This window comes from Pontibacter pamirensis (genome assembly GCF_010015475.1).
In the GTDB taxonomy this organism is placed as follows: Bacteria; Bacteroidota; Bacteroidia; order Cytophagales; family Hymenobacteraceae; genus Pontibacter; species Pontibacter pamirensis.
Window position 1 is genome coordinate 1 of the sequence record NZ_SSNI01000026.1, and the last position, 88,860, is coordinate 88,860.

Genomic DNA, 88,860 nt, shown 5'->3' on the forward strand with positions numbered 1-88,860 from the left:
TCTACATTGAGCGGCTTTGGCGGACGCTGAAGCGGGACTATGTTTACCTGAACCCGGCAAAGGATGGATGGGAGCTGTATCAGGGGGTGAAGAGCTTCTTCAGTTTCTACAACCATGAGAAGCACCACCAGGGAATCTGCAGGTGTATTCCAGTTGAGGTTTATGAGCAAGAAGCTGCCTGAATGGGACAGTGTACAAGTAAAGAATCAACTTAGAAACAGCACAGTGTGGTCCTGCAAAGAGTGAGTACTATAGGCCTCCTATATGAAAGAACACCTAAGCCCTGAAGACTATCATCTGTGGCTAAATATGGGGGATTACAGTTATTACCGTTAGAGCCTCTAACAGTAAGAAGTTTTGTAAATATATTTTTATCTATACAGCCCCTATCACACAAATCATGAGAAAGCTACTCTTATTGCCGGTCCTGTTCTTCTTGATACTCACCTCCTGTAAAGAAGATGATGGGGATCCGGCACCGAGTAACACCGTAAACGACCAGATAAAGGGTACATGGGTTACCACTAACCAAAGCTATAAGTACTATGATGCATCCGGCCAGGAGGTGTATGAGGAACGAGACGACACTAATACGGTCTTCAGCTTTGACGGATCAAAGGTAACCTCAACCTATGATACTGGAGGCGGTATGTCCGGCACCTACACTATTACTCAAAATGATGGCAAGAGCTTCATCAATTTGACAGAGGACAGCCAAACCAAGCAAATGGAGATACTATCCATTGGTAGCTCAGCGATGATATGGACTAGTGAGGAAGACAATGCACAGTACTTTGATAACGGGCTGAAGACTGCAGACCATGCCGTGATTACCATTGACTTCAAGAAATAGTAAGAAATCATCTTACTATTTTAACCAATATCCTGTGATTGCGCCAATAATCACTTGGGGGGAATATAGTTTAAACTGTGTCATCTTTCCCCCTTTTGTAAAGTTTCGCTTCAAGTCCAGTTGCATTCTTTCCCCGAACCAGATGGCGAGCTGCTGGGCTGTCTGGCTCCAGTTCCTCAGCGGCATGACCCACTTCTCGCTGATGTTCTGTTGGGCCAGATAAATCAGTTTCAGCAGGGCCATATCCGAGGGGAAAGCCCCCATAGCCGTTAGGCTAAGGGGGCCTATGTGAAGTTCTCAAGCTGTTGGTTTCCTTTTTAAGAGTTTTGCAGTAGAAACTACTTTACCTGTTATTTTCTACTATGGTACCATTCCCCCTTAGCCGCGTAAAAACCAGTCATGCCTAAGACAGCTTGAGCCACTTCTTTGATGCCAATACCCTGGAGAAAAGAGCCAGAGATACGGGCTTTATCAAGCGCACCAGCAAACTGGGCGCTTTAGACTTCCTGCGGCTCTGCCTTTTGGGCACCTACAAGGCCTGCTCTAAAAGCCTCACTCAGCTTTGCACGCTGCTGCAGGAAAAAGCAGGGTGTGTTTAAGCAAGTAGTCGCTGGATGCACGCTTCTGCCCCGGTGCAGCGGCTTTCCTGAAAGCGTGCATCGCCCAGCTGCTTGATTTGCAACTGGGCTGGAACAGGAGCTCCCTTACTAGAATGGCCGCTAAGTTCAGCCGGGTGCGCCTGGCCGACAGCACCACCATCACACTGCCCGAGCAGCTTGCCGCTCATTACAGAGGTTCAGGAGGCTCGGCCTCCGGCGCTGCCATCAAGCTCTTTTATGAGTACGACTGCCAGTGCGGCGCGCTGCTCTCCCTGCAGGTAGCGCAGGGTGTAAAGGCATACCAGCGTTTTAACAGTGCCTTGGGCATAGGAGCAAGTGAGTTAAGTATAATAGATAATATTACGATAAATCTTATATGAGACATTGAAAGAACAAAAGCGGCGTCAGAAAGGCTTATAGAGTATGCAAAGTCTCTATAGTAACCGATCTAACCACCGCTTCATGCTCAGCTTAACGTCTTTGACAGAGGCGGAGTTTTCTTTGTTGTTGCTTCACTTTGATGCGCTCTGGCAGGAGTATCATCGGTGCTTCGACTTGGTTGGCAAAAGCCGCCGCATTGAGAAGTTCTCCGAGCACAGTTCCATGAGCCTGAAGGGGAGCCCAGATAAGCTTTTCTTCCTTTTGATGTACCTGAAGCAAAATCCCACCCAGGAGTATCAGGCATTCGCCTTCTCGATGAGCCAGGGCAAAGTGAGCCAGTGGCTAAAGGTGCTTCTGCCGCTTGTGGAGCGGGCCTTGGAGCGGATAAAGCTCCTGCCGGCCCGTACGGCAGAGCGGCTCTGCCTGCGCCTGCTGGCAGGGCAGGTGCTGTACATGGATGCCACCGAACGCGCTATACCGCGTTCAGCGGACTATGAGCGGCAAAGGCACGAGTACAGCGGCAAGAAATGCGCCCACACGGTCAAGAACCTGCTCCTCAGCGATGAAGGCGGCAGGGTGCTCTACCTGAGCGCCACAGTGGAGGGGAGCCTGCGCGACAAAGCGCTGGCCGATGAGGCCGGGTTGGTCTTCCGCCCCGGGCAAGGCCTGCTGCTGGACCTGGGCTTTATGGGCTACCAGCCGGAGGGGGCACAGGTTTGCCTGCCCGTCAAGAAGGCACGCAACAGGGAACTCACCGACTACGACAAACTCTACAACCGCTTGCTGGCAAGCCTGCGAGTAAAGGTCGAGCACGTGGTGGCGGGCGTGAAAAGGGTGAGAATTGCCAAAGAAAAGGTAAGGCTCCACGGTGAGCAAGTGAGAGACAAGGTAATCTCTATTGCCTGTGGACTCCATAACCTGAGAAATGACTATAGAAATTTATCATAATAAGCTTTAATGGTTCTGGACTTTTACCAGATGGACTTCCTCTGCAAGGTGCATCAGGCAAAAGCTTTCTTTATCTCCCGCCTGCGTAGCGGGATCTGTCTTTTCAACAGGGTTAGCAGCTTTGCTTCCATAAGCTAGTCAAGCGTTTTCCGCCGCACTTCCAGTTCATTAGGTGACAGAACACCGGAGGAGTGGATGCAAAACAATATAGCAGAACCTGAATTCTATACTTTTCACATGTTCTAAAAATGGGAGGAGCTCAAGACTCAAGCTTTATAAAAGGAAAGGCTGCCCAATAAAAGGGAAGTCTTTCTATATTGTCAATAATTGCACTTTACATATAAATTATATAGTGCAACAACCTCTGATAACATTAGCAGGAGTGTCGGTTCTGTGCTTCTGGCTACGCCTACCCTCTTTCTTGATGGCTTCCACAGGGTAGAATAATAATTAATAAAATAATATATATTGAATATCTGGTTCTTCATCCTATCTTCATGTTCCTGTCAGATATTTGGAAGGTAAATATAAACAAACACTTAAATATCTCTCCTATGAAAACTTCATCCTTATTACTAATTGCTTCCCTGTCACTTGGCATGCTTGCCTGCGGGGAGGAAGAGACCGCAGCGCCGCAGCCGCAGGTTGGCCTCAGCTTTAGCACCGTTACAGCAGCAGCCCCCGTGAACGGAAGGATAGCATCCACCAATAGCCTGTCCTTCAGCTCCGGCACCATCACTCTGAGTGAGATTCAGTTCGAGGCAGAGGGCGACGCTGACTCCCTGGAGGTGGAATTTGAGCTGGAGCAGGACGTGCAGATAGATTTTGCCACCGGCGCCACCACTCCTGACATCAGTGCCGTTGCTTTCCGCCCGGGAACCTATGAGGAGATAGAGGTGGAGATGGAGCTTCAGGATAAAGGCAGCCAGCCCGCCATTGTGCTAAACGGAACATTCACTGACGCGCTGGGGCAGGCCCACCCGGTTCGCTTCGAGTTCAATTCATCTGAGAGCTTTGAGGTGGAGAGAGAGGGCACTGTCACCTTTGAAGAGGGGCAGAGCGTGGTGGCCCAGGTGACATTTAACCCCGTTGCCTGGTTTGCCGGTGTCTCCTCAGAAGAGCTCTTAACGGCAACAAAGAACGAGCAGGGTGTTATTGTCATCAGCTCGACCCACAACACCGATATCTTTGAGGAGGTGGCCGATGGCCTAGACCTGGCAACGGAGGTGGAAATAGAGGATTAATCCAGCAGTCATATTCTTAACCTACATTTGTAAATTTCATGAAATTAAATTCTCCCGTTAAGCATTCCGCCATTTTAGTGGCAGGTTTACTTCTTCTCTCTTCCTGTGAGACAGAAGAGGTAGAGCGCACCAGCGCAAACGTCGCTGTTGAGGCAACTGCCTCCCCTCTTACTGCCGCTGAAAGCCAGCAGGGTCGGATTGTACTGACAGACTTTCGGATAAATATAAAGGAGGTGGAGTTTGAGTTTGACAAAGCCGACGCCAGGTCTGCCACAGACGTTGCCGTCAAAGACGTCAAACTTAAAGGCCCCTTTGAGCTTGACCTGCTTAGCCCAAACGGCTCGCTGAGTGCGATAGCCGCGACTGTGGTGTTGCCCAATGCCGTTTATGAGCAGGTGGGATTCAAGACCCACAAGGGCACCAGCGGCGTCATGCTCGACAAAGCCGTGCTGATGGCCGGCACGCTAGACGGTGTACCATTTGAGTTCTGGCATGACATGGACGAGGAGTTTGACGTGGATTTCGAAGATGCCAACCAGGACCTGGTTGTGGACGGCCATGACCAGGCGCTGACCATAGACTACAAGATAAGCACCCTCCTGAGTGCCGCATCAGGAGTTGACCTGACTGCGGCCAGGGACGGCAACGGTGACGGCAAGATAGAGATCAGCCCGAAGGATGCGGACGGTAACCAGGAACTGGCAAAGGACCTGAGGGACAGCCTACGCAGCGCCATCAAGCTGATGGATGATAAATAGATAAAACAGAGCTATGAGTAAGGAAGGCTCCTCGGGATGAGGAGCCTTCCTTACTTTATAATACTCAGAAGCTGCGCCGCTAACGGCTATGGTATGCAGTAAAAAGAAAAGGGTAGCCACCGACTACCCTATCATCCTGATAAAAACCAAACGTGAACTAGTGACTTTGATTCAAAGCCATTAGCCATGCACAAAGGTGCTAGCCCTGCTTTGTATTTAGCAAAATAATTCAACTATATTTTAACTATGCTACAAATTACCCAATATAATTCAATTTAATGCATTAAAAACAAAGTATTGGCATCAGTCATTTGTAGAAGGAGCATGTTATACGCAACAGGCAGGAAAATGAGCTCAATGCACCTAGGGAGGCGCAAGGTGTATGAAGTGTGCAACCTGAAGAAAAGTGTACTGAAATGATGCGTTTGCGGCATGCTATATACGGGCCGCATAAGGCTTCTTGTGCGTGAACTAATAACTGAAATCACGTTGGGTTTATCTGAATATTTATATTATTGCATGCGCTTTATGTACAAAATACCAGTTATGGAAATGATTTGTTATAACTTGTTTCAATTTGAAGAAGTAGGGAGGGCCGCCCTTATATTCTTAAGACTTGGATTTATCTGATATGAGCGAACTAACCACAGTAGTTCAGTAGCATGCTGTTTCAAGGATTAAGGTAAAAAAGTATCAACTTTTTTCAGGAAGAGGCAAATACACCTAAGGCTTCTACAACCGAAAAAGGAGGCATTCAGCACCTGGCTATTTAACTCCATGCCAGTATGATTTGGCCACCAACTAATATGCTGTAAAGGAATGACACACAATTAAAAATACTTTTTTACTAAGGATACATAATCCATGGTTGTAAAGGGTTTATATATGTGGTCGGTAATATCAACGTAAGTCTTTATTTTTACCAAATCGTAGAAGCTGGCTGAGGAAGTCAACCCAAATATATGCTTTGCTTTGTATTTTGGTTCTAGGTTTTTATAGATTTCTAAAAACTCAAACCCATTCATTTCCGGCATTTGAATATCCAGTAAAATAAGGTCTAGCGGTAAAGTGATATTTTCAATCTGATGGAAATAATCCAAGGCATCCTGGCCACTGGTAACCGCATCAACGTGCGTACTTACATTGGCATTCAGGATGTTGCGCTTATTTACAAGATTAGTAGTCTCGTCATCATCTATTAATAATACGCGGTGCAATAATTCCATTTGGTCAACTTTATATGTTTAGAAAAAAAGACTATTGATAGAGGAGTACCCAAGATAGGCTTTTTAACCCGGGATATAACTAAACAGATTTTTGAGAAGCGAATAAAACCTCTTTCATTTTATCTACGTGACCCTGAATGGCTTCCGCTTTTTCATGGTAACCTTTAGCCATTGTAGAAAGTCCTTTACGGGCGTGGTCGTTTTCCATCTTCATAAACAGGTTGCGCCGTTCTTCCATAATGCGCAAAGCTATCCAGAGTGTCGCCTCAAATACTTCATATTGTTTAATAACCAAATCTTTTTCGGAGTAGGAATGGCCGATATGGCAGCGGTAGCGGTCCATTTTGGCCTGGCCTTCGCCACTGGCATCTATACCCCAAAGCCCGCCGCCGCAATCGGGGCAGGCATAAATACTTTTCTCCCCCAATTGTTTCACGTTGTCATAATCCACCACTACCCGTTCCGCAATTTCCGATTCTATTATAACATCCGGGGGCGCTGGAATTTCTTCGGGGCTGGTTTGGGTAATGCCTAAAATTACCTCTCCCATACTGGCCAGGGAAATGCAGTAATTCACTTCCATATTATTCAGTACCGACAAGGGCATATCCGGGTACTCGGCTTCGTTAGGGTCCTGCACCATACACGTGCCGCCGCTTCTTTTAATAGCCAGCATACCGGTGGTACCGTCATCGAGCAAACCGGTTAAGACTACCCCAATGGCCCGGTTACTGTACGCCGCTGCCGCCGAACGAAACAACACGTCTATGGATGGCCGCCACCGGTTTTCTTCCGGACCATGACCCAGAACGATAGTCTCTTTTTTTACCAGTAAGTGAAGGTTAGGCGATGCGACATAGATATGGCCTTTTTTTATGGGTGCGCCATCAGTAGCTACTTCACAAGGTAAAGTGGTACGCTGTTTTAAATTATGCACTAAAAAATCACCGATACTGGTGTGGGATAAATGCATGACAATAAAAATTGCGGCGTCCAAATCGGGCTGCAATTGTGCGACAAATTCAGATAGTGCATTCAGGCCCCCTGCCGAAGCACCTACCACAATAACAAATTCAGGCTTATCCATGTGAATAGAGTCTATATACTATAAGGGAAACTATATACGCCAATACTTCAGTTCCGGCAAAAATGAACTAAATACTTATTTTACGCTTTTTGTTAACATAAGCAAAAATTACATTCTTTATAAATTTTTGAATATGTGGTTTAAAAGTGTCAGATTTTAAACTTATTACCAGCGGTTACTTTACATGGAGCAAAACAAAATCTGAGTCTAATTATAACTATTATATCCAGTACATTTACGTATAAGTACAGGCGATACAGGAGTATATTTTTACTGCTTTTGAATTAACTGCCAGTTCTTCCCCTTCAAGATACGTTTCTTGAATTTCCGGTTCACTCTTTTCAAAGAAAACAATGGTCACGTCAGATCCCCAATATGTCATTGCAATAGGAGCTTCTGCCGGTGGCGTAGAAGAAATATATTCCTTTTTTGATCATACGCCTTTAGATAGCGCAGCGTACGTGATTATTCAGCACTTTCCCCCGGATTTTAAAAGCCGGATGGTAGAACTGCTGGCGCGACACAGTAAACTGAAGGTGAAAGAGTCAGAAGACGGAATGCCGGTAAAAAGAAATGAAGTTTACCTGGTTCCGAACGATAAGTTTATGACCATCCGGGACAATACCTTGTATTTAACGGATAAAAAAAATGTAGCCGGTCCCCATCATACTGTTAATGCCTTTTTTGATTCGCTGGCGGCTGATTGCGGACGGAAAGCAATTGGGGTAATTCTATCTGGCTTAGGTTCCGATGGCACCACAGGGGTAAAAGCCATAAAAAATGCCGGCGGGCTGGTTATCGTGCGCGACCCGGACACTACCTCTTTTAATAGCATGCCCGTAAATGCGATTGCCACCGGAATAGTAGATTATATATTAGAACCTGCTCAAATTCCGGGTTTTATTTTAGATTATACCCAGCAAGAAGCAGGCTTAACTGCTGATAATACCACTGATTTAAAAAATTTAGATGCTATTGTCACTTTAATTAAAGAAAACTCTCCCCTTGATTTTTCGGACTACAAGCAAACTACTATTTTAAGAAGAACGGAACGCCGGGCAAAGTATAATAATATTAACGACCTGGGCAATTACCTGTATTTTCTGAAAGCAAATCCGTCTGAGATAGAAAGCCTGGCCCAGGAGTTCCTTATAAGCGTTACTGCATTTTTCAGGGATAAAGAGGCTTTTAAAAATATCCAGGAAAATATAATTCCCAATATATTGGCAAGCCTGGCTCCGGGCGAGGAGTTAAGAATGTGGGTGGCCGGTTGCGCCACCGGCGAGGAAGCCTATAGCCTGGCTATTCTTATTTGTGAACAGTTAGCGAAAAAAGACAAGGCCCTGGGGGTAAAAATATTTGCGACCGACATTGATACAATAGCTTTAAAACAAGCCGGTAAAGGAATTTACGCAGCCAATATTGCCAAGGATGTTTCGCCGGAACGCCTGGATAAGTATTTTATAAAAGAGGAGAAACACTACAGGGTCAAACCGGAAATTCGTAAAATGGTCATTTTTGCCCAACACGATTTGGTGAAAAACCCACCGTATTGCAACATGCATTTAATTAGCTGCCGGAACCTGCTGATTTACATGACGCCGGCCCTGCAAAAGAAAATATATGCCGTGTTACTGTTCGGGCTTAAGAAAGAAGGTTACTTATTTTTGGGAACCAGCGAAAACCCACTGCCCATTATTGATGATTTGAAAGTCATTGATAAAAAATTTAAACTGTACCGCAGCCTAAAGAATATCCGGGCATTGCGGTTTGAAGCGTTCTCATTGCCGGAACTGAAACATAAACCCCTTGTTGCCTTACCGGAAGATCCTTCCCAAAATGCATTGCACAGCTTGCCGGAAGCGGTGAATGCGGCGCTGATCAGGGAGCTGGATTACCTGGCAATTTGCATTGATGAAAAATACCAGGTGGTAAAAACCTACGGTGATACCACAAAATTTCTACTGCAGAAAAACTTCAACTCCAATTTAACCGAGCTTTTGCCACCGCCACTGGCCGTAGCCTTTAATACGCTATTTGCGAATGCTGTAACGGCAGATGAAAAATTGTCGGTTACGGGTATAAAGATAAAGCAGCAGGATGCCACTATCAGTATCCGATTATCGATTAGCCGTTTGCCTCTTAAAAAAAGAACGCCAACCCTCTACCTGGTAATGTTCAAAGAAGAAAACGTAGAAGCCCCGGTTGGGCTAAACTCCCTGGTGTTTGATGAAAAATTGTATCACGGTGAATATACCCTGAACCTGGAGAAAGAAGTAAGGGAACTAAAGGACAAGCTACAGGCAACCTATCTGCAACTTGATGCCACCAATGAAAATATGCAGTCTTTTAACGAAGAATTGCTTTCGGCCAATGAAGAGATGCAGAGCACCAACGAGGAAATGCAATCGGTGAACGAGGAACTGCACACCATAAACGCAGATTACCAATTAAAGAACAAAGAACTGCTGGAATTAAACGACGATTTAGACAACTATTTTCGCAGTAATATTAACGGGCAGTTGTTTGTTAACAAAGATTTATTGTTGATGAAATTCTCGCCGGGCACCGTGAAGCACATCAACCTGGTGACAACGGATATTGGCCGGCCTTTAAGCAATATTTCCACTAATATAAAATTTGAGACATTAATAGAAGACATCAAGCAAGTATTGGACAAGGGCAGCATCATCACAAAAGAAATGGAAGCTATTAATGGCCGGTGGTACCAGATTATGACCATGCCTTACCTGCAACAACCCCATGATAAGATTAATGGCGCCATTATAACGTTTAATGATATTACCGAACTAAAAAAAACCCAACTGGAACTAAGCAAAAGAAACCGAATTTTACAACGCATAAACGCTGATCTGGATACTTTTGTGTACACGGCTTCGCACGATTTGTTAGGCCCGCTCAACAACATTGAAGGTAGTATCGGCTTAATGAATTCGCTAGAAGTAGCCGATCCGCAATTGAAACAGTATTTAGAGATAATAAATGCATCCATTCAAAAATTCCGTTCCCTCATAACCGAAATTGCGACCGTGGCAAAAGTGGAAAGCGATATGACCACCCAGGAAAATGTTGATTTATCGGAAGTTATTGATAACATTGAATGGAGTCTGGTGGATAAAATCAAAGCTTCACAAGCAATTATTATCCGGGAATTAAACGTAAAATATATTCTGTTCTCCAAAAAAAACTTACGCAGTATTATTTACAACCTTATTTCTAACGCCATAAAATTTAAAAACAACCACCCACCGGTTATTCATATTCAAACGAAACAGGAAGGCGATTCTGTTATTTTATCGGTGCAGGATAATGGAATGGGGATATCAGAGCATAACCAGGAACAAATCTTTAAGAAATATGAACGAATTAACCACGATGTGGAAGGCCAGGGGATTGGGTTGTTCCTGGCTAAAAAGATAGTAGATGCTACCGGTGGTGATATCAAGGTAGAAAGTGAATTAGGGCAAGGCAGTACGTTTACTATCTACTTTAAGACCGAATCGCCCTCTTTAAGTTAGGCAAACATACAGTCTATCAATTAAGCTGTTTTTCACCATTAAATCAGTAAGACGAATTTATCAAGGGCACGCCCTGGCCGTCTCCCAAGTACTCTAAAAGAGGAAAAGAGTTTGTCCCGCTTACTTGTCTTGTATTTTAAAGTCTATGTTTGATTTGTGAGACGGCAAAATGTGAATGGTTAGTGGATGTAGCGACTGCTGAAGACAAGGCTTTTCTATCTCCTATGATTTCCACGTTTTATAAGAAGAGTTTGTCAACCTATTTCTGTACAATTTCATTTTAAGTGGCTAAAAAATAAGCTCTTGAGAAAAGCTTTTCAAGTTCGCTCTGAATTAGTTTAAGCGCCTGGACGCGTTTTTCAACCTGCTTTAACCCAATCCGTCTGCTTTTTTCATTGCTTTCCTTTATCTCGTTTTTCTTGTACTCTTCTGCTTTAGTTACCATGTTCCAGATAATGACGGCCAGCTTTCTTGCTGTTGCCGTGATGGCGGCTATCCTCCCTTTCTTGAAGGCTATTCTTTTGAAAAACGGGGTGAGTTCATGCTCCTTCTGGTTGCCAATGGAGTTGGCCGCCTGGCCAAGAGCTATCGCCAAGTAAGACTTACCTGACGGTGTGCGGCTGCTGATAATACGCCCGCCGCTTACCTTGTTGTTTGGGACCAGGCGCAGCTAACTGGCGAAGCTCTTGGCGGTTGGGAACCTGTGCAGATCTTTTCCCATCGTCGTCAGCAGGCAAAGGACAGTGCCGTAGCTGATCCCGGAGATAGCGAGAAGGTCAGTCTTGAAGTACTGGTAGGCTATCCTGGGGACATTGAACTCAGGAGCATTTTTACTGCTCTTTTTCTTGCTTTGCCTCATGGACTTCTCTTCAAGTTCAGATATTGAGGTCTGCGGCGCATGCTTCATCAGGGAACGCTCGATCTTCTGGTCACACTCCTTGAAGGCTTCTTCATAGAGCCTGTAGAAGTGCAGGCAAGACTTCAATTCAAACAGCAGCACTTCCCGCCAGGAGCCATGGAGCGCCTCGGCTATCTGCTGTTTGGTCTTTTTCATCCTCACATCCACCAGCGAGGCAAGGTGCTGCGGGACCCCACGTCTATACCGGCGGCGTGTGGGTTGACGATTTGAAGTGGCCGAGAGCTTCTTTAAGAAGATGAAAACAGAAATGGTGTACCACCACAAGTTTGCTACCATAGCAGAGGCAAAGCTGGCCGTCTTCGAGTACATCGAAAGCTTCTATAACAGGAAAAGGAGGCATTCAGCACTGGGTTATCTGACGCCATGCCAGTATGAAGAATCGTTATACCAGCAAAGTGTGGCTGCTTAAGAAAAAGTCTCCAGTAAAATGTAGCAATTCTAGTATGGAGTGAGCCTGTAAGTTAGGTGAAGTAGGAATGTGTTGGCTTCCTGCTTCTCAATAATATTTTTGGTTGTGAGAAGGGCTTTACTACAAATCTGAAAGAATGGCATACCTTATTACCAGTAGATCTGAAGTTGCATGTGCCGCCATTTATTAAGCAGCACTGGTCCTATTACTATTAAATAAACAGGGTCTTTTTCAGGCGTCCTAAAATAATTAACCGCGGACTGTTGCTTTAGTCTGCGTTACCATCTTCCTTTGCTGCATGAAAGCAATGGGTGCATCTTGTTTGAAGAAGCTTTACGTGCTGCTCGCTGTGCTCCTGTGCAGCGTGCTGACCCTAGCTGTGCCTGTTGTTTCCCAGGCAGCATCTCCAGACATCGTGGCGTCTACACTTCAAGTGGATGCGGACAATGAATCGCCTTTCCAGCTGACAGCCGGAGACGTAAGCCCCGGTGACGCTGAGGCTGTCCTGCAGCTGGACAAGTCGCCTTTGAGCCAGGTTTTTCAGAACCTGCTTCAGCAGAAGTACCCGGAACAAGCCGACGCTCCTGCTGTTCCATCCTTTTACTCCTTCTCCAGAAGGGATTGCGGGTTATATACCATCCTCACCAAAGGACCCTAGTCCTAAACCCCTGCTATTTCTTTCCCTTCAGCGGATTCCGCTTCTCAGCCATCTTAAGTAAAAGAACAGGCTGGTCCTCTTTTCTATTGTTTGTATTGCCTTTGGGATTACCTGTATGGAGCTACTCCAGCACCTGGTTGATTTTGTGCTTCATGTTGATGTTCACCTGGTAGACCTGTTGCGGGAGTACCGGAGCTGGATCTACTTTATCCTTTTCCTGATCATCTTCTGTGAGACGGGGCTGGTTGTCACTCCTTTCCTGCCGGGGGATTCCCTGCTCTTTGCGCTAGGCGCACTGGCAGCTATACCGGCTTCAGGGCTGAGTGTGCTGCTGCTCCTGTTTTTGCTTTCCACAGCGGCCGTGCTGGGGGATTCATTTAATTACTACACAGGCAGCAAGCTTGGGGGCAGGCTCTACGACAAGGATTACTGGTTCCTGAGGCAGGCGCACCTGCAGCAGGCGGAAAGGTTCTACGCGCGCTACGGCGGGCGAACCCTTATCTATGCCCGCTTTATACCCATTGTGCGCACGTTCGCTCCCTTTGTAGCAGGCATGGGCAAGATGAACTATACCCGCTTCCTGTATTTCAACGTGGTGGGAGCCCTGCTGTGGGTGGTATTCTTCATCCTGATCGGGTATGTGTTTGGCAACCTGCCGACGGTTAAGCGAAACTTCTCCCTGCTCGTGCTGGGCATCATCGTCGTGTCGCTGCTGCCGCCAGTCGTCACTATCCTGAGGCAGCGCCTCCACCAGGTAAAAAAACCTTAGAATAAAGTCAGTAGAGGAAATCCAGGACTTAGCAACCCATCATCACGTTCTTAAACACCACCGTTGAAAAGCCGCAAAAATAGAACCATTTTAAGTAGCCTGCTGCTGTGGGTTGCCCTGCTGTGTGCCTGCGGCTTTCTCAAGGCGGAACAGCTCCTGACAACCGCTCCCGGCTTTCCTTCCGGTAACTCCATTGAGCAGCTTTCGGGTGAAGTGGCGGGTGATCCGGTAGCTTGGCTGGAGCGGTCGGTGCCGCCGGGTGCCGCCGCTTCGGCGGACCAGGCCCTGCCGCTTCTCCTGCTGGTGTACGGTCTGCTCTATTGTTCCTTCAGGCGCCCAGGCCCGAAGCCCGCGAAGGCCAAACATGGCTTTGCCTCTCTCGCTGCGCAGTTCCGGATACTGCCCAACGCCCCCTAGCCTTTCTTTTGTTTGATGCACCTGCACCTGCTGCGGGTAGTTTCCTTACCCGCGGTTATGCCGCCTGTAAGGCCGTTGTTTTGCCTGCCCCGGGGCAGGTACTACCTCATTGTGTCATTTCTAAAAGAATTAAGAATGTCTAAGAATCTATTTGCGACAAAGTCTGTCGAAAAACTTATCAAAGAATCCGAGAGCGGGGAGCACGGCTTAAAGCGCACCCTCACGGCCTCCAACCTGACCATGCTGGGCGTTGGGGCTATCATAGGCGCAGGCATCTTTGTCTTAACGGGCACGGCTGCCGCCAACGCAGCGGGCCCTGCGATTGTGATATCTTTTCTGATTGCCGGCCTGGGCTGCCTTTTTGCTGGCCTGTGTTATGCGGAGTTTGCCTCCATGATACCGATTGCCGGCAGCGCCTACACCTACGGCTACGCCACACTGGGGGAGTTTATTGCCTGGATTATCGGCTGGGACCTGATTCTGGAGTACCTGTTCGGGGCTGCCACGGTGGCAGTGGGATGGAGCGGTAACTTCGTGAGCCTGCTCAAATCCCTTGGCATCACCATCCCTGCTGCTATCGCCTCCGCCCCGCTCGCTTACAATGGTTCTTCCTTTGAGGCTACCGGTGCCATCATCAACCTGCCCGCCATCGTGCTTATCCTGGTGATGACGGCCCTGCTGGTCGTGGGTATCCAGGAATCTGCTAAGTTCAACAACATCATCGTTATTGTGAAGGTGGCCATTGTCCTGCTGGTCATCGGCTTCGGGTTTCAGTACGTGGACTCTGCTAACTGGGAGCCCTTTATTCCGGCGAAGGAGATACTCTCGGACGGAAGCACCCGCTACGGGTGGCAGGGTGTGGTCGCCGGCGCGGCTATCGTGTTCTTCTCTTACATCGGCTTTGACGCGGTGAGCACGGCTGCCCAGGAAGCAAAGAATCCACAGCGCGACATGCCCATCGGGATGCTGGCATCTTTAGGCGTTTGTACGCTGCTTTATGTGCTGATGTCGCTGGTGCTGACGGGCCTCGTGCCTTTTCAAACACTCAATGTGCCGGACCCGGTGCTGGTTGCCCTGCAGGCAGCCGGACCCGGTCTGAAGTGGCTCTACTTCCTGACAGGGGTGGGCGCCGTGGCTGGCCTAGCCTCCGTGGTGCTGGTGATGCTGATGGGGCAGCCGCGCATCTTCTATGCCATGAGCCGTGACGGCCTTTTGCCGGCCTTTTTCGGAAAGGTGCACCCCAGGTACAACACCCCCTATGTCACGACTATTTTGACAGGAGTGGTCGCCGCCATGGTGGCCGGCATATTCCCGATTGGCCTGCTGGGTGAGCTGGTGAGCATCGGTACGCTGCTGGCGTTTGTGATTGTCTGTGCCGGCATTATCGTGCTGCGCCGCACAAGCCCGGATCTGCAACGCCCCTTCAGAACGCCTTTTGTACCGCTCATCCCCATCCTGGGCATCCTCATCTGTGGGTATATGATGGTGAACCTGGGCGCAGACACCTGGCTGCGCCTGATTATCTGGATGGCGGTTGGTATCGCTATTTACTTCTTATACGGGCGCCGGCACAGTAAGCTTCGGACCACACCTTTAGAGGACAAGCCAAGCGAGAAGGTGGTTGCCTAAATTCCTTTGGCACCTATAGAACATCCCTTTCCCAACTGGCAAAGGGAGAAAGGCTATCGCTATGACCATTTCATACGCTTTCCTTTTCCGGCGGGTGGAAAGAAACTTTTAAATCCATAGAAACAAAATAAGATAATCTGATCATGCAGCTTATAGACTACCTCGTATTCCTGGTCTACTTTATCATCGTGTCCGGGTACGGCATTTACATATACAGAAAGCACAAGACTCAAGAGGCCGACTCAAAGGATTACTTTCTGGCAGAGGGTTCTTTGACCTGGTGGGCGATAGGCGCTTCGCTTATTGCCTCCAACATCTCGGCCGAGCAGTTCATCGGCATGTCCGGCTCGGGCTTTGCCATGGGGCTGGCCGTCTCCGCTTACGAGTGGATGGCGGCCCTCACGCTGGTGCTGGTAGCGGTATTCTTCATACCAATCTACCTGAAGAACAACATTTACACCATGCCCCAGTTCCTCTCGCAGCGCTACAACACCACAGTCAGTACCATCATGGCCGTGTTCTGGCTGCTGGTGTATGTGTTCGTGAACCTGACCTCCATCCTCTACCTTGGGGCGCTGGCAATCGAGACCATCTCCGGCATTGACTTCACCTATTGCGTGTACGGCCTTGCCATCTTCTCCATCATCATCACGCTGGGTGGAATGAAGGTGATTGGCTATACAGACGTTTTCCAGGTGTTCGTGCTCATCTGCGGAGGGCTTGCCACGACGTACCTGGCGCTGGACCTGGTGGCCGAGCAGTACGGAGGTTCAGGCGTTATAGATGGTTTGGTCGTTATGAAGCGGGAAGCCTCTTCGCATTTCCACATGATCCTCAACGAAGGGCAGCTGACAATCCCGGACGGGATGGGCGGCACGCGCGATGCGTATATGGACCTGCCCGGACTCTCTGTGCTGATGGGCGGGCTGTGGATCACGAACCTGAGTTATTGGGGGGCGAACCAGTACATTGTGCAGCGCGCCCTGGGTGCTGACCTGAGGACTGCCCGCAGTGGACTGCTCTTTGCCGCCTTCCTGAAAATGCTGATGCCGATCATCGTGGTGCTGCCGGGCATCGCTGCCTATGTGCTCTACCAGAAGGGTCTTTTCCAGCAGGAGATGGCCAACGGGCTGGGACATGTAAAGCCGGACCACGCGTACCCTGTCCTGCTGAACCTGCTGCCAAACGGCCTGAGGGGGCTGTCTTTCGCGGCACTGACTGCCGCCATCGTCGCTTCGCTGGCAGGCAAGGCCAACAGCATCGCCACCATCTTCACCCTGGATATCTACCAGAAGTTCTTCAGCCCGAAAGCCACAGAGGAAAGGCTGGTTGTTGTCGGTAAGGTTACCGTGGTGGCGGCTTCTTTGATAGGTGTGGTGGTCGCGCCCTCCCTGCGGAACCTGGACCAGGGCTTCCAGTACATACAGGAGTACACCGGTTTTATCTCCCCTGGGGTGCTGGCCATTTTCCTGCTGGGTTTCTTCTGGAAGCCCACCACCGCGCTGGCAGCCACGGTAGCGGCCGTGCTGACCATCCCCCTTTCTACTTTCCTTAAGTTCCAGTTTCCCAGCATCCCGTTCCTGGACAGGATGAGCATTGTCTTCCTGGTGCTGGTGGAGCTGATGGTGCTCCTGACGCTGCTTGACCCGAAGAGCAGGAACAACCCGGATGGACTGGACATCGAGAAGTCCATGTTCAAACCCTCGGCGGGCTTTGTGGCCGGCTCTATCCTCATCTGCGGCATGCTGTCGGCACTCTACATTGTGTTCTGGTAAAGCGTAAGGAAGCAACCGGTAGCTTTCTCAACCCAAACTGTCCATGAAGAGTTGAATCCTTCAGAAATATTTTCAAACATTTATAAAACCAAAATGGATATTACCTCAGTTATCATAGGTCTTATTTCCCTGGCACTATTCGCGGTGCCGGTCATGCTCATTCAAAGAAAGCAAAAACAGCAAAAACAGAAACAGCTGCAGCATTTCTTAGATATAGCGCAACAGCAGCAGCTAACGATAACGCAGCATGACCTGTGGAACCATCACTTCGCCATCGGCATCGACACAGAACAGAGCATCCTGCTTTTCCTAAAGAAGCGGGCCGAAGGGGAAGGCATGCTTCTCCTTCATTTATCAGAAGTGGCAGCGTGCAGGGTCAACAACGTGAACAGGGAAGTGGCAGGGAACAGGGTGATTGACCTCATTGAACTGCGCTTCACGTTCCAGGTGTCAGGGCTGCGGGAGCAAGCGGTGGAATTCTATAACCGGGAGGAGAGCATGTCCCTTAACGAGGAGCTCCTGCTCGCCGAAAAATGGAGGGACATCGTAAGCACCCATCTGCAGAACCCGCAACCACAGCGGAGCAACACGGCTTACAAAGGTGGCTCTGCCGCTTTCGTCTAGCCTTTCGCATGAAACGTATTGCCTGATGAAAATCCGGTCTTTCTACTTTGCTTCAGCACCGGGCTTAATGGTTTGGGTCGATAAGTTCCATACCGTTAAGACCGGTGCTGGCTCAGTCTGTATGCAGGTTCTTATGCGCTTTATAAACTGCCTGCCTCAGGTTAGAGCATTTTATACACTTTAAAACGGCTATAAGGTAACCGTAAAATTACCTTACATCAGTTACACTTTACCTACATTAACCTTGAGTAGCATACCTAGTTCAAAAGCCAGGGCAGTCACATCTGCTGGCTTGCTCATAGCCCTTGGCATCATCTACGGTGACATCGGCACTTCGCCGCTTTATGTGATGAAGGCCATTATCGGGGAGGCTCCTATCAGCAGGATACTTGTGTTCGGGGGCATCTCCTGTGTTTTCTGGACCCTGACCTTGCAGACCACCTTTAAGTATGTGGTGCTTACCCTGCAGGCGGATAACAGGGGGGAAGGGGGCATCTTCTCGCTTTATACCCTCATCCGGCGCAGGGCCACCTGGCTCATCATTCCCGCTATGGCTGGTGGCGCGGCCCTATTGGCTGACGGGATTATCACCCCGCCTATCTCGGTCTCGTCGGCGGTGGAGGGGCTGCGGCTTCTGTATCCCGATTTAGCCACCGTGCCGATTGTGATTGCCATCCTGACCGGGATTTTCCTGCTGCAGAGCGTTGGCACCGAGATAGTAGGCAAGGCCTTCGGCCCCGTCATGTTCCTGTGGTTTGCCATGCTTGGCTCTTTGGGAGCGGCCATGCTGGTACACCACCCGGAGATACTGTACGCGCTGAGCCCCTATTATGCTTATAGCCTCCTGGTGGAGTACCCGGGCGGTTTCTGGCTACTGGGTGCTGTGTTTCTTTGCACCACGGGCGCGGAGGCGCTCTACTCTGACCTGGGCCACTGCGGCAAGTCCAACATCCGCGTAAGCTGGGTCTTTGTGAAAACGGCACTCGTGCTGAACTACCTGGGGCAGGGGGCATGGCTGATGACGCAGGAAGGGAAGTACCTGGAGACGAACCCTTTTTATGGGATTATGCCGAAATCGTTCCTGCTCACCGGCATCGGCCTGGCCACTGTCGCCGCCATTATCGCCAGCCAGGCGCTCATCAGCGGCTCCTTCACGCTCATCAGTGAGGCGACGCGGCTGAACCTGTGGCCGAAGGTGCGCATCAACTACCCCACCCTCCACAAAGGGCAGCTCTATGTGCCCAGCATCAACTGGCTGCTGTGGCTGGGGTGTGTCGGCGTGGTGCTGTATTTCCGGGAGTCAGCCAACATGGAGGCGGCCTATGGGCTGGCCATTACGCTGGCCATGCTTTCCACCACCATCCTGCTGAGTTACTATCTCCTGGTAAAGACGGGGTCCAGGATGGCCTCTTTCTTGTTCCTGGGCCTGTACCTGCTCATCGAGGGGGCGTTCCTGGTGGCCAACCTGATCAAGTTCCCCCATGGCGGCTGGGTGTCGCTGCTCATCGGGGGGGCGCTGCTCATGGTGATGTATATCTGGATCAGGGCCTTTCACATCAAGCGCAGGCTGGCTGATGATGTGCGCCTGAAAGGCTACCTGCCGGCGCTCCGGGAACTCAGCATGGACGAGACAATCCCCAAGTATGCCACGCACCTGGTGTTCATGACAGGGGCGGCCAGTCCCAAGGAGATAGAGTCAAAAGTGATTTACTCCATTTTCCAGAAAAGGCCCAAGCGGGCGGACATCTACTGGTTTGTGCATGTGGACACCACCGATGAGCCCTTCACCATGGAGTACAAGGTGCGCATCATTGCCCCGGATGACGTGATCCGCGTTGACTTCAGGCTTGGGTTCCGGGTGGAGCAGCGCATCAACCTCTTCTTCCGCAAGGTGGTGGAGGAAATGGTCCGGAAGGGAGAGGTGGACATCACCAGCCGCTATGCTTCCCTGAGCAAGTTCAACTTCATCGGAGACTTCCGTTTTGTGGTGCTGGAGAAGTTCCTCTCCTATGAAAACGACCTTCCCTTCGCAGAGGAGCGGATCATGGAGTGGTATTTCTTCATGAAGCAGTTCACCCTGTCGGAGGCCAAGTGGTTCGGGCTTGACACCAGCTCGGTGAAAGTGGAGAAAGTGCCGCTGGTGATAAAGCCTGTGGCGGTTTCAGAGCTAAAGCGCATCTCCTAAGGGTGGCAGCCGCTGGGTCGTAGCCAGGCTGCTCCTGCTGTTTCAGGACCTGCCGCTGCCTTATACCTTCGGAAAGGGGAATTCTGAGAGGAAGTGATGGGGTATACTATATGCAACAGTACTGGCTGACTCTTAAACAGCATACTCCGAAAAACTGATGCAAGCTGTTTAGAATGGGTTAAGAAAGGACCTTTTCATCAGGTGCCGCCTCAGGCTTTTTGTTCTGCTTTCTGATGAACCACCAGTACATCGGGATGCCGGTGAGCATCAGCACCATGCCCATCGCTGCCTCACGCGGACGAACAAGAATGGTGTTAAAGAACAGCGCGGCGCAGAAAAGCACCATGACGGCAGGCACGATGGGATATCCCCATACCTTGTAGGGGCGGTGAGCATCCGGCATCTTCCACCTCAGGATGAAGACACCCAGGGTGGTGGCACCGTAGAAGATGAACACCGCGAAGATAATCATGTCCGTCAGCTGGTCAAACGTGCCGGAGAGCACCAGCAGGCAGGCCCAGACACATTGGTACAGCAGGGAGTTGGCCGGTGCCTGCGCCTGGTTCAGCGCGGCGGCTTTCGGGAAGAACATGCCTTCGCGTGCCATGGCAAAATAGGTGCGGCAACTTGCCAGGATGGTGGCGTTGGTGCAGCCCAGGGTGGTAACCAGGATAAGGGCGGAGATAAACACGGCGCCACCATACCCCCAGAAACTCCTGATGGCCTCCACGGCCGCAATCTGGTTCCCCGCCTGATGGACCTGTTCCAGAACTGCTACAGGAAGGAGGGAAAGATACGTCATGTTGACCAGCAGGTAAACGGCGACAACAGTGAACACGCCGATGGTGATGCCGCGGGGTATGTTACGGTGGGCATCCTTGATCTCCCCTCCAACGTAGCCGATGGCGGCCCAGCCCTGGTAGGCCCAGAACGCCGACAGCATGGCAGCGAAAACAGCGCTGAACGTTATGGGGGCAGCGGAGGTGGTAGCCAGTTCGAAGTTCCTTCCTATCTCTGCCTGCGGGTTGCCGAGTCCGAAGAAAACGATAACGCCAATGCCCGTGAATACCAGTAGCAGGATAGCGGTGCTGAGTCCCGCCCCGGATTTAATACCGCGCATGTTCACCCACGTCAGCACCACAATCAGGAGAATGGCGGTCAGCTTGACGCTGAAGTCAGCGAAGGGGGAGAACACCCCCCCGATGGAGACGTCAGCCAGGGAGCCTAAAAGCTGCGGCAAGGGCAGTATGCTGTGGAGAGACTGCGCAAAAACATAGGCCAGGGAAGATATGGCGGCGGTTTGGATAACGGTGAAAAGGGACCACCCGAAGAAAAAGGCGAAGAAGCGGTTGTATATCTTCTTGTAGTAAGCGTACTCCCCGCCGGTGTCCGCCAAAAGGCCTGCCACCTCTGCATTACTCAGTGCGCCAAAGAGCGTGATGATGCCTCCCAGCGCCCAGCAGATAAGCACCCATCCCGGGGAATGCAGCTCCGCCGCCATAGGCGCCACTTTTTTGTACACACCGGAACCGATGATGTTTCCGATGACAACCACAAGGACCAGGCGCAAGCCAAGGGTGCGGTTGAGTTGGCTGTTATTATCCATACAGGTTTTCTTTTACTGGGTGCTTTGCGGCGAGCGTAAAACAGCATCTAATGTATGCCGGAATCCGGTGATATCATACAACCACGCCAGAAGAAATAAAGCCTGTCACATCTCCTGTATGTTGCTGACATAACTCCCGTTAGGGTAGTGCACATCCGGGAAGGTCCGGAGGTAGGAAACAGGCTGGCGTGGGCCTGTTATTTTATTTTCCGTCTAGCTGTTTCTTTAGGCACAAGCCCCTATATTTACCGGTTATTTATTGCCTCTATTCAAACAATAAGGCCAGTTCGAATGCTGCTGTTGAAAGAACTTTCAATTCGTCGGGCTCCTGGCTGTAGTACGCCTTTATAACATTTGCATGCAAGAAACATCCGTACAGGAACTCCCTCTTATCACCAACGATGCTGTTGTGCTGGGCATACTGGTTCTCATTCTGGCCCTGGTTTTCAGCACCTCGTCCAGCAGCCGTCCCTTCTTCAGGAAATTTTACGCCGTGGTGCCTTCGGTGCTGCTGTGCTACCTGATTCCCAGTTTGCTCAACTCATTCGGCGTCATATCAGGGGAGCAGTCAGGCCTTTACCAGATGGCTTCGCGTTACCTCCTCCCCGCCAGCCTGGTGCTGTTCACCATCAGCTTGGACCTGAAGGAGATATGGAAACTGCGCCAGATGGCGGGCCTCATGTTCATAACAGGCACTGTCGGCATCATGATCGGCGGCCCGCTGGCAGTGCTGCTGGTGTCTTCTTTTGCCCCTGAACTGGTAGGGGGAGAGGGTCCTTATGCCGTGTGGCGCGGGCTATCCACCATAGCCGGGAGCTGGATCGGAGGCGGGGCGAACCAATTGGCTATGTTCGAAGTATTCAAGCCGGCCCCGAACCTGTTTTCCGCTGTGATAGCCGTGGATGTGATTGTGGCAAATATCTGGATGGCGGTGCTGCTGTACGGTGCAGGCAACAGTGAGCGGGTGGACAGGTTCTTCCGGGCTGACAGCACGGCGGTCAATGAGCTGAAGGAACGGATCGAGGAGCACCGGCTCAGTATCATGCGTATTCCCAACATGGCCGACACGATGGCGGTGGTAGGCGTGGGCCTGGGTATAACGGGTGTCTCTCACTTTCTTTCAGACCTGATTGCGCCCTGGGTGGCACTCCACGCCCCTTACCTGGATAAGTTCAGCCTTACCTCCGGCTTTTTCTGGCTGGTCGTGCTGGCCACCACCTTTGGGATGCTGCTCTCTTTTACCAAGGTACGGAATTTAGAGGGAGTGGGCGCTACCCGGATCGGGAGTGTGTTCCTCTACATTCTGGTGGCCACCATTGGCATGCAGATGGACATCACCGCTATCGTCAGCCAGCCCGGGTTGTTCCTGGTTGGCTTTATCTGGATCACGGTTCACATGCTGCTGCTGTTGCTAGTGGGCAAGCTAGTCAAGGCCCCTTTCTTTTTCCTGGCAGTAGGAAGCCAGGCAAATGTGGGAGGGGCGGCATCAGCACCCATCGTGGCCGCGGCTTTCCATCCGGCCCTGGCCCCGGTAGGGGTGCTGCTCGCCATCCTGGGCTATGCGCTCGGCACCTACGGCGGGTACCTGTCGACCCTTATGATGCAGGCGGTAGCTCCATAGACATGCTGCGTGAAGAGGATGCTTGCAATGCGGCTTTGAATTCATTTTGAAGCGTGCCTTCCATTGCTTTAGAAACTGTAGTTAAACACACCATGAGAAGAACACTAGTGCCGCTGGAGGGAAACAACTGGCAATGGATAGACGTGGAAGGCCCCACCAAAGAGGAGCTGCAGGAACTGGCGGAAGCGTACGGCCTGCACCGGACTTCTGTCATAGACTCGCTTCAGCCCGAGCACCTGCCCAAATACGAGGTTATCGGGGACGGTGCCTTCATGATTGCCCGTGTCTATGATGCGGGGGCGCATGGGGAAGCCGACACCATCCAGGAGCTGACAAACAAGATTGCCATCTTCTACTCGGGCAGATACATCATCACCATACACCGGAGCCCCTCCGACCTGATTGAGCAGGTTAAAGCAAGGTACACCGACACAGGAGCAGTGAAGCAACCGCAGGACCTGCTCATCAGGCTCATCAAAGCCGTTTTCAGCACCTATGAAACGCCGGCGCACCGGCTGGCCGAGGAGTTGGATTATTACGAGGAAAAGACATTCCTGAACCAAAAGATGCCGCCCCTCACGAAAGGCCTCTATCACCTGAAGCGGAAAGCCACCGTGTGCCGGCGGGTGCTCCGCCTGTCGGAGGTCATTCTGAGTAACATGCAGCAGATAGGGTTTCAGCCAACGGAAATCCAGGATCTGAAAGATCTGTACGTGCATGTGGAGACGCAGTTTGAGGAGGTGAACGACGGCACCAACAACCTGATAAACACCTATATCTCCCTTTCCTCCCAGAGAACCAACGAGGTGATGCGGGTGCTCACCATCTTCTCCGCCTTTTTCCTGCCCCTCACTTTCATTGCGGGTGTCTACGGGATGAACTTTGCGTTCATGCCCGAGCTGGGGCAAAAGTACGGGTATCCTGCGGTGGTTGCCGTGATGCTGGTGGTGACCCTCTGCATATATAAGTGGTTCCGACGGAAAGGGTGGCTATAGAAAGGCGGGCTCAGGCTATGTTTGGTTTTATAGCCATTGCTGTTCATCAGGATAACAGAACTTTACACTTTTTGCCAAACCGCCTGGAAATACCCCCCGCTCTGAGACATCCTGCGGTGCGCGTCAAAAGCATCGGATTCTTCAATAAGGCTGAAGCTGCTCAGCATCGCCTCGTAATCACTAAACCTGATAGGTGTCACCACCCAGGAGCTTTTGGTGCTTTCCTTCCCATTGCGCGCCTGCAGCAGGTAAATGTATCGGCAGCTGTCCTGAATGTAGCTCAGGTAGTTTTGCACGATGTCGGGTTCCATTTCCCCAAAGCTTGCCGCATTCCAGAACAGGTGAAACGGAAAGGTCTTCAGCAGTGGAAACTGCCAGTTCCCCAGCAGGTGCACCTTCCCCTTCTCCACGACCTCTTCCAGGCTGGTCACACCCAGTGTCCGGCTTGAGGGAACAATGCTGTGGTCTCCCAGCACCTGGGAGAGATAATGTTCACACAGGTAGAGCGGGGCGGGTAAGTCAAAGCAGAGGACGGTGAGGTCGGGGTACATCTTTTTCAGCACCTCTACCTGAAACCCGGAGCCGGAGCCTGTCAGCTCCCCTGAAAACAGAACTGTTTTGAAGTAGAGAAAAAGCTTTAACTTTAAACAGTTATTTATGAAGAGAAAGAAATTTACCCCTCAGCAGATCGCCAGAATCCTGAAGGAGTTCGAGGCAGGCAAGAGCGCGGCAGAAATCAGCCGTGAGTACGGCGTGAGCCAGGCAGCCTTCTACAAGTGGCGCCAGCGCTACAACGGCATGGACGCCACCGAGCTTAAGCGCTTGAAGGAGTTGGAGGAGGAGAACCGCCGCCTCAAGGCCATGTACACCGAACTGGCCCTGGATTTGAAAGTAGCCAAAGAGATTATCGAAAAAAAGGTACTGTCTTAAAAGTCAAGGATCTTTTTTAGATTTTTCTTATCTTTCCCTTACCTGAAAGAGAGCTCCTGGCCGACAGGTGCTGGATGCTCATCTTGTGTAGCCTTGGCAAAAGCCGGGGCTATTTTGTTTTTGTCAGCTGCGCTGACACCTGAAAGAGAGGCTCCGGCCTCTAGGCTTTGGATTATTTCTTGTGCTTGCTGCTGGTATTTGTCCTCTGACCATGCCTCATCTTTCTTCCATAGGGTGTACATCAGGATCAGCAGCTTCTTCTGCACGGCCACGTAGGCAACCATCTTCTTTTTCCCCTTCCCCGTCAGCCTCTCATAAAGCTCCCGGCAGACCGGCACCTTCAGGCTCACCGCGTTCAAGGCCGGCATGTGCAGTGCCCGCCTGATGTGGCTGTTGCCCTGCTTGGAAATCTTCGTCCTGCCATTCCGCTTTCCCGACTGGTTCTCCACCACGTCATATCCGGCGTAGCTAGTGAGCTGCTTCTGATTAGTGATGAGGGCAAAGCCGCTGGTCTCAGCAATGATGGTGACCGCCGTCAACAGGCCCACCCCTTTGATGGTGGTGACTTTCTTTATCTTATCGCTGAGTAAGGGGTCTGCCTGGATAGTTGCTGCTATTTCCTGTTGGATGGCCTGCAACTGTGCCTCATATAGCTGGAGTGTCTTGCGGAGCCTTCTTACCGTGCCCTTGCCCTGCAGCATGGAGTGGGACTCGGCATGGAGGCGGTTGTTAACCTCCGTGCGCATCTGCTGGACCTGCTAATGTTCCCGTGTGAGCTTACGCAGCAGAAAGAGCTGTCGGCTCATCGGCTGCCAGGGCGCCAGGTGAACTTGCTACCTTTTACTGGAGGCTTTTTCTTAGGCAGATTTAAATAAAGGTTTAAATTTGACTACTATGAACAGACGTGAATTTGATGCCTCCTTCAAGCGGATGGCCATTGACCTCTCCTACGCCAGAGGTTCGGTAAAAGAGGTAGCTGAGGAACTGGGAATAGATCCCGGCCGGTTGAGCAAGTGGCGACAAAAGGACAGCCCACTAGCCCGGCCCACCGAAGGGCTTACGGACGAGCATAGGGAGATAAAGCGGCTGCAAAAGGAGCTGAAGGAGGCGCAGTTGGAGCGTGACATCTTAAAAAAACGTGAACTCGGGAATTAAGCCAACGTGAACTCGAGAATTAATCTTTGAAATTTACGCTTGCAGAGCTCTTAATATGAATATTGGTTGATGTATTCTTCTATTTTGGGAAATACAGTCTACAAATGCCATGACACTCACGATTACTTAGTGATCAAATAACTGTACAAATGATTGTAAATCAATTATTTATATATGGTTTAATTCCCGAGTTCACGTTAAAAAAGGCCATCAGCATCTTCTCCAGGGGAGACGGGCGGTATTCGGATTCGTAAAAGAGCACCGAAACCAGTTTCCCGTTGAGAGGATGTGTAAGGTGCTCCAGGTAAGTACCAGTGGCTACTATTACTGGCTCAAGCATCCGGTGGGGGTGAGAGCAGGCAAAGAACAGGAACTAGTCGAGCAGATTAAACAGGTTTATGAGCAGAGCAAACGCCGCTATGGCTCCCCCAGGATTGCTGTTGAGCTCAAAGAGCAGGGAGTTCACGTGTCGCGTCCACGCGTGGCCCGCCTGATGCAGAAGCATCAGGTCAAGAGCATTATACGCAAGAAATACCGGATGCAGACCACCGACTCCAGCCATGCATACACAGTGGCGGAGAACCACCTCTCCAGGGATTTTCAAGCGGCAGGACCGGCGGAGAAATGGGTATACGACTTAACCTATATCAGAACCGGGGAAGGCTGGCTGTACCTGACGGTGGTACTGGATTTGGCCGATAGAAAAGTGGTGGGTTGGGCGCTGAGCGAGACAATGGAGGCGGAAGCAACCACCGTGGCGGCCTGGCAGATGGCCATCAGGAACAGGCCCCTGTCCCACTCCCTTTTGTTCCACCTTAACCTTTCCTGCTTCCACGGACCATCTTGTAGGGGATACATATCGGTGGGTACTTATTTCAAGCCTTTCCCCACCAATTGTTACGCGCAGGTATATTGGCAGTAGATTATCTCTAGTAGTCTTTGATTTCCTGCCATAAAAAAGAATACTGATTTTAGTGTCCATACAACTCCTCCTTTTATGAATAAATTTAATATTCTAATCAAGGCTTTACAAGATGTACAAAACCTGTACATCTAACTGAAAGTCTTATAGTTACAACAAATTCGGGTACCCAAAAATATAGGCGTTCGGGTACCCGAATTTGCTCCCTTACGATAGAGAATAATTGAACATTTAAGGAGGGGTGTAAAAGCAAAAAAGCCCGTAAATCAATGATTTACGGGCTTTTAGCTCTATTTGATAAAGTTATTAGTGGAGATGCAGGGATTAACCATTTTCTTCCAAAAACGGCTTATATACTACACATAGGCATCTTTTAAGAAATGGTGTAACGTATGGTGTAACGCAGCTTACACAACTCATGCACTTTAGTACAGGTTTTGCCTTTATCTTTGCACCATGCTGATAGACCTGATCATGCGCAACCAGAAGTAGTGCAGCTTCCAGCGCAATGGAGAAGATATAGAGCTTAAAAAGGAAGAGTTTCAGGAGTTGGCTTATAGTCTATGGAGTATGTTGATTTGAATACCGGCTTCGCACTGATGGGATTCCCAGACTACCGGGAGTTCAAAAGAGCAAAGCAGCTGTGCATTGATAAATTTAAGTTTATAGCCTATGCCGGTGAGTTCAGCCACTTGCGAGAAATCCAGGCGAAGCATTGGGTTAGGACCGTTCACAACGGTTACCAAAACTATACCATCCCCCTGCAGAAGTATGATAACCACACGCCAGGTGTAGTAACTCCGGATGGTGTAGGCTCAGGGCTTCGCAGCATGGCCACGGCCGTACAGGAGCTGGAGCGTAAGACGCATTATGAGGTTAAGTTTGTGATAGTTGTTAGAAAGTAAAAAGCCTACTTTTCGAAGTAGGCTTTTTGTTGTTTGAAACCCTCTTATTTGTATTAGACTGCCCCCGGTAAGCAGGGATTGCCTGTAGAGGAAGCTGGTTTTAGCCCCAGCAGTACTTTGACTCTTTCTGCACATTCGGTAGGTGCACAATCAACCGCAGCTTGATTGCACCACATATCAGCTTCGAACTCATTACGGATTACGGTTGGGTCAAGCGCAACGTCATCGCCACGAAAACACTTACCTTCAAGAGCTTTTCTACAAGGGAGACTCATCACAGCGTCTAAAGCCTCCCCAGTAAGTGCAGTAGCTTCTGTTTCAGCTTTTAGCACCACCTGCCCAACAGAGCTGCTCATTGGGGTTACCTCCTCTTGCTCAGTGCAAGAATAAAGAAGACAGCCTATCATAAACACAAAGAGTACTACATTTTCTTTCATAACTAAAATTGTCCAAATTGATACAGTTGATATAAGAGCATGGCAGGGGCTGAGCACAGCAGAAAGCGCAGAATCAAGGTTTGCGCTTTACCTATAGAGTTTCTTTACTTACGACTTTATTTATATTTAATATAACTTTATTAGTATAAAAGGGTAGAGCAGGGCAAAGTAAGGGTAAGTGTATAGAGTATTAAGACAAACGATTGAACATGAAACCATTTGATGAACTCACTCCCCGTCAGCAGTTCTACAGGAAGAACATCCCCCGGCTAATCATCTATGGAAGCTTTATGGTTGTCCTGGTGTGGAGTATGTCCCAGATGGTAGAGCAGCAGGAGCAGGCAAACGCTTCACTGCAACACATTGAAGATACTATGATGGATTTTTACTTGGAGACGAGGGAACAAACAGATACTGTAGGTATGGCTGCTTACATGAGAGAGCACCTCTCACCGGAAGAATATGAGTTGTGGCTGAATGAGACAGAAAGAGAAGGATTCTATAAATAAAAAATTATATCTTATCTTTCTATTATTCAGTATAAGGCGTTATGCATAAACGTTCACACATGAAAAAGCTCTACCTTATTCCTTTTCTGTTTTTGTCTTTACTTATTGGATGTGGTGAAACATCTGAAGACCCAGCGCCAACAACAGACCCAGATACTTACCTGCAAAGCGTCAATACTTATCTGGCAGTATACGAGTACGGTAAGCCAAGCTCATATAAAAGAAATTGGGAATCTACTGTTTTCAATCAGGAGGGTGATACCATTGAGACAGTGTTAAGAGGGGAACATACAGTAGATCCTTCCAGAAGCTTTGAAAGGACTGTGAGTTATACCTATAACAACGGGAAGATATCAGAGAAGACAATCAGTTCTTTACTTGGCGGAACGAGAAGGCTTGTCTACTCCTACACCGGTGAACGGCTTTCAACCATCACGATATATGGGCAAAATGGAATAACAGACATTCAGGAGTATGAGTATTCAGGAGGGGGCAAACCAAGTAAAATGGTTTCTAAATCTTCCGCTGCTGATAAATACCCCACCATCCATGAGTATACCTATGACGGTAGAGGCAATATGATTGGTGAGGAGACTACCTATACTCGCGATAATGCCGGAGGTAAAAAGATGTGGGAATACGATTCTAAAAACAATGTGACCAAAGTGGCATATCTTTCAAAAGGTGATACAGAAGCTGTGATCTACAAGCTTTCTGAATACAAGTACGATGGGGACAGGATAGCAGAGAATGAGTTCTCTACGTTGGGTACACTGAACTTTCAGAAGCGTGTATATCACTATGATGACAAAGGCCAGATTACCACTGTAGATGTTTACGAAGAGACAGACCATCACTCCCGAAACTATGAGCAGAAAGCTGTTATCTCTTATGAATACAATTATGAGGACAAACAATAATTCCGGCAAGGTAGGATATAAAAGCAAAACCACCCCAAAGGAGTGGCTCTGTACAGGGAGTCAGAAAGAGAATCTATTTTGATAGTATGTCATCAGGTGTCAGCGGCCCATGCTTGAGAATATACCGCTCGATTATTTGCCTGTGAATATTAGCAGCACTTTGAAGCCTCATGATATCTGCCTTTAGCTGTATGTTCTCTACATTGAGTTTGTGACATTGTTGGTAAGCAAGAGCATGAAGCCTGGATTGACGGGGAATTATGTCTGCTATGTTTATCAGTGTAGGCTCTATTCCCTTGGGCAAATCAGGGTGTCCCATCGCATCCAACAAATCCGTCTGCAGTTTATCGGTTGATGACTTTAATGCTGCCAGGTATTGAGCTGTTACCATCTCGTATTCCTGCATGCTCTGTCGTAGAGCTTCTTTTGCTTGACTCTTTTCTTCTTCTGGTGTCATATCTAATATTTTATATATTGTAATTTACTAATTCCCTGTGAGTTATCAGCCTCCGTTTGCTCTCAGTATTTCGTTTGTTGAGCCTATTTTACTGTCAATCGACTTAAGGGAGCTGGTGTGTTTTATCTGCTCTGACAGCTGCTTGTCCTGCCGGGAAACGACTTCCACAAGCCTTGCCACTGTCTGCCGGGTGTTGACCTCAATCTGTTGGCTCACCTGGAAGTTCATGATGGTGTAGCGGTGCATGTCCCGGATGTCCGTGGCCTGTTGCTGATAGATGGCCGTTTGTGGGTCTGTGCCGGTTTGTACACGCATCATCTGCTCAATTCCTGCCACATGCAAGCGTATCCCGTTAATGGCACCTGCCAGGACCGTACCTGTCTGCTCTGTTAGAGAGGCCCGAATCGCGCCTTCAAGGGAGTTCTGACTGCCGCCGCCTCCGGTCGCTGAACCGAAACCCTGTCCGGTGATTTTCTTAAGGCCTTCAAACTGCTCCTCTGCGTTATCCAGGATACTTTTGAAAACCTCCCTGAGCTTCTCAATCTCTCCATCGTCGAGCGTTCCCCCGCTTTCGGTGTACTCGGCCAGCTGGTCGTAAAACTCTTTCAAAGGACCTTCAAGAGCAGACATCCTGAGACTTTGGATAATGGCATTTCGCATCAGGTCCTCAAAATTGTTGGCAAATATCTCGGCACTGCTTAACCCCTCCCGGAATCCGTCTGCAATGGAGTCAACTATGCCGCTATAGGTGGAGCCTGTCACGACCTCCTGAATCTTTGCCCTGTAATCTTCCAGTTGATCCTCTAACTGCTCATAGGCTGCAAGCAACTCTTTAAGCTGCTCCACATCCCCCTGAACAGCACCTTTTGCCAGGGCCTCATAGATACCGTCAATCTCTTTCTGGTTAGCCTCAAGGACCTCTTTCAGCGATTTAAGTACCTGGTCCGGTTCACCTGGTGTGGTGTTGCCGCCTCTGTCCGGTCTGCCGCCCGTTTGCCCTTGGATAGTTTCCATCAGCTTTTTAAGCTCAATGGTATACTCTGTTATCCTGGTGCGTCCGGTGCGCGGGTCTGTGAACATGGTTTCCAGGCTCAGGTCATTAAGCTTGTCGACGATTTCCATCAGGTCCTGAGTCAGCATCCCTATTTGCCTGCGGTAAGCTATAATTTTGTCAAAGCCCAGTGCCTTGTCTATGATTTCAGCCTGCCGCTCTAGCTGCCGGTTCATCTCCGCAATAGCGCGGGTGGTGGCATCTAGCGCCCGTTTTCTTGCCTCCTCTGCCATGCGCTGCTTTTCGGCTGAAGAATCGAACATCTTTATCAAACCGGAGACAGCAGACACAGCTCCGGATATACCCTGCACGATGTTACCGCTTGCGAATCCTGCGAATGCACTCGCAGCGTTACCGGCCACCCCTGCGATATCAGAGACAGACTGCAACATTGCAGATAATTGCGGGTTAGAAGTCTTCAGGGAGGCCGCTAGTTCACCAAAAGAAGAGGCTGCTAACTGTGAGTACTCTGCTATTTCTTCAGCATCCTGAGCCGCTTTATTGGTCTCATTCAGGTAGCCTTGCGCTTGCCCCGCTGCATCCTGAGCCGCCTTTCTTTCTACAGGTGTAAGGTTCGGGTCATCAAGCATCTGCTTCAGCTCTTTTACCCTCGCTTTCAGTTCCTCACGAGTCAGGAAGGTAATATCCTTCATCGTCTTTTTATAGAACTCTGTCTCCTGAAATGCCATGTGCTTAAGGGCCTCCATCTGCAGGTCTTTGCGCTCATCAAGCATCTTCTTCTGTGCCTCCAGCTTCTCAGCATTCTCCTCTCCCGGGAGGTTCTTTTCTAGCGTGGCGACATCTTCCTGATACTGCTTCTCAATTCTCAGGCGCTCATCTGCAGAGGTCTGGTGAGCATCAAGAATCCGCTTGTAGTTCTTTATATTCTCATCAAAGGCCGCATTGCGGATCCGCTTTTCCTCTTCTGCCTCTCGCTTCAGCAGGTCTTTGTAACGCTCCGTCTGTTTTGGTGTCAGCTGGTCAGCTGGGATGGCACGAACAGAAGAAAGAGCATCCTGTATCTGCTGCAGGTAGGTTTTGGCGATATCCAATTGCCCCTCAAATTTCGCTTTAGCTGCCTCTTCGCCAAATGCCCTATTCTTCTCCCCGAAAACTTGAATATACTCCTCATACTCAGCATACAGCTGCTTTTGCTCATCTAAGAATTTCTTAAGTGCTTCCGTTTCCTGGTCATAGCGTAGGTCAGCAATAGCCCTGTCCCTGATTGGGTCCAGTACCTCCACATTGATTTTAAGAGTGTTTTTAGGGTCCTTGTTATACTTCTCTATGTCGAAAGCAATCTTTTTAAACTTGTCCCTTACGGCCTGTAGTTCGGCATCATCCTTAGAGAGTGATTTGCGGCCATACTCCCTGTCAATCTCTGTGATACGCTCCATCATGTCCCGGTAAGCCTGCACCTCATCATAAGCGTTTTGCTCCCGGCTCTCCTTTTTGCGCTTGTTCAGAATCTTGTCTATCTCTGCCTGGATTTCATCTGCCTCTTTGAGTAACCTGGAGCGGTCTGCTTTCTGCTCATTACTAAAGGGGACGATGTTCATTGCCTTGTCACGAAGCGCATCTGCTTTAGCCTGCATTTCAGCAATGGAGAGAATCTCATCCCGGATACGCTTCTGTTCTACTAATGCATCCGTCTGCTTCTGTACATTGGTGAGCACGTTCTGAGTGGCCTTCGCCTCTTCGTCTATGGCTTTTTTCCTGCGGGTAATGTCTGCAATCTGGTTTTGATTAATACCCGCCTTACCGATGGCCGCTTTGAGTTGCTCGTCTAGCTCTTTAGCTTCCTTTTTGAGCGCATCCCGCTGTGCCTTCAGGCGCATTTCAATCATTTTAAGCTGTGGTGTGTTCAGCTTATCAATCTTATCCATGGAGGTACCTAGTTCCTGTGCAAGCTTGTCTGTGAGTTCGGTAACTTTAGATACATCCATTGCACCGGGGTTAAGCAACTGCCGGAAGAAGCCTGCAACGCTCTTCTTTGCATTCTCCCAGGTAGAGGCCATGTTGTCGGTTTTCTCTCCGAGCGTGTCAACAGCCTCCCCGCTCTTGGCCATCTCCCGCTCCATGATGTTACCCACTGACTGCGCAAAGTCCCCGGTCTTCTCAATCTCTTTCTGGAGTTCTACCATTGAGATTCCCAGGTTATCCAGGATTTGAGGTGACTTACGGCCTAAGCCTGTCACAAAAGATTGCACCAAGTAATCTACCTCTTCCCCTGTGTCCTTAGCACGTTGCTGCGCAAAGGCCAGACCTTTACCCAACACATCCATAGGTATCTTGAAGTTGGAAGCCTTTACAGCATTTTTCATCAGCTCCAGGTCACTCACTGTTCCCCTGGTAGCCTGCCGTAGCTTCTCCAGGTCTGCTGCGCTGCCTATTCTGGAGAAAGCAAGTTCAACGCCTTCCGCTTCTTTTGCTACGCTGAAGAGTTCCTTTGCAAGCTCGATAGCAGACTGTATGATGCCCACAAAGCCCAACGCCCCGGCAATACCTATAAAGGTGCTTTTCAGGTTACCGGCGAGGCTATCACTCTTTTTGATAGCTTCACCCATGCTATCAAAGCCGGATTTGCCAGCGTTAGAGAGGCGCTGAATCTCGCGGTTCGTTTCCTCCAGTCGCTTGTTATACTTGGCCAGGTTCTGTTCATTGGTAGCCTGAGAGATGCCTTGCCGGTATATCTTAGCGGCTCTTTCCAACTGGCCTAATAACCCTAGTTGCTCTTTCATTGGTCTTCCCAATGCATCAAAGCCCCGCTTGCCAATGTTGCCGATTTGCTGAATGGTTTTCTCCAGCTTCTGCATTTCCCCATTGTAAAGGGCTATGACTTTCGGGTCTGTGGACTTCTGAACAATAGCGCGGTAAGAGTCCATCTGAATCTGTAGCTGCATGATGGACTTGCGCATTGCCTCAGAACTCTGTGTAGCCCCGTCAAAGGCTCCCTTACCCGCTGCCTCAGCATCTTTGAAAGCCTTTATGGTTTGATTGATAGCATCCCGTTGCGCCAGGATAGCTTTGTTCGCCTCATCCCCCTGCGTCTCGGACTTGTTCAGGAACTCGGTTAGTCCCTGCTCCATCTTTTCGAGTTCGGCCAGGAACTGTTGTGTGTCGATGGAAGCAACAAAGCCTAAGCTGTTGCCTCCGGTGATGTCTACTGCCATAGGTTATCTAGTGATTTGGGTATTACCCCTTATTGGTTGGTTTTTGTACTAATCATTGTAACACGCTATGTATTTAACATAACAGTAGTTATAAGCGAAACCGCCTCTACTGGCTCCTGTGGGGGTGCTTTTCGGGCTTTTTTTGTTGTACTTTTCCGTTGTGCTTATCTGCCGGGGTAAATTGGCTATGGCATCAACTGCCTGATGTAAGCTGCTCTCTCTTGCTGTTGCTTTAAGTATTCCTCACTGTAGCCCTCATCCATTTCCATCATGGCCACATAGCGCAATGCATCGAGGGAGTGGTTCCAATCATCAATAGGCTGGTTTAACCATTTGCCGTTCTTGTCCTGCTGCCACTTGTAGTTCTTCAGCTCTTTAATAGTATTCAGGGAGCGCTCCGTTACGTGGATCTTCTTTCGCTTCAGGATGTCTATGCCATTCTTCACACTACCGGCACCCTTCTTTACAGGGTGGATGTTTAAGCTCATTTTGCGTAATTCCTCAATGCTCTTAGGCTCTGCGCTGTCTGCATAACCTTTTACATTCAGCATCTTCTGCTCTTTGAGCTTCTTTGCTATGTCAGTGTTGAGCAGGTGCGTTTCATACACTAACTCATCTATCCAGACCATGTTACCACTCCAGTAAATGTCAAGTACAGCTGTCACGTCATTAGTATAACCGAAATCAAGGCCGAACCTCCTTTTGTGAGTTTTAACAAATGCCGGTAGCTCTTTTACAATTTCCCACTTTTCATAAACCACTCCTTCCAGCTTCGCCCTCTTGCCTAGGCCGTATATCTCCCAAAGGTTTTTATCTGCCGTACCTGCTGCATAGTTTGCTTCAGTAGGCTCATAAGACAATATCTTTCGTCTGGAGTTAGCAGGCAGAAAGTAATTATCCAGCATTGTGCTGTGTATGTACTTTGCATCAGGACGTTTGCACACATTGTCATAAATCCAGTGTTCATCTGCTGAAGGGTTGTAATCAAGTATTGCGAAGCCGCTGCAACGCTGTTCTAATTGGTCAAAGTCTGGTTTGTAAGATTCTACTGCCTCATTAATCCAGAATGCATCAGAGGCAAAGCCATGTACTTTCTGAGTATCATCAAGACCGATAAACCAGAACTCTGTGCTGTAAAGCTTATAGATTTTGTTCGTCTTGTTAAAGCACTTGTCATCATAGAGGCCGTACAGCTTCAGTACATTGATGAAATCAAACAGCACTGTGGCAGTTATCCAGGTAGCTTTTAAGCGTCCTATGGCAACCCTTCTAACTCTGCCGGGGTCGAGGTCATACTGCTCCTGTGCATAGGTAAGCCAAAACTGAATAATGGAGAATGTCTTTGAGGAACGGGAACCTCCCTCCAGGACAAATACTCTGTAGAGGTTAGAGGAATAGGCCTCATACAGCTGCTCAAATACCTGCGTGGCCTGCAGTTCAATCTCCGGCTCCTGTGCTTCCTGCATCTTCTTTATTAGCGTGGAATATCTTGATAGAAGCTATGCGTTTGATGGGTTGCCCCTTGCTGGTAAGGTCCATCTGAGCCGGTGCATCTATGCCCAATATCTTGCAGCGTTTATCAATGCACCACTGTATACCAGAGAGGAAAGAGGGGTTACCATAAGCCACTATTTCGGCTTCTGTGATTTCTCTGTAGAGTTTTTCCTTTGGTGTTTTCGCTTTGCCAGATACTTTGATAGATTTCTTTTTGTGGTCTCTAGCTGATTTCTCCCATGCCTCCCAATAGGTTCTTTCTAGCTTATCCAGCTTCTCCAGTTCAATGGTTTTGCGTTGGTCGATGTCGTTTATCCGGTCGGCGCTCCACTGCTTCAGAAGCGCTCTAATGTCCTTAGAAACGGTGTTGTGAGTAACAGTATACCCGTTACCCACTGTCTCACCAATAAGCTTAGCAATAGAGCGCGTGGAATAGCCCTTAATATAGTATTCTGCAACTATATTGCGGTCTCTCTCAACTATGTTCGGCTTTCTTGCTGCGCCCATTCTGTAACTCTCTATAGTGTAATTATGGAAGGCTCTGCACCATCTCCTGAATCTTTCTTTTTTCGGGGTGCCCTGGTCTTTTTCTTCAGCTTCTCCACGTCTTTAAAGAGATTTGTAAGTGTTACTGCCATCTTCAGCTGCTCACGTTGGTAGGTGTAGAATTGCTCCCATAAATCATTATTGTAGGCTGTCAGCTCCTCGTTTGTTGGGGTCACTGCATGGCCACTATCTCCCAGGGCACTGGCAAGCCTGGAGGTAAGCAAAGCGTACTGCTCTGCAAGGTCGTTCAGGAGGGATTGGGTTGGTGCTGCGACTGTATGGCGCTTAAAGTGCTCTTCTACCTTCCACTTAATTAACTCCGTTCTCATCTGGAGCAGTTCTATTTCTTTCTTACGCTGCTGTGCTGTCTGGTGTATGTTCATCTTTGGGAGTTTCTTTGAGGGTGTTTAAATACTTCAGGTCTTCGAGTTGGGCCTGTTCTATAGCCTCTCTGGTTTCGGGGGATTCATGAATTCTGGCCGCTTCTGCCGTGGCTTTGGCCGGCCTCATTTGGGAGATGATGGGTAGTGCCCAGACTGCAGGGGCTTTCTTTCTTACCTGCTCTTCAGAGTTCATTACATGATTCTGTCTAGGAGGTCATCAATCTGTTTCTGTTCCGGTGATTTTGTCTCTACTTTATAATCCCGGTACTCCGGCATGAGGTTGTCTAGCAGACTATCTACAGAAACATTAAAAGCTTTCCGGACCTCTTCGCACCATGCATCTATACCATCATGTGAGGTAGGGAGGGGCTTGTCTTTATAAACTTCTTTGGGGATGTCTGAGAGGCCTGCAGCTATCTTCTGTTCAATCGTTGGACCTTTGCTCTCCTGGATAGTTTCTATCAGGTCCTGTGCCCACTGAGGCAGTTGTTCATTATGTTCCATGCGGTTAGAGGTTATAAGGGTTAGGGTTCTTCATTTTCTGCGCTAACCATTTCACTAAATCAGGCCTGAAAGAGACAGTAGCCTCCTCGGTTTTATGGAACAGCTGGTTGAACTCTATAAGGTTGTAGGAGCTAACCGATACCTGTGCTTTTCTCAGTAGCGGTAAAAATTCATTCATTGCATCTGCTACCTTCTGGAAACTATCATAAACAGCGAACTCTTCCGGGGTTGAAATGTATGTTCTGCAATATGCTTCTCGAAAACTTTCTTCTGCATCTGCCGCTAATACAGGCTCACCATCTACATAGGAGATGAGATCCAGAGGAAAGGGACTATCTGTGCCATCAATCCCAGGCTTAAAGGTTAGGTTATTCAGTTCATACACCGCCTTCCGGAAGGGGTTGAACAGTTCCCCCGTACCTGCTAGCATGTTCTGCTTTATGGCCGGATTTGGGATTCCTAGCTTATCTACTGTAGCCTTAGCATCGGCCATGTACTTGGTATAGATACGCTCAATGCCACCGGAGACAATGCTCTTTAATACAGTATCATCAAAGCTACCTTGACCTAAGGCGTTGTATGCTGATTCCGCTGTTTTGATTTTCTCAAATACTGCTTTGATAGCCCTGTTAAATGAGGCGAGGGGCTGCAGGTCTTCTTTAATGAGAAGCCGCTTTTGTGGTTCTTTCTCTTCCATTCTGTTATGATTGATTTGTTGTTTAAAAAGCACGTTTAGCCTGTGTTACGGGATGGGGCAAATTTTTTTTATCCTTCCGGTAGCGGCACAATGCAGTCTTGAAAGAATCGTAGTTGCTGAATTTCCTGAACCCGAAATGGTTTATTCGCAGCTCCTCAGTGGCTTCATAGGTCTGCTCTTTGGTCTTATGCTTCTTAGAGGCTACGCTTTCGAGATACGCCTGGAAAAATCCGACATTATCTGACAGTCTTATGATTGAGATGTGCATGAGTGTGGCTTTTTGCTTGCAGTAACTATTTGTTCTGAACCTGAACTAAGAGCGGAAAGGAAGGGGGTTGAAAGCGCTCTATATTCTAATCCTTAAATATATAAATATTATTCGACAATAACAAATAGTTACGGGCTTAATTTCCTAGTGTATAGCACTTTATTTTTTCAGCCTCTTATAACTATTTTACTGGGATCACTTTCGAATCCTACTGGGATCACTCAGGACCGGACATAAAAAAAGCCCCCATTCCGGAGGCTTTTCACTATACAGTTAGCATAACCTTTGTCAGTAAATATCTCTAGGGAAAACCCTTGATGCTTGTGCTGGCTGTAGATCTGCTGCAGTAGTGCTATCAAGATAAATGCAACTGTTAAGCAACATAGTGTCTGTTACAACTTTTTCTTCATGATTATTTAAGACTATATGACAGGTGTTGGCGCTATTTCTTTTTCAGGAACTGTTATCTCTTCTTGCTGTTGATCTTCCAAATACATATCCATCATCAAAGACTTATCACTTATCTGCAGTAAATCTTGAAGATATTCTTTTATTGCCATTAGAATAAAAGCTGCTTCCGCAAAGATAAATATACCCAGGTAGCTTATCATCAAAAGAGAGCTACCGTATGAACTCAAGGATACATTCTGAAGTACACCATAACGAGTAAGATCACTATATTTACGATGTCCAGAAATTAGATCTTCCACAACATAGTTGTAAGAAAAAGCTGATGACAATGAAAGCAAAATCAAGATTCCTGGAAGAGCGTTATAAATTTTGGATGTTGTTGCTAAGTAACGGTTTCTTATACCAGACATCTCTAGCTCAAATAATCTTACTTGCTTTGCTTCTTCACTACTAATCGATAATATTTTGGCATAATCTGTTTTTTGAATATTTATTTTTTGCTTCTCCAAGTAATATTCAGGAAAGAAAAACTTGGCAATACGGTGTCTTGAGTAGAATATATAACCGAGAAGCAGAAAACAAAATAATGTAGTATAAGTAGAAAAAACACCTTTTTGGAATTCAAAAACAGGAATTAACCCAAAAGAAGTGATGGGAATTGGAAGTGCTGCAACCACAACTGACCAAATGCTCATATAATTTTTGAAGAATTGAGCAAAGTTCTTTGCTCTCGTAGGATCAGTAATATTTTTTTCGAGAGTCATCATATTAAATTTTATTGGGTGGTATAACTCCAATTAATGGTTTGCACAAAACATAAGAGAAGACGTACCCAAAATACAATTTTTAACTATTATGTGGGTTATAGTAATGGATATTCTTCTTCAAAAATTTCTCTGAGGATTTCTACTGAGTATGTATTTACCTTTCCAAACCGCGCATCAGGAACGGTCTTTACTTCCAGGCCTCGAGCACGTGACATAGCAGCGGCCTTTTTACCCAGGCGCACAGCATCCTGAATAGGGATATGATGATGGTGTATCCGGGCGTAACCAAGGATGGTAGCACTATCCCCTTCAGTGAGTTGGTGCTGTACAGTTCGCTCCAGCTGCTCCATGCGCTGCTGCATTTGCTGCATCATCTGCACTACCCCATTTTGCAGGACATTTGCTAGCTGTTCTTTTCTCAGAAAATACGCCCTAGCCTCTTTTCCTCTTGCAGTGCCTTCCACCATACTTAACTCTTTGGCCGCATTGATTGTAAGGCCATACTCTATTGCGTTATGGCCTCCTCTCTTTGCTTCACCAGATGGTGTAGCAATGGTGATGTAATCAACGCCGTGCTCCAGCTGGTACTTTTTCGCACGATGCTTGAACCAGTCAGTAAAGCGCTTCTTGTTGCCCAAGAACTTATGTAGCCTGCTAGCCGGAACAAGCCTCTGCCCGTTTAACTCTTCCTCTGAGAAAGGTATCAGTTCTTTTGTGTCGTTTGCCATCGTAATTAGTGCTTTTAAAACTTGAATTGGTATTGGGATCACACTTGCGGGAAACCCGAAGGGGATGAAGTCTTTCCTTTTTTGATGTGCTTTAGGAAAGCTTCATATTCCATGAAGTCCATCGGCGAAGCGTTGCTTTTCGTCATCTCTTTGGTAAGCCCGCAGAAGTTATAAACCTTGTTAAGCGTAAGGCCAGTGCCGCGCTTATTGTAATACTTGATATGCCCGAAGTTTTTGTAGTACTCAATGTTTTCTGCGGTGCTCCTGCCGGGGTCTATCAGGTTACTGAAGGATAGGAAGAAGTCGCAGTTGTCCAGTATCTTTCCTGAGCCTCTGACATATTCCGAAACATCACGCATGTAAGGCTTTGCATCCTTGGTGGTGTGGCATATCAGGATAATGAACAGGTTCTCCTGATTGGCCAGGTCCTTGAGTTCTGCCGTGTGCTGCTCAAACCGCTCATTCTCCGAGCCCTTGCCGCCCATCATACTCAGACCATCTATCGCAAGAATCTGCACCGGCCCATACAGCTCCTTTGTCCGCTGCAAATCCTGATAGTACCGCTCTGCGGTCATTTTGGAGACGTTGGAGAGAACAAGTCCATCGCTAAGTCTTTTAGCCGCTTCCTTCATCCTTTGCTTCAGCCCCTCCTTATCTTCTTTAACCCATGACCTGTAGAAAACACTGGGTGCCATTCCGTTCTCTGGCGGGAAGGAAACATCCAGCGTTCTATTAATCATCTCCACCTTCCCCATCTCCATGCTGCTGTAGATGGCCCGGGCATCGTAACTGATGATGTTCTGGGACACAACGTTCAAAGCGCCATAGCTTTTCCTGGTACCTCCTTTGCCAATAAAGGCCCCAACGCGCCCCTGAAAGTTGAATTCCTGATCAGCGTTTATTTCATCGAATAGACATGTAGTTGGCGTCGGCTCCGTCGTGTAGTAATCCGCCCACTCACTGAACCAGTCCTGGAAGTTCTCTGCACCTGCCTCAGACTTAATTTCTTGCTGTTTTGCAGCTCTATTAGGAAGCGTTTTCTTAAAAGCTGAACGTACTATTTGCTCCACTTCAGAGAATGGCAGCGGAGGTTGCGCTGAACGGTTTATCAAATCCAGTAGCTGCACTATATGTTCTTCGCTCAGAGTAGAACGGTCGAACAGCATAGCAGCCTGCTTGAAAAGGTCGTTGTTCCTGCTGCCTTGTGAAGGTGCGTAGAAGCCTCCGAACGCGGCGCTTTTACCCTGTGCAATGTTCTTATTCTTGTAGTCGTTGAAATCAAAGTCCAGTGCGTATTTCCATAATCCACAAAGGTCCTCATTCGGCATCAGTGCTGAGGGGTTAAACGTGAGCCGGAAAGGTCTAGGCTGCTTTGCCAGTTCCCTTATCTCATCTAGTGTCAGGGTATTCAACTCGTTATACGTAAGGCCTATCTTGTACAAGCCGCCTTTGTGGTTTTTGGAGTTCATCAGACGAAAGATGCGGTTCGGGTTATAGATACTTAAATCCATTTCGTTAAAAATCCGCTTGCTGCATCGCTTGTAACTCTCTGCCGCCACCTCCTCTATGTGGTCCATTGTCACCTCAAAGCATTCCATCAAAACACGCACAGCCAGCACATTTATCCTGTCTGCCATATCCTTACGTATTCCCAACCCCCCGAACAAGTTCTGGTGCAGTCCAACATGAAAACCCTTGCCCCCTGAGAAAGATATGAACAGGTCGTTAGGATGCACGTTCAGCATGTTGTACAGAAGCAGGCAGAGGTTACGCGCCATGTCCAAGGACTTCTGCTGGTCTGTGTCGTTGTCAATATCGAAGTATAGGAACTTACAGAAATAATTCCCTTTGAAGCCGCTTACAGTTTTGGTTAGCTTCACATGCTCGTAAATCGAGTTATCAAAGCCGAACATAGAGATATAACGCTCTTCTGCCGTAGGGCTCAAGTCAATATCCACTTCCTTTAGAACTGTGGCGCGATGGTTTAGGGCGGTGCAGTATTCGTAGTTCATCGTGTGTTTCGTTTTAGCCAGGTGAGAAGGGTAAGGTAGACGGAAAGGTTAGATGTTATTTTCTTCCAGTTGCCCATGTTGCGGAGCATATCAACTACGGGGTCAATCCCAAACTCTCCTACCACAGAGAGTATCTGCTTTGGAAATGGTTGTTGCTCCATCCGCCGGACGTTGGCCAGTAATTCATCCTTGTTGTACCACTTGATGAAACTATCCCAAGTCTCCTGGTCTTCCGGGGAAAGGGATTGGTATTGTAGCTGTACTTCCTGTGCATGGAGTTGAGCCTTTGTCAGAGGGGTAGATTGCACAGAGCCGACAGGCGATCTATTTGTTTTATTGTTTTTATGTTTTATTGTTTTATTGTTTATATATGACTGTAATGCTTCTGCAATAGCTTTGACATCTGCTTCTGCATATGCTTCTACAATAGCTTCTGCAACTGCTTCTGCATCAGCTTTGGCATTTTTTGCATAAGCATTTGAGTAGGATTCTGCTATTTCCTCCTCCTGTTCCACAAGAGAAATCCGGTTGCAGGTATACTGGTTTTTGCTCTTCTCCACCCACTCAATAAAGCTGTTATCAGCCAGGAACTGCAGCCCGTTCTTGTAAGTTCTCCAGTCTGTGACCCCTAAGCATTCCATGGACTTTTCAGTTTGGATATCGACAATTTTCTTCCATCCGCAGGCATTTGCGCGCTCGATTATCCAGAAGTAAAGCGAGGTGTGGATAGGCTTGGCCTGTGGGTTTTCATAGGCAAAGGAGAACCACTTGCGGGACAGTAAAAATGTGTTCATGTGCAGGTTTTGCAGGTGATGACTATAAGGGTGATTTATGGAAGGTGTTATCGAAGTCTACACTGGAAAGGGCTATTCAAGCTCAAGCCGTAGGTGTGGCACGGCAGTATCTGATGTATCCGGACTTGTTTTCTCCTGCTGAGGCTTTGTATGTTCGTGGGAATATATCAGCAGCTCCGTCTGTCTTTGCGGGCTGTTGAAGTGCACAGGCGCTGCGTAAAGGATTGCCTGGTCTTTCCGGACGTAGAGGCTGTAGTCGTCCATTGTCTCATCACCGGGGTCTTCTGTAGCCCATCTCTCAAACATCATTGCATCCAGCTCTGTGTAGGTGAATGTTCCGCTGGGACCTACGTAGTTGTCCTCTTTCAGCACGTAGACCTGTTGCAGCGGCACGACGTACTGCGTCTGGTTTCCTTTCTCGTCGACGGTGTTCAGCTGGATATTCACCGGGGCGTTTAGTACTTCTTCAGGCAGCGACAGGGCCTGCTCTATCATTTGTTTTAGCGTTAGCATAGGTTAACTTTTAAAGTGAAAGGTTGTTTAAAATGTTACTCGTTGGGGTAAAAGTAGGCGCGGTTTATGTCCTCAATCAGAAGCTGATATTGATGGTAGACGTCCTGCCGTTCCTCAGGCGCCAGGGCCCGGTTATAGGACAAGAAAAAAACCGTTAACTCGTTGGCGAACACTAGCACGCCTTCTTTGATGATGTCCTTCTCTTCTTTGTAATCTTCCAGGTCTTCATCATCCTCATCATCAAAGTCAACCTCTGTGTGCGGCAAAGCCGTCTCTACTGTCCTGCCGTTGATGGCACTGCCTTGCTCAGGCCTGGCACCAAGCTTGTAAAGGACGCGCTCCAGGGCCAGCAGAAACTCTACTGTCACTCCGGGTTCTACTTCACCTCCTGCGACTGGCTTCAGGAATTTTAAGATAACTGTGATGGCGGCATCACGCTCTTCCGGAGTGAGGTGCACAGGCGGGTCCAAGGGGAATTCTGCTGTATCTGTCATGATGCGATTTGACTATGCAGTGCCCTCATATCATTTAAGGCCTTCGTCAGCTTCAGCAGCATGTTTTCCAGTGCTTTTGCCTTATTTCCCTGCGGGAAGAGGTAGAGGTCCAGGTTTAGCATCTTATAGCAGGGGGAAGTGGCAAACTGGCTCATGCGGCGTTGCTGCTTTGAGACTGGGCTTTCTGAGCATCACGCTGCCGCTCTATTTTCTTTAAGTTCTTCAGCAGGCCGTGCATTTGGTTAAAGTAGTAGTTGCAGTTTTCCCGATAGCTTCTCGACATGCCCTGCTCATTGGTTAGGTAAGAAGTGTGGAGTTCGACTAGGTAGTCATCTAACTGCTCTATGTGGTCCTCTTCAACGCCTAAGAGGTGGCTGATGGCTTTCTCTGCTGAAAGCTCCTGAGCACTATGCTGTGTACTAGTTGCTGTGATTTCCATAAGTTTAGAATGTTTAAAGGAGATTAATTGATTTACATTTCCCGGCTCAGGCGGCGTTGCTGTTCAGTTCTTCGGCACTGTCCTTGGCATCCCGGTACACTTTGCTGCGCTGCAGTATCGTGTTTATCAGCTGCCAGCGATAGTAGCAATCCTCCCGGTCTTTGGCCTCATCCAGCCATTCACAGTGTGTGACATAGTAAAGTGTGGCCTTCTGGAGATACTCTATGCATCCTTCCAGTTCCTCCTCGTCAGCGACAAATAGCAGGTCCCTGACAGCCTTATCGTATTCTTTATCTTTATCGGTTATGATTTCCATGACTCTGTTTCTTTTAAAGGTTTTCAGTTTGATTGTAAGCTTAGACTTTGTCAAAGTCTATAAAGCCCCCGCCCTTGAGTATGGCGTTCCGCATCAGGCGAAGTGAGCACAGCAGGTTAGCGTAATAAGGACCATTATAGGTGCCTTCTGTCACGAAATACTCTGTCAGGTAAGTAATACTGTCATCCAGTTGCTGTGCCGTCCTTTGCCCATCAATGGCTGCAAGCAAAGGGCCTACATCGAATGTACCGTTTACTGACTGTCCGCATGGGAAAAGCGTGGACATAGATTTCTCAGGCTGCTCCAGGGTAGCCTGTGCTGCTAATGTTTCCATAATTGAATTTATTTATAGGTTTAAACTAATTCATTCGTTGAGGTAAGCTTCAAAATCCAAGTTCATGCTGTGTTACGGCCCACCATATTGCGGCCTATCCATTCGTCTATTGCTTTCACCGTGACGCGGTAGGCGCTGCTCTTCTCCCCCACCCCAACCCGAAAAGCCGGAAGCCGCTTAGGGTCGTCTTCACTCAAAGCTATGTGCCGGTACAATGTCTTCTCACTCAGGCCTAAGTGTTTGGCTGCCTCCTCCACCGTGATGGCGATGGTGTCTGGCAGGGAGATGTTCTGAAGCTTTATCATTGTGGATAATTTTTATAAATGCTTGTATATAAATTACACTTATACCCGTATGATGCTCTAAGCAGCCTTATCTCCTGCCTGCTCATGTAGGTAGGCCATCCGTTCGCGGTACAGTTCCGGGTTTGTCTCCAGTGCTAGTGCCTCGATGTAAGGCCAGTACTTGGAGGTGTAGCGCTCATTGGCCACTGCATCGCTGATGGTAGCCTTATGTGGAGCCTTACCTGTTGCAGCCTTCACCCGCTCAAGGATGGTAGGAATGAACAAGTCCGGCATTAGTTCTCTGACGGGAGTAGATTTGCTTGTAGCGACCATCATATTTTTTAGCTTTCTTTGTGAGTAGTAGTAGTTTGTTTTTCAAATATACGCAACATTTGTTGACATGGGCAATATTTGTTGACAAAATTTAAAAAATATTTTTTATTCTTCTTATGTCTGGAGCTTATTCATCCCCTGATCACACCCAAACACCTATTAATGAACGCATTAAACTCATTATAGAAGAGTATAAGCATACACCCAGTTCATTTGCAAGATCTATTGGATCCAGTAGACAAACAGTTACTAATATCATAGAAGGAAGAAATAAGCCAAGTTATGATTTTCTATTGTCAATATTAGTTGCTGAGCCAGATGTATCTTCCGATTGGTTGATGAAAGGAGAAGGGCATATGTTAAAGAGTCGGGCGCAATCGGAAACTCACTCTATAAATTTTGATAAGGAATTTGAAGAAATAAACCTCAAATGGAAAAACTTGTTAAAAGAGGCTTATACCTCAACTAATGAGAAAGAGTTCCATGAGTTAATACTCGAGTATATGAGCCTTGTACAAGAAGAAACTCTCAGTCTCCTTAAAGCTATCAAATATTTTCCTATACACCTCTCATCTTTAGCTTACCATGCCGAATATATGAACAACATAATAACCCGCAGGGTCAGAGCAATGGAGGATGAAAAAGAAAATAACGAGAAGAAAAAAGACATAAAATAGATTGCATTACTATAAAAAAGGCACCTTAAGACCCGCAACATTATTAGACAATTTAGAGCAGGGAAGAACTTTACAACTAATAATAAAGAAAAAAGCCAGGACGAAAGAACGAAGAAACAGATAAACAGTAGCCTCTCTTCCTAAAAATTTTGTAACGAATATAGTTTAATGAGTTGGTAGAGCAGTTGTTAAAGTAGCTTAGCTTAAAAAAGAAGAAACCATTTAAATCTTTTAATATGAAACCACTTTTTACAATACTACTACTCTTTATCTGTACAGGGCTGTACGCACAAGACCCAATGTATGCTGGAGCAGAATCTAAGGTTGAATCAAAGCTTTACCTCCAGCCATTACCAATTAACTCTAAAACAGGCAAGATAGAGTTTCAGGAGGTTATTCAGGTTTCAGGTAAAAGCCAGGCTGAAATTCACACTCACGCAAGGGAATGGTTTGCGAAAGCTTTTGTTTCTGCTAATGCTGTGTTGCAAATGGATGATAAAGATGCAGGCATTTTAATAGGAAAAGGAAGATTAGGTGACGAAATAGATATTTTAATAAAAGTAGAGTCTAAGGATGGCCGCTTTCGTTACACCCTGACAGATGTTGCTTTTGAAATACCCGGGTCAGGTCCGCGAGTTGCGGAGGATATTATTACCGATCCACACCTATACAATAAAAGAGGCAAGCCTATAAAAAGACCTAAGGCTTTTAAGGAAGGGCTTATTGCGAGCAACGCAGTTCTCCTTGCATCTCTTACCGAAGCCGTTAATAACAGCACCTCTAACGACAACTGGTAATCTATGATAAAACTCCTTTTCTTCCTCAAAGCCGGAGCCATTCTGCTCTTCACCAGGCCCACCAGCTGGCAGTGGGAGCGTGACAAGCTGAGGGGGGAGTATGAGGAGATGTTTAAGTGAGTCTGTGCCGGTTATTGGTTGAGTATGAACAAAGTAATCATTTAATATGCATCTAATACTCATAATATTTCGTGAATGTCTTGATTAAGTCTATACAAGTACCTATGTTTGTCTTACTTAAGAGCGCAATTAATAGCTCCAAAGCCGAACCCTATTTCCCGACGCTACGTTTAGCCTGAAAAAGACAGAACCATCAACCTTAAAATACTACAGTCATGGGAACTGAAGCGTAACTAAAGACCGCTACCTAAAGAACTTAACTTATTTGAAACCTCAGCCAATAGCATGTCTATTGGCTTTTTTTTATCCATGAAACAAATCTTTGCCTACGTAGGGAGGTTCGTCAACCCTATTGCCGCCCTAGCCTCCATTCTCTCCCTTGTTGTAATATTCTTTGCGTCTAAGCCGGCTGCATACGCCGCGGCTGCTTTTATCGTGATAGCGGTCCTGTTCCTAGTTTATAAATTGTGTATAGTTTTGGACAGGTTCGTAAAGAATACCCACCCTGACGAATTCTTGAACCACTCGTTGTTCATCCGCTACTCTACCACGGACAGGTACAACATAGAGTTTGAAGTATTCAAGCACATCCAGTGCAAAAGAATGTTTCAAACTGAGTATCCCTACAAATTTAAGTGGTCCGGGAGCAAGCAACCCTTGATTAGCTCTAGCATGCAGATTGTAGATAACTCCATCACGTCAAGCGGGCAGGACTCCTATGACAGCGTTATTTTAAGGTTTAGAGAGCCTTTGTATTACAACGATACTGCGGTTGTGCACTTTAAGGCAAATCTTGACGACAGAGACCTTGCTTCCGCTACGCATCTGGAAACAAAAATAAGCTATAAAACGAGCGTTATACACTTCCGTGCCGAGCTGCTCTACAAGAACGGTAAGAAAATAAAGCCAGCTGTTCTGGAAAGAAAAAAGATAGAGTCTACACTATCAACACACTATGAACCAGTACTGGAGGTACCTTTTATTGGTAAATCCTATCAGCATCACCTGATAACACCTGAAATCGGTTACTTTTACCGCCTCAGATGGGATCGTTAACATTCTTATAGAAATAGAAAAGGGAGCTTAGCGGCTCCCTTTAGTTTCAAAGCCACCTACTATCAGGTGGCTTTTGCTTATACTCCCTTTTCTATTTTATCCCAGGCCTCCAGCATCTGTTCCACAAGGCGCACCTGGTCACGGTGGATATAGTGCTGTGTAGTACCTCTTTCTGCATGTCCTAAAAGCACTGAGGCCAGTTCCCGTGAGCCATGTCGCTCCATTAGCGTGCCTGCTGTATGGCGTGCTATGTGGGTTGATATCTTCTTATGTATAGGCGTGGAGCCTTCCACCACCTTATCAGCATACACCTTTCTGGTGCGCACTTTTCTTACAAGTTTAGCCTCCTCAGCGGCATCCTTTAAGTTATCCACATACTTATGCCTATAACTTGTACCTGTACGGGTACGAGGCACCGGAATAAGCCACCCATGCTTCTCCAGCAGCGCATGAGCCACCGGAGGGACAGGAACCATCACATCGTCCTGTGTCTTGCCCTGCGTTAGCCTGAGCACCTTCACAGTGCCATGGGTGTTCGTCTTCTGCTCAAAGAAATGGTCAGGTCTTACCCTTTCCATGTCTCCCCACCTTAGCCCTAACTCACAGTTGATGACAAAGGCCTCCGCCGCGTATTGTAGCTCTTCTGAGCTGTAGGTATGGTCACGCAGTTGCAGCACCTCTTCCCACCAGAGGGCGAACTTGTCAGAGGCGCGCATGCTTCCTGTTTCTATCCAGTCGAACGGCAGCCCTGCCCTCTTGCGCACCAGCCTGTATACCTTGCGGTATCTTAAAAGCGTGTTGCTGGCAAGGGTGTACTCTGTCTTCAGCCACCGCTCAAAGGTCTCTATCCACTCCAGGGAAATATCCTTCGGCCGCAGCTTCGGCGAGTGCTCATGCATCTTGTCCACTATCTGCTTATAGCCCCGGGTGTAGTCACCGGCATTAGGCTTACCCTGCAGGTACCATGCCGCCCAGTCCTCATAGAAGTCACGCACAGTCATAAGCCGCGGCTTCTCCTGCTGGAATTTTGCCTGTGGCCGCACCAAGAGGCGAAGGTCATCAGGTCCCAGCTCCTCTCCAGCATCCAGCCGTTCCCGGAACTCTGAGGCCACACGGTGGGCCATGCGTTCGAGGCGGGCATTGATTTCGGTGGAGTAGCGCACCTTCCTACCGGTCACCTTTTGCCCCTCATGGTTCCAGGCCTCCCGCACCACGCTCTCGCCGGTGCTCAGTGCCATGGGTAAAGGGGAAGCGCCGTGCACGCGGATGTAAATAATAGACTTGCCGTCTTTAGACGTTTTGTTGTGGAGGTAGAAGCGGATGCTGACAGACATTTTAACGGTGTAACGCAGGGTGTAACGTGACTTTCGTCTAAAGGGGGGTATATGGCTTACCCCACAGAGACAAATATAGGGTAAAAAAGGGCTAAAACAAGTACGGCAGGCCACATAATGTGACCTGCCGTGTACAGTACTGTGGAGATGCAGGGATTCGAACCCTGGTCCAGACAAGGAAATCGTCGTGCCTTCTACATGCTTAGGCTTATTCGGATTGTTGGGAGCTTGCGAGTATAAGCCAAACTTATGCGCACTCCTTAGATGCTTTAGTTTCGCCTGTGCATCACATCTCTACACAGACTAGTAAAACGGATCGAAGCCTCGTATGTGCAAGCAGTTTCACGAAACCTGCACGAGACTATGGCTTAATACTTAATACCTAGATTAAGCAGCCATGGCGTAATTAGATTCGCCATTTATTGTTCGAACGCAATTTTTGACAGGTGGTACGTTCAACACCTGGCATGCTTACACGCAATCTGCGCAAGCTGTCAATTCCAGTCATCCCCATAAGTTAAAGAACGTATTCTTGCTGTTTACACTTCAAGAAGTATACCACAAATATACATAATTTTGTGGCTTCCCCCCTTTGTCAGCGAGAATTTAACACCGGTATACGAACAAAAGGTTCACCTGTTTAGCGAATAAACAGGTGAACCTTACAGCTGCACTGGTAATTGATTGGGATACAGGCTGCTAAACTCCTGTGATACGATTAAAAGGTATTGGCACTTAACCGTTCTGTAATTTGCAGCGTGTTTATTTCAGGCGATTGGTATAAATCAGCCGGGGAGTTAGTGTAGATATAATCTTTCATCGGGTACTTTACCTGGAACACCTTCGGGTTTTTGGCACCTGCCGGCACCAGCATCAGCGAGGATTTGCCTTTGACAGTTTCCCGTGCAATATTTAGCCCCTCCCGGTTATCGAAACGCACATCAAAGTAGTAAAGATAAGGGTATACCCAATTCACATACTGCGTCTTGCTGGCGCCTGAAAGGCTTCTAATCTCCAGTTCTTCGTAGTTGTTGGCGATGGCCTGCTGGAACTCCACCGCGTTCAGCGGAACGTTATGCAGCACAGGCATAGCATCGAACTGACCGTCCAGCATCACCCATTTCTGCAAGTCGGGCAGGAACACTTCCAGCAGCACGTGTCCTGCTCCGGAGGTAGTGGTTTCCACATCTTTTGTTTTCAGGCCCATCACGCGGGCAGGCAAACCGATGGAGTTCAGGCAGGAAGTAGCCACAACACTGTACTCCACACATCGGAACTGCTTGCCTTCTTTTACTTCCTTTAGAATAGTGATCGCATCTGGTCTGGAGGGTTCACTTGAGCCGTTGTGCTTCCATTGATTGTGTACCCAGTTCACCATGCGCAGCGCCTTTTCTGTGTCGTTGGCGGCTCCTTTCACTACTTCATTTAACTGGTATTTGCCACGAAGCGCATTCAGAAAAACGTTGTTAATATTTTGCTCATAGGTGAACTTATAGGCTGAATGCGCCTGCACCTCGTCAAACGGCAAGGCCTGAAATCCGAAACCCTGCAGCTCCGTTAATGCATAGTCTTTTCCGTTGAGCGCTACGTAAAACAAATACTTGTCACCTGGCCTAACATCGAAGGTTATAGAATCAAGGTTAGTATAGAAAACAACCTTCTCCTGCTGCCCGTGTACCGGCACCTGCAGCACATCCGGCACCAGTTCAGGCATGATGTTCCAAGTGCCTTTTACCAGCTCTTCTCCGATTTTATAATCTGCCACCTTGGTTGTGGCTTGTATAACAGGCAGACCGTTATACATTTTCTGTGCGAAGGCCGGCATGGCCAGAAACAGCAACACGAACAGAGATTTAAATGACTTTTTCATGGTTTTATTTTGTAGGTTGAAGTGTAGTATGGTTCAGCAAAATGGTATTCACTTTAGGTAAAGGGGAGCGCCAGGACATTCTTTTGTTGCCGTTTTTATTCTGTGCGCAGCGATGTAACCGGATTGTTGATCGCTGTTTTTACGGCATGGAAGCTAAGGGTGAGCATGGCGATGACAATAGTCGATAAGAACGCGGCGGCAAATATCCACCAGCTTAGTTCAGTGCGGAAAGCGTAGTCACTTAGCCAGCTATCCATCAGGTACCAGCTTAGCGGCAGTGCAATCAGGTTGGCAATCAGCACCAGCCTCAGGAAGTCTTTAGATAGCATGTATACAATGCTGGTAATAGATGCCCCAAGCACCTTGCGGATGCCGATTTCCTTTGTTCTTTGCTCTGCAGTGAACAGCGCCAGCCCAAACAAGCCAAGGCAGGAGATAAATATGGCGACACCGGCAAAGTACGTCGTCAGCTGCCCCATCACTGCTTCGCTCTTGTACATCTTCTCGAAATCCTCATCCAGGAAGTGATACTCGAACGGGAAAGCAGGATTGTGTCTTTTTACGACCTGCTCAACAGCTGCTACTGCTGCTGTCGTGCTGCCAGGGGCTATGCGGGCAAACATTGTATTCTCCTCTTCAGGTCGCAGCACCAGTATAAGTGGCTGCATGGCTATATGCATAGAGGTGGAGTGGAAGTCGTTCATCACACCGATAACAGGCCCTTTTACTGATTCCCACAATTCCAGCGACTCCCCAACAGGCTGCTGCAATTGCATCAGACGGGCAGCCTCATTGTTCACCAGGAAAGCGGCTGTATCTGTGCCAAACTGCTTAGAAAAATCACGCCCTTCCTTCAGGGTTATCCCCATGGTTTCCAGGAAGTCATAATCTACTGTCATTACACTGAACAGAATGCTGGCGTTGGGGTCTTTGCCTTTCCACTCTACGCTGCCGGTTGAGTTGCCCACCATCATGGGGTTCTGATTAGCGGACGACACCGACATAATGCCTGGTATAGCTTCTAACTCCCGCTTTACAACCTCATACCTGCTCTGCAACTCTCCCTCCAGTGGAACATACATCAGGTTTTCACGGTCCAGCCCAATATTTTTAGTCCGGATGTAGTGCAGCTGCAGGTACACCACTAACGTGCTGATGATTAGCAGGGCAGAGAGCATGAATTGGAATACCACCAGCCCCTTCCGGAACACCGATACGCGCTTGCTTAGCTTGGCTGTTCCCTTCAGCACTACAGCCGGGTCAAAAGACGACAAAAAGAAGGCAGGGTAGCTGCCAGACAGAAGGCCTGTGAGCACAGCCACTCCTAAAAGCAGCAGAAGCAGCATGGGGTCAGACAAGTCGATGGAGATAAACTTACCGGTCAGTTCGTTGAAGTGTGGCAGCAGGATGCCTGCCAGGTTTACAGAAACAAACAGGGCCAGAAAAGCCACCAGTACCGACTCTGTCATGAACTGGTAAATAAGCGCAGACTTGTTTGCCCCGATGGCTTTACGCACCCCTACCTCCTTGGCGCGCTTGGCTGAACGGGCTGTGGCCAGGTTCATGAAATTGATGCAGGCAATAATCAGTATGAACACCGCCACTACCGAGAATAGGCGCACATCCTCAATGTTCCCGCTCCCCACCTGGCTGCCATTGCGGAACTCGCCGTACAGGTACATGTCGCTTATTGGCTGCACAAACAAATCAATATTCGATTTCTCATTGTGCTTTTTCACAATCGGCTTTATTTTCTCATTAAAAGCGGCTATGTCAGTGCCTGGCTGCAGTTGCAGGTAGGTGCGGATCCCGTTGTTTCCCCAGTCCTTCAGCCATGAACCGCCAGGGGAGTTTATCCAATCCTCTAGCGGCATCACGTAATCGAACCTTAAAGTGGAGTTCTTCGGCACGTCCTGCATCACGCCGGTCACTTTATAGCTCTTGCTGTTGTCGATCTTAAACATCTTCCCCATAGCCGCCTCCGGAGAGTCAAAAAACTGGTTTGCCACCGTTTCTGAAATAACGACAGAGTTTGGTTGTTTCAGCACCTGTGCAGCATTGCCCTGCAGCAGCGGGAAAGAAAATATCTCAAAAAACTCCGGGTCTGTATACCTGCCACTCACCTTCAGCACCTTATCGTTGTAAGCGAAGAGCTGCTTCCACTCCCAGGTGGTACTGCGAACGGCATGCTTCACCTCAGGCAACTCCTGCTCCAACGCCTCAGCCAGTGGCCCCGGGTTGGCATCGGTCGTCAGGTCATCAGCTCCCGGATAGCTTTGCACTTCCATTACCCGGTACAGGTTATCTATATCAGCGTGGAAGCGGTTGGTGCTCATCTCATCCTTTACCCATAGCAGGATCAGAATGCTGCAGGTCATGCCCAGCGCAAGGCCGGACACATTGATTAGCGAGAAGACCTTGTGCCGCATCAGGTTACGGTAGGCCATTTTGAGGTAGTTCTTAAACATAGTTTCAGGTATTGAAATGTAAAAGTATGGTTCAGGTATTTTGAGCATTCTACTGTACAGTAACTTCTTAATAAATTTAAATGCCAAATTTTTAACTAATTGATAATCAATAAATTGATTAAAAATAAGTGCGTGCAGGTGTACGCTTTCGATACACCTGCACGCGTTACACCTGCCCGCTTCCGCTACAGGGAATTGCCTGAATCAGGATTTTCAGGATTAATATGATGAACAGGATGAGAATCTAATCTTTTAACAAGAATTACTACAGCCAAATCATTCTCACATTTATCGTTTACATCCTGTACATCCTAATCATATCCTGAAAATCCTGATTCAGACAATCTGATTCCGCTACAGAATTTAAAACAGATTAAGTATATTCGGTTTCTGAAACAGAAATCACACTCACTATGGCCTCTGCAAAAAATGCCCGCGTTTTGGTGGTAGACGACGAAACGGACGTGCTGTTTGCGCTTAAAATGCTGCTCAAGACCGAAGTAAAACAGGTGGTAACCGAGAAAAACCCGGACAACCTGCCCGCCCTGCTGGACCGGGAGAAGTTTGATGTCATCTTCCTGGACATGAACTTTAAAAGCGCACTGAATACCGGCAACGAAGGCCTGTTCTGGCTGCGCCAGATACTGCAGAAAGACAAAGAGGCCAGGGTCATCCTGATTACCGCTTACGGTGATGTGGAACTGGCCGTGCGTTCACTGAAAGAGGGAGCCGCCGATTTTATCGTAAAGCCCTGGCACAACGACAAACTGCTGGAAACGCTGCACTACAACCTGCAGGCCAGGCAACCTAAAAAAGCAGGAGCCGGCAATACCAACACTCATAAAAATACCAGCACCAGCATACTCGGCGAATCAGATGCCATTAAAGAGGTTCTTTATAAGATAGATAAGATTGCACCCACTGAGGCGAATGTTTTAATACTCGGCGAGAATGGCACAGGCAAAGAACTGGTAGCGCGGGCACTGCACGAAAAGTCTTTCAGGGCTACCAAGCCTTTTGTGAGCGTAGACATGGGTGCCTTGACAGATTCCTTGTTCGAGAGCGAACTGTTCGGCTCTAAGAGAGGCGCATTTACCGATGCCAAAGAAGACAGAGCCGGCCGTTTTGAAGCCGCCAATGGCGGTACGCTTTTCCTGGATGAGATCGGCAACATAACACCCGCCATGCAGGCCAAGCTGCTCACGGTGCTGCAAAACCGGCAGGTAACGCCGTTGGGTTCAAACACGCCTGTACCAGTCGATATTCGCCTTGTTTCAGCCACCAACGAGCCCATTTATGAGTTAGCTGCCCGCAATCAGTTCCGAAAAGACCTTATCTACCGCATCAATACTGTTGAAATAACGCTGCCTCCGCTGCGACAGCGCGAGGGTGACGTAGAGCTGCTGGCTCGCCATTTTTCCGCCATTTATGCCCAAAAGAACCATAAGCCAGAACCGGACTTCGCCCCGGCTACCCTGCAAAAGCTGAAGCAGCACAGTTGGCCCGGCAATGTGCGGGAGCTGCAGCATGCCGTGGAGCGGGCCATCATTCTGGCAGAAAGCAATCTGCTGCAACCGCAGGACTTCAGCTTTTCGCCTATGGAAATGGCGACTGCCGCCTCCTCTACTGCCGCTTTTGCGCCGGAAAGGGCCGTTCCGCTCATTGAGATGGAGCGCGAGACAATTATCCGGACGCTGGAGAAGAACAAGGGCAACATCTCCAGAACAGCCAAAGAACTTGGCCTTACCCGCACCGCCTTATACCGCCGACTGAACAAGCATGATATTTAAGCGCCTCGAGTTCGGGCTATTTGTCCGCGTTCTACTGCTGCTGGCCATGATGTTCCTGACACTGGAGTACCTGGTGCAGTATACCTGGCTACAGGTTACATCAGGCTTACTCGTGCTACTGGCGCAGGTGTGGGAGCTGTCACGTTATGTAACACGCAGCAACAACGAGCTGGCCAAATTCCTGCAGGCCGTAAAGCAACGGGATTTCTCACAGCGTTTCAACGAGCATACTACCAACAGCTCGCTGCAGCAGCTGCACAAATCTTTTAACCTCATCAACGATACTTATAAGCAGCTGCACATCGAAAAGGAAGCGCAGTTCCATTACATGCAGACCATTCTGCAGATGATAGACACTGGCATTATGGCGGTGGATGCCGCTACCGGTGAAGTGGAGTGGGTGAATGATGCTTTCAAAAACACGTTGAGTGTCCCGTACCTGAAAAGTGTTGCGAATTTAGAACCGCGGTACCCGGTGCTGTACGAAGCCCTGAAAACGATAGAACCCGGCGAGAGCAAACTGCTAAAGCTGAAGCTATCAAAGGGCCAGTCGCAGTTGCTGCTATCTGCCACGGCTTTTACCATGCAGCAACGCGACCTGCTGCTGATTGCCCTCAAGAACGTAAGTGCTACCGTAGACGCCACCGAAACAGAGGCCTGGCAGAAGCTGCTGCGCGTGATGACGCACGAGATTATGAATTCGGTGGCTCCCATCGCCTCGCTGGCAGACACACTGGAGCGGCACTTGCAAATGGAGCATGAGAGGCAGGAGCAGGAACCGGAAGTTGTACCAGACCCGGAACTTCTGCAGGATACAGCAGAAGGCATCTCGATCATCAAAAAGCGAAGCGAAGGACTGCTGCGTTTCGCCCACTTTTACCGCAACCTGAACAAGTCACAGCAGCTGATGCTGACCACTGTTTATGTGCAGGAACTTTTTAAAAGTATAAACGGCCTGATGCGCCCGCAACTGGAGGAGCAGGGCGTTGCATTAAGTTGTAACGTGTCGCCTCCGGGCCTGCACCTGAACGCCGACGTGAACCTGCTGGAGCAGGTGCTCATCAACCTGATCCTGAATGCGAAACGCGCTGTACAAGGCAGCCCCCAGCCACACATACAGCTTACCGCACAGCAGGTGGATGGCAAAATCACCATTGAAGTACAGGACAACGGCAGCGGCATTCCGGAGGAGTTGCTGGAAAGTATCTTTATCCCATTTTTCACTTCCCACAAAGACGGCTCCGGTATTGGCCTCAGCCTAGCAAAGCACATCATGCTGCTGCACAAAGGCAGCATACAGGTAGAAAGCAAAGAAGGCGTGGGCACTTTGTTTAAGCTGGTGTTTTAGCAAAAGGATACAGGTAGCAAGACAATAGACACTGGACTTTCCGCTATTGCCGATGTCCTCAGAAGAAATGCTAGGTTAATTTAACTGCACTATTCCAAACATCTCTGTCCGGTACTAAATCTGCTGTTGACTCAGATGTTCGCAAATTGGTAATGGGAACGTACAAGATAAGGTTGTTATCCTCTGAAAGAACCGCCCTTCCCGCTATATAAGTTTTTCTAACTATTCTACAGTTAGAGCGTTTATTCTTATTGCTGCAGAAACTTTAACTATAGCAGCAGTAAAAGTCTTCACTTCCTACCTCTGAGCAATGAAAGAACAAAGCTTACAGCAGAAAGTAACTGAAATCTTAGAAACAGCAGACGTAAAGATAAATGGCCCCGATCTATGGGATTTGCAGGTCCATAACGATGGGTTTTACAAGCGGGTGCTGACGCAGGGAACGTTGGGGTTGGGAGAGTCTTATATGGATGGCTGGTGGGACTGTGAGCGGATAGATGAATTTGCTTATAAGGTGATACGGGCAGACCTTTACCGGCAAGCAAAGTTCGGCTGGAAAACAGTGGTGCAGATGCTGCTGGCAAAAGTCTTTAACATGCAGGCTAAAGGAAAAGCTGCCCGCAATGCCCAGCGGCACTACGACATCGGCAATAAACTTTACAAACTGATGCTGGACAAGCACATGGCCTACAGCTGCGGCTATTGGAAAGGGGCGGATAACCTGGACCAGGCACAGGAAAACAAGCTCGACCTGATTTGCCGTAAAATAAGAATACAGCCGGGCCAGCGGGTGCTAGACATCGGTTGTGGCTGGGGAAGCTTTGCAAAGTTTGCCGCCGAGCGTTATGGAGCAGAAGTAGTAGGTGTTACGGTATCGAAAGAGCAGGCGGCCTTAGGCAGGGAAATGTGCAAAGGGTTGCCTGTAGAGATACGTCTGCAGGATTACCGCGATGTGAATGAGACGTTTGACCACGTGGTGTCGGTGGGCATGCTGGAGCATGTGGGATACCGCAACTACCGCACCTTTATGAAAACGGCGGCACGCTGCCTGAAAGACGATGGCCTGTTTTTGCTGCATACCATCGGGCACCCTTTCTCCAAAACATCCGCCGATCCCTTCACCGACACCTACATCTTCCCGAACTGCCTTATTCCCTCCCTCAAACAACTTGGAGCAGCTATGGAACATGTTTTCGTACTGGAAGACCTGCATAATTTCGGCCCCTATTACGACCCAACCCTGATGGCCTGGTTCCGGAACTTTGACCACAACTGGGACCAACTAAAGGGAGACTATGACGAACGCTTTTACAGAATGTGGAAGTACTACCTGCTTTCCAGCGCCGGCTCGTTCCGCGCCCGCAATAACCAGCTCTGGCAAATGGTGCTCTCAAAAAAGGGTGTTTTAGGCGGATATGAGTCGGTGCGGTAGGTGTATAACGCTTAACCACCCAAATCCTCTGCTTACCATAAAGCCACACCAATTGCGAAACGGGAGCAAAACAAGAAAAGCGTGACTGCAGCTACAAGAGCTACAATCACGCCTTTTGTTTTATACCTACTGCTAACGCAGCAGATACTTAATGGATCATGTTACTTGACTAAAAGCATCGTACCAGACTTAGCAGTGCCTCCGTTCACCAGTCGGTAGATGTATACACCAGCCTGCTTGTTAGAAGCTTTGAAGTCCTTGGTATACTTCACACCGCTTTCAGCATTTCCTTCGAAAAGTGTGGCTACTTCACGTCCGGTTATATCGTACACCTTCAGCACCGTATGCGCGCTTTCTTTTGCTGTAAAACGAATAGTAGTGCTTTCAGAGAATGGGTTAGGATAGCTGCTTACCAGTTCTCCCTGCAGACTTCCTAATATATCTGATGAACGAGCCGTTGAAACCTTAGTAGCACTTAAGCTGAATTCCTGCGGCAAATCAAACGCTTCAACTTGATCGAACCTGCTGGCGTTTGATCCCTGGCTGGCGCTGAAGCCAAGCCCTCTTTTTGCAAAAGCATTCCAGATAAGTTCTTGGTTAGCTCCGCCATAGTTTTGCATGTCCGCAGCAAGAATTGCATCACGGGCATCTACAAAGCCTGGTCTGCATAGCTGAAGCTTTAAACCATCTATAACCAGTTGCATCGCCATGTTATTACCGCCATTCCCGTTATACAGATCTTCATCAAACCTATATTTATCTATTAGGTCCCAAGTCATCTCCCAGAGTGCAGTGGCAAACACAAAGCCGACGCCATGGGGTTGCGACAGGCCAGGATTGTTTGTAGCACCATACGTATAGCCGTTTACACTGAAGTCAGTAGAATACGGTGCTGGTCTGATACCTAGGCCATCGGTAGGCTGACCCTGTGCATAGGTACCGATTCCCCTTACCTTCTCGCGGGTATCACCACGCTTCATCGTCATCATTAAGCCAAACCAATCGCTCCAGCCTTCACCAGCTTGTTCAGCGTTGCCAAGACAGCTTGTAGTATTAGGCCCACCTGTCAGACGGTTTGAAATACCATGTCCATATTCATGCACAATAATGCCGTTATCAAAATCACCATCCAGTTCTGGTCCACCATCATCTTTTAGAGTCACATTCACTTCAACACCTGCATCTAGTTGCTCCCGTATGCTGGCTCCCACTTCCATGCCTATCATCACTGAAGGGATGGTTATAGGTTCAGTAGGTGCGCCGCCCATACTAGTAGGATCTCCAGGATTGATGTTAATCACTACCACTGCTATAGCACCTGCTTTCTGTGCATTTTGTACCTTCTGGGTGAAATTACAGCTTCCCCTGTATACAAGGGCTATATTCCCATTAATGGCATCTGCGTTGGTAAAAGGGCTACAGCCTTCGTAGGCTACTCCATCCATAGCCAGCACAAGTTTGCCAGCCAGAGGTGTTGCAGTAAGTTCAGGACCAAAGCTTGCTCCTGCAGTTATAAATCCACCTGCAATTGCGGCAGGGGAGACAATTGTAAAACCACTTGGATCAGGCTTGCCACTCCACAGGTACATTTGCATTCTTGGCCTTACACCATCGGCAGGAGTCGCAAAGTTGGCGTTGTTACGTGTGGTTGAAATATTTCTGCTATCCTGTGCTTCAGCCATTACATGGTCTCCGCCCAGGCCGCCTCTGTCTAGGTTGCTGGTTTGGAAGTTGCCGCTTTCTTCATCAAAGCCATACTTATACCAAACATCATGGATGATATTATTCCAGTAAAAAAGATTGGTGATGGCAGCATCTCTGTAGGAAACAGGTTCTTGGGAAAAGTCAATAGAGTATTTAAACACCCGCTGGGTTCCACCATCCGGACTGTAACCGTACATATCCTGCACGCGCCCTACATAGCCTGTATTATCAGGGTCTTCGTACGCATATACGTTATTGCCCCTGGTAATGGTATAACTGGTGTTTCCGGCAGTATGCCAGCCATCAGGAGAAGCTATTTTATCTGCCACTTTAGCGTTAACCGGCTTTCGGCTGCCATGGCTGGGGCTCTCCACCGGCATTGGATACACCTCATAAAGGCCGGGAGTATTTCCCTGATTCACCGGGCCTTGCATAGGCGCATACGGTGTCATATCCGCATCCTGCAGAAAAGGAGCTGAAGCAGTATGGCTGTGGGTATCGTGCAGGAATTTGCCGCCAGCTCCGTTGTTCTCAAACTGGCATTGCACCACCATGTTGTCTTTATCCAAATATTCGCCGGTGTTGGCATCGACCCTTACATTCCACCAATTTTGGGCATCCAGCTCATAAATAGAGACTTCCCACGCAAGTCTCAGGCTACCGTCTTCCATGGGTTGGTATACCAGCTTGGCAGGAATAGGCTCCAGAGAGATGCCTCCTTCCGATAACAAAACTTCTTTGTTGCTATCTCTGCCTTTCTCCAAAACACTTAAAGGCCCATTTACAGAAACACCTAAATGCCTGGCTGCCGCTGCTACTGCACCAGCAGCATCAAGGCTGGCCTGCTCGCTCTTTACCTTTTCTCCAACATCGGAATGCAAGCGATTTCCCAGGGTAACTACTTTACCCTCATTGTCCATGCTTATGTTTGTGATGGCGCCATGTATTTCGATACCATTGTGCATCTGCTTAATGTAAAGGTGCTTTATGCCGCTTTTTTTGCTTTCGGTTGCACTGCTTAGTTCTAAGTCAGCAATATCTTCATCTTTTACTTTGAGCTTTTGCTTGTTTTTCTTGATGTGTTCAAGTGCCACTGCCGGCACTTGCTTTTTCTCTTTATTTCCTCTCCCTTGGCCTTGAGCAAAGGAAAGTGTACTCCCTAAGCTGAGCGTAGCAATCAGCGCTATTTGAAGCACGTTGTGTAAAGGTTTGCGCATAGATAAATTTTAAATGATTGATAATGGTTTTAGAAAAGTAGTATATATTTATTATACTATATTTATGATTAATATAAATATAAAATATAACATTCTCTTAATTAAAGGAAATATACAACTCAAGAGTAACATCGATTTTTGCATTTTAAAATAGTATGCATAACCTACGTTTCTCATTCATTCTATAAAAAGCACGTCCAGAACATCATTTTAGACCTTGAAGAAACAGCAGAAAGTAACATTGTTTATTTCGAAAAATTTTAGATGTGGCTCCTCAGGACAGGTCAATACTTCTTAAACTTATACAAAAGGGCTTTTACCAAACAGTTAAAACCAAGGCAGGTCATAAGCTTAGACGGCACTACCGGTGGATAACTATCTGGAAAACTACTTCCTAAATCCCCTCCCATCTCAACCTCATATTGATTATCTTTGTAGTAATGGAAAATTTTGTAGTATCAGCGCGTAAATATCGTCCGACCACGTTCGACAGCGTGGTGGGGCAACACCATATAACCAATACCCTTAAGAACGCCATCAGCAGCCAGCACCTGGCGCAGGCATTCCTTTTCTGCGGGCCACGCGGTGTTGGCAAAACCACTTGTGCCCGAATTCTGGCTAAAACCATTAACTGCCAGAACATCACCCCGGAGGTGGAAGCCTGCAACGTGTGCGAGTCGTGCCGCAGCTTTAACTCCAACAGCTCTTTTAATATTCACGAGCTCGATGCGGCCTCCAATAACTCGGTGGAGGACATCCGGAACCTGGTGGAGCAGGTGCGCTACGCCCCGCAAACAGGCAAGTACAAAATCTATATTATAGATGAAGTACACATGCTCTCGAACCAGGCCTTCAACGCTTTCCTGAAGACGCTGGAGGAGCCACCTTCCTATGCTATCTTTATACTGGCTACTACCGAGCGTCATAAGATCATACCTACCATCCTGTCGCGTTGCCAGATCTTTGACTTTAACCGGATCAGGATTGACGACATGGTGCGCCATCTGGGCAGCATCGCCACGAAAGAAAGTATACAGGCGGAGCCGGATGCCCTGCACCTGATTTCGCAAAAAGCGGATGGCGCACTGCGCGATGCCCTCTCTATCTTTGACCAGATGGTGACCTTCTCTGGCAGCAACGTCACCTACAAAGCGACGGTCGAGAACCTGCACATCCTGGACTATGATTATTACTTCCGCCTGACAGACCACCTGCTGGAGCAGAACCTTTCCGGCTCGCTGCTGCTGTTCGACGAAATCCTGAAGAATGGCTTTGATGCGCACAACTTCCTGATTGGCATTGGCGAACACTTCCGCAGCCTGCTGGTGTGCAAAGACCAGGCAACGGTGCAACTGCTGGAGGTTTCTGATAATATCAAGGCAAAGTATGTGGAGCAGTCAGCAAAGGCTTCTGTGTCGTTCCTGCTTTCGGGCCTGAACCTGGTGAGCACCTGCGACATGCACTATAAGAGCAGCAAAAACCAGCGGCTGCACGTAGAGTTGTGCCTCATGAAAATGGCGCACCTCAATGCTGCCCTGAATTTTGCCCAAAACGGAGAAGCAGCAAAAAAAGCTAAGGTAGCAGCGCCGGCACCAGCCGCTACCGGTTCAGAAGGTGCCAAAACTACGCCTGCGGCTGACATGCAGCCGCAGCAAGGACAAGAAGGGCAGGTACCTTCTGAGAGGCTGCAGCAGCCAACACCAGACAGTGTGCCGTCAGAGCGTTTGCAGCAACCGCAACCGCCAACGCCTTCCAGTGTACCGTCAGAGCAGTTGCAGCAACCACAGCCCCCCTCCCATGTACCGTCGGAGGGGCTTCAGCAGCCGCCAAAGCCACAGGAGGTAACGCCGGACGCGCACATTGCGCCAGCCAACCCGCAAACCCCGCCCGGTTCCGGTCCCATACCCAGCGCCCACACGCCGCGGTCTGGTGTGCAACTGCCTCCGGCCAAAAAGCTGAGCAAGCTGCCGAGCCTGAAAGATTTGAACGCACCACAGGCTGCTGTTACTGAAACTGCCGTAGCCGAGATTGAGGAGGAGGTAAATTATGGCACAGCGCCTCCTGTAGACAAAGCCCGCCTGAATACGGTGTGGCATGCTGTCCTGCGCAGAAAGAAGTCGGAGAATATGATGGAGTACACGCTCCTGAACCGGCAGTACCATGTGAGTGATGAGAACGAAATCACATTGCACCTCGAAAATCACGTGATGCTAGACCAGTTTACGTCCCTGCGTCCTTCGCTGCTGGCCGAACTGAAAAGAGAAACCGGCAACCGCGGTATTAAACTGAAAGCAGAGGTGATAGAAGTACAGGAGGAAAATAAAATGTACACCTCGCAGGATAAATTTAACTACCTCGCCGATAAATACCCCATGCTCGTCGATATACGGCAGCGCCTGGGCCTGGACATGGACTTTTAATCTGTAAATATTTCATATATTTATTTAAAAGTAGCAAGACATATTACAAGCCACTGCGGAAGCACCTCAGTTTGAGAATGAGTTAAGGTGCATGTATTTTTCAAAGTATGTGTTTCAACACCTGCTTCAGCGAGGCTTTATTTATGACTTACTGCTTTATTCTTATTCATAAACCAAGTAAAAACTATGGCTATAAAGAGAGGATCTTCCCTGTTGCTGCTTGCGCTGGGCTTAACTTTCACGCAATGCAAGAACGAGACATACCAGACGCAGTCGACCACCGACACTGCGGCAGCAGCCACCACGGCTCCTGCCTTAACAGATTACACGTATGAAACGGCACCGGATGACCCGCTGAATGCCCGTATCTATACCCTGGATAACGGCCTGAAAGTATACCTGACGGATTACGAAGAGGCTCCGCGCATCCAGACATACATTGCCGTGCGTGCGGGTAGCAAAAACGATCCGGCTGATGCCACTGGCCTGGCGCACTACCTCGAGCACATGGTGTTTAAAGGCACTACAGAACTGGGCACCGCCAACTGGGAAAAAGAACAGGAAGAGCTGGCAAAAGTGGAGGCGCTGTACGAGAAATACCGCAACACTACGGATGCTGCCATGCGCAAGAAGATTTACAACCAGATCGACAGCGTATCCGGTGTGGCAGCTACGTATGCCATTGCCAACGAATATGACAAAGCTACAACCGCTATTGGTGCCAAAGGAACAAACGCTTATACCTGGGTAGACCAGACGGTATACGTCAACGATATTCCGAGCAACCAGATGGAGCGCTGGCTGGAACTGGAGGCTGACCGCTTCCGGGAAATGGTGCCCCGCCTGTTCCACACGGAACTGGAGGCGGTGTACGAAGAAAAGAACCGCTCCCTGGACAGCGATGGCCGCAAAGTAGCAGAGGTCATCAACACAGAGCTGTTCCCGACGCACCAGTACGGTACCCAGACAACCATCGGTACCATCGAGCACCTGAAGAACCCCTCTATCACGGCCATAAAAAATTATTTTGACAGGTATTATGTGCCGAACAATATGGCCATTGCCATGTCCGGCGACATAGACTTTGACGAGACGATTCGCCTGATTGATAAGTATTGGGGAGAGTTAGAGCAGCAGCCGGTGCCTGATTTTAGTGTAGCACAGGAGCAGCCTATTCAGCAGCCTATTGTAAAGGAAGTCTTGGGTCCGGATGCAGAAAACGTGTCCATCGCTTACCGCACACCGGGTATCAACACAAAAGATGCCCTGGTGGTACAGATGATCAGCAACCTGCTCTACAACGGCTCAGCCGGCCTCATCGACCTGAACCTGAACCAGCAGCAGAAGGTGTTGCAATCTTACGCCTACGACACACCCATGAAAGACTACGGCACGTTCCGGATGACGGGGATGCCACGCCAGGACCAGTCGCTGGACCAGGTGCGTGACCTGTTGCTGGCGCAGTTGGACATGATCAAGAAAGGCCAGTTTGATGAAGAGTTGATGACGGCAGTGGTGAACAACGACAAAATCAACACCATGCAAGCCTACGAAGACAACAGCAACCGTGCAGACGCCTTCGTAACGTCCTTTATCTATGACATGCCGTGGCAGAAGTTTGTGAATCGTCCAGAGGAATTTGCGGAAATCACAAAACAAGACGTTGTGGATGTAGCTAACAGGTACTTCAACAATAACTACGTGCTGGTGTATAAGCGCACTGGCGAAGACCCAATGGCACAGAAGGTGGAGAAGCCAACTATCACGCCGGTAGAGGTTAACCGCGATGCACAATCCGATTACTACAAAAACTTCCTTGCGAAGGAAAGTGAAGTGCAGCCGCTGCAGCCGGTTTTCATTGACTATACCAAAGACATCACTCAAAAGCAGCTGAAAAACGATATTCCTCTGCTCTACACGCACAACAAGGAAAACGGCCTGTTCCAGCTTTACTACATCCTGGACATGGGCACCAACAACGACCAGAAACTGGGGATGGCGGTGAACTACCTGAAGTACCTTGGCACCGACAAGTACACAGCGGAGGAGCTTCAGAAAGAGTTCTTTAAACTGGGGACTTCTTTTGATGTGTTCTCTTCAGGTGAGCAGGTATATGTGAGCCTGACAGGGCTGGATGAGAACTTTGAGCAAGGCCTTAACCTGTTCGAGAGTGTACTGGCCAACCCGAAGCCAGACCAGCAGGCGCTGAACGACATGGTGGCAGGTACTTTGAAAGCCCGTGAAGACGCAAAGAAAAACAAAGGCGTTATTCTGCAGCAGGCGATGGTGAACTATGCCAAGTATGGCTCCAAAAACCCGTTCAACACCTTGCTTACAGAAAAGGAACTGAAGGCTGTGAAACCGCAGGAACTGGTGAACATCATCAAGAGCATTCCTTCTTACGAGCACCGCGTACTGTACTACGGCCCACGTGAAACAGATAACCTGGTGGCAACCCTGAACACTGGGCACAACGTGCCTGCTACGCTCAAGCCGGTGCCGGCAGAGAAAGTATACGCTGAGATTGATTTTAAAGAACCAACTGTATACTGGGCAGACTATGACATGGTGCAGGCTGAAATGCTGTTCCTGAGCAAATCTGTGCCTTACAGCAAGGACATTATTCCGGTAGTAAGGTTGTACAACGAATATATGGGCGGCATTGTATTCCAGGACCTGCGCGAGTCCAAGGCACTGGCTTACTCTACGTACTCTTTCTACTCGCCTGCGTCTAAGAAAGACCGTGCAAACTATCTGCTTTCCTACATCGGCGCACAGGCCGACAAGCTTTCTGAGGCCATGGCTGGTATGCAAACCTTATTAACCGACATGCCTTTGGCTGATGCTAATTTTCAGAATGCCCGTGCCTCCCTGCGCAACAGCATTTCTACAGAGCGCATCACAAAAGCAGGCATCCTGTTCGACTACGAGCGTTCCAAAAAGCTGGGGCTGAGCCACGACATCCGTCAGGATGTATACCAAAGCACCAACAGCATGACCTTTGACCAACTGCAGGAGTTTCAGCAAAAATATATAAAAGCCCAGCCGCAGGCCATACTGGTGATTGGCTCCAAAGATAAGCTGAACTTTAAAGAACTGGAGAAATACGGCAAAGTGAAGCAGCTAAGTTTGAAGGAGCTGTTTGGTTATTAAGCTCCCCCATCCCTCTCCTAAAAACAGGAGGTGGTTACTTTTCCTTTGGATTTTTAAATAAAGGGATGTAAAATATTGCATCTTTATAAGAGCAGAAGCGGCAGCCAAAGTTTGGCTGCCGCTTCTGTTTTACCTCTCCCTGCTAAAGGCAGGAAGAGAATGCGCTTTTCAACCTCCGCCTTTACTGCAGGTTTTCACCAGAAGCGAAAAAGATTGAGAGCTATAAATGTTAGCGACCATACCAATCCCGCCGAGTCACCCCCGGGAAGCAAGGAAGTCTTTTTGTTTTGGCTGTTTCGGCTGTACTACAACACTTACGATTTAATTATGATCCGATAATGTATCTGAAAAAGGTAGCCGACAAAAAAATTTAAAACAATATATAAATCAACAGGTTAGAACAATAATGCTGTTTCTCCAGCAGAAATATTTTTTTATCCTCTAATAATAAAACTATGCTAAACCAATTAACCAGATTCAAGTTTTCAGCGCTACTCCTTGTGCTCTGTACTTTTGCCTTTACCAGTTGCAAAGATGTTGACGATAATTTTCCGACTCCTTTCAAAGATGTTAAAGTGTATGAGATACAGTCAGTGGCAGATCCAAACATTGAGGGAACAGCAACATTTGCAAAGCTTAACGACGGAACAACCTCTATCACAATCCAGTTATCGGGCACACCCGCTGACGGAAGGCATCCTGCGCACATTCATGGCAACACAGCTGTAGAAGGAGGTGGTATCGAAATCTCATTACAACCAGTAAACGGAGCTACCGGACGAAGTGTAACGATTGTTCGGGAAACAGACGCTGGAACGCCTGTATCTTATGAAGACCTGCTACAATATGATGGCTATATCAACGTGCACCTAAGCGAGGATAACCTGGCAACTATCGTGGCGCAAGGCGACATTGGCCAAAACGAACTGACAGGTGAATCTAAAGAGTATATTCTGGAAGAAAGAGCTGTACCTGGAATTAACGGAACGGTCCTTTTCGAAGAAAGAAAGAATGGGGAGGCTTTAGCCACTATTGCTCTCACAGGCACTCCTGATGGCGGTGATCACCCTGCACATATTCACCAAAACTCGGCTGAAGTAGGAGGTGGCATTGTGTATACCTTTAATCCTGTAAATGGCACCACGGGGATGAGCAAATCAAATGTGGCCATGCTTGACGATGGTACTCCGTTTGGCTATGACGATGTGCTTACTTACGATGGCTATGTAAATGTGCACTTAAGTGCTGCAGACCTGGCGACGATAGTGGCGCAAGGTAATATAGGCTCTAATGCTTACTAGTTGATAACTTTTAACTTCTATTAAAAAGAGAAGGTCTCCTGTCAAGGGAGACCTTCTCTTTTTTTACAGGTGTCGCATTATAAAATTTGCAGTTTCACCATGGCTCACCTGTATAGGCTGTAGCGTTTTGTTGTCGGTGAAAGCACCAACAACGGCAGGAAAATCTTCATTTTTTTGGAAGGAGCTTAACCTCATTCAGTATAAGTAGAATGTTGTAAGTTCACACCAGCAACAAACAAAAAAGGCTGCCTAAGAACATCTCAGGCAGCCTTTTTTTAAACTATAGAACTCTTAGAAATTAGCTAACGCCCTATTCAGCGTTTCGCTTGGGCGCATGGCTTTAACAGCTTTGTCTGTATCCGGGTGGAAATAACCGTCTAATTCTACAGACTGACTCTGCACCGCGTTCAACTCATTTACAATCTTCTCTTCGTTCTCACCCAGCTCCTTAGCCAGTTTAGAGAATCTTTCCTGTAGTTCTTTGTCTTTAGACTGCTCGGCAAGTGCCTCTGCCCAGTAAAGTGCCAGGTAGAAATGGCTACCACGGTTGTCAATTCCGCCCAATCTGCGGGTTGGCGACTTGTCTTTCTCCAGGAACTCAGCGTTCGCTTTATTTAGGGCTTCTGCTAACACCTCAGCCTTTCCATTTTTAGTTTTGTAGGCCAGGTCTTCCAACGAAACAGCAAGGGCCAGGAACTCACCGAGTGAATCCCAGCGCAGGTAATTCTCTTCCATGAACTGCTCCACGTGCTTTGGCGCTGAGCCACCCGCACCTGTCTCGAACAAGCCACCGCCATTCAGAAGCGGAACAATAGAAAGCATTTTGGCACTGGTACCCAATTCTATAATCGGGAATAAGTCAGTTAAGTAGTCGCGCAGTACGTTGCCTGTTACAGAGATAGTGTCTTTACCAGTTCTGGCGCGCTCTAACGTATAGCGCATCGCTTCTACCGGAGACATGATTTTGATTTCAAGGCCATCTGTATCATGGTCCTGCAGGTAGCGGTTTACTTTCTCAATCAGATTGGTATCGTGTGCCCTGTTCTGGTCCAGCCAGAAAACAGCAGGGGTATTCGTAATTCTTGCTCTGGTTACAGCCAGTTTCACCCAATCCTGAATCGGCAGGTCTTTGGTCTGCGTCATTCTGAAGATATCACCTTCTTCTACTTTTTGCTCCAGCAGGGTATTTCCGGATGCATCGACCACGCGAACAGTACCACTTTCAGTCATCTCGAAAGTTTTATCGTGCGAGCCGTACTCTTCCGCCTTCTGGGCCATCAGACCAATATTCGGAACAGTACCCATGGTGGTCACATCAAAAGCACCGTTTTCTTTATGGAAATTGATGACCTCCTGGTAAATGCCGGCATAGCTACGGTCCGGGATAATGGCTTTGGTATCGTGCAACTTGCCATCGGGTCCCCACATTTTTCCGGAGGAACGGATAGCTGCCGGCATAGAGGCGTCGATGATGACATCACTTGGCACGTGCAGGTTCGTAATTCCTTTATCAGAATTAACCATGGCCAGTTTAGGCCCTTTTTCATGGGCAGCCTTCAGGTCAGCTTCTATCTCTGAACGCTTGTCTTCAGGCAGATTTTTAATTTTAGCATACACATCGCCTAAACCGTTATTAGGAGACACGCCTAGCTCCTCAAAAGTAGCGCCATGCTTCTCAAATACATCTTTAAAGAAAACCGTAACGGCATGCCCAAACATAATAGGGTCAGACACCTTCATCATGGTTGCCTTCAGGTGCAGGGACAACAGCACGTCGTTGTTCTTAGCATCTTCTATCGCCTTTTCTAAGAAAGAGCGCAAGGCCTTTCTGCTCATCACAGCAGAATCAATTACTTCGCCTTTCTTCAGGCTTGTCTTTTCTTTCAGCGTTTTGGTGCTCCCGTTAGTACCAACAAATTCTATTTTAACATCACCGGCCTTCTCCACAACAGCAGATTTCTCACTGCCATAAAAATCGCCGCCTTCCATATGGGCCACATGCGTTTTGGAATCAGAACTCCATTCTCCCATCGAGTGCGGGTTCTTTTTGGCATACTGCTTTACAGCCTCAGCTACACGGCGGTCAGAATTTCCTTCCCGCAGCACCGGGTTCACAGCGCTACCGAGAATCTTGGCATAACGCAACTTCGTTTCTTTTTCAGCGTCGTTCTTAGGCTCCGATGGATAGTCAGGAATTTTGTATCCCTGCTCCTGAAGCTCTTTGATGGCTGCCGTTAATTGGGGAATAGAGGCGCTGATATTTGGTAACTTGATGATGTTTGCTTCCGGAGTTTTTGCTAGCTCTCCCAGGTAGGCAAGGTCATCGCCTTGTCTTTGGTCTTCCGTCAGGCTTTCAGGGAAAGCAGCAATGATACGTCCGGCAAGGGAAATATCTCTTGTTTCTACCTCAATACCAGCGGCTTTCGTAAAGGTCTCTACGATTGGCAAAAAAGAGCGTGTTGCCAGTGCCGGCGCTTCATCCGTTATAGTATAAACAATCTTAGCTGTTTTTGTCGTCATTTTATTTTTAGTTTAATTTCTATTACCACCAACGCGGGAAGTAAGTACAGGTTATAGTAGCAAATAAGTTATCATAGCAAATATAAGAGTCTTTTTGAAATAGGCTAATGAAGAATACGCTTTCCTGCTCCATGTATACCCTTTCTTTGAACTTATAACGGCTCAGGGAAGGTGCTGCCTGAAACCCAACAGCTAGTGCAGCAATAGCCGCGGTTGATTGTTCTCCCACCTTAATCTTCCTATCTCCCGCCATGGCCTGTTCATTTGCTTCTGCAAAAAGTCTTCCTCCCAGTTAAACTGTACAATCGTTTCTTTGCTCAACACCCTGAAAGTAGCATCCTGTAAGGGTATGTTATGTTTTGCAGCCCAGAATGCAGTAAATTTTACCAGTCCGTCCTTTACCTGTACCGTATCCTGAGGGTAAGCACCAATTGTCTGAGACCATTTGGTGAACATCCTGCCAAAACTATAGGTAGAGGCCTTGCCTTGCCTATCGATGATAGGCAACCAAACCGTCTCCTTGTTTGGAGCGACATATTCCACGGCCAGTATGTTGTAGCTGCCTTCTTCAAAACCGGTGTATACCAGGTTTTCTGTTACACCCAGTAACTTGGCATTTATAACTTCCAAAGGAAGGAAGGCCTTTGCTGTATAGTAGCGGAGTGTAGAGGTGCCTAAGTGCTCGCTGGCATTGATGACTAAAGGAGCTTGTAGCAGCTTAATCAGTTGGGCCAGCACGAGGTAGCAGGTAAAAAAATACAGCAGCTTCACTTTAACATCTTCCCGCTTTATGCGCCAGTAGCCATTTGCCTCCTGCTCTACCCGCCCGCCCTCTGGCACGGCAACTAAAAAAGGCTTCAACCACGAAAACCGGTGCAAAGCGAATATGCTGTTACTGCGACTGCCGACTTTACCCCTGATTCTGGACCAGAAGGAATCCGGCAGCAGGAGCATGTATACGCCGGCAAAGGTGAGGCCGAAGGAGGGTATAGGAAAGGTTAAGACAATACCCAGGTGCATGCTTACACCAATCAAAGCCAGCCAGGATCGGATTTTCCCGAACGGAAGCAGGAAGATAAAAAGCAACTCGAACAGCATCACCAGGTAACCTAAGCCCGTAATAAGCTCCTCCTGGTTCAGCAGCCACGAATGGGCGGTGTAAATTTGATTGGGAAGCGAGGCAGGCAACCACACGCCAAGTCCTTTCAGCCACATAGCAGACGCCGCCTTATGAAAAAAGGAATCTACGTACTGGAGGCAGAGCACCAGCAGAACAGGTAAGAAATAATATACCTTTCGCACTTTCTGCTCTCCCCGCTGAGGCCGTTGCAACTGATACAGAAAACTGTCTACGGACCAGGTGTTGGCCATGGGCAGTATGATCAGCAGAAAGCTGAGCCCAACTAAAGCGGCATCAAAGTGATATTTGATGGTGGTAAAGGAGGAAAAGAACACCAGCACCAGCACATAATTAATAAGGGCGGCTGTTCTGGTAAAAAAGCCAATCAAGAGAAAGAACAGCACTCCTAACCAAACAAGCAGCACCAGCGAAAAGCTGAGTTCCGCCTCCACTATGTAAGGTGTCGGGTCGAAGTACAGGTGGCGGAAGTAAAAAACCTTTGCCACTTCCACCAGTAGGATAAGGCTGAAGAAAACCCGGAATATACTTAATCCTAAACCAGTAACTTGTGTCTGACAAAGTTCCTTGAACTTAGTGTAAAAAGGGAGCATGCGTACGTTTGCAACAACAGGGGAAGGAGAAAGCTTATAGCGCTAACCCAGGGGCTAAGCTATAAAAAAATTTCCTGGTATAGCTTACTCTGATTGTTTTATACACCTGTACCTGGTTTAAATGGAAGCAGCACACGAAGCTATTTGCTTTACGGAAGAGCCGGTTCAGAAATTCTCCTGCCCCTGCAGCAGCTGTATTACCAGCTCATCGCTTATCTGGGAGAACTCGTCATAGAACTGTCCCACAGCCTGGAAATAAGGAGGCACCAGCAGGCATACCACCTCATCTACCATACTATCAATCATGTCGTAGGCAGAGGCTGATGCCACAGGCACAGCTACCACAATTTTGCGCGGTTGTTCTTTTTTAACCAGCTCTATTGTTGCCATCAGCGTTTTGCCGGTGGCAACACCGTCATCCACAATAATCACTAACCGGTCTTTCAAATGCACTAGTTTCCGGTCGCCCATATAAAGGCTGTATTTCTGGCGCAGGTTCTCGCGGATACGTTCAACTTCGGCCTCAATATACTCTGCTGTGACATCTGCCCTTTCATCCACCGCCACGCTTGCCAAACTGACAGAGCCTATAGCGAACTCCGGGTTAGAGGGGTGCCCGATCTTTTTGGAGAGTGTGACTTCCAGTGGCATCCCCAGTCGTTTCGCAATGGGAGCCGCCACTGGCACGCCGCCTCGGGGAATCGCCAGCACGGCCCCCTGCTCTCCTCTGTATTTCTCCAGCCGGTCTGCCAGCAGCAGCGCCGCCTCTTTTCTGTCTCGTATCCTTTCCATGGCTGTGTGTTAATTTTGAATGACTGAATACTTAACTTCAAAAGCCAGACAACAGCGTAGCAGGATCCCAATCGGGTAAGCTGAAACTGCCTAAACATCAGTTTTATTAATGTGATGTTCAGTCATTCGAAGTTCAGTTATTCAGCCTTAATCAAGGCTGGTTCTGCCGCAGAGGCTGCTGTTTTTCAGATGCAAGGTACTTCCTGAACCAGTCAGTAGCCAGTTGTGCCGCCATTTCCAAAGCGCCCGGCTCCTCGAAAAGGTGCGTAGCATCCGGCACAATCTCCACATCTTTGATGATTCGTAGTTGGTTGTTCGCCTGGATGTTCATTTCCAGCACGTTTTCATCTTTCCCACCTACAATGAGTAAAGTCGGGGACTGCACGTCCGGCAGGGCAGTATCAGCCAAATCAGGTCTACCCCCTCTGCTCACCACGCACTTGATAATGTCTCCTCCTAAAGCGGCAGCGGCACCCAAGGCAGCCGCCGCTCCTGTGCTGGCACCGAAGTAGCCAAATCCATATGCATTTGTTCGGGGGTCTTTCTGAAGCCAATAGGTCGTTTCAATCAAGCGCTGAGTTAACAGCGGAATATCAAACGGCTTGCTTCCCTGCTCATCTTCTTCTGGAGTAAGCAAATCGAACAGCAAAGTACCGAAGCCAGCCTTTCGCAGGTGCTCCGCCACAAATCGGTTCCGCTCACTGAGGCGGCTACTGCCGCTTCCATGCGCGAAGACCACAAGGCCTTTTGCTTCTTCCGGAATGGCGAGGTCTCCTACCAGCGCCGCATCCGGCATATCAATTCGTACACTTTCGTTTATAATATAGTTTGCCATAGTTCATTAGTATAGTTCAGACAGCGGCCATGTTGCCAAAGCCTACTCTACTATGGAGGTACGACCTCTCCCCTCCAAAGTTCAGGCGGCACAACTACCTACCTGCCATCTGCCGTAATCAGTATACCTAGATCATTTGCCATGCGATACTTCATCCCACTGCTCCTCTTTCTGTTTGCCTTCAACAGCGCATGCACTCCTGAGCAGCAGAACTCAGAGAATGAAAGCACCTTAAACAGCAGCGGCATCGATTCGCTGGAGGCAGTGCAGGAGGAGCCACAGCGCAAGGAGGAAACACCCGGCACCGATACGATGAGCTTTGAGGTGGCTTTTGAGCGTTTTTTCAGAGCGCTGCAAACAAGAGACACCGTAGGGCTGAATCAATTTGTTTCGCCTGAGCAGGGTATATGGCTGATAGAACAACCGGGTGCTGTGCCGGCTTATACGCACTTCCAGAATATACAAGTTGTGCAACGCAGTTACCAGAATCTGCCATTTACTTCTATAAAGGAGCAAATGCAGGAGTGCGACCTGCAGGAGCAGCAGGAATTTCCGGAATTCAACTGTGCCTGGATGGACAGGGGCCGTTCGGGGTTCGCAGAGGACGGCTGCTTCTATAAAAATGCTACTGACTTCAAAAAAAGCGACATGTGGAAGTACGCCAGTTTAGAAGAACAACAGGAGGAGGACATACAACACATGCAGCAGCAGGTACAGAAAACCGTGTTGCACACCCGCACTTCCTATCGCTTCCACTTTGCCCATGATGGCGAAAAGTGGCGCCTGCTATTTGCAGACCTCCGCGTACCCTGCAGCGCGTAAGCAATTTTGAATGATTGAATAGGAAACACGTACGAAAGTGTGAGCGAGTCTTATAAGTCGAATTAGCAGCCCTTTTAAACGTTCGCTCAACTACTCATTCAAAAGTTATTTATTCAGTTATTCATAATTAAAACAGATGGCCTACTACAGAAATTTTGATGCTCCCCCACCTGACCCGGCTGTTTTAAAGCAGCTCACAGCACAACAGAATGAAATGCAGCAGCGGGTGCTGCTACAGAAACCGGACTTTAACCTGAAGCTGATTGCCGGCTGCGACTCCTCCTTTATAGGTGAAGACACGATCCTTTCTGTGTTTGTGCTGCTGAAGTATCCTGAACTGGAAGTTGTGGAGAAAGTATGGCACCACGGGCCTGTGGAATTACCTTATATTCCAGGATTTCTGGCCTTCAGAGAAGTTCCCAACCTACTGAAGGCCTATGAAAAGTTACAGCAAAAGCCTGACTTAATCATGGTGGATGGCCATGGCATATCACACCCGCGCAAGCTGGGCATCGCCACACACCTGGGCCTGCACCTGAACAAGCCCACTATGGGCGTGGCTAAAAAAGTACTGGTAGGGAAGTATACAGAACCTGCTATCACCAAAGGTTCTGTTTCGCCTTTAGTCTATAAAGAGGAAGTCATTGCCAACGTACTTCGCACCAAAGACAAAGTAAAGCCTGTATTTGTATCGCCGGGCCACCTAATGAACCTTGCCTCTGCCACTGAGATAGCCATGGCTTGTGCTGTGAAGCATAAGCTACCGGAGCCTACCAGGTTGGCGGACCATTATGCGGCGGTGTTTAAGGGGGAGGTGAAGTAATTGGCACAGACACTCACAGGTCTGGAAGACGCTGTGAGGTCTTTTGAGCGACCGCTTCCGTATAGGCAGAGATGCAGCAAATGGCGATACTTGAACCAGGTAAGTTTTACCATGTCTATACTCAGGGTAATAATAAGGAAACTGTATTTAAGGAAAAGGAAAACTACTATTACTTTCTACAACTCTATCGCAAATATATTTCTCCTTATGCAGATACATTTGCGTACTGCCTGCTGCCGAATCACTTTCATCTTCTGATTAGAGTTAGGGAGGAGGAATTGATAATGAACCCTGATACTTTAGGTGAACCAAGAATCATCAATTTAGTACGACAGTTTCAGCACTTGCTGAATGCCTATGCCAAAGCTATTAACATAAGGTATAACCGTACAGGTAGTTTGTTCCAGGAACGTTTTAAAAGGAAGGAAATAACGTCAGAAGCGTACTTCACGAGACTGGTCTTCTACATTCACCATAATCCACAACACCATGGCCTGATAGAGGATTTTAGCGATTGGCCTTATTCCTCATACCATAGCATTCTTTCCAAAGGCACAACAGTTCTGCAGCGAGAGAATGTACTGGATTGGTTTGGCGGAAGAGCCTCCTACAAAAATTTTCACGAGGAAAACGCCGCCGACTTTACAAGCACCATGCCTCTCCTGGAGGAGGACGAGCTATGAAGCCTGCTCAAAAGACCTCACAGCGTCTTCCAGACCTGTGAGTGTCTGTGCCAACAACCGCAGCCCTCTCACTCATAAACCACTGCCATTCTGTCTTAAAACCCGCAAAACACCTTTCTAAATCCTGACATAATTACATACAACTTACCTAAAAGTACCAATGGAGCGTAAGTTGATGATAGAGTTAGTGTAAGTGCAACCAAAGGAAAACAGACAAAGACATGAACTTTAACAACTATACCATTAAAGCGCAGGAGGCCATACAAAAGGCTACTGAGATAGCAGGCGGCAATCAGCAGCAGGCTATTGAAACTGGGCACATACTAAAAGCAATTCTCGCTACAGACGAGAACGTTACGAATTTCCTGTTGCAGAAGCTGAACATCAATGGCAACATTCTCAACAGCAAGTTAGACGAAATTGTAGCCGGCTACCCAAAAGTAACAGGTGGTGGAGGGCCATACTTAGCAAATGATGCCAATGCGGCGCTGCAAAAAGCTACATCATACTTGAAAGAGTTTGGCGATGAGTATGTCGCCATCGAGCACATGCTGCTGGGTCTTTTAGCGGGCCGCGACAAAGTGGCGGGCCTGATGAAGGACGTGGGCTTCAATGAAAAGGACCTGAAGAAAGCCATCAAAGAATTACGCGGTGGCGCCAAGGTAACAGACCAGAATGCAGAAGCCAAATATAACTCGCTGAAGCGTTACGCCAAGGACCTGAACGAATTGGCGCGTGCCGGTAAAATTGACCCGGTGATTGGCCGTGATGAAGAAATCCGACGTGTGCTGCAGATTCTGAGCCGCCGTACTAAGAACAACCCGGTGCTGCTGGGTGAACCTGGTGTAGGTAAAACTGCCATAGTGGAAGGCCTGGCGCAGCGTATTGTGGCGGGTGACGTACCGGAGAACCTGAAGTCGAAAACGCTGATGAGCCTAGACATGGGTCTGCTGGTGGCCGGTGCCAAGTATAAAGGTGAATTTGAGGAGCGTCTGAAGGCGGTGATTAAAGAAGTAATTGACGCCGAAGGAGAAATTGTTCTCTTCATTGATGAAATTCATACGCTGATTGGCGCAGGTGCTGGTGGCGAAAGTGCCATGGACGCAGCCAACCTGCTGAAGCCAGCATTGGCGCGTGGTGAACTGCATGCCATTGGTGCGACTACCCTGAAAGAGTACCAGAAATATATTGAGAAGGATAAAGCTTTGGAGCGACGTTTCCAGGCCGTGATGGTGGACGAACCAAATGTGCCGGATGCCATCTCGATTCTGCGCGGTATCAAGGACAAGTATGAGTTGCACCACGGGGTACGCATCAAGGACGATGCGATTATTGCCTCTGTGGAACTGTCGAACCGCTACATTACAGACCGTTTTCTGCCTGATAAGGCGATTGACCTGATGGACGAAGCGGCTGCGAAACTGCGTATAGAAATTGATTCGCTGCCGGTAGAACTGGACGAGATTCAGCGCCGCATCATGCAGCTGGAGATTGAGCGCGAGGCGATTCGCCGCGAAAACGATAAGGATAAAGAAACGATACTTTCTAAAGAAATAGCAGACCTTTCTGGAAAGCGCGACGATTTGAAAGCTAAATGGCAAAACGAAAAGCAAATCATTGAAGGGCTGCAGCACGAGAAAGAGAACATTGAACAGTATAAACTGGAAGCGGAGCAGGCGGAGCGTGCCGGTGATTACGGCCGCGTAGCAGAGCTGCGCTACGGCAAAATTCAGGAAGCTGAAGCCAAACTAAAGCAGTTGCAGGAGCAGGTTCGTGAAATGCAGGGCGAAAACCCGATGCTGAAGGAAGAAGTAACAGCCGAGGACATTGCCGAGATAGTAGCCAAATGGACAGGTATACCTGTCAGCAAGATGCTGCAAAGCGACCGTGAAAAGCTGTTGAACCTGGAGCAGGAACTAGGCAAACGTGTAGCAGGTCAGGAAGAGGCCATAGAAGCGATTTCTGATGCCGTGCGCCGAAGCCGTGCCGGTATGCAGGATCCCAAGCGTCCGATTGGCTCATTCATTTTCCTGGGTACAACGGGTGTGGGTAAAACCGAGCTGGCAAAAGCGCTGGCCGAATACCTCTTCAACGACGACAACGCCATGGTGCGTATTGATATGAGTGAGTACCAGGAACGCCACGCGGTGAGTCGCCTGATTGGTGCGCCTCCGGGATACATAGGGTACGATGAAGGTGGCCAGTTAACAGAGGCTATACGCCGTAAGCCATACTCTGTAGTACTGCTCGACGAGATTGAGAAAGCGCACCCTGACGTGTTCAACATCCTGCTGCAGGTGCTGGACGATGGCCGTTTAACAGACAGCAAAGGCAGAGTAGTGAACTTCAAGAACACCATCATCATCATGACCTCGAACATTGGCTCGCACATCATCCAGAGCAATTTTGAGACGATGGATGACTTTAACCACGACGAGGTGGTGGACCGTACCAAAGACGAAGTGTTCGACCTGCTGAAGAAGTCGGTAAGGCCGGAGTTCCTGAACCGCATCGATGAGCTGGTGATGTTCCGTCCGCTAAGCCGTGGCGACATCAGAAAGATTGTGGATATCCAGTTCCGACACATCCAGGACCGTCTGGAAGAGACAGGTATACAGCTAATAGCGACTGACGAGGTGCTGGATTATCTGGGCGAGCAAGGTTTCGACCCGCAGTTCGGTGCCCGTCCGCTGAAGCGCGTGCTGCAGCGCCAGATTCTAAACGAGCTTTCAAAGGATATCTTGTCTGGCAAAATCAGCAAGGATTCTGTGGTGGAAGCCATACTAGAGGACGGCAAAATTCGTTTCGTGAACGTGGACGTAGAGATACCGACAGGAGAATAAGTAGAAGTATAAGTTTAAAGTTAGCTATAGACCCCGCTATTCCTTTGGAGTAGCGGGGTTTTTGTTCTCTTACCTATAGTTAAACCTGTAATGCATGCCCAAGCTTGCCTGCCTTTGCCTGTCACTAAAATAAGAATCAGCTCCTTTCCATAGGTAAAGTGGCTCCAATACAAATTTTTGTCCCAGCACAAACTGGCCACTTAACATGTTGTCTGCTCCGTTGTAACTGTACTTGAGAAAGCTTCCATTGCTCAGACCAAATCCGCTGCCAAAACCGAACCTGTACCGATAACCTGGAAAAGGAGAAGGAAAGTGATGCGCAAGTTCTATATCAGTAAAGAAAAGCTGCGTAGGCCCCACGCGCGCATAAAGCTGTGGATATACCGCCGTTCTTTTGCTGGCACTCATAGGCGTGCCAGTTCCATCTTCCTGAAGATTCTCCAGCGTGTATACCAGGTCGCCCGCATGCATACCCGCTCCAATACCCAGCCATATCCGGTCGTATCTGACATAAGGGTTGACACCCCATAGAGCAGAAGAATTTATCTGATTGGTCGCAACTCCATTTTCCAGTTTTGTTTCATGATGCTTACCGGCATAAGCATTAGCCCCGTACGTAAACTCGTGTTTTTCGTGTTGCGTCGTTACGGAAAAACCTGCACCTCCTACCTTATACTCTTGTTGAAAGTAGCCGGTATTGCTTACGCCGCTACAACCGCTACCTGACTCAATAGTATGCGAGTTCTGGTAGTCGCCGCTACCATACCCTAGCTTTAAGGTGTTAAACCTGCGAACAACAGTAGAGTCTTCCGTATAAGATCTCTTAAAAATCAGGGTTTGGCTCATGAGCAGCAAAGGCAAGACTAGGGCTCCTAAGGTAAGCCATCGATATTGCATAACTGTATAAGCCCTGAACACTGCAGCACTTACAAAGGCAATGGCAGGCACCAAAGCCATGTTTACAGCCAGCAGCTCTGTATAGGTAAACCAATTTCGTAGACCCCAGCTAACGAAAATCAGACCAAGGGTCAGCACAGTTGCGTAGGTCACCGTCGGAGCTGGTTGCTGCTGTTCCCTTTCTGCTGTAAAGGTATGTTCCCGGTAAAAGAATAGCACGCCCAGTACGCAAAGCAGCACCAGTAAAACCCATTGCACATCTTTCAAGCCAGCCACCATAGTGGCAGCAGCGTAAGCAGCATCATATCTGGAAAATTCTACAAAGAACCGCAGACAGCTATACAGTAAAATAGCACCGAGAAACATATTACCTGGTGCCTTTATATACTTTTTCACATACAGCAGCGCCATAACCACCAGCAGGCAGGCTGCCGTTTCATAAAGCTGTGTTGGATGCACCGGAAGTGAATAAAAGTCTCCTGGCGCTATATCTCCTGCTGTAAACTGGTGGTAGTGTGGTAGCGTTCCGGGTTCGTACTGCGCCCCCCATGGCAGGGTAGTGACATTGCCATGGCAGCAGCCTGCCAGGAAACAACCTATCCGCTGTATGGCAATCGACAACGGCAGTGCCAGCGCGAGCGCATCCAATGCATTTACCTTGAAGTATAAAAGCCCTCTGATGACTGGAAATCCTATCATCGCAAGAAATAATCCTCCTAAAAGAATCTTATTACTGGTATACGGCAGGTCTTGCCTCATAAGGAGCCCCTCCCATTCCTCAAAAGAATAGGTAAAGAGCTTTGTACCGACGATAAACAAAAACCATGTAACGGCTACAGCCACTGCCCATGCAGTTATATTGAATCGCCTTTTGTATCCCTCCCAAAACAACCATAAAAAGCTAAAAAAGAAAGCTAACAGGTACAGGATGTCGAACCACAGCCCGCCGTTTACAAGCACTATGAACAAAGGTAAGCTCATATCTTCTGTGGTTAAGGGGTGCATTTGTTCCGGGAAGCTTAACAGGTAGCCTCCTAAAATCACCTTATATTACAAAAAAAGATATGATATAACAATTACAAGATACGCAATAAAAGATTTCCCTGCTGCAGGTTTAGCAACAGGGAAAATACAGCTTTGCTAGTGTGACAGTTGCACCTGATCTTACGACGTAAAGCACCGTGCTTTACAACATTTTAGCTGCTATATTTCTTAGACAAATTCCAGCTTCCGCAAAAACCTCACAGTGTCTGAAAGACCTATGAGTGTCTTGTTAGCTATGCAGCAACGGCCATGGGCACAGACGCTCGCAGGAACTGCGCACGCTGCGAGGTCTTTTGAACTGGGACAGTTACACATGCTTAAAATAGGTTACTGTGTTTTTCACTTCCCAAACTCTATCCTCTTTCCTTTCCTCGCCGATTCCCGTGCGGCCTCCAGAATCTTCACTACCGTCAGGTTGTTTTCCAGCGAAGAGAGATCGTGTTTTGGTTTGATGTCGCCTCTGACCACGGCAGCAAAGTAAGACACATAATCCTGGTAAGGAGCAGCGAGCGGCTCTATTTTATCTATAGTGAAGTCTCCATCTGCTTCCTTTTTTGAGCGCAGCATGACACTGTCCACCGCCTGCAGGTAGCCGGTCTGGCCAAATACTTCAAGGTCCTTTATATTATAGGGCCAGTTCCAGGAGGCTTCTATAATGCCGGTAGCCTGCGGATACTCCAGGATAATAGTAGCGTCATCATCCACATCAGGGTAAATCTCTGGTTTCAGCTGGCGAGTGATGGCCGTCACAGCCAAGGGCTCCTGCCCCTGCATCAGCCATGTCATCAGGTTAGCCCCGTAGCAACCAAAATCCATAATTGCGCCGCCGCCGTTTTTTACCGGGTCCGTTAGCCAACTTGTGAACTCTTTGGAGCAGCCAAGTTCTTTGGGCCCGATGTTGCCGTCGTGCACCACCATCTTCCGGATATCCCCTACCGCTATATGATGGCTCACCATAATGTGCAGTTCCTGGTTACTGGGATACCAGGTGGTTTCGTAGTTGGTGAGCAGGTGTATCTGGTGCTTGCTTGCCAGTGCCGCCATGCGTTCAGCATCTTTTACTGTGGTAGCCAAAGGCTTTTCCACCATCACATGCACACCCAAAGGCGCACAGGCTTCTACCACCGCTATATGTTCTGCTATAGCATTATAGGCCATCACCACATCGGGCTTTTCATACTCTAGGAGCGTAGGCAAGTCTTTGTAAAACAGCGATTTTGGTAGTTGATAACTCCTGCGGTAGCGCTGCACCAGTTCCTCGTTTTCTTCTGCAATGCCTACCACCAGCACATCCTCCTGCGCAAGTCGTTCCAGCGCTCCTTCCACATGGTCGTGGCTTAGACCTGCCAGGGCTACTTTTAATGGCTGTTTTAACTTAGCTGAGTAATTGTTTTTAAAAACCATCTGTACTTTAGTAAGTGTATTTCGCTTTATGGAGGTTAAACAGCAAAGGGTTCTTCGCCTAAACCTGCCCTGCCCCAAAGGCTTACGTAAAAGCATCAGCATAATTTACCCCACAAACCAGCTTTTGTTAAACTGTCCCAGAACAGCTTTCTTATGCTTAAATAAAATCAGGTTTCTGTATAACATAGCCCATAGTGGGCGCTATTATTTACGATACGTAACTACACATTAGTAATTAGAATAATTATAACAATATACCTAAAATTACAACAATCGTATACATAGCGTATACTTGCCCACTGTATAATTGGTCAAGCCATTCATCTCTTAAGAAAAGGCTTTATGAGAAATGCTGCGATTGCTTTTTTTGCAGCCGCTTGGCTGCTGCTCCTTAGCGTATGTGCTGCTGTGCAGGCACAGAGCCCAAATACACAACAGGCTAAGTATCGATGCTGGGTATATCTTAAGGGATCCAATCCAGTGTACAAAGGCGTACTGCTTAGCACCAGTGACTCTACAATTCAGGTCCTGCCAAATGCTAAAAGCTACACCTTTCCTCTGACAGCTGCTCAAACGCCAATATCCATTCCGGTGACAGCTATCGAAGAAATAAGGTTCAGATCAAAAGGAAGTCCGGGCCGTGGGGCGCTTTTTGGAGGCTTAATAGGCATCGCGACCGGTGCGATTATAGGTTTTGCGGATGGTGACGATGAAGGTACGTTCCTGGCATTTAGTGCCGAAGATAAAGCACTTATGGGCAGTACATTGCTGCTGCTGCCCGGAGTTGGTATAGGTGCGGTGGTAGGCAGCGGCAAAAAGAAAGTCTATATACAGGGCAAACCGGAAGTTTACCAGCGTGCCCGGGGAAGTTTACAACAATATGCCTTGCAATCAAGTCCTCTATACTAGTGCGTTAAACATGTAGGGCGGGACAAACAACAAAAGAAGCACCAGCCATACGGCTGATGCTTCTTCATTCATACCTTTTTGAGTTTTTACTGAAAGTTCGGCACCACCTGTAAACTCACAGGCTTGTGTACCTCCGCCTCATGGCCTGTTGCTGTTAGCTTGCCCGCTGCTTTATCTATTTTAAAAGAAACAATATTATTGGAGCGCTCATTAGCTACCAGCATCACATTGCCTGTCAAGTCTACTGTGAAATCACGAGGCCAGTCACCCCCTGAAGGCACTGTCTCTATGAAGGTCAGCTTTCCGGTGCTTTCATCAATTGCGTAAACCACAATGCTGTTGTGCCCGCGGTTGGAGCCATACAGGTACTTGCCATCCGGCGACACTCTGACAGCAGCAGGGTAATTGCCCCCGTTAAAGTCAGCAGGCAGTGTTGATAGAGTTTGGATTTCGGAGAGACCACCATTGCCACTGTCATAGGTCAAAGCCGTCATCGTAGAGTTCAGTTCATTGATGACATAGGCATACTGCCCATCAGGGTGAAACGCCATTTGACGGGGCCCGGCACCAGGTGCGGCGGCAAAGGCCACAGCAGGCTCCATTGGTTCCATTGCGCCATTTTCAGCATTCAGGCGGTAACCGTATATTTTATCTACACCCAAATCTACTGCATACACATATTGATTGTCGGGACTCGGTGCCACGTAATGCGCGTGGGCTGCTTCCTGGCGATCTTTGTTTGGTCCGGTACCTTCATGCTGCTCCACGGAAGCGGCTTCTGTCAAAGTTCCGTTCTCCTGTATCGGAAAGGCAGCAACGTTGCCGCCCATATAATTTGCCACCAACACTGTTTTACCATCATCGCCGATAGAAATATAGCAGGGCGCGCCTCCCTTAGAAGCCACCTGGTTCAGGAGCGTAAGACTGCCTGTTTGCTGATTTACAGAAAAGGCGCTCACGGCACCGCTCTGCTGGCCCTGGTAATCCATTGTTTCGTTTACCGCATACAGGTTATTCCGCTGCTCGTCCAGGGTCAGGAACGACGGGTTGGCCCCGCCTTTAAAGCCGCTTACGCGGCTGAGTTCTCCGGTTTCAGGGTTCAACTGGTAAAGAAAAATGCTTTCGTTCTCCGGGTCAGCGTAAGTACCTACATATACCATATACGTTTCTGTATTTTGGGTTTGATTTCCTGTTGCAGCTTCTGCTGATGCCGCGTTATCGGACTCTGAGGAAGTACAGGCAGAAAAAGCCATCGATAAACTCATAACACCTACTGCTGCTACTTTTACAAAGTTGCGCCGTGCATGGTTGTGGAGATAATTCATATAGTTGTTTGGATGGGTTAGAACTATGGTTTATACCAGCGAGACCTTTTTGAAGGGCAAGGTTGGCTTAGTTAAACTCAAATTAACAAATATTGTGGTACAAGCTTAAACAAACATGCTTATTTATGAAAGGACGGCGTTTTCTAAAGCTTTAAAGCAGAAGACTGGCTGCAATGAAGCACAAACGCTGCCAAACATCTATGATTTGACTACTGGCACTTCTTTATCATATCGTGTCGCTGTTGCAACTCAGTAGGTAAAACTTTAATTTGCACTTTGTTTCAATAGCAACATACCGCACCCTTACTGTGTCTTCTGTTTTCTCAACGTACCTCGAACTGGGCTTTCATCATATTTTTGATTTTAAAGCCTACGACCATATGCTGTTTCTCCTGGCACTGAGCGCCATCTACACATTGAGCGACTGGCGCAAAGTAATCGCGTTGGTTACCGCCTTCACCATCGGGCATTCTATTACGCTGGCGCTTGCCACATTCAACATCATCAAGTTTGATACAGCACTAATTGAATTCCTGATTCCGGTCACCATCCTTGTCACCTGCATCACCAATTTCTTTAAGCTGAAAGGCGCTGCTTCCAAGCAATCTACTGTTCTTTCGTTGCACAACCTGATGGCGCTTTTCTTTGGCCTGATTCATGGGATGGGCTTCTCTAACTTTCTGAGGGCGATGCTGGGGCGCAGCGGCAGTATCTGGCAGCAGTTGCTGGCTTTCAATATTGGCATAGAATTGGGGCAGTTACTAATTGTTGCTATCTTGCTTATATTGGGTGCGATAGTGATGAATATTTTTAAGGCAAAAAAACGCGATTGGATTATGGTGCTATCAAGTGCCGCAGCAGGCGTTGCCTTAGTTTTAATGATGGAGACCAATATATTTTAACGTTCAAACACTTATATTTGAACTTTATAGGGAAACGCATCTCTTATTAATTTACCTTAACTAATAATCTAACTATACTACACCTAATATTCATGAGAAACCTTTTAGCAGGTTTGGCGCTGGTGGGCTTAGTGGCAGGGCCGATGGCGGCGCTGGCACAGGACACTAAATTCGGGCAGCTGGGACAAGAGCTGCCAACGCCGAATACCTACCGCACGGCATCAGGCGCACCCGGCCACCAGTACTGGCAGCAGCGCGCAGATTATACGATAAAAGTAGAGCTGGACGACAAGAACCAGTCTCTTACCGGCTCCGAGACCATCACCTACACCAACAACTCACCGGACGTGCTGGGTTACCTGTGGGTGCAGCTGGACCAGAACATCTTTGAGCCAAACTCCATGAGCAACCTGACCAAAACAGGTACGCTGCAGGACAGAATGTCGCTGCAGGCAGTGGACTACCTAACGCGTGAGGAATTTGACGGCGGCTTTAAAATCAGCAAAGTAACAGACCGCGGCGGCAAGACGCTACCTTATACCATCAACAATACCATGATGCGTATCGACCTGCCTTCGCCGCTGAAGCCAAACCAGAGCTTCACCTTCAACGTGGACTGGAAAAACAACATCAACAACCAGAAAACCCTCGGCGGTCGTTCGGGCTATGAATACTTTCCTAAAGACGACAACTACCTGTACGAGATAGCACAGTGGTTCCCGCGCATGGCTGTTTATGACGATGTGAACGGCTGGCAGCATAAGCAGTTCCTGGGTAGCGGTGAGTTTGCCCTGCCTTTCGGTGATTATAAAGTGAGCATCACGGTTCCGGCTGACCATGTGGTGGCAGGTACCGGCGAACTGCAGAATGCCAACCAGGTGCTCTCTTCCACACAGCAGAAGCGCTGGGCGCAGGCCGCAAAAAGCGACAAGCCTGTCGTAATTGTAACACAGGAAGAAGCAACGCAGGCAGAAAAAAACAAAGCCACAGATAAGAAGACATGGGTATACGCCGCTAAAAACGTGCGCGACTTTGCCTGGGCAAGCTCCCGCAAGTTTATCTGGGATGCCATGAACACGAACGTGGGCGGCAAAAACGTGCTGGCGATGTCTTACTACCCGAAAGAAGCAAACCCACTTTGGGGCCAGTACTCTACGGAGGCAGTAGGCCATACCCTCCGTGTTTATTCCAAACATACCATCGACTATCCTTACCCGGTGGCTATTTCTGTACACGGCCCTGTGGGCGGTATGGAGTACCCGATGTTGTCGTTCAACGGCTACCGTCCTGAAGAAGACGGCACTTACTCTGACCGTATCAAGTATGGTCTCATCTCTGTTATCATTCATGAAGTGGGGCATAACTTCTTCCCGATGATTGTGAACTCCGATGAGCGCCAGTGGACGTGGATGGATGAAGGCCTGAACACCTTTATGCAGTACCTGGCAGAGCAGGAATGGGAGCGCAATTATCCATCGCGTCGTGGTGAGCCAAAGGATATTGTGGAATATATGAAGAGCGCCAAAAACACGCAGACCCCGATTATGACAAACTCTGAGTCGGTGCTACAGTTTGGCCCGAACGCATACGGAAAGCCCGCTACAGGCCTGAACATCCTGCGCGAAACAGTGATGGGACGCGAGTTGTTTGACTACGCTTTCAAAGAGTATGCAAAGCGCTGGGCTTTCAAGCACCCAATGCCTGCTGACTTCTTCCGCACCATGGAAGATGCCTCAGGCGTGGACTTAGATTGGTTCTGGAGAGGCTGGTTCTATACCACCGACCATACCGACCTTGCTATTACAGATGTAAAATGGTACGCCATTGACGCACAGAATCCGGAGTTTGTGAATGCACAGCGCCGTGAGCAGCTGAACCAGGCACCTCAAACGCTTTCGCAGCAGCGCAACCTGCAGGACATACCTAAAACGCTGGTAGACGAGAAGCCTGAGCTAAAAGACTTCTATAACAGCTACGACCCACTGGCCACAACAACCACTGATTTGCAGCGCCACCAGCAGTTTATGAAGAACCTTACACCAGAGCAGAAAAAGGCTCTGGAGTCTGGCCTGAACTTCTATGAAGTTGGTTTCCAAAATAAAGGAGGACTCGTGATGCCGCTGATTGTGAAGATGGCGTATGAGGATGGATCAGAGGAAGTGATGAACATTCCGGCTGAAATCTGGCGCTATAACAACAACGAGATTACGAAGGTGTTTATCACAGAAAAGCCTGTAGTTAGCTTCACGCTGGACCCATACCTGCAGACGGCAGACACAGACTTGTCGGATAACAGCTATCCGCGCCGTATGGCACCGTCCCGTTTCGAAATTTATCAGCAGCAAAACAGGCAGCAGCAAAATCCAATGCAGCGCGAGCGTGCCACAAGCCGCACAAACGGCGGCGGTAGCAGCAATTCTGCTCAATAGCTGAGACTGTTATACACTAAAACAGCAATGCCTTCAGGTACTACCTGAAGGCATTGCTGTTTTATAAGTATAGGACTTTCGCAAACTGTACCCAAGCGAAAAAATTAAGTAGAAGTAGTTGGAGGGAGAAGTAGCATGAAAACAGCTATAGATATGTACTGCCAATATCTGTTGAGTACGCAGGTTAACTATACCT

General features: G+C 48.3%; 78 protein-coding genes, 1 other RNA gene and 4 pseudogenes. 39 read left to right on the forward strand and 44 right to left on the reverse strand.

What is annotated here, in order from left to right; genetic code table 11:
• Nucleotides 1-182, forward strand: a pseudogene (locus E1919_RS19020) (integrase core domain-containing protein); the annotation flags it as partial.
• A gap of 218 nt (nucleotides 183-400) precedes the next feature.
• Nucleotides 401-853: a hypothetical protein gene (locus tag E1919_RS19025; RefSeq protein WP_162055009.1), complete on the forward strand. Its 453-nt coding sequence runs from the start codon at nucleotides 401-403 to the stop codon at nucleotides 851-853.
• A gap of 111 nt (nucleotides 854-964) precedes the next feature.
• On the opposite strand, the pseudogene E1919_RS28275 reads toward E1919_RS19025, so the two are convergent.
• A pseudogene (locus tag E1919_RS28275) lies at nucleotides 965-1,114 on the reverse strand (IS256 family transposase); the annotation flags it as partial.
• A gap of 152 nt (nucleotides 1,115-1,266) precedes the next feature.
• Between E1919_RS28275 and E1919_RS19035 the strand changes: the two are divergent.
• From E1919_RS19035 to E1919_RS19055, 5 genes are all read left to right on the forward strand, one after another.
• On the forward strand, nucleotides 1,267-1,452 hold the full coding sequence (locus E1919_RS19035; protein WP_162055010.1) for a hypothetical protein: 186 nt from the start codon (nucleotides 1,267-1,269) through the stop codon (nucleotides 1,450-1,452).
• Nucleotides 1,453-1,565: 113 nt separating this feature from the next.
• Nucleotides 1,566-1,832 carry a hypothetical protein gene (locus tag E1919_RS19040; RefSeq protein ID WP_162055011.1) on the forward strand — a complete coding sequence of 89 codons (267 nt, stop codon included), beginning with the start codon at nucleotides 1,566-1,568 and terminating at the stop codon, nucleotides 1,830-1,832.
• A 43-nt stretch (nucleotides 1,833-1,875) separates the two neighbouring features.
• Complete coding sequence (locus E1919_RS19045) at nucleotides 1,876-2,781, forward strand: transposase family protein (RefSeq protein WP_162055012.1); 906 nt, start codon at nucleotides 1,876-1,878, stop codon at nucleotides 2,779-2,781.
• A gap of 554 nt (nucleotides 2,782-3,335) precedes the next feature.
• Nucleotides 3,336-4,025 (forward strand): hypothetical protein, encoded by a 690-nt coding sequence (locus tag E1919_RS19050; RefSeq protein ID WP_162055013.1) that lies wholly within the window; start codon nucleotides 3,336-3,338, stop codon nucleotides 4,023-4,025.
• A gap of 38 nt (nucleotides 4,026-4,063) precedes the next feature.
• Nucleotides 4,064-4,783: a hypothetical protein gene (locus E1919_RS19055; RefSeq protein ID WP_162055014.1), complete on the forward strand. Its 720-nt coding sequence runs from the start codon at nucleotides 4,064-4,066 to the stop codon at nucleotides 4,781-4,783.
• A gap of 830 nt (nucleotides 4,784-5,613) precedes the next feature.
• Here the strand turns inward: E1919_RS19055 and E1919_RS19060 are convergent.
• Nucleotides 5,614-6,009 (reverse strand): response regulator, encoded by a 396-nt coding sequence (locus E1919_RS19060; protein WP_162055015.1) that lies wholly within the window; start codon nucleotides 6,007-6,009, stop codon nucleotides 5,614-5,616.
• Between the two features lie 79 nt (nucleotides 6,010-6,088).
• The gene (locus E1919_RS19065) at nucleotides 6,089-7,096 is read right to left on the reverse strand and encodes a chemotaxis protein CheB (RefSeq protein WP_162055016.1); all 1,008 of its coding nucleotides are present in this window, start codon (nucleotides 7,094-7,096) and stop codon (nucleotides 6,089-6,091) included.
• Nucleotides 7,097-7,449: 353 nt separating this feature from the next.
• Here E1919_RS19065 and E1919_RS19070 point away from each other — a divergent pair, with 353 nt between their 5' ends.
• The gene (locus E1919_RS19070) at nucleotides 7,450-10,635 is read left to right on the forward strand and encodes a chemotaxis protein CheB (protein WP_162055017.1); all 3,186 of its coding nucleotides are present in this window, start codon (nucleotides 7,450-7,452) and stop codon (nucleotides 10,633-10,635) included.
• Nucleotides 10,636-10,915: 280 nt separating this feature from the next.
• On the opposite strand, the gene E1919_RS19075 is transcribed toward E1919_RS19070, so the two are convergent.
• A complete protein-coding gene (locus E1919_RS19075) occupies nucleotides 10,916-11,230 on the reverse strand; it encodes a hypothetical protein (RefSeq protein WP_162055018.1) in 315 nt (104 codons plus the stop codon).
• Between the two features lie 75 nt (nucleotides 11,231-11,305).
• Nucleotides 11,306-11,689 (reverse strand): IS110 family transposase, encoded by a 384-nt coding sequence (locus E1919_RS19080; protein WP_162055019.1) that lies wholly within the window; start codon nucleotides 11,687-11,689, stop codon nucleotides 11,306-11,308.
• Between the two features lie 76 nt (nucleotides 11,690-11,765).
• Between E1919_RS19080 and E1919_RS19085 the strand changes: the two genes are divergently transcribed.
• The 3 genes from E1919_RS19085 (at nucleotide 11,766) to E1919_RS19095 (ending at nucleotide 13,390) form a co-directional block, all read left to right on the forward strand.
• On the forward strand, nucleotides 11,766-11,963 hold the full coding sequence (locus E1919_RS19085) for an IS3 family transposase (RefSeq protein WP_262888736.1): 198 nt from the start codon (nucleotides 11,766-11,768) through the stop codon (nucleotides 11,961-11,963).
• A 307-nt stretch (nucleotides 11,964-12,270) separates the two neighbouring features.
• The gene (locus E1919_RS19090; protein ID WP_162055021.1) at nucleotides 12,271-12,621 is read left to right on the forward strand and encodes a hypothetical protein; all 351 of its coding nucleotides are present in this window, start codon (nucleotides 12,271-12,273) and stop codon (nucleotides 12,619-12,621) included.
• 115 nt (nucleotides 12,622-12,736) lie between these two features.
• Entirely contained in the window at nucleotides 12,737-13,390 is a 654-nt protein-coding gene (locus E1919_RS19095; protein WP_162055022.1) for a DedA family protein, read from the forward strand.
• Nucleotides 13,391-13,480: 90 nt separating this feature from the next.
• Here the strand turns inward: E1919_RS19095 and E1919_RS19100 are convergent, their stop codons facing one another.
• Complete coding sequence (locus E1919_RS19100; RefSeq protein WP_162055023.1) at nucleotides 13,481-13,828, reverse strand: hypothetical protein; 348 nt, start codon at nucleotides 13,826-13,828, stop codon at nucleotides 13,481-13,483.
• Between the two features lie 114 nt (nucleotides 13,829-13,942).
• Between E1919_RS19100 and E1919_RS19105 the strand changes: the two genes are divergently transcribed.
• From E1919_RS19105 to E1919_RS19120, 4 genes are all read left to right on the forward strand, one after another.
• The gene (locus tag E1919_RS19105; protein ID WP_162055024.1) at nucleotides 13,943-15,436 is read left to right on the forward strand and encodes an amino acid permease; all 1,494 of its coding nucleotides are present in this window, start codon (nucleotides 13,943-13,945) and stop codon (nucleotides 15,434-15,436) included.
• 143 nt (nucleotides 15,437-15,579) lie between these two features.
• Nucleotides 15,580-17,211, forward strand: coding sequence for a sodium/sugar symporter (locus E1919_RS19110; RefSeq protein WP_202915941.1), 1,632 nt, complete (start codon nucleotides 15,580-15,582; stop codon nucleotides 17,209-17,211).
• A gap of 93 nt (nucleotides 17,212-17,304) precedes the next feature.
• Nucleotides 17,305-17,835, forward strand: a complete 531-nt coding sequence (locus E1919_RS19115) for a hypothetical protein (protein ID WP_162055025.1) — start codon at nucleotides 17,305-17,307, stop codon at nucleotides 17,833-17,835.
• A 244-nt stretch (nucleotides 17,836-18,079) separates the two neighbouring features.
• The gene (locus E1919_RS19120) at nucleotides 18,080-20,020 is read left to right on the forward strand and encodes a KUP/HAK/KT family potassium transporter (protein ID WP_262888737.1); all 1,941 of its coding nucleotides are present in this window, start codon (nucleotides 18,080-18,082) and stop codon (nucleotides 20,018-20,020) included.
• Between the two features lie 178 nt (nucleotides 20,021-20,198).
• Here E1919_RS19120 and E1919_RS19125 read toward each other — a convergent pair whose 3' ends face one another.
• On the reverse strand, nucleotides 20,199-21,626 hold the full coding sequence (locus E1919_RS19125; RefSeq protein WP_162055026.1) for an APC family permease: 1,428 nt from the start codon (nucleotides 21,624-21,626) through the stop codon (nucleotides 20,199-20,201).
• A 358-nt stretch (nucleotides 21,627-21,984) separates the two neighbouring features.
• Between E1919_RS19125 and E1919_RS19130 the strand changes: the two genes are divergently transcribed.
• Together E1919_RS19130 and E1919_RS19135 are read left to right on the forward strand one after the other, a co-directional pair.
• Complete coding sequence (locus E1919_RS19130; RefSeq protein WP_162055027.1) at nucleotides 21,985-23,247, forward strand: DUF819 family protein; 1,263 nt, start codon at nucleotides 21,985-21,987, stop codon at nucleotides 23,245-23,247.
• Between the two features lie 92 nt (nucleotides 23,248-23,339).
• Nucleotides 23,340-24,242: a magnesium transporter CorA family protein gene (locus E1919_RS19135; RefSeq protein WP_162055028.1), complete on the forward strand. Its 903-nt coding sequence runs from the start codon at nucleotides 23,340-23,342 to the stop codon at nucleotides 24,240-24,242.
• 62 nt (nucleotides 24,243-24,304) lie between these two features.
• Here the strand turns inward: E1919_RS19135 and E1919_RS19140 are convergent, their stop codons facing one another.
• Nucleotides 24,305-24,901 (reverse strand): putative sugar O-methyltransferase, encoded by a 597-nt coding sequence (locus E1919_RS19140; RefSeq protein ID WP_317168245.1) that lies wholly within the window; start codon nucleotides 24,899-24,901, stop codon nucleotides 24,305-24,307.
• On the opposite strand from E1919_RS19140, the pseudogene E1919_RS19145 reads away from it, so the two are divergent.
• Nucleotides 24,900-25,166: pseudogene (locus E1919_RS19145) on the forward strand (transposase); the annotation flags it as partial. The gene E1919_RS19140 and the pseudogene E1919_RS19145 overlap by 2 nt on opposite strands.
• Before the next feature lie 44 nt (nucleotides 25,167-25,210).
• Here E1919_RS19145 and E1919_RS19150 read toward each other — a convergent pair.
• Nucleotides 25,211-25,918, reverse strand: a complete 708-nt coding sequence (locus E1919_RS19150; RefSeq protein WP_162055031.1) for a transposase — start codon at nucleotides 25,916-25,918, stop codon at nucleotides 25,211-25,213.
• A 148-nt stretch (nucleotides 25,919-26,066) separates the two neighbouring features.
• On the opposite strand from E1919_RS19150, the gene E1919_RS19155 reads away from it, so the two are divergent.
• Together E1919_RS19155 and E1919_RS19160 are read left to right on the forward strand one after the other, a co-directional pair.
• On the forward strand, nucleotides 26,067-26,327 hold the full coding sequence (locus E1919_RS19155) for a transposase (protein WP_162055032.1): 261 nt from the start codon (nucleotides 26,067-26,069) through the stop codon (nucleotides 26,325-26,327).
• Nucleotides 26,328-26,499: 172 nt separating this feature from the next.
• On the forward strand, nucleotides 26,500-27,249 hold the full coding sequence (locus E1919_RS19160) for an IS3 family transposase (RefSeq protein ID WP_237144653.1): 750 nt from the start codon (nucleotides 26,500-26,502) through the stop codon (nucleotides 27,247-27,249).
• Here E1919_RS19160 and E1919_RS28115 read toward each other — a convergent pair.
• A pseudogene (locus E1919_RS28115) lies at nucleotides 27,196-27,309 on the reverse strand (hypothetical protein); the annotation flags it as partial. The gene E1919_RS19160 and the pseudogene E1919_RS28115 overlap by 54 nt on opposite strands.
• A gap of 503 nt (nucleotides 27,310-27,812) precedes the next feature.
• On the opposite strand from E1919_RS28115, the gene E1919_RS19165 reads away from it, so the two are divergent.
• The gene (locus tag E1919_RS19165) at nucleotides 27,813-28,154 is read left to right on the forward strand and encodes a hypothetical protein (protein WP_162055033.1); all 342 of its coding nucleotides are present in this window, start codon (nucleotides 27,813-27,815) and stop codon (nucleotides 28,152-28,154) included.
• A gap of 53 nt (nucleotides 28,155-28,207) precedes the next feature.
• Here E1919_RS19165 and E1919_RS19170 read toward each other — a convergent pair whose 3' ends face one another.
• Nucleotides 28,208-28,591, reverse strand: a complete 384-nt coding sequence (locus E1919_RS19170) for a hypothetical protein (RefSeq protein WP_162055034.1) — start codon at nucleotides 28,589-28,591, stop codon at nucleotides 28,208-28,210.
• Between the two features lie 209 nt (nucleotides 28,592-28,800).
• On the opposite strand from E1919_RS19170, the gene E1919_RS19175 reads away from it, so the two are divergent.
• Both E1919_RS19175 and E1919_RS19180 read left to right on the forward strand, forming a co-directional pair.
• Nucleotides 28,801-29,100 (forward strand): hypothetical protein, encoded by a 300-nt coding sequence (locus E1919_RS19175; RefSeq protein WP_162055035.1) that lies wholly within the window; start codon nucleotides 28,801-28,803, stop codon nucleotides 29,098-29,100.
• Between the two features lie 59 nt (nucleotides 29,101-29,159).
• Nucleotides 29,160-30,020 carry a hypothetical protein gene (locus tag E1919_RS19180; protein ID WP_162055036.1) on the forward strand — a complete coding sequence of 287 codons (861 nt, stop codon included), beginning with the start codon at nucleotides 29,160-29,162 and terminating at the stop codon, nucleotides 30,018-30,020.
• A gap of 73 nt (nucleotides 30,021-30,093) precedes the next feature.
• On the opposite strand, the gene E1919_RS19185 is transcribed toward E1919_RS19180, so the two are convergent.
• From E1919_RS19185 to E1919_RS19285, 21 genes are all read right to left on the reverse strand, one after another.
• Entirely contained in the window at nucleotides 30,094-30,477 is a 384-nt protein-coding gene (locus tag E1919_RS19185) for a hypothetical protein (protein ID WP_162055037.1), read from the reverse strand.
• A 45-nt stretch (nucleotides 30,478-30,522) separates the two neighbouring features.
• Nucleotides 30,523-34,701 carry a hypothetical protein gene (locus E1919_RS19190; protein ID WP_162055038.1) on the reverse strand — a complete coding sequence of 1,393 codons (4,179 nt, stop codon included), beginning with the start codon at nucleotides 34,699-34,701 and terminating at the stop codon, nucleotides 30,523-30,525.
• Between the two features lie 185 nt (nucleotides 34,702-34,886).
• Entirely contained in the window at nucleotides 34,887-36,167 is a 1,281-nt protein-coding gene (locus tag E1919_RS19195; RefSeq protein ID WP_162055039.1) for a PBSX family phage terminase large subunit, read from the reverse strand.
• The gene (locus E1919_RS19200) at nucleotides 36,139-36,702 is read right to left on the reverse strand and encodes a hypothetical protein (protein WP_162055040.1); all 564 of its coding nucleotides are present in this window, start codon (nucleotides 36,700-36,702) and stop codon (nucleotides 36,139-36,141) included. Before E1919_RS19200 ends, E1919_RS19195 begins: the two co-directional genes overlap by 29 nt.
• Nucleotides 36,703-36,713: 11 nt before the next feature.
• Nucleotides 36,714-37,124: a hypothetical protein gene (locus E1919_RS19205; protein WP_162055041.1), complete on the reverse strand. Its 411-nt coding sequence runs from the start codon at nucleotides 37,122-37,124 to the stop codon at nucleotides 36,714-36,716.
• A complete protein-coding gene (locus tag E1919_RS19210) occupies nucleotides 37,093-37,317 on the reverse strand; it encodes a hypothetical protein (protein ID WP_162055042.1) in 225 nt (74 codons plus the stop codon). The genes E1919_RS19205 and E1919_RS19210 overlap by 32 nt, the downstream gene beginning before the upstream one ends.
• Nucleotides 37,317-37,628 carry a hypothetical protein gene (locus E1919_RS19215; RefSeq protein WP_162055043.1) on the reverse strand — a complete coding sequence of 104 codons (312 nt, stop codon included), beginning with the start codon at nucleotides 37,626-37,628 and terminating at the stop codon, nucleotides 37,317-37,319. Before E1919_RS19215 ends, E1919_RS19210 begins: the two co-directional genes overlap by 1 nt.
• 4 nt (nucleotides 37,629-37,632) lie before the next feature.
• Nucleotides 37,633-38,325 (reverse strand): hypothetical protein, encoded by a 693-nt coding sequence (locus tag E1919_RS19220; protein ID WP_162055044.1) that lies wholly within the window; start codon nucleotides 38,323-38,325, stop codon nucleotides 37,633-37,635.
• 22 nt (nucleotides 38,326-38,347) lie between these two features.
• Entirely contained in the window at nucleotides 38,348-38,593 is a 246-nt protein-coding gene (locus tag E1919_RS19225; RefSeq protein WP_162055045.1) for a hypothetical protein, read from the reverse strand.
• Nucleotides 38,594-39,015: 422 nt separating this feature from the next.
• Nucleotides 39,016-39,771: a hypothetical protein gene (locus E1919_RS19230; protein ID WP_162055046.1), complete on the reverse strand. Its 756-nt coding sequence runs from the start codon at nucleotides 39,769-39,771 to the stop codon at nucleotides 39,016-39,018.
• A 95-nt stretch (nucleotides 39,772-39,866) separates the two neighbouring features.
• Entirely contained in the window at nucleotides 39,867-40,499 is a 633-nt protein-coding gene (locus tag E1919_RS19235) for an antA/AntB antirepressor family protein (RefSeq protein WP_162055047.1), read from the reverse strand.
• Between the two features lie 38 nt (nucleotides 40,500-40,537).
• Nucleotides 40,538-42,511 (reverse strand): primase C-terminal domain-containing protein, encoded by a 1,974-nt coding sequence (locus E1919_RS19240; protein WP_162055048.1) that lies wholly within the window; start codon nucleotides 42,509-42,511, stop codon nucleotides 40,538-40,540.
• Entirely contained in the window at nucleotides 42,508-43,305 is a 798-nt protein-coding gene (locus E1919_RS19245; protein WP_162055049.1) for a hypothetical protein, read from the reverse strand. The genes E1919_RS19240 and E1919_RS19245 overlap by 4 nt, the downstream gene beginning before the upstream one ends.
• 72 nt (nucleotides 43,306-43,377) lie before the next feature.
• On the reverse strand, nucleotides 43,378-43,818 hold the full coding sequence (locus tag E1919_RS19250; RefSeq protein WP_162055050.1) for a hypothetical protein: 441 nt from the start codon (nucleotides 43,816-43,818) through the stop codon (nucleotides 43,378-43,380).
• 35 nt (nucleotides 43,819-43,853) lie between these two features.
• Nucleotides 43,854-44,312, reverse strand: coding sequence for a hypothetical protein (locus tag E1919_RS19255; protein WP_162055051.1), 459 nt, complete (start codon nucleotides 44,310-44,312; stop codon nucleotides 43,854-43,856).
• Nucleotides 44,309-44,467 carry a hypothetical protein gene (locus E1919_RS19260; protein WP_162055052.1) on the reverse strand — a complete coding sequence of 53 codons (159 nt, stop codon included), beginning with the start codon at nucleotides 44,465-44,467 and terminating at the stop codon, nucleotides 44,309-44,311. The genes E1919_RS19255 and E1919_RS19260 overlap by 4 nt, the downstream gene beginning before the upstream one ends.
• Complete coding sequence (locus E1919_RS19265) at nucleotides 44,464-44,751, reverse strand: hypothetical protein (RefSeq protein ID WP_162055053.1); 288 nt, start codon at nucleotides 44,749-44,751, stop codon at nucleotides 44,464-44,466. Before E1919_RS19265 ends, E1919_RS19260 begins: the two co-directional genes overlap by 4 nt.
• A 46-nt stretch (nucleotides 44,752-44,797) precedes the next feature.
• Nucleotides 44,798-45,067, reverse strand: coding sequence for a hypothetical protein (locus E1919_RS19270; protein ID WP_162055054.1), 270 nt, complete (start codon nucleotides 45,065-45,067; stop codon nucleotides 44,798-44,800).
• A gap of 40 nt (nucleotides 45,068-45,107) precedes the next feature.
• Nucleotides 45,108-45,401, reverse strand: a complete 294-nt coding sequence (locus E1919_RS19275) for a hypothetical protein (protein ID WP_162055055.1) — start codon at nucleotides 45,399-45,401, stop codon at nucleotides 45,108-45,110.
• 62 nt (nucleotides 45,402-45,463) lie between these two features.
• A complete protein-coding gene (locus E1919_RS19280) occupies nucleotides 45,464-45,706 on the reverse strand; it encodes a helix-turn-helix domain-containing protein (RefSeq protein WP_162055056.1) in 243 nt (80 codons plus the stop codon).
• A gap of 57 nt (nucleotides 45,707-45,763) precedes the next feature.
• Nucleotides 45,764-46,021 (reverse strand): hypothetical protein, encoded by a 258-nt coding sequence (locus tag E1919_RS19285; protein WP_162055057.1) that lies wholly within the window; start codon nucleotides 46,019-46,021, stop codon nucleotides 45,764-45,766.
• A 113-nt stretch (nucleotides 46,022-46,134) separates the two neighbouring features.
• Here E1919_RS19285 and E1919_RS19290 point away from each other — a divergent pair, with 113 nt between their 5' ends.
• The 3 genes from E1919_RS19290 (at nucleotide 46,135) to E1919_RS19300 (ending at nucleotide 48,668) form a co-directional block, all read left to right on the forward strand.
• Nucleotides 46,135-46,695 (forward strand): helix-turn-helix domain-containing protein, encoded by a 561-nt coding sequence (locus E1919_RS19290; protein WP_162055058.1) that lies wholly within the window; start codon nucleotides 46,135-46,137, stop codon nucleotides 46,693-46,695.
• Between the two features lie 236 nt (nucleotides 46,696-46,931).
• Complete coding sequence (locus E1919_RS19295; RefSeq protein ID WP_162055059.1) at nucleotides 46,932-47,492, forward strand: DUF4468 domain-containing protein; 561 nt, start codon at nucleotides 46,932-46,934, stop codon at nucleotides 47,490-47,492.
• Nucleotides 47,493-47,921: 429 nt separating this feature from the next.
• Nucleotides 47,922-48,668, forward strand: coding sequence for a hypothetical protein (locus tag E1919_RS19300; protein WP_162055060.1), 747 nt, complete (start codon nucleotides 47,922-47,924; stop codon nucleotides 48,666-48,668).
• A gap of 77 nt (nucleotides 48,669-48,745) precedes the next feature.
• On the opposite strand, the gene E1919_RS19305 is transcribed toward E1919_RS19300, so the two are convergent.
• The 4 genes from E1919_RS19305 to E1919_RS19320 all read right to left on the reverse strand — a co-directional run bounded on the left by E1919_RS19305 (nucleotide 48,746) and on the right by E1919_RS19320 (nucleotide 54,340).
• Nucleotides 48,746-50,002, reverse strand: coding sequence for a phage integrase SAM-like domain-containing protein (locus E1919_RS19305; protein ID WP_162055061.1), 1,257 nt, complete (start codon nucleotides 50,000-50,002; stop codon nucleotides 48,746-48,748).
• A 139-nt stretch (nucleotides 50,003-50,141) separates the two neighbouring features.
• Nucleotides 50,142-50,514, reverse strand: a transfer-messenger RNA (tmRNA) gene (gene ssrA, locus E1919_RS19310).
• 206 nt (nucleotides 50,515-50,720) lie between these two features.
• Entirely contained in the window at nucleotides 50,721-51,872 is a 1,152-nt protein-coding gene (locus tag E1919_RS19315) for a transglutaminase-like domain-containing protein (RefSeq protein WP_162055062.1), read from the reverse strand.
• 95 nt (nucleotides 51,873-51,967) lie between these two features.
• On the reverse strand, nucleotides 51,968-54,340 hold the full coding sequence (locus E1919_RS19320; protein WP_162055063.1) for an ABC transporter permease: 2,373 nt from the start codon (nucleotides 54,338-54,340) through the stop codon (nucleotides 51,968-51,970).
• A gap of 413 nt (nucleotides 54,341-54,753) precedes the next feature.
• Here E1919_RS19320 and E1919_RS19325 point away from each other — a divergent pair, with 413 nt between their 5' ends.
• The 3 genes from E1919_RS19325 (at nucleotide 54,754) to cfa (ending at nucleotide 58,910) form a co-directional block, all read left to right on the forward strand.
• Nucleotides 54,754-56,130, forward strand: coding sequence for a sigma-54-dependent transcriptional regulator (locus E1919_RS19325; RefSeq protein ID WP_162055064.1), 1,377 nt, complete (start codon nucleotides 54,754-54,756; stop codon nucleotides 56,128-56,130).
• Nucleotides 56,120-57,478, forward strand: a complete 1,359-nt coding sequence (locus tag E1919_RS19330) for a sensor histidine kinase (protein WP_162055065.1) — start codon at nucleotides 56,120-56,122, stop codon at nucleotides 57,476-57,478. Before E1919_RS19325 ends, E1919_RS19330 begins: the two co-directional genes overlap by 11 nt.
• Before the next feature lie 310 nt (nucleotides 57,479-57,788).
• Nucleotides 57,789-58,910: a cyclopropane fatty acyl phospholipid synthase gene (cfa, locus tag E1919_RS19335; RefSeq protein ID WP_162055066.1), complete on the forward strand. Its 1,122-nt coding sequence runs from the start codon at nucleotides 57,789-57,791 to the stop codon at nucleotides 58,908-58,910.
• A 161-nt stretch (nucleotides 58,911-59,071) separates the two neighbouring features.
• On the opposite strand, the gene E1919_RS19340 is transcribed toward cfa, so the two are convergent.
• Nucleotides 59,072-61,831 carry a T9SS-dependent M36 family metallopeptidase gene (locus E1919_RS19340; protein ID WP_162055067.1) on the reverse strand — a complete coding sequence of 920 codons (2,760 nt, stop codon included), beginning with the start codon at nucleotides 61,829-61,831 and terminating at the stop codon, nucleotides 59,072-59,074.
• Nucleotides 61,832-62,271: 440 nt separating this feature from the next.
• Here E1919_RS19340 and E1919_RS19345 point away from each other — a divergent pair, with 440 nt between their 5' ends.
• The 3 genes from E1919_RS19345 (at nucleotide 62,272) to E1919_RS19355 (ending at nucleotide 68,705) form a co-directional block, all read left to right on the forward strand.
• Nucleotides 62,272-64,251, forward strand: a complete 1,980-nt coding sequence (locus tag E1919_RS19345) for a DNA polymerase III subunit gamma/tau (protein WP_162055068.1) — start codon at nucleotides 62,272-62,274, stop codon at nucleotides 64,249-64,251.
• A 186-nt stretch (nucleotides 64,252-64,437) separates the two neighbouring features.
• Nucleotides 64,438-67,404 (forward strand): M16 family metallopeptidase, encoded by a 2,967-nt coding sequence (locus E1919_RS19350; protein WP_237144649.1) that lies wholly within the window; start codon nucleotides 64,438-64,440, stop codon nucleotides 67,402-67,404.
• Between the two features lie 455 nt (nucleotides 67,405-67,859).
• Nucleotides 67,860-68,705 (forward strand): CHRD domain-containing protein, encoded by an 846-nt coding sequence (locus E1919_RS19355; RefSeq protein ID WP_202915942.1) that lies wholly within the window; start codon nucleotides 67,860-67,862, stop codon nucleotides 68,703-68,705.
• Between the two features lie 291 nt (nucleotides 68,706-68,996).
• On the opposite strand, the gene E1919_RS19360 is transcribed toward E1919_RS19355, so the two are convergent.
• From E1919_RS19360 to E1919_RS19375, 4 genes are all read right to left on the reverse strand, one after another.
• On the reverse strand, nucleotides 68,997-71,225 hold the full coding sequence (locus tag E1919_RS19360; RefSeq protein WP_162055069.1) for an NADP-dependent isocitrate dehydrogenase: 2,229 nt from the start codon (nucleotides 71,223-71,225) through the stop codon (nucleotides 68,997-68,999).
• 192 nt (nucleotides 71,226-71,417) lie between these two features.
• Nucleotides 71,418-72,956, reverse strand: a complete 1,539-nt coding sequence (locus tag E1919_RS19365) for a hypothetical protein (RefSeq protein ID WP_162055070.1) — start codon at nucleotides 72,954-72,956, stop codon at nucleotides 71,418-71,420.
• Between the two features lie 165 nt (nucleotides 72,957-73,121).
• Nucleotides 73,122-73,748, reverse strand: coding sequence for a phosphoribosyltransferase (locus E1919_RS19370; protein WP_162055071.1), 627 nt, complete (start codon nucleotides 73,746-73,748; stop codon nucleotides 73,122-73,124).
• Nucleotides 73,749-73,899: 151 nt separating this feature from the next.
• Complete coding sequence (locus E1919_RS19375; RefSeq protein WP_202915943.1) at nucleotides 73,900-74,583, reverse strand: dienelactone hydrolase family protein; 684 nt, start codon at nucleotides 74,581-74,583, stop codon at nucleotides 73,900-73,902.
• Between the two features lie 141 nt (nucleotides 74,584-74,724).
• On the opposite strand from E1919_RS19375, the gene E1919_RS19380 reads away from it, so the two are divergent.
• The 4 genes from E1919_RS19380 (at nucleotide 74,725) to clpB (ending at nucleotide 79,754) form a co-directional block, all read left to right on the forward strand.
• A complete protein-coding gene (locus E1919_RS19380) occupies nucleotides 74,725-75,405 on the forward strand; it encodes a hypothetical protein (protein WP_162055072.1) in 681 nt (226 codons plus the stop codon).
• Nucleotides 75,406-75,541: 136 nt separating this feature from the next.
• Nucleotides 75,542-76,228 carry a deoxyribonuclease V gene (gene nfi, locus E1919_RS19385; protein ID WP_162055073.1) on the forward strand — a complete coding sequence of 229 codons (687 nt, stop codon included), beginning with the start codon at nucleotides 75,542-75,544 and terminating at the stop codon, nucleotides 76,226-76,228.
• A gap of 80 nt (nucleotides 76,229-76,308) precedes the next feature.
• Nucleotides 76,309-76,911 (forward strand): hypothetical protein, encoded by a 603-nt coding sequence (locus tag E1919_RS19390; RefSeq protein WP_202915944.1) that lies wholly within the window; start codon nucleotides 76,309-76,311, stop codon nucleotides 76,909-76,911.
• Between the two features lie 221 nt (nucleotides 76,912-77,132).
• Nucleotides 77,133-79,754: an ATP-dependent chaperone ClpB gene (gene clpB / locus E1919_RS19395; RefSeq protein ID WP_162055074.1), complete on the forward strand. Its 2,622-nt coding sequence runs from the start codon at nucleotides 77,133-77,135 to the stop codon at nucleotides 79,752-79,754.
• A 69-nt stretch (nucleotides 79,755-79,823) separates the two neighbouring features.
• Here clpB and E1919_RS19400 read toward each other — a convergent pair whose 3' ends face one another.
• A complete protein-coding gene (locus E1919_RS19400) occupies nucleotides 79,824-81,632 on the reverse strand; it encodes a prolipoprotein diacylglyceryl transferase family protein (RefSeq protein ID WP_162055075.1) in 1,809 nt (602 codons plus the stop codon).
• Nucleotides 81,633-82,034: 402 nt separating this feature from the next.
• On the reverse strand, nucleotides 82,035-83,099 hold the full coding sequence (locus E1919_RS19405; RefSeq protein WP_162055076.1) for a Gfo/Idh/MocA family protein: 1,065 nt from the start codon (nucleotides 83,097-83,099) through the stop codon (nucleotides 82,035-82,037).
• Nucleotides 83,100-83,579: 480 nt separating this feature from the next.
• On the opposite strand from E1919_RS19405, the gene E1919_RS19410 reads away from it, so the two are divergent.
• Nucleotides 83,580-84,008, forward strand: coding sequence for a hypothetical protein (locus E1919_RS19410; protein WP_162055077.1), 429 nt, complete (start codon nucleotides 83,580-83,582; stop codon nucleotides 84,006-84,008).
• An 86-nt stretch (nucleotides 84,009-84,094) separates the two neighbouring features.
• On the opposite strand, the gene E1919_RS19415 is transcribed toward E1919_RS19410, so the two are convergent.
• Nucleotides 84,095-85,333, reverse strand: a complete 1,239-nt coding sequence (locus E1919_RS19415; RefSeq protein ID WP_162055078.1) for a lactonase family protein — start codon at nucleotides 85,331-85,333, stop codon at nucleotides 84,095-84,097.
• Nucleotides 85,334-85,641: 308 nt separating this feature from the next.
• Here E1919_RS19415 and E1919_RS19420 point away from each other — a divergent pair, with 308 nt between their 5' ends.
• Both E1919_RS19420 and E1919_RS19425 read left to right on the forward strand, forming a co-directional pair.
• Nucleotides 85,642-86,235 carry a HupE/UreJ family protein gene (locus tag E1919_RS19420; protein WP_162055086.1) on the forward strand — a complete coding sequence of 198 codons (594 nt, stop codon included), beginning with the start codon at nucleotides 85,642-85,644 and terminating at the stop codon, nucleotides 86,233-86,235.
• Between the two features lie 92 nt (nucleotides 86,236-86,327).
• Nucleotides 86,328-88,664 (forward strand): M1 family metallopeptidase, encoded by a 2,337-nt coding sequence (locus E1919_RS19425; protein ID WP_162055079.1) that lies wholly within the window; start codon nucleotides 86,328-86,330, stop codon nucleotides 88,662-88,664.
• The last annotated feature ends 196 nt before the right edge of the window (nucleotides 88,665-88,860 follow it).

Coding starts and splice junctions, on each gene's coding strand:
- E1919_RS19025 (WP_162055009.1), top strand. CDS start 401: ATGAGAAAGCTACTCTTATTGCCGGTCCTGTTCTTCTTGATACTCACC.
- E1919_RS19040 (WP_162055011.1), top strand. CDS start 1,566: ATGGCCGCTAAGTTCAGCCGGGTGCGCCTGGCCGACAGCACCACCATC.
- E1919_RS19045 (WP_162055012.1), top strand. CDS start 1,876: ATGCAAAGTCTCTATAGTAACCGATCTAACCACCGCTTCATGCTCAGC.
- E1919_RS19050 (WP_162055013.1), top strand. CDS start 3,336: ATGAAAACTTCATCCTTATTACTAATTGCTTCCCTGTCACTTGGCATG.
- E1919_RS19055 (WP_162055014.1), top strand. CDS start 4,064: ATGAAATTAAATTCTCCCGTTAAGCATTCCGCCATTTTAGTGGCAGGT.
- E1919_RS19060 (WP_162055015.1), bottom strand. CDS start 6,009: ATGGAATTATTGCACCGCGTATTATTAATAGATGATGACGAGACTACT.
- E1919_RS19065 (WP_162055016.1), bottom strand. CDS start 7,096: ATGGATAAGCCTGAATTTGTTATTGTGGTAGGTGCTTCGGCAGGGGGC.
- E1919_RS19070 (WP_162055017.1), top strand. CDS start 7,450: ATGGTCACGTCAGATCCCCAATATGTCATTGCAATAGGAGCTTCTGCC.
- E1919_RS19080 (WP_162055019.1), bottom strand. CDS start 11,689: ATGAAAAAGACCAAACAGCAGATAGCCGAGGCGCTCCATGGCTCCTGG.
- E1919_RS19090 (WP_162055021.1), top strand. CDS start 12,271: ATGGGTGCATCTTGTTTGAAGAAGCTTTACGTGCTGCTCGCTGTGCTC.
- E1919_RS19095 (WP_162055022.1), top strand. CDS start 12,737: ATGGAGCTACTCCAGCACCTGGTTGATTTTGTGCTTCATGTTGATGTT.
- E1919_RS19105 (WP_162055024.1), top strand. CDS start 13,943: ATGTCTAAGAATCTATTTGCGACAAAGTCTGTCGAAAAACTTATCAAA.
- E1919_RS19110 (WP_202915941.1), top strand. CDS start 15,580: ATGCAGCTTATAGACTACCTCGTATTCCTGGTCTACTTTATCATCGTG.
- E1919_RS19115 (WP_162055025.1), top strand. CDS start 17,305: ATGGATATTACCTCAGTTATCATAGGTCTTATTTCCCTGGCACTATTC.
- E1919_RS19125 (WP_162055026.1), bottom strand. CDS start 21,626: ATGGATAATAACAGCCAACTCAACCGCACCCTTGGCTTGCGCCTGGTC.
- E1919_RS19130 (WP_162055027.1), top strand. CDS start 21,985: ATGCAAGAAACATCCGTACAGGAACTCCCTCTTATCACCAACGATGCT.
- E1919_RS19135 (WP_162055028.1), top strand. CDS start 23,340: ATGAGAAGAACACTAGTGCCGCTGGAGGGAAACAACTGGCAATGGATA.
- E1919_RS19150 (WP_162055031.1), bottom strand. CDS start 25,918: ATGCGCACGGAGGTTAACAACCGCCTCCATGCCGAGTCCCACTCCATG.
- E1919_RS19155 (WP_162055032.1), top strand. CDS start 26,067: ATGAACAGACGTGAATTTGATGCCTCCTTCAAGCGGATGGCCATTGAC.
- E1919_RS19165 (WP_162055033.1), top strand. CDS start 27,813: ATGGAGTATGTTGATTTGAATACCGGCTTCGCACTGATGGGATTCCCA.
- E1919_RS19170 (WP_162055034.1), bottom strand. CDS start 28,591: ATGAAAGAAAATGTAGTACTCTTTGTGTTTATGATAGGCTGTCTTCTT.
- E1919_RS19175 (WP_162055035.1), top strand. CDS start 28,801: ATGAAACCATTTGATGAACTCACTCCCCGTCAGCAGTTCTACAGGAAG.
- E1919_RS19180 (WP_162055036.1), top strand. CDS start 29,160: ATGAAAAAGCTCTACCTTATTCCTTTTCTGTTTTTGTCTTTACTTATT.
- E1919_RS19185 (WP_162055037.1), bottom strand. CDS start 30,477: ATGACACCAGAAGAAGAAAAGAGTCAAGCAAAAGAAGCTCTACGACAG.
- E1919_RS19190 (WP_162055038.1), bottom strand. CDS start 34,701: ATGGCAGTAGACATCACCGGAGGCAACAGCTTAGGCTTTGTTGCTTCC.
- E1919_RS19195 (WP_162055039.1), bottom strand. CDS start 36,167: ATGCAGGAAGCACAGGAGCCGGAGATTGAACTGCAGGCCACGCAGGTA.
- E1919_RS19200 (WP_162055040.1), bottom strand. CDS start 36,702: ATGGGCGCAGCAAGAAAGCCGAACATAGTTGAGAGAGACCGCAATATA.
- E1919_RS19205 (WP_162055041.1), bottom strand. CDS start 37,124: ATGAACATACACCAGACAGCACAGCAGCGTAAGAAAGAAATAGAACTG.
- E1919_RS19210 (WP_162055042.1), bottom strand. CDS start 37,317: ATGAACTCTGAAGAGCAGGTAAGAAAGAAAGCCCCTGCAGTCTGGGCA.
- E1919_RS19215 (WP_162055043.1), bottom strand. CDS start 37,628: ATGGAACATAATGAACAACTGCCTCAGTGGGCACAGGACCTGATAGAA.
- E1919_RS19220 (WP_162055044.1), bottom strand. CDS start 38,325: ATGGAAGAGAAAGAACCACAAAAGCGGCTTCTCATTAAAGAAGACCTG.
- E1919_RS19225 (WP_162055045.1), bottom strand. CDS start 38,593: ATGCACATCTCAATCATAAGACTGTCAGATAATGTCGGATTTTTCCAG.
- E1919_RS19230 (WP_162055046.1), bottom strand. CDS start 39,771: ATGATGACTCTCGAAAAAAATATTACTGATCCTACGAGAGCAAAGAAC.
- E1919_RS19235 (WP_162055047.1), bottom strand. CDS start 40,499: ATGGCAAACGACACAAAAGAACTGATACCTTTCTCAGAGGAAGAGTTA.
- E1919_RS19240 (WP_162055048.1), bottom strand. CDS start 42,511: ATGAACTACGAATACTGCACCGCCCTAAACCATCGCGCCACAGTTCTA.
- E1919_RS19245 (WP_162055049.1), bottom strand. CDS start 43,305: ATGAACACATTTTTACTGTCCCGCAAGTGGTTCTCCTTTGCCTATGAA.
- E1919_RS19250 (WP_162055050.1), bottom strand. CDS start 43,818: ATGCTAACGCTAAAACAAATGATAGAGCAGGCCCTGTCGCTGCCTGAA.
- E1919_RS19255 (WP_162055051.1), bottom strand. CDS start 44,312: ATGACAGATACAGCAGAATTCCCCTTGGACCCGCCTGTGCACCTCACT.
- E1919_RS19260 (WP_162055052.1), bottom strand. CDS start 44,467: ATGAGCCAGTTTGCCACTTCCCCCTGCTATAAGATGCTAAACCTGGAC.
- E1919_RS19265 (WP_162055053.1), bottom strand. CDS start 44,751: ATGGAAATCACAGCAACTAGTACACAGCATAGTGCTCAGGAGCTTTCA.
- E1919_RS19270 (WP_162055054.1), bottom strand. CDS start 45,067: ATGGAAATCATAACCGATAAAGATAAAGAATACGATAAGGCTGTCAGG.
- E1919_RS19275 (WP_162055055.1), bottom strand. CDS start 45,401: ATGGAAACATTAGCAGCACAGGCTACCCTGGAGCAGCCTGAGAAATCT.
- E1919_RS19280 (WP_162055056.1), bottom strand. CDS start 45,706: ATGATAAAGCTTCAGAACATCTCCCTGCCAGACACCATCGCCATCACG.
- E1919_RS19285 (WP_162055057.1), bottom strand. CDS start 46,021: ATGATGGTCGCTACAAGCAAATCTACTCCCGTCAGAGAACTAATGCCG.
- E1919_RS19290 (WP_162055058.1), top strand. CDS start 46,135: ATGTCTGGAGCTTATTCATCCCCTGATCACACCCAAACACCTATTAAT.
- E1919_RS19295 (WP_162055059.1), top strand. CDS start 46,932: ATGAAACCACTTTTTACAATACTACTACTCTTTATCTGTACAGGGCTG.
- E1919_RS19300 (WP_162055060.1), top strand. CDS start 47,922: ATGAAACAAATCTTTGCCTACGTAGGGAGGTTCGTCAACCCTATTGCC.
- E1919_RS19305 (WP_162055061.1), bottom strand. CDS start 50,002: ATGTCTGTCAGCATCCGCTTCTACCTCCACAACAAAACGTCTAAAGAC.
- E1919_RS19315 (WP_162055062.1), bottom strand. CDS start 51,872: ATGAAAAAGTCATTTAAATCTCTGTTCGTGTTGCTGTTTCTGGCCATG.
- E1919_RS19320 (WP_162055063.1), bottom strand. CDS start 54,340: ATGTTTAAGAACTACCTCAAAATGGCCTACCGTAACCTGATGCGGCAC.
- E1919_RS19325 (WP_162055064.1), top strand. CDS start 54,754: ATGGCCTCTGCAAAAAATGCCCGCGTTTTGGTGGTAGACGACGAAACG.
- E1919_RS19330 (WP_162055065.1), top strand. CDS start 56,120: ATGATATTTAAGCGCCTCGAGTTCGGGCTATTTGTCCGCGTTCTACTG.
- cfa (WP_162055066.1), top strand. CDS start 57,789: ATGAAAGAACAAAGCTTACAGCAGAAAGTAACTGAAATCTTAGAAACA.
- E1919_RS19340 (WP_162055067.1), bottom strand. CDS start 61,831: ATGCGCAAACCTTTACACAACGTGCTTCAAATAGCGCTGATTGCTACG.
- E1919_RS19345 (WP_162055068.1), top strand. CDS start 62,272: ATGGAAAATTTTGTAGTATCAGCGCGTAAATATCGTCCGACCACGTTC.
- E1919_RS19350 (WP_237144649.1), top strand. CDS start 64,438: ATGGCTATAAAGAGAGGATCTTCCCTGTTGCTGCTTGCGCTGGGCTTA.
- E1919_RS19355 (WP_202915942.1), top strand. CDS start 67,860: ATGCTAAACCAATTAACCAGATTCAAGTTTTCAGCGCTACTCCTTGTG.
- E1919_RS19360 (WP_162055069.1), bottom strand. CDS start 71,225: ATGACGACAAAAACAGCTAAGATTGTTTATACTATAACGGATGAAGCG.
- E1919_RS19365 (WP_162055070.1), bottom strand. CDS start 72,956: ATGCTCCCTTTTTACACTAAGTTCAAGGAACTTTGTCAGACACAAGTT.
- E1919_RS19370 (WP_162055071.1), bottom strand. CDS start 73,748: ATGGAAAGGATACGAGACAGAAAAGAGGCGGCGCTGCTGCTGGCAGAC.
- E1919_RS19375 (WP_202915943.1), bottom strand. CDS start 74,583: ATGGCAAACTATATTATAAACGAAAGTGTACGAATTGATATGCCGGAT.
- E1919_RS19380 (WP_162055072.1), top strand. CDS start 74,725: ATGCGATACTTCATCCCACTGCTCCTCTTTCTGTTTGCCTTCAACAGC.
- nfi (WP_162055073.1), top strand. CDS start 75,542: ATGGCCTACTACAGAAATTTTGATGCTCCCCCACCTGACCCGGCTGTT.
- E1919_RS19390 (WP_202915944.1), top strand. CDS start 76,309: ATGGCGATACTTGAACCAGGTAAGTTTTACCATGTCTATACTCAGGGT.
- clpB (WP_162055074.1), top strand. CDS start 77,133: ATGAACTTTAACAACTATACCATTAAAGCGCAGGAGGCCATACAAAAG.
- E1919_RS19400 (WP_162055075.1), bottom strand. CDS start 81,632: ATGAGCTTACCTTTGTTCATAGTGCTTGTAAACGGCGGGCTGTGGTTC.
- E1919_RS19405 (WP_162055076.1), bottom strand. CDS start 83,099: ATGGTTTTTAAAAACAATTACTCAGCTAAGTTAAAACAGCCATTAAAA.
- E1919_RS19415 (WP_162055078.1), bottom strand. CDS start 85,333: ATGAATTATCTCCACAACCATGCACGGCGCAACTTTGTAAAAGTAGCA.
- E1919_RS19425 (WP_162055079.1), top strand. CDS start 86,328: ATGAGAAACCTTTTAGCAGGTTTGGCGCTGGTGGGCTTAGTGGCAGGG.